The organism is Pseudonocardia sp. TRM90224 (assembly GCF_021245725.1).
GTDB lineage: Bacteria > Actinomycetota > Actinomycetes > Mycobacteriales > Pseudonocardiaceae > Pseudonocardia.
The window spans coordinates 1-103,626 of the sequence record NZ_JAJGSX010000032.1 but is presented as its reverse complement, the minus strand read 5'-3'; the positions used below and the strand labels follow the sequence as shown (position 1 = coordinate 103,626).

Sequence of the window (103,626 nt, the reverse complement as noted above, 5' to 3'; positions counted from 1 at the left end):
TATTTCCTTGCCATTCCTGCATCACCTTCCGGACTAGATCCTATGGGATCCGGGTCCGAGATCTTCGTAGCACCTCACATCTCCAGACTGGCCGTGGCCCGATCGGCCAGCGGTCACGGTCTGGGCTACCACTGATCGACTGGGTGCAGGCCAAGGCCGCCGCCCGCGGCTGGCCGTTGGTGCGGCTGGCGACCTCCCGCGACAACCCCGCGCTGCGGCGGTACTACGAGGAGGCGGGCTTCCGGTATGTGACCGATCCTCCGCACGCCCGGTGGTCCGCGAGCCTGTACGAACGAGCAATAGGCGCATCCCACCCAACGGCCCGCGAGCACCGGGCACCACAAGATCGGTGACAGACCCAGTTCAGATAGCACTGGATCTCGCAGAGAGCCGCCGATCCTCAACCTCGCGCAAGCCCTCCACCAGCCTCAACCGGACCAACGGCGAGCTTGTCGAGCCCGTCGGTCACGGGCCGCGGCTGCGACGATCCCCGGTGCGCTGCTCAAGCCCCGCGGCGACGAACCCCAGAACGTCGATGAACCACCCCGACATCGCCCGCCGCCCCATGCCGCGGGAGTCGCCGGTGCTCTGCTCACGGTGGTCATCGTCGACACCGCGTACATCATCGGGACCGACCTACACGCTCTCGGCCTGTTCTGATCAGAACAGCGGTGGCCGCGGCCTCCAGTTCGGATGCCGCGGCACCGGCAGCCGAGAATGCGGATAACGGTACTGGCTCCGTGCCCGGCGAAGTGGCCCCCTATACCTCGGACAGCGTGCGCTCCCTGCCGCGATCCCGCTTCGCACGTGGGTTCGGTCGTGAGCCGGGTACTCGGAGGCGCCAGGCAACGACGAACGACCCACACGAGGAGGCAAGGTGTCCACGACCGAGACCGGCCAGGTGACCGGTACGAAGGACAAGGACTACAACCTGATCTGGTTTACCGAGCAGTGCCTCAGCAACGCGCTGCGGATGGAGCAATACGCGCAGGACGCCGAGCGTGACGGCGACGACGCGCTCGCCGAGTTCTTCCGCCGGGCGCAGGGCGAGAGCCGTAAGGGCGCCGAAGCGGGCAAGCAGATGCTCGCCGAGCGCCTCGCGGGCTGAGGGCATCGCAGGGTTCTGCGATGGTGGGGCGGCTCGACGATCGAGCCGCCCCACCATCCGCCGGGTTCCTACGGAGGGGATCGAGAAACCCGCGCGGCCGGTTGGGGCCGTGCACAGAGGTTCCCCCGGCGCGGCCAGCCGTCCAGTCGCAAATGGGCCGGCCATGACGACAGAGGCTGAAGCGCGGCGGCGGGCCGGCTTCGCCTCGTCGGCGGCGATCGAGCAGGATCTCGAGCAGCCGGCTCACGGGGGACCGGAGGAATGACGCGAATCAAGCACAAGCTACTCGCACCTGCCGAATGGTTGCCAGTTCACCGCCCGTGATCTCGCAGCGCGCTCCGGCGACGCGGACCAGCTCGGTCAGCGCGACCGGGTGGGCGAGTAGCAACGGAAGTAGTAGGTTCGCGGCGTGTCATTTCGCCGAGCTTGCCGCTGAGGCCCTAGCTGTCACTAATAAACCTACGGCCGTCCCGACGACCCCGAACGTGATCAGCTTCGCCTGTTCGTTCGTGGCGAAGATCGTCCCACCACCAGCCAACAAGCCCACCAGAAACGTCCTGTTGGCGATTACGAGCCATCGCGGAGGTGGCATGTCGGCCTTGCGGCGTCTATCGGTGTTCGGTGTGAACCAGGCGATCCCGCCAAGGCACACGCCAATCAGACCACCCCAGAGGAAGTTGGTCCGGGAGTGCAGATCGGCGCCGTCCGGTACCACTCGGCCGTGGGATGTCTCGAACGCGACCGGGTCATCCTTCCAATAAAGTGCCGTTACGTCGACGCCCGAGATCAGTTCCCGGGTCGCGGCAGGCACTGGTTGGACGTCGTCGTCGGGCAGGTGAACCCAAGCATCCTGCTCGGAGGTGTGAATCGGGACGAAGTGGTGCCGAATCTTCCAGCCGCCGCCTCGGGTTTCTGCGATCCGGCCCGGGACGTGCCTGAGGCAGGCCTCCTCCGCCAGAGACGTCGAGGTGCAGACCGGCGCTGAGGAACCCGCTGTCACGTTCGACCATTGAGCCGGAAACATAATCAGGCTGGCGATCCCGACAGCGAGGCTGAGTGCCCCAAACCCTCGTATGGCGAGATACGCCACTCGCTCAGACACACGAGTATCGTATGAGAACGTGTTTGAGGAGGCCAACCGATAGTGGTGGATGTCCGCCGTTGCCGGCGAGTGGTGGGACCTCCGCGGGCGATCCGCTGGGTGATGATGTTGATGGCAGCCCAGCGGATCATGGCCACGGAATGGGCGTGGTCGCGTTCGTAGTCCCGGCGGGTGCACGGTGAGTCGGACGAGGAGGCGCCCGACCGCCCACCGTCGCGGGATCACGGCGAACCCGCGCTGGTCAGCGGGGCATACACGCAATCTGCAGCGTGGTCGCAAGGATCGTCCGGCCCAGTCCACGAGGCAGTGGCGAACCCGCCATCGGCGAAGACGACGGGCGCCGCCGTGCCGAGACAGGTCCCAACCGGGCAGGTTCGGCGCCATTGCGGACCTGCACCGAGATGCCGGCGCACTGTTGCCAAACATGAGTGCGTGGACGGATCTTCACACGTCACCGCGTCGACGGATCGTGGCGAGGAAGGGGCGCACGCCCGCGAGGCGGGATCAGATCGGTCCGGTGGCCCACTCCCGCAGCCGGGGCCGGGGCCGTCCACCGTTGATGAAGCGCGCGGCGGCGGGTGTAAATAGCAGCACTGTTCCCCCGACCGAGAGCCCCAGTAACACGACGGGGATCACAACCAGACCCGAGGTCCGCGACGCCGCGATCGATATCGCCCAGAACAGCGGCAGCGTGAAGATGATCGTCATGATCGTCAGCGCGATCCGGGCACCCCAGCGCCCGAGGAAAGCGAACACCGCGGCCACGACGTAGAGCAGAGCAGCGCCCATCACGACGACGACCACGACCCGCATCAGCACGGCCATGTCGTGTGCGAACCCCGTGCTGTACGCGTCCCAGGGTGGCTTGCGAGGCGGCACGGGCACGGCGGTCACCAGGAGGTAGGCCCCGTAGACGAGGAACGGCAGCGCGCCGGCGATGAGAAGGACCACCGCCACGATCACGGTTCGGGGACGCACCGCTCGACCCCGCTGCGGGGCGGTTGAGCTGACATCGTCCCGTCCCTCGGGCGGATGGTCGGCGGAGCGGTCGCCATCACCCCGTGGATCGGACGAGTTGCTCACCACGGCACCGTAGCGCGAGCGAACCCGACCGGATGCCACCGTCGCCCACGACGTCCGGATCATGCGCTTGGGTACGGCGGAATCGCCTTCGTAGTCCCGCCAGGCGGCGCTGGCGCGGTCAGCCAGGCGAAGGTGTGTTCGACCTTCAGCGTCGACCAGCGAGCAGGTCCACCCGCCACCGCGTGCGCCGTAGCGACCCGAAATAGCCGGCAACCATAAGCAAGAGCAACGCGGCGGCGAGCCAGTACCACCAGACTGAAGTGACGACTGCCGCCGTCATCTCGACTGCGAGGATCAACCCGCCGCCGATCAGCACGAGGCCGCGGTAATGAGTCATTCGATCGACGTAACGGGCGGCCAGTCGCCATGCTGCACGCCGGAGCTGCGGATCGGCGAGCACTGGCCCACCCGCTGCCGTGCGCTGTACGACACGGCGGTCCTCGGCGGGTAACGAGCCGAGGTGCTCCGCACGCGCGGGGCCGGCGCGTCCAGTGCGTCGTGTACGGATCGCGTGAGCTCTACGCGGACACCGAGGCCGCGACAGCAGGCGCAGCATGATGCGCGATTCACAGGGGTCATGCCATGTGAGACGTCACCACGACGTCTGCGGGGTCCGCCGAACAGGCGCTGCCACCGGCGCCACGCGGTGGGGGTCGAGCCGTGCCAGGAGCGGCCGCATCACCCGGGGCGCCCACCAGTTGGCCCGACCGGCCATTCGCATCAAGGAGGGCACCAGGACGGCTCTGATGATCGTGGCGTCCACGACGATGGCCACGGCCGTTCCGATGCCGATCATCTGCAGGTACATCACCTGCCCGGTGGCGTAAAGGGCGAACGACAGCGCGAGGACGCCGGCTGCGGCCGTGACCAGTGGGGCGCTGCGTTGCAGACCTTCCAGCACGGCACGGTCGGCGTCACCGGTGACCTCGAAGCGCTCCTTGATGCGGGAGAGCATGAACACCTCGTAGTCCATCGAGAGTCCGTAGGCGACGCAGAACATGAGGATGGGGAAGGCCGGATCGAGGGTGCCGATCGGGGTGAATCCGAGCAGGCCCGCCAGCCCACCGTCCTGGAAACCGGCGACCAGCACACCGAACATCACCGCGAGGCTCAGCAGGTTGAGCACGGTCGCCTTGACCGGGATCAGGAGGCTGCCCGACATCACGAGCAACACGACAAAGGTGATCAGCAGGATCAGGATCGCGACAACCGGGACCCGGGCGAGCAGCTCGGCACGCAGGTCGGTCAGCTCTGCGGGAAAGCCGCCGAACCGCGCGTCCGCAAACGGGGCCGGCACCGCCCGCACGTGGTCGACCAGCACACCGACCTCGGTTCCGGCCAGCACGTCCCGCGTCGGCACGACCTCCAGTCGAAGCCCGGACGGACTCGCGTACCGCCGAGGATCAGCGGTGTCGCGCACCCGGACCCCCGCCGCGAAGATCCCCGCCCCGGAGTTGACCTGCGCGATGCCCGCCACGGTGGACAGTCGAGCCGCATAGGCGGCGACAGCATCGTGAGAGGCCCCCGTACCTGTCGTCGACACGATGTGGATCGCGTCGTGGGCCTCCTCCGCGAAGCCTGCCCGCAGGTCGTCGTACACCTGGCGGGTGGATGCGGTCGGCGGCAGCACGCGGTCGTCGGGCAGCCCGATCCGCAGCCCTGCGACCGGCGCCGCCAGCAGCGCGACGACGAGCAGGCCCGCGAGCATGAACGGCAGCGGTCGGCGCATCACCTGCGCGCCGAATCGGTACCAGAACCCGCTCTCGTCGGCGACGGACCGCGCGGGTGTCCCTCGGCGCAACGCCCGCCGGCCCAACACCGCCAGTGCAGCGGGCAGCAGCACGACCGCGCCGATCACGGCCATGAGCACGACGATCACCCCGGCGTAGGCGAACGAGCGCAAGAACGGGAACGGGAAGACCAGCATCACCGAGAGCGATGCCGCGACGGTGAGCCCGCTGAACACGACCGTCCGGCCGGCCGCACGCACGGTGCTGGCGACCGCGTCGGCGGTCGTCGCGCCGGCGAGCAGCTCCTCGCGGAACCGGGCGATGACGAACAAGCTGTAATCGACGCCCAGACCGATGCCCATGACCAGCGTGATGTTCGCCGCGAAGGTCGACACCTCGGTCACTGCTGCGAGCCCGCGCAGCGAGGCGAGCGTGCCGAACACCGAGAACAGGCCGACCCCGAGCGTCAGCAAAGCCAGCCGAACCCGACGGAACAACACGACGAGCAGGATGAGGATGAGCGGGAGGATGAGCAGCTCGGCGCGCAGGAAGTCGGCCGTGGCCAGCTCGCTCACCTGCGTGGAGATCGGCTCGGAGCCTGCGACGCGCACGGAGATCGTCGCCTCGCCCCGGGTGAAGGTCGACAGCAGCCGGTCGTGGATCGCGCCGCGAACGGTGGTGGCGTCACCGGTGAGGTGGGCGAGGATCACGGCCTGGTCCCCGTCCCTGCTGCGCATGGTCGGGTCGCCCGATCGTGACCAGTAGGACCACACGTCGGCCACCAGCTGGTCGCGTCGCAGATCAGCAGCGACCGCGGCGGCGGCCTCCGCGACCGCGGGGTCGTCCACCGATCCCCGCTGGGCCGTCACCAGCAGGATGAAGTTCGCCTTCCCCGTCCCGAAGTCGCGCGCCAGCACATCCTGGACCTGCACCGACTCGCTCCCCGGTGCTTCCCAGCGGCTCAGGACGAGCGCGTTCGGCGCGCCGGCCCCGACCACTGCGAACAGAACCATCACCACCGCCCCGACGAGCAGGATCGTGCGCCGATGCTGCGCCGCACAGGCGCCCAGCAACTGCAGAGGTGACATGCGAGGGAACGCTCCCGGTCCTGCTACCGTCCAAAACACGAGCGAATGCCCGTGTTTGACCGAAAATACGAGCACCGACTCGTATTCGTCAAGGAGGTCACGTGATCGAGGCACGCCCGGTCCGGCGACAGGCACGCGGTGAGAAGCGGATCAGCGAGATCCTCGACGCCGCGCTTGCACTGTTCGCCGAGAACGGCTACGAGGCGACGTCGACCAACGCGATCGCAGCGCGGGCCGGCATGTCACCCGGCTCGCTCTACCAGTTCTTCTGGAACAAGGAGGCGATCGCCGAGGCGCTGTCGACGCGGATGATCGAAGGCCTGCGCAGCGCGCACGGATCCGCCTTCGACGCCGACGCGGTGGCGTCCCTCCCGCTCGTCGAACTCGTTAACCGCATGATCGACCCGCTCGTCGCGTTCAACGTCGCCAATCCTGGCGGGAAAGCGCTGTTCGGCAACACCGACATGCCCGCCAGGCTCGCCGAGGCGACCCGCCCGCTGCAGGACGCCGTGATCGGCCGGGTCGCGGCCGTCCTCGCCGTCCGCGCCCCATCGCTTCCCACAGCGGACCGGGAACGGGCGGCACTGGTCGCCGTCCAGATCGTCAAAGCGATGATGGGACCCGTCGTCGCGGCCGACGGCGCGGAGCGCAACGCGCTGACCCGCGAGATGAAGGCCGCTGTGGCCGGCTACCTCGCCCGGATGGACGAGATCGACTGACGACGCCTCGCCCGTGCATCGAGATGAACCTCAGCGCGGTCTGGACATGATCGAACGACCTTGCGGTTCATCTCGATGCCGACGCCATCGGCAGTCCGTACCGATGCGAACCACCTTAGCCGGTTGCCCTACTTCCGCGAGGTCGGTGATCTGTGGGTCGAGGTCAAGCCAGGTCCAGCACACGTGGCCGAGGTCTTCGATGCGGCGACCGGGCCCGGTCAGGTCCCAATCGATGAACGCGTGCGGGCGGCCGCCATTGGCGGGCTCGCGATAGATGGTGTTGCCCGGTCAGATCGTGGTGACACACCGCGGGAGTACCGCGACGAGCTCGCTGAACGGGTCCAGGGGTCGGAGCGGCGTCCGGGTGCTTCAGTGCGAGCATGACCGCCGCGGGGCCGTTGGTCGTCCGAAGCGGGGGAGTGGACCGGGCAGGGGCCGTGGCCGGCCTCGGATCCAGTACGGCGACGGCGACCGTCCGGAGTTCCTTTGGGTCGGACCGGGTGGACTGGGGGTCGGGCTCGGCTGTACGGCGCGAGTTCGGTCATCCGATCGCGGCCGAGCAGGATCAGTCCTCGGCCCGGGTGGCGGCCGGGCTGACCGAGTCCGGCCGCAGCCCGTCGGCGAGCCTGCGCAACAGATCGTCGAGCAGGCCGGCGTCGGGGCCGAGGATCGCCTGGAACTGCTGCTGGACATCGACCGACGCGGCGTCCCACGTCGCGAGGGCGGCGCGGCCACGCTCGGAGGCGACGATCAGCACCCGGCGGCGATCCTGATCATCCGCTCGGCGCAGCACCAGGTTGGCAGAGACCATCCGGTCGACGAGCTTGCTGAGCTTCGGGGCCAGCATCATCGTGTGATCGGCCACCACGTTCATCGGGCAGCCGCCCTGCTGGACGAGTAGTGCCAGGATCCGCCATTGATCGATCCCTGAACCGTGCGCTTTGAGCGCATCGTCGAGGCGCTGGGTGAGCTTGCGCTCCACCAGGGACAACAGGCGCAAGGACTCGTCGCTGACCAGCGTCGTTCGGTCCGGAGGCGCCGCCATCGTCGAATGTTATCCCTACGATTGGAGTAACTCGATTCGTGCGGCGCGTGACTAGCGTGTCGCCATGGCTCTGGTCGCGACGCCGAAGCACCTCACGGTGCCGCCGCTGCGCGGGCGCGATGTCCTCAACATGGCGCTGGTGATCCCGCTGCAGGGCCCGGCCGGCATCTTCGGGCCCTCTTGCGAGAGCTGCGCGGCGCTTGCCATGGAGGAGATCAACGCCGAGGGCGGTGTGCTCGGGCGCGAGCTGAACCTCGTGCCGGTCGACGGCGGTGCCGCACCTGACATCGTCGCCAAGGATGTCGACGCGCTGATCCGGGCGGGCGCGGTCGAGGCCGTCACCGGGTGGCACATCTCGGCCGTGCGGGAGGTCGTCGCGCCCCGGATCGACGGCCGCGTGCCCTACGCCTACACCGCGCTCTACGAGGGTGGCGAGAGCAGGCCAGGGGTGTTCCTCACCGGCGAGACGCCGGATCTGCAGCTCGGTCCGGCGCTGGGCTGGTTCGCCGAGTCGATCGGCGTCCGGCGCTGGACGATCGTCGGCGACGACTACGTCTGGCCCCGCCGCTCCGCCCGAGCAGCGCACCACTACCTGCGGCGGATCGGTGGCACGGTCTGCGACGAGATGTACGTCCCGCTCGGCACCGTCGACTTCTCCGGCGTGCTGCGCCGCGTCGAGGCCAGCGGCTGCGAGGCCGTGCTGATGCTGCTCATCGGTGATGACGCGGTCGAGTTCAACCGCGCGTTCAGTGCCACCGGCCTGGACCGCGACGTGCTGCGGTTCAGCTCGTTGATCGACGAGAACGTGCTGCTCGCCTCTGGTGCCTACAACACGCGCGGGCTGATGACGTCGGCCGGCTACTTCGAGGACCTCGCCACGACGTCCGGGCTGGATTTCGCCTCCACCTACTTCCGCCGGTTCGGCCCGGACGCGCCGGTTCTCAACAGCCTCGGCGAGTCGTGCTACGAGGGTGTTCGGCTGCTCACCGAGCTCATGCGCCGCGCCGGCTCCGTCGCTGTGCGCCCGATGACGGCCGTCGCGGAGGGCCTGTCCTACGAGTCCCCGCGCGGCACCGTCGAGCTGCGCGACCGGCACTTGCGGCAACGGGTTTTCCTCGCCGCGGCCGACGGGCTGTTCTGGGACGTCATCCAGCAGCTGTGACCGTTGACACCCAAGGTACCCCCGAGTACTTTCCTAAGAAAATATTTCCTCTGAGGGGTGTCAGATGGCGACGTACACCTACAGGTGTGGTGCGGACGGTCCTGTCGACGTCCGCCGTCCGATCGGCACGGCGCCCGAGACGATCGACTGCCCGGCCTGCGGCGGGCCGTCCGCACGGATGATCACCGCGCCGATGCTGGGACTCGCCGACCGCGGGCGCATGGCCGTGCTCGACCGGACCGAGGCCTCGCGCTTCGAGCCGCCCGTCGTCTCCTCCATCCCGACGGAGCCGCGCACCCGCGGGCGCCGACCGGATCCCCGCACCGCCAGGCTGCCGCGCCCCTGACGACCCGGGCCGGCACATCGGCCCTCGGAACGTTCCCGACCCGGTCCTCGCCCCGCAGCGGGCGTCGATTCGTGCTGTTCCCAGATGAGGAGTTCGCCATGCCCGAGGTCGTGTTCCCCCTCGATTCGATGAAGAAGTTCACCGAGCAGCGCATCGTCGGGCACAATCGCTGGCACCCCGACATCCCGGCGCTCGTGCGGGTGAAGCCGGGTGACTCGTTCCGCGTGCACTGCCGCGAGTGGTTCGACGGCGCGATCCACAACGACGACTCCGCCGACGACATCCTCAATGCGCCGCTGCCCGGCGTCCACGTGCTGAGCGGCCCGATCGCCGTCGAGGGCGCCCAGCCCGGTGACCTGCTGATCGTCGACATCCTCGACGTCGGGCCGATCCCGCAGGAGGACTCCGGCCCGCTCGCCGGCCAGGGCTGGGGCTACACCGGCGTCTTCGCCACCCGCAACGGCGGCGGGTTCCTCACCGAGCAGTTCCCCGATGCCTACAAGGTGATCTGGGACTTCCGCGGTGGCGTCGCGACCTCGCGGCACGTGCCGAGCGTGGCGTTCACCGGCATCGTGCACCCCGGGCTGATGGGCACCGCGCCGTCGGCGGCCCTGTTGGCGAAGTGGAACGCCCGTGAGGGTGCGCTCATCGCCACCGACCCGAACCGGGTGCCGCCGCTCGCACTGCCGCCGCTGCCCGATTCGGCGATCCTCGGCAGCCTCTCGGGCGACGAGTTCGACCGGGTCGCCCGAGAGGCCGCCCGCACCGCCCCACCGCGGGAGAACGGCGGCAACCAGGACATCAAGAACCTCACCAAGGGCTCGCGGATCTTCTACCCCGTGTTCGTCGACGACGCGAAGCTCTCGATGGGCGACCTGCATTTCTCGCAGGGCGACGGCGAGATCACGTTCTGCGGCGCGATCGAGATGGGCGGGTTCATGGACCTGCACGTCGACCTGATCAAGGGCGGCATGGACACCTATGGGGTCGCCGAGAACGCGGTGTTCATGCCCGGCCGCACCGATCCGCAGTACAGCGAGTGGCTCGCCTTCTCCGGCACGTCGGTGACGCTCGGTGGCGAGCAGCGCTACCTGGACTCGCACCTGAGCTACCAGCGGGCCTGTCTGCACGCGATCGACTACCTGCAGAAGTTCGGCTACAGCGACATCCAGGCCTACATGATCCTGGGTGCCGCGCCGATCGAGGGCCGGCTCTCGGGCGTGGTCGACATCCCGAACTCGTGCTCGACGGTCTACCTCCCGACCGAGATCTTCGACTTCAACGTCCGGCCGGGCAAGGACGGCCCGCACCAGATCGACCCGGGCATGGGCGTGCCGAGGTCGGCGGCCTGACCCTCACTGCGGAGCGGGGCCGGTCAGGTCCCCGCTCCGCCCGCGATCGGAAAGGTCGGAACCCATGGGATCTGTCGGGCTCCTGTTCGTCGGGGCGGTGCTGTTCATCAACGGCGTCATGCTGCTGGGCTGGGTCGACGCGAAGTCGGCGGCACCGATCAACTTCTTCGTCGGCGCACTGCAGATCATCACGCCGACCTACCTGATCTTCACCGCCAACGGCGACGCGGACACGATCCTGTCCGCCGCCGGGCTGTACCTGTTCGCCTTCACCTACCTCTACGTCGGGCTCAACCTGACCTTCGACCTCGACGGCACCGGCCTCGGCTACTTCTGCCTGTTCGTTTTCCTCTCCGCATTGGTCTACTCGGGGCTGAACTTCTTCCGCCTCGCCGATCCCGGCTTCGGCGTGATCTGGCTGCACTGGGCGTTCCTGTGGTTGCTGTTCTTCCTCGTGCTGGGCCGCAAGGTCGAGAGCCTGTCGCGCTACACCGGCGCGGTCTGCGCGACCCAGGGCTGGGTGACAGCGTGGCTGCCGGCGTTCTTGCTGCTCACCGGCAGCTACGGCGATCTCGCGACCGTCGTGGCGATCGTGCTCGCGGTGTTCGGTGTCGTTGCCTACGCCGCGCTCTACGTCCGGCTGAGGTCAGGCCCTTCGCCGATCGCACCGACCGCCCCTGGCGGCCAGCACGTCCCGGCTTGAGAGCCGTCAGGCGTCCCCGGATCTGGGGTTGCCCCAGGTCGGGTGTCCCGTCTGATGGATGAGAGCAGTTCGCCGAGCCGTCGCGTCGAGGAACTGGCCAACCCGAACCAGACGATCAGCTCGTGCAAATGGTGAAGGCGCGCTTGCCTGAGTAGAACGGCTTGTCCCGGCCACCAACAATGCCGATCCGGTCAATACCCGGCAGCGATTCTTCGAGGGATCACGTAGGCCTTGCCGCGGGCAACCTCGATATCACCTCAGAGCCTCGACCAGACCAACCGGGCGCCGGACCAACGAGCCTGCGAAGGCGATGTGCGCGTCAACCCCAGCAGGAGGCCCCGTGAGCGTGTTCGACGAGCTGCTCGACCAACACCCACGCTCGCCGCCGACCTCGCGCGGCCGGCCACCGACCTGAACAACTACCAGGCCTTGCTGCCACCCGTCGTGCGCTCCGCAAACGGCCAGTCAGCCGAGCAGAAGGTTCCTCGGGCTCGGCCGTCCGCAGACGTCGACGTCGATCACCGCCGACCTGCCGTCGTGAGGTCACCTCGGGTCCGGTGTCGCCGCACGTCCAACCCGGGTGTGACGTCCACGCGCCGCGCCGCGCCGCGTCGCGCGGCTGGCCCTCTGGGCACGGATCGATCGGCCCCGTTCGGTGACCACCGTCAGCCGGCTCGTTCCGCGTCGACGTAGCGTCGGCAGAGGTTGAAGCACTCGACGATCACGGCGTCGACGAGGTGCGCGGCCGTACTGCCTGATCCGGCGTGGTTGGTCTGCTCGACGAGGTAGTCGGCAGTGCCGTGCATCGTGTTGTAGAGCAGCACTGCGGCGGCATGCGGGTCGGCGAGGGTGAAGGCCCCTGCCGCGGCTCCGGCGTCCAGGATGCTTGCGAGTCCGGCCGCGTGCCTGTTCATCGCGGGGTCGGCCGCGTGCCCGTGCTTGGCGCGGCGATTCCCCCCGTCGTCGGTCCCACTGGGATGCAGGAACAGGGCGTCGTGGAGTTCGGCGTGCGCAAGGTAGCCGCGGATGCTGGACTCCATCCAATGCAGCAGGCGGCCCATCCAGTCGTCGGTGGCGAGCCGGTCCAGCTCCGCCTGCTGCCGGGCGGCCAGGTCGTCGACGAAGCGGTCCTGCAGCGCGCCGAGAAGTTGGTCCTTGGACCGGAAGTACAGGTAGAAGGTGCCTTTGGCGACCTTTGCGCCGACGGTCACGTCGTCGACGGTCAACCCGGTGACGCCCTTGTCCAGCACGATCTGCAGCGCAGCGTCCAGTAGATCGCTGCGGCGCCGTTCCGGTGCCTCCGTGCGCTGCCCCACGCGATGTCCTTCCTCTTCGTCGCACCCGTTGACACCGCTCATTGTGTCCTCATCGGCCACGTGGTCGGGATCACTTGTAAGCGATAACTGTTTTCAATAAACTGACTGTCGGTCAGTCAGAGGGAGGTAGCGCATGGCGACGGGTGCCGTCGGGTTGGGTGGGACGTCGACCGAGCCGCTGGTCGAGCCGTCACGGCGGCGGCGTTTCGCGGTCATCGCGGCCATGTACCTGGTCGCCGACATCGGCTACTCGTTCTTCTTCGGGGCGCTGAGCACGATCCTGCTGCAGAGCGGAATCCCCCTCGAACAGCTCTCGCTGATCAACCTGCTCGGGCTGCTGTACGTCGGCCGGTTCCTCGTGGGGCCGCTCGTGGATCGCGTCGGCTTCGGCCGTCTCGGTCGCTATCGCGGCTGGTTGGTGACAACCCAACTGGTACTCGTGCTCGTCTGGCTCGCAATGGCCCCGCTCGACCCGGTGCTGAACATGCCCGCGGTGCTGGCGCTGGCGACGGCTGGTCTGGCCGTGTCGGCGCTTCATGACACCGCGATGGGCGGGCTGGCCGTGCGGCTGCTGCCGGCACGGGATCGCGGGGTGGGCAATGCCATCCAGTCCGGGATGGCCGGCCTCTCGATCGTGCTCGGCTCGGGCGGGGCGCTACTGCTCTACGCCCACGCGGGCTGGAGCGTGACGGTCGTGGTGTTGGCGACCCTGTACCTCGTGCCGTTCGGAGTGCTGGTGTTCGTGGCCGAACCGGACACCACGACCGCGGCAGCGCACGGGATGCCCTTCAGTGAAATCGCATCGCTGTTGCGGCAGCCGCGCACCGGCGCGTGGGCTCTGCTCGTCATGCCGATGTTCATGCTTGGCGGCTTCCTCGGGACCGGGGTGCTGACGCCGATGATGCTCGCCGCGCACTGGAATCTCGGCGAGATCGCACTGGTATCGGGCACCCTGAGCGGCGTCGCGTGCCTCGCGGCGGCGTTCGGGGCGGGTGGGCTCGTCAGCCGGTTGGGCCGGCGCCGGGCCGCGGCCATCGTCGGCGGAGCCTGGGCTGTGGCACTGGCGTTGCTCCTGCCTCTTTCCCTGGGCGGCACGGCCGTGCCGATCGACGCGGTGGCCGTCCTGATCGGGTACGTGGCTTACACGGGCTGTCTCGTCTGCATCTACACGATCTCCATGGATCTGACCCGCCCGTCCTCGGCGGCCACCGACCTCACGCTGCAGCTCGCCGTGGTTGGCGTGATACGGCTCGGCGCGACGTCGGTGGGGCTGGGCCTGGCAGCTGCCGCCGGCTTCCCCGCGGTGGTCGCCGCAGCGGCGGTGCTCGCCCTGGTGGGCACGGCGATCACCACGCGCTGGCTGCGCAGTCACCCGGTCGCAGACACACCTGCAACACGCAAGGAGCGCTCATGACCATCACCGCACCATCCACGAAACGACGTGGGCAGCGGGCTGCCGCGCCGCCGGGCCCACCGAGCGTGCTGCAGCACGCCAATCGCAGCGTGCGTTCCCGACAGGTCGCCGCCGTGATCGTCGGCACCGCCGTCGTGGTGACGCGCTTGCTGCAAGCGGTCGGCCTGGCCGTGCTCGTCGCGGCCGCGCTGACCGGGCAGGCATGGGAGTCCGCATCGTGGGGGCTGTGGCTGGCCGCCGCCATGGTGCTCGGGCGGGCGATCCTGTTGTGGGTAGCCGAGTCGATCGCGCAGTCCACTGCGCACCGCGTGACGGCGAGCACGCGTCGGCTGCTGCTGGAGCACCTGCTCGTGCTGGGCCCTTCCTACGTCGCAACCCGGCCGAGCGGGACGGTCGCGGCCACACTCGTCGATGGTGCCTCGGCACTGGAGGTTGCGGTGGCCCGAGGACGTCCGGGCCAGTTGCTCTCCTGGGTCGGACCGCTGCTGGCAGCGCTCGCGATCGGGGTCGTCGACCCGCTCAGCGGCCTGCTGATAGCCGTCGCACTGGTGATCGTGCAGACCGCCGGACCGATCTGGAACCGGATCGGCCGGAAGGGGCACGACGAGGTCTTCACTGACATCGCGGCCATGGACGGCACTTTCGTCGAGGCGGTGCAGGGGATGCCGACCGCCAAGGCGTTCGGGGCAACCGAGCGCGTGCGGGACCGGCTCGCAGCCCAGGCCGAACGGGTCCGCCGCGCCAGCATGCGGACCCTCAACGCGCTCTTCACCCAGGCACTGGCCACCCGCTGGGCGATCGCGGGCGCCGGTGCCGTAGTGGTCGTGCGAGCCGGGTTCCTCGCCGCCGACGGTCGGATATCGGCGGCCGCAGCGCTGGCCGTTGTGTTCATCGTGCTCGTCGCGTTCATCCCCGTGGACGAGGCCAGGCAATACCTGCACGCGACCTTCGGTGCCTCGATGGCCGCGGCCAAGCTCGACGCATTCCTCGCCGAGCGCTCGTCGCTGCTCGAGGAGGAGCACGCCAGCACGCTGCCGATCCCACCATCACGGGTGAGCCTGGAGGATGTCTCGTTCGCCTACCCCGACCGTGCCGAGGACGCCCTCTCCGGTGTGACCCTGGAGCTGTGCAGGGGACGCACGGTCGGGTTGGTCGGCCCGTCCGGATCCGGCAAGAGCACGCTCGTCTCGCTGATCCTGCGCCTGGCCGACCCGACGAGCGGGCGGGTCCGCGTCGACGGCCACGACCTGCGTGACCTGGCCACCGCCGACTGGTGGCGCCACGTCGCCGTGGTCAGCCAGGACACGCACTTGTTCCCCGGCACGCTGCGCGAGAACATCGCGCTGGCCGTCCCGGACGCGACCGTCGACGAGGTGGAATCCGCGGCAGCCGCCGCCGGCCTCGCCGCTGACATCGCCGCCATGCCCGACGGCCTCGACACCCCGGTGTCCGAACGGGGCACCAACCTCAGCGGGGGCCAACGCCAACGCATCGCGATCGCGCGGGCCCTGCTCGTCCAACCGGCCGTGCTCGTCCTCGACGAGGCCACCGCTGCACTGGACGGCCGGACCGAGCAGGCCGTTCACAGCGCCATCACCAACTTGGCGCACGATCGCGCCGTGCTGGTCGTCGCCCACCGGATGTCGACGGTTCGCGACGCCGACGAGATCGTCGTGCTCGACGACGGCCGCGTCGTCGAGCGCGGCACCCACGAGTCCCTGCTCGCAAGTGGCGGCACCTACCACCGCCTCATCCAGTCCGGAGCAACGCTGTGACGACCGCAACGACAACCGATTCCATCGAACGACCGCTCTGGAAGCTCCTGCCCTACATGGCCTCACGGCCTGTCGTGTTCGGCCTGGTGATCGTGTCGGGCCTGCTCTACTACGCCACCGTCGCCGTCCTGCCCGCGCTGACCGCGTACGCCGTCGGCACGCTCGTCACGGAGCAGGGCGGCGCCGCAGGCGCGTTGCTCGTCGGGATCGGGTTCGCCGTTGCCGTCGCCGGGATCGCCCAGCTCTGGCAGACGAGCATCGCCCACGACTGGGCGTACCGCCTGCTCAAGGACTTGCGCGTCCGCATCGTCGAGGGCATCGCCCGCGCCACCCCTGGCCGGCTACTGGGCCGGCGCACCGGCGACCTCGCCGAGATCGCCAAGAACGACGTCGGCGCGACGGAGATGTTCTTCGCGCACACCGCCGCCGACTACGTCGGCGCCACGCTCGTCTCGATCGGGGCGCTCGTCACCGTCGCTGTGCTCAACCCGCTCTGCGCGCTCGTGATGGCCGTCCTGATGGTGCTGGTCGCCGCGGTGCCCGCCGCGCTCGCCCGGAAGGCCGGGCAACAGGGGGCGAGACTGCGCGCAACGCGCGGGGACGTCGCCGGCGAGACCACGGACGTCATTCAGGGCATTCGGGAGTTGGCGTTGGCCAGGCGTGGCGCCGACTACGTCGAGCGCGTGCTGGCCCGCGGCGAGGAGCTCGCCGGCGCGCACCGCCGGTACGCGCGCCGGGCCGGCGTCGAGCTCGTCAGCACGGAACTCCTGCTCGGTCTCGGCCTCCTCGTGCTCGCCGCCGTCGCCGGGTCGCAGGCCGTGGCGGGCGCGCTGGCGCTGCCATGGCTGCCGGTGGTGATCGTGCTGGGCACCTCGGCACTGGCCCCGCTCGCCACGGTCTCCGCCACGGCCCGCACCCTCGGCGACGTCCGCGCCGCAGCGGCCCGCGTCCTGGCCATCATCGGCTATCCCGCGCACGTCGCCGAGCCGGCTACGCCGCGTCGGTTCAGCGCGGACGTTCCCACCGTCGAGATCGACAACGTCCGGTTCAGCTATCCCGGGCACGCCGAGGACGTGCTCCGCGGGCTGTCCCTGCGGATCGCTCGGGGCGAGACGGTCGCGCTGGTCGGGCGGTCCGGCGCCGGCAAGAGCACCTGCGCGCACCTGCTCCTGCGGTTCTGGGACACCACCGCAGGTGCCGTGCGGATCGGTGGAGTCGACGTGCGGGACATCGCGACCGACAACCTGCGCCGCACCGTCTCCCTCGTCCCCCAGGACATCTACCTCTTCGACGACACGATCGCGGGCAACATCCGCCTCGGCCGCCCCGAGGCGACCGAGGCCGAGATCGAGAGCGTCGCTCGGATCGTCGGCGCGCACGCGTTCATCAGCGCGCTGCCCGACGGCTACGACACGCGCTGCGGCGAGCGCGGAGCGCAGCTGTCAGGCGGGCAACGTCAGCGCATCGCCATCGCGCGAGCACTGCTCACCCAGGCTCCCGTACTGGTCCTCGACGAGGCGGTGTCCAGTTTGGACAACGATAGCGAGCGTGCCCTGCACGAGAGCATGGAGGCATTGCGGGGCACCCGGACCACGCTCGTGATCGCCCACCGGCTCTCGACGATCCGCCGAGCCGACCGGGTGGCCCTCCTGGACCGCGGTGTCGTGGTGGCCGAGGGCACCCACGACGACCTCGCTACGGGCTCGAGCGCCTACCGGCTGCTCCTGGCCGACCAACACGGATCCGCCGGCATCGACCCAGGATGATCCTCGATCCGGCCAGCCGGATGCGCCGCGGGTGGGAGTGGTCCAACCTCGTCCCACTGGTCGACCCGGTCGCCGGCTGCGGCGTTGGGGATGTCGCAGTCGGCGATCTCACGGATCTGGCGGGCGTTCGGTCTGGCGCCACATCGACAGGACAGCTGGAAACCGAGCACGTCGGTCGACGACTACGAAGCAGCACGATCGACGATCGACCGGGTCCGCCGCGACATCGGACAGCTGCTGTCGCACTACGACGTGCTCGTCGGTGCAGCGGCGCCGGGCGCGGCACCACGAGGTCTCGCGGCAACAGGGGATCCGATCCTCAGCCGGGCGTGGCAGGCGCTCGGGCTCGCCGCCGCGACCGTGCCCGGGCTGCGCAGCACGGGCGGGCTGCCCCGGGGGATCCAGGTGATCGCGCAGTCCGAGCTGGTCGCATTGCGCGCAGCGGCCTGGATCGAGCGGGTTCTCGCCGACCGATCGACCACGATCAGCGGTGCGATGACGTGATCCGGTGTGTCGATCCGGGCGGCGCGGGACGCGGGTGTTCCGGGTGCCCGCCGGTCCGCGAAGGCTGGTCAGGGGAGTTGCGGGACGTCGTGGGCCGCGGCGAGGTCGGAGGGGTGCGTGGCCAGCGGGGTGATGCCGATCGTCATGTGGGGGAACAGTGGGAGACCCCAAAGGATCTCGTGGAGCTGCTGGTTCCCGTCGACGGCGAAGACGCTGAGGTTGGCGTATTGGCCTGCGCATCTCCAGATGTGGCGCCAGTGTCCTGAGCGCTGCCATTGCTGGGAGTAGGTCTTCTCGCGGGCGAGGAGGTCGGCGCGCTCGACCGGGTCCATGTCCGGTGGGAGCGCGACGTCCATCCGCACCGCGTAGAGCTCGGTCATGCCGGGTCCAGCCGGAAGTCGTAGGTGACCTCGACCCCGCGGCCGGACGTGACGGGTGTGGGCCGCAGGATCAGCGCGGGCTTGACCGCCTGTGCCACGTCGTCGGCGATGTGGTCGCCGCCGTCGAAGTACAGCTGGCTGGTGACCGGGAGGCGATCCGGCGCCGAGACCTTCAGGTGCAGGTGCGCGGGCCGCCAGGCGTGCCAGCCGGCTGCGGAGATGAGCGCGCCGGTGGCTCCGTCGGTAGGGATCTGGTACGGGGCGGGTTGCACGGTGTGGAACGTGTACCGGCCGTTGCTGCCGGTGCGGATCGTGCCGCGCAGGTTCCACTCGGGGATGCCCGGGGCGAACTGCGAGTAGTAGCCGTCGGCGTCGGCCTGCCAGAGGTCGACGGTCGCGCCCTCGATCGGGTTGCCGTCGAGATCGGTGACGGTCCCCCGGAACCGCAGCGGCGTGCCCGGCTCGCCGTCGCGCATCGGGAGGGTCGCCTCGCCGGCGAACTCCGGGGCTCCGGGCACGTGGTAGGGGCCCTCGATGGTGCCCACCGCGCCCCGGCGGTCGGCGGTGCCGACCTCCTCGACGACGTGCTCGACGAACACGTCGAGGAACAGGGGCCACTCGCCGTCCTCCCCGACGCGGATCAGCCACGCCTTGAGGGCGTCGTACTCGGCGTAGGTGAGCTCGTGCTCGCGGATGACGTCGTGCAGCGCGGCGAGTGCGGCGCGGGCGACGGTGTCCACGCGGGCGCTGTCGACGGGCGCCGCGTCGCGCTCCTTTTTCGCGAACGTCGCGGTCGCCGAACGGCCGGAGTCGGCGGCCGTGGGGTTGGGGTCGGCGGTGGTGGTCATGGCGATGGGTCTCCTCACGTGTCGGTGCAGTTCGGGAAGGCGCTGGTCAGCAGTCCTGGCGGTAGTGCGCGAGCTTGTCCGGGTCGATCTCGATGCCGAGGCCGGGGCCCGGCCGGACGGCGAGCTCGCCGGCGACGATCTCCAGCGGCTCGGTGAGCAGGTCGTCGGTCATGCCGAGGAAGTTGGACAGTTCACCGGCCCGGTACGAGCTGTGCCGGTGGGCTGCGCCGAAGGCGACCGAGCAGGCGGTGCCGATCTGGCCGTCGACCTGGTTGCCCATGACGACCTCGACGCCGAGACCCTCGGCCTGGTGCAGAACGCGCTGCGACGTGCTGAAGCCGGTGCGGGCGGTCTTGATGCTGATCATGGTCGCGGAGCCGCCGAGCAGTTCGCGCGTGACCTCGCCGGGCGTGGTGGCGCTCTCGTCGGCGACGGTCGGGACGGTCGTCTGCGCGACGAGCCAGCGGCGGCCGAGCACGTCGTCGGCGGGGCAGAGCTCCTCGGCGAGGGTCAGGTCGAGGTCGGCCATGGCGCGCAGGGCGCCGGCCGCCTCCGACGGTGTCCAGCCGCGGTTGCCGTCGACGTAGAGCTCGACGTCAGGCCCGAGGGCCGTGCGCAGGGCGCGGCATGCGCGGACGTCGAGGGCCACCGGCCGCCGCCCGACCTTGACCTTGAAGGTGGTGATGCCGTGCTCGTCGCGGACGCGCTCGGCTTCGGCCACCATCTCGTCGTCTGGCGCGAACCCGACCATGTGCGTGACCCGCATGCGGTCGGCGAAGCCGCCGAGCAGCTGCGTCACCGGCAGCTCGAGGGTGCGGCCCAGCGCGTCCCACAGCGCCATGTCCAGCGCCGCCTTCGCCGTCGGGTTGCCCACGGTGCGCTCCAGGCGGGCCCGCGCGACCTCGCGGTCGAGCAGTGACAGTCCGACCAGCTCCGGGGCGAACACCTGCTCGATCACCGCCAGGATCGAGGTCTGTGTCTCGCCGTAGGTGTAGGGCCGTGGCGGTGCCTCGGCGACGCCGATCACCCCGTCGTCGGTGTGCGCGCGGACGAGCACGTGATCGGCAGTGTGCACCTCGCCGCTGGCGAAGCGCATCGGCTTGCGGTAGGGGATCGCGAACGGGATCGCCTCGATGCTGACGATCTTCATTCCGAGGCACCGATCCGGGCGGACCCGGCGATCAGCACTCCGCCGAGGAACGCCGCTCCGACGACGGCGAGCAGGGTCGCGGCGAGCACGACCGAGCCGCTGATCAGCGTCGTGAAGTTCATGAGCACGAGCGCGGTCACCACCGCGATCCCGACCAGCCCGAGCACCGGCGCGACCCGCGTGTTCCACACCCGTCCGTCCACGCGGTTGCGGGCGAAGAAGACCAGGATCGCCATCGCGGTGAGCATCATCAGGAGCAGGATGCTGACGGTCGCGACGCCGGACATCCAGGTGAAAAGCGTCCGCACCGGGTCAGCACCGGCGACGGCGAAGAGGCCGAGCAGCACGGCGGCCGACGCGCTCTGGGTCGCCGATCCCACGTAGGGCGAGCCGTGCCGCTCGTGCGTGCGGGCGAGCGCCTCCGGTCCGACGCCCTGGCGGCCGAGCGCGTAGAGGTAGCGGGAGATGGCGTTGTGGAACGCGAGCAGCGCGGCGAAGAGGCTCGTGAGCAGCAGGACGGCCATCACGTCGGCGAACACCGGCGCCACATACTGGGCAGCGGCGGCGAAGACCAGACCCGCGGTGTCGGCCTGCGCTGCGGCCTGGACCTGGTCGGGTCCGTAGGCCACGACGATCGTCCAGCTGGCGATCGCGTAGAACACCCCGATCAGGATCACCGCGATGTAGGTGGCGCGCGGGATCGTGCGCCGGGGCTCGCGCGCCTCCTCGCCGTAGATCGCGGTGGCCTCGAACCCGACGAAGCTCGCGACCGCGAACATCACCGCGATGCCGGTGCCGTCGCCCTGGAAGAACGTCGAGAAGGAGAACGAGGTGGCGGCGTACCCCGCCGGGCCACCCTTGGCCAGGATGGTGACCGCGAGCACGACGACGACGGCGATCTCGACGACCAGCACGACCCCGAGCACCCTGGCCCCCAGGTCGATGCTGCGGTAGCCGAGCACCCCGACGACGGCGATCAGGGCCGCGCCGAGGACCCACCACGGGATCTCCGGCCCGCCGTACTTCGTGATCAGGCCCTGCAGCGTCGTCGTGGCCAGCCCGTAGATCGCCGCCTGGATCGCGGTGTAGGCCAGCAGCGCGAGGCCGGCCGCGCCGAGCCCGAGCCGCGCACCCAGCCCGCGGGTGACGTAGGCGTAGAAGGCGCCGGCGTCGACGACGTGGTGGCTCATCGCCGCGTAGCCCACGCTGAAGACCAGCAGGACGACGGCGACGACGAGGAACGCCATCGGCACGCCGGGACCGTTGCCGATGGCCAGCATGACGGGCAACGCACCGCCGATCGCGGTGAGCGGGGCTGCGCCGGCGACGACGAGGAAGACGATCCCGGCGACGCCGATCGAGCCGCGTAGCGTGTGTGCACGGTCGGTGGCCTGCTCAGTCATGGTTTCCTCCGGGAACGGCCGAGCAGTGGGCGCTGCGGGTGCGGGGGACGTCGAGCGCGGGGTTGCGGTCGAAGAAGCCGACCGGTTTGAGCGTGAAGCCGCACGAGTCGACGGGCATGATCGGCCAGTCCTCGGGCCGCGGGAAGTGGGTGAGGCCGAAGGTGTGCCAGACGACGAGGTCCTGGCCGTCGATGTCGCGGTCACCGGCGACGTAGGCGGGCAGCCCCGCACCGCCGGCGTGCTGGTTGACGAAGTCGCCTGCCGCGTAGCGCTGCGCGGGGTCGAAGCGGGTGACCCAGAGATGCTTGCTCGCGAACGTGGCGCGGCTGTGGATCGAGGACGCGTCGTCGGCGAGGAGCTCGGGGTTGCCCTCGGGCATCAGGGCGTAGGCGACCGGGTCGCCGAGCCGGTTGCGCGAGCCGGGGTTGGTGACGTGCCAGACGCGGCCCGCACGGGGGTCGGCCATGCGCTGGGCCGCGGACTCGCGCCGCAGCGGCGTCCGCCGCTGAGTGAAGGCGTTGCCCCGCGGGTTGCCGTGACCCATCGGGACGCGCTGGACCTCCACCTCCTCGACGAGGTTGGCCGCGCCGTCGACCGCCATGTCCAGGCGGGCGCTGAACAGGTGCTGGTGGTAGGGGGCGCCAAGACCGGGCGCCAGCTGGGAGGCGTACGGGTTGCCGCCCTCTGGCTTGCCGTCGTAGTCAGGGCCGGGGTATGCCGAGGTGAACACGACACCCGTGGCCTTGACCTCGCACTCGATGGTGCCGTCGAGGTAGAGGTACCAGTAGAAGCCGTAGTCGTAGTTGCCGATCGTGGTGAAGAACGAGATCACCATGCGGCGCTGCCGCCGGGTCTCGGCGGATCCCGCCCACAGATCGGTGTGCTTCCAGAGGATCCCGAAGTCCTCTTCGTGCAGGCAGATCGCGTTCGGCAGCACCCGCGGGTGGCCGAACTCGTCGGCGAGCACGGCGTCGAGGTAGGTGATGTCGCCGACGCAGTCGCAGCCGAGCTCGAGCGCGTTGGCGTAGCGCCCGATCATGTACTCGCCGGTGTCGAAGTAGTTCTGCCAGCTGCGGACGGGGGACGGGTCGGCGTACGGGACCACCATCTCCGAGATCGAGGCCCGGTGGACGATCGGCCGGTGCCGCTCGCCGTCGCGGAAGGCGACCTGGTGCAGCACCAGGCCCTCCCGGGCGTCGAACCCGATGCGCAGCGACCAGTTCTCCCACTCCAGGAGGTTGCCGGTCATCGTGAACGACGGCCCGTCGGGCTGGGTGATCTCGATCGGTTTCTGCGAGGTGCGCAGTGGCCCGGTCACGGCGACGTCGTCGTAGTTGGCGGGCTCGGCCGGGACCGGGACCGCCCCGATGTCGATCACCTGGGTCGCCGTGCGCGCCACCACGTCGACGTAGCCGACGAGGCCGTCGACGGGGCGTCCCCAGGCGTGATCGCGCGGGTGCTCCTGGACGAACGCGAGCCCGCGCAGGATCCGCCGTCCCGTCTCCTCCGGGTAGCCGAAGACGCCGGCCGAGAGCGGGGCGACCCGGACCTGCGCGACGTCCAGTCCGCGCGCCGCCAGTGCCGCGAGCCAGCGCTCGTCGCGGGCCAGTACCTCCTCGACCAGCTCGAACTCCTCGTCGAGCACCGGCAGCTGCCCGTCCGCGACGGGATCGAGGAGGCGCTCGCCGAGCACCGAGCCCCCGGCGATGCCGACGCGGACGTCGCGCCCTTCGGCGCTGGCCGTGTCGTGCAGGAGGACGCGGGCCACCCGCTCGGGTCCGTCCAGCACGTCCTTGGCGGGCTCCTCCAGCCCCAGGTAGACCACCCGGGCGGTGTCGGGCAGCAGGCCGGCGTCGACGAGGATCCGCCGGGTCCGGATGATCTCGTCGGCCGTCAGGAGACCGAGCGGGTGCGCGGTCGGTGCATCGATGGTCTGCGTCATCGGAGCGACTCCTTGGTGGCAGTTGTGCGGTCGGGACGCAGGAACAGCAGCGTCGCCAGTGCGGCCAGCGCGAGGACGCCGCCGGTGAGGAGGAAGCCGTGGTCCAGGCCGGCGGCCATGTTCGCGACCATGTCGGGCGTGCGCTGCTGCCCGGCGGCCGCTGCCCGGTAGCCCGCCGCCTCCATCAGCACCCCGATCACGAACGGCGAGCAGATCGCGCCGACGGACGCGATCCCGCCCAGCACCGCCATGACCAGGCCGCGCTGCTGCGGCGCTACGGCGAAGGCCAGCGCGCTCGGCAGCATCGGGTAGATGAGGCTGCAGCCGGCCGCGACCGTCAGCAGCACCACGGCGAGCGCCCCGCTCGTCGCCGGGAGCAGCAGGAACGCGGCCGCAGCGACCGCGGCGGCGACGCCGAACGGCACGGCAATGGCCGAGCGCACGCTGCCGCCGCCGAGCATCAGCCGCCGGCCCAGCACACCGAGCCCGAGCAGCAGGCCGGCACCGAAGAGCCACGGCAGGGTCGAGACGACGCCGACCTCGCTGAGCGACAGCCCGATCACGCCGGTGAGGTACTGCGGGGACCACGTCGTGAGGAAGCCCTGGGTCCAGAAGTTGCCGAACCCGCCGATCACGGCCGCGGCGAACGTGCTGCTCAGCAGGAGGGTGCGCACCGGGATGACCGTCGTCGGCTCCGCCGGCGCCGACCGCTCGGCCGGTCGGTGCCCGGCGAACGGCCCGTCCGACCCGAGGAGCAGCCAGGCGAGCGACCACACGAGCCCGACGATTCCGAGCAAGCCGAACGCCCAGCGCCAGCCGAACTCGACGATGACCCAGGCGAGCGCCGGTGCGGCGACGACCGGACCGAGTGCCGATCCCGCGGCGACGATGTTGCTGGGCAGCGCCCGATCCGAGGGGGCGAACCAGCCGTGCACGGATGTCAACGACATCGCGGTCGCCGGTCCCTCGGCGCCCCCGAGCAGGATCCGGGTGACGAGCAGGATCGCCGCACCGCCGCCGAGCAGCATCGGGAACTGCACGAGGGCCCAGAACACCCCCATCGCGAGCAGGATCCAGCTCGACCGGACCCGTCGCGACAGGATCCCCACCCCGAACGACACCACGGAGTAGAGGAAGAAGAACGCACTGCCGATGAACCCGAACTGGACCGCCGAGAGGCCCAGCTCGGGCATGGCCAGCCCGGCGACCAGGCCCAACACGGCCTTGTCGGCGAAGGCAATGATCTGGAAGGCCACGAGCAGGGCCGTGACGATCCAGGCCCTGCGGTTCATCCGCCCGTCCCGGACGGCGGCGGCGAGCGTCCCGGGGTCGGGTACGGCGTCGGTGGAGGAGCTCATCGCACTCCCTCGCTGCGCTCGGTCGACGCTTCGCGAAGGCGCTGTGTCGATGATTCGCTCGTAAGCTCGCTCATTGGTTCTCCGATCGAACGGGCGGTGGTGGAGCGCGTCAGTAGAGTTCGATCACGAGGCGGGGACTGCGGGCGCGGGAGACGCACAGCGCGATCTGGTCGCCCGCCGCCCGGTCGGCCGCGGACAGGCAGCTGTCGCGGTGGTCCGGCACGCCGTCGAGGACGCCCGACACGCACGAGCCGCAGACGCCCTCCTGGCAGGAGGTGAAGACCTCGATCCCGTTCTCCTCGAGGACGGACAGGATCGAACGGTCGGCGGGGACCTCGAACTCCTCGCCCGTGTCGAGCTCGACGACGAAGGCCTGGTCGGCGGAGGTGTCGATCTCGGCCGCCACGAAGTGCTCGACGTGCACGTTGTCCGCGCCGACGATCGGCGCGAGCGTGGCGACGACCTGGTCCATGAACCCGTCCGGGCCGCACGTGTACACGCGGCTGACCGGTCCCAGGCCGGCGGCGCAGGCCTGCAGCAGGCCGGGCTGGTCGGCGCGTGGCACCCCGAAGTGCAGGTGGACCCGGTCCCGGAAGTCCGCGCGGTGCTCCAGGAGGTCGGCGAAGGCTGCCTCGTCGCGGGAGCGGGCGAAGTAGTGCAGGGCGAAGTCCGCGCCGTGTCGATGCAGCTCGTAGGCCATGCTGAGCAGCGGCGTCACTCCGATGCCGCCGGCGACCAGGAGGTGCCGGTCGGCGTCCGCGGCCACGGTGAGCAGGTTGCGCGGCGCCCCGATCTGCAGGGTGTCGCCGACCTGCACCTGGTGCAGGGCGGCCGAGCCGCCGCGGGAGCCCGGCTCCTTCTTGACCGCGATCAGCAGCGATGCGGCGTCGTCGGGTGGCCCGCAAAGCGAGTACTGGCGCAGCACCCCCGTCGGGCCGACGACGTCGACGTGCGCGCCGGCCTCGTACGGCCCCAGCGGCGATCCGTCGGTGGTGACCAGCCGCAGGCTCCGAATCCCGGCCGCCTCCTCGACGACCTCGCTGACGCGGACCGCGACGGTTGCCGTGTTCGTCACCGTCATCGTCATCGATCCTCCTCAGCGCAGGTAGAGGCCGCCGTTGGCGTCCCAGCAGGCGCCGGTGACCGAGGCGGCGTCGGGGGAGGCCAGCAAGGCGACCATCCGGGCGACGAACGCCGGGTCGCCGAGGCGGCCGACGGGGATGCCGGACCGCAGCGCAGCCACCCCGTCCGCGCCGAGGAGCGCGAAGACGGTCTCGCCCTCCTGCGGACCGGGCGACACGGCGTTGACCGTGACCCCGCGCGCGGCGAGGTCGCGGGCGAACACCTTCGTCGCGGTGAGGACCGCACCCTTGGACGCCGCGTAGTGCGCGCCGGTGGCGGTACCGCCGTTCTGCCCGGCGAGCGAGGCCATGTTGACGATCCGCCCGTACCCCTGCTCGGCCAGGTGGGTGCCGAAGACCTGGCAGGCCCGGAACGTGCCGCCGAAGTTGATGTCCATGATGACGTCGAGCTCGTCCGGGCCGATCTCCATCAGCGGGGTGGCCTGGGTCCGTGCAGCATTGTTCACCAGCACGTGCACCGCGCCGAACGCCGCGAGCACGTCACGCAGCAGCGCGGCCGGTGCCGCCCGATCGGCGATGTCCACGGGGAACGCGCGGGCGCCTTCCAGCTCCTTCGCCAACGCCTCGGCCTCGGCGCCGTCCAGGTCGGCGATCGCGACCCGGTAGCCGTCGGCATGCAGCCTGCGGACGATCGCCTCGCCCAGCCCCCGGGCGCCGCCGGTGACCACCGCGACCTGCGGTTCTACCGGGGCGCTCACAGCAGGAACCCGGCGGCAGGCACCGCAGACCCGCTGTCGACGAGCCGGACGATCTTCTGCACGATCTGGTCGCCCGCGGGGCTGTCAGCGGACAGTCGGATGCGGTGGACGAGGTCGGCGGCCCACAGGTCGTGGCGCTCGCGCTTGTAGGCGACGAGGATCTGCGCGGAGCGTACGACGACCTCGTCGCCGGACATCGACTCCGACACCGACTCCGGGACGAACCGCGACACCGTGCGGACGGTGCGGGCGGCGTCCACGGCGGCGATGGCGTGCCCCTCCGTCATGCGGGCAACGCGCATGCGCCGCATCCGGGCGTCGTCGTAGACCATGTTGAGGATGTCGTCGAACCGCTCGGCCTCGGGGTCGATCGGGATCACGTAGAACCCGTCGTCGGTGTAGAGGGCGTTCCAGCTCTCATAGGCCTTGCGATCGAGCAGCTCGGCCTCGCGCCAGATCAGCTCGATCGCGCGGACGACCCGCGGGTCGGTGGTCGGGATCGGCGCGGCGAGGGCCTCGGCGATGGGCTCAGTCATCGCTCATCATCGCCTTCCACTGCGCGTAGGCGGCGCGCATGCCGGTCTCGTCGGTGACGTGCGAGGTGGGCCAGCCCTCGGGGCTCGGCTTCTCGCGGGCCAGGCCGCGGTTGACCAGGATCGGCATCGCCGGGGCAGCGGCGGCGCCGCGCTGGACGCGGTCCCAGCCCTCGGCGTCGTCCGGGGTGCCGAAGCCGAACGGGCCCTGGAAGTGCTCGTGGATCCGCAATCGCGCGCGGTTGACGGAGTCGAGCTCGGGCGGGCCGTCCGGGCCGATGGCCACGTGCTCGATGCGCGTCTCGTTCACCGAGACGGGGCGCAGGACGCGGAAGAACGCCGCGGACATCGACACGTTCGGGAAGAGGTTGAGGTTGAACCCGGTGCCGTGCATGGCGCGCACGACCTTGCGGACCGCTGCCTCGTCGAGGCTGCCAGACAGGTGGGCGACGAGGTCGGCGAAGCGGGTCTGCAACGGCTCGGAGCCGTCGTCGGCGTCCAGGTCGGAATGCGTGGGGACCATCTGCATGACGCTGTTGCCGTGCCCGAGGTCGTGCGTGGTGCACGTCGGGTCGGTCATGAACGACATCATGTTCGCGGTCTCGGCGTCGACCGACGCCATCCACGAGCGGTGCACGATGGGGAAGTGGTAGCCATCGGTGGTGTTCTCGAGCTGGATCTTCCAGTTGCCGCGGAAGGTGAACCGGTGGCGGCCCAGCACCTTGATCGGGTAGCCGCCGCCCTGCTTCATGAAGCGGTCGATCCACAGGCCCGCGTCGCCGAGGAACTCCTCCAGCGGTTCGGCGGCCTCGTCAAGGGTCGCGAAGATCATCCCGCCGTACGACTCGGTGCGCAGCTTGCGCAGCGACAGGTCGCCCTTCTCCATGACGCCCTCGTAGCCGTCCGGGTAGGGGATGCCGCGCAGCGCACCGTCGAGGCCGTAGGACCAGGCGTGGTAGGGGCACGTGAAGCCGTTGACCTGCCCGCTGGGCTTCTCGCAGAGGCTCGCGCCGCGATGGCGGCACCGGTTGAGCAGCGTGCGGACGACGCCCTTGCGGTCCTTGGCGACGATCACCGGCTGGCGGCCCACGAACGTGGACACGAACGAACCGGGCTTCGGCAGCTCGCTCTCGTGCGCGACCCAGATCCAGGCCCGCTCGAAGATGCGGCTCATCTCCAGCTCGAACAACTCGGGGTCGGTGTAGAGGCGGGCGGCCACGCGGTCGGTGCGGACCAGGTCGGCGGGCATGGTGCCCAGCACGTCGTCGATCATCGCTGCGCCCCCCTCGCGGGGAGCGTGACGTCGTCGCGCACGGTCAGCGCCCGGCCGATCCGGGCCTCGATCTTCGCGAACCGCCAGAGCTTCGCGTCCCCGTCGCCGACCGGGGTGGTGCGCAGCAGGTTGCAGGCGGCCTTGACCGTCTCCTGCGTGTCGACGTCGGCGAGCAGGTAGCAGGTCCACGGCCAGCCGTCGGAGGGGCCGACCATGTGCGCGTCGTCGTCGATGTCGCCGATGAAGTCGACCCCGGGCAGGGCCTTGACGCCGTCCATCATCGCCACGAACGCCTGCCAGACATGGCCGGTCGTGATGCCGTCGGTGGGGAGGTCGAAGAAGTTCTGGTTGATGCCGATGCAGAACAGCACCCGCAGTGGCGCAGCCATGAAGATCTCCTGTCAGCGGAAGCCGGGTGTGGTGGCGGGCAGGCCCATCAGGACCGCGCCGGCCGAGTCATAGATGGCGGGGCCGAGGAACGCGTGCTGCTTGGGCACGAGCGCGTCGCCGAGCAGCCGCTGCAGCGGGTGCGCGGTCCCGATCGGGGCGGTGCCCGACACCTCGACCAGCCCTGCCACGACGTCGGACGCGGTCTTCGCGAGGTGGGCCGAGGCGAGCCGCAGCTCGGCGTTCTGCTCGTCGGTGACCGGGTCGCCGGTGAGCACGCTCTCCCACGCCTGGCCCGTCGCCTCGTAGAAGAACGCGCGGGCCGACCGCAGCGCCGCCTCCCCGCGGGCGACCTCGGTGCGGTAGTAGGCGCGATCGGCGAGCTTCGGGGCGCCGGTCACCCCCGCGTACCCGGCGCCGACCTCGCGGGCGTGGTCCAGCGCGGCGCGGGCCACCCCGGCGCCGACGACGGCCAGCACCTGCGCGGCGTAGGCGATCGTGGGGTAGCGGTAGAGCGGCTCGTCGACGGTGGGTTCACCGCCCCGCACGAACGTCCACTCTCGGGCGACCTCGGCACCGTCGAGGACGAGGTCGAACGACCCGGTGCCCTGCATGCCGACGACGTCCCATTCCTGGACGATCTGCACCTGCTCCGGGCGCAGCACGGCCGTGCGGGGCTTGCCCGCGGACGCATCGTCGCCGGGCATCCCGACGCCGAGGACGTCGGCGCCCATGCAGCCGCTGGCGAACTTCCAGCGGCCCGAAAGCCGATAGCCCAGCTCGGTCTCCTCGCCGCGCTTGGGCGGGAACAGCGCGCCGGCGAAGACGACGTCCGGGCCGTCGGCGAAGATCTGCTCCTGCGTCGCGATCGGTAGCGCCGCCAGGTAGATCTGCGCGGAACCGAAGCTCGCTACCCAGCCGGTCGAGCCGTCGACCTGCGAGATGCGCTCGATGTCTGCGAGGAACTCGGCGGGCGGCAGCGCGTCGCCGCCGAAGCGGACGGGGGTGGCGGCGCGGTAGATGCCGGCCTGCTTGAGCCGCCCGACGAAGTCCATCGGGACGTAGCGGAGCTCGCGGAACTCGTCGCGGCGGTGTACCAGCTCGGCGAGGACGTCCGTGAGCGGGACGCGGTCGGCGGCGGGAGTAGTGCGTTCCGCTGATTCCTGGATGCGCAGCATCGCTCCTCCGTCGTCGTCGTGATTGCCGATTTCGACAGTAGGAACGGCGCGGGGCAGCCGGAATCAGAACCATCCGTGCCCGGAGTAGGGGATTTCTTCAGCACGGGTCCCGCGGCGGGCGACCTACGCTGGGCCGATGTCGGTGGACCCCAGCGCGCCGGAGATCCGCATCGAGGACGTGCTGACACTCATGGACGCCTCACGGACCTGCGTGCTGGTGCACGACGCCGCGACCAAGAACATCCTGTGGGCGAACCCGGCTGCGTGCGAGCTGCTGGGCTGGAGCGTCGAGGAGCTGCGCCCGCTCAAGGCCAACCACATGAGCAGCACCGCCCCGCAGTACCACCGGGTGCTCGGCCGGGCCTGGTTGCAGGAGGCCGTGGAGCGGGGCAGCAGCCGGATCGAGTGGCACTACCGGAGCCGCAGCGGGCGGGTGGTGCCCACCGATGCGCTGGCCGTGCGGGTCGAGCTGTCGCAAGGGCCCGCGGTGATGGTCCAGTTCCGCGACATCGAGCGGGAACAGGCGACCGAGATGGCCCTGCGCCGCACGACCTCGTCCATCGACGCGCTGGCCCGGCACACGTCGACCATCGCGTTGACGCTCGACTCGTCCGGGACCGTACGGTTCGCCACCGACACCGCGCTCGCCCTGCTCGGGATGGTGCCCGAGGAGATGGGCCGCCAGCTCGACGAGTTCGGCACCCTGCGCGCGGCCGGCCGGCCCGCCGTCTGGGCCGACCTCGTCGAGCAGGCCGACCCCATGATCGCGGTGCAGCTGCAGGTACCGCGCACTGGAGATCATCAAGGGGGCGACGCGGTGTGGTTGGAGGGGACCCTGGAACGGCTCGCCGAACCGGACGGCGACGGCCTGCTGATGATCCTGCACGACGTGTCCGGGCGGGTGATCCGCGAGGCCCTGCGCGAGCGGGAGCTGCAGCGCGAGAACTACCAGGCCCGCTACACCGCCATGGGGGACATGGCGATGGCGATCGCGCACGAGCTCGGGCAGCCGCTCGCCGCGGCCGGGAACTTCCTGGCCGGCACCACCCGCCACGCCGGAGCCCTCGAGGAGGAGGGGGCGCTGTCGGCCGAGTCGGCCGACCGGCTCCGCTTCGGCATCGGCAGCGCCGTGCGCCAGATCGACCGGGCCAGCGCGATCGTCGGGGCGCTGCGTGCGTTCGTCGGGCACCTGGAGCACACCCGCCAGGTCGTTGACCTGCACGACATCGTCGACGAGTGTCTGTATTTCGTCCGGCTGCGCGCGGCCGACCCGCAGGTGCGGGTCGTGGTCCAGCGCCACTGCGGGCCACTGCCCGCGGTCTGCGAACGGGTACTGACCGGGCAGGTGCTGCTCAACCTGTGCTTCAACGCCATCGACGAGATGGCCTGCTGCGCGCCGGAGAAGCGGGAACTGGTGATCACCACGGAGCTGCGCGACGGGGAGGCCGCCCTGACCGTCGACGACCGCGGCCGCGGCCTGCAGTGCGACCCGTTCGCCGCGTCGTTCACGTCGAAGGAACAGGGCAGCGGCATCGGGCTGGCGCTCAGCCACCGGATCATCACCCGTCAGCACGGCCGGATCTGGGCGCACGCCCGCCCCGGCGGGGGATCGACGTTCGGCTTCGCGTTGCCGCTCTCGGTCGACCACCGGAACGGGTAGGGGAAAACCTCAGGGGGTGCGGAGGAACTCTCGATATCGGCCCCGGCGCGGCGGCCCTACGTTTCGAGGCGCAGGTGATGATTCGACAGTCCAGGAGGAGGAGCAGTGTCCGAACCGACCCGGACCCAGTCGGACTTCCGCGCGGCCATGGCAAACCTGTCGGCCGCCGTCAACGTGGTGACCACCGACGGCCCTTGTGGACGAGCGGGGATGACGGTGAGCGCGGCGTGCTCGGTCACCGACTCGCCGCCGACACTGCTTGTCTGCGTCAACCGGTCCAGTCGTTCGCATGCCGTGCTGGTCGGCAACGGGCGGCTGTGCGTGAACGTCCTGGCCGGCGAGCACGAGGACCTGGCGAGGCACTTCGCCGGTGCCGCGAAGGTCCCGCCTGCCGAGCGGTTCACCGACGCCCGGTGGGACCTCACCGGCTACGGCGTGCCGGTGCTGCGCGGTGCCGCCGCCGCCGTGCTCGGCCGCATCCGGGGGCGCCGCGAACTCGGCTCGCACTCGGTGCTGTTCGTCGACGTCGAGCAGGTCCGCACCCAGGACGGCGGCGGGGCGCTGGTCTACTTCCAGCGGCGCTTCCACAGCCTGGGCACCCGGCCCGCCGCATGACCGTCGGCAACCGCATGACGATGACCTGCTACACCGACACCCACGGCTTCGGCTGGCGCCACGTCGACCTGTTCGTGCACGACGCCGAGGGCCGCGAGCTGAACTGGGTCCATTGGCAGGTCCCCGAGGACGGTCCCGAGGCCGCCGACGCCGCCACCGCACGCGTCGAGCCGGGGCTTCGCCGGACCTCCGAGTGGCGGCACGGCATCGGACCTAGCGGGATCCACTTCTGGGTCGCCGACGCGGAGTGGGTGGACGTGTGAACGAACGGAGCCGTCCGTGGTCGTTGCGCGGCCTGGTGGACGACCTCGCCGCGGGCCGCACCACGCCCGCCGCCGTCCTGCAGCAGGTCCGCGAACGGGTCACCGCGACCGAGCAGCGGCTGCGGGCATGGGTCGTCCCGCCCACGGAGGTGCCGGTCGAGCCGGGATCGTCGGGCTCGCTGCGGGGAGTCCCGCTGGGGATCAAGGACATCATCGACGTCGCCGGCCTGCCCACCCGATGCGGCTCCGGACTGCGCGGATCCGCCGGCCCGGCGGAGGCCGACGCTGCCATCGTCGCCGCGTGGCGGCGCGCCGGGGCCGTACCGGTCGGGAAGACCGTGACCACCGAGTTCGCCTACTTCGCGCCGGGGCCCACCGACAACCCGGCCGCTCCGGGCCACACCCCCGGCGGATCGTCGAGCGGCTCGGCCGCGGCCGTCGCCGCGGGGCACGTGCCGCTCGCACTCGGTTCCCAGACGGCGGGCTCGGTGACCCGTCCCGCGGCGTTCTGCGGGGTTGCGGCGCTCGTCATGACCCATGGCCGGTTCCCGGTCGACGGAGTGACCGGGCTCGCTCCGAGCCTGGACAGCCACGGGCTGTTCGCCGCGCGCGTCGACGACGTGGCGCTCGCGTTCGCTGCGCTGACCGGGGAGCCCGACGCCGGCCGCACGGATCCGGTCCCGCCGCGCCTGCTGTTCCGGGCCCCCGACGCCGTCGACCCGGAGATGCGTGCGGCACTGGCCGCGGCGCGGGAACGCTGGGTCGCGGCCGGCGCGGTCGTGGACGAGCTCCCGTCACCGGAGCTCGTCGACGCGTTGACCAGCGCCCATGCCGTCGTGATGGCGGCGGAAGCCGCGATCGAGCGCGCGGCGGAGGCGGGCAGGTCCACGGAGTTGAGCCGTCCGCTGGCCGACCTGCTGCGCCGCGGGGCTGCTACCGATCCCGCCGATCTCGCCCGAGCGCGCCGGGTGGCGGGGGAGGGGCGCACGCGGTTCGGCGAGCTGCTCGCCTCCTACGCCGCCATCGTCGGCCCGGCCGCGCTCGGCCCCGCTCCCGCGGGGTCGGCGACCACCGGCGACCCGGTCCTGAGCAGGCCCTGGCAGCTGCTCGGCTTCCCCGCCCTCACCGTCCCGGGGCTAGCCGCACCGGACGGCCGGCCGCTGGGGGTGCAGCTGATCGGGGGTCCGCAGGCCGAGACCGCGTTGCTGCGGACGGGGGCGTGGGTGGAGGCCCACTGACGCAGACCTAGCAGAGGTCGAGGCGTCGTCGCAGGTTCGGCCTCACACCTCGACGCCGTAGGTCAGGACGTCGCGCACCAGCACCGCGAGGCTGTCCACGCCGGTCTTCGCCTTGATCCGCGCCCGGTGCACGTCGATCGTCTTCACGCTGGTGCCGAGCTTGCGGGCGACCGCCTGGCTCGCCTTTCCCTCGATCACCAGCCGCAGCACCTCCCGCTCCCGTTGGGTGAGCCCGGCGATCCGGTGTTCCACCGCGCGCCGCTCGGAGTCGGCGACGAACCGCTGCCGGGCCTGCGCCTGCTGGTGCTGCACGACCTCGAGGATGCGTTGCGGGTCGTACGGCTTCTCCAGGAAGTCCACGGCCCCGCCGGCCATCGCGCGCACCGACATCGGGATGTCGCCGTGCGCGGAGCAGAAGATCATCGGCGCCGGGTAGCCGCGCCGTTCCAATTCCTCCTGGAGCTGGAACCCACTCATCCCGGGCATCCGCACGTCGACGATCACCACCGCTGGTTCTGCCGGGTCGAACTCGGCGAGGAACGTCGGGGCATCCGGGTAGTCGAGGGCCTGGATCCCGACGCTGGCCAGCAGGTACCGCAGCGACTGCCGCAGATCGTCGTCATCGTCGACGATGTGCACCACCGTCTCGCCGACCTCGGCCGGCATGCTCACGGCCGCATCAGGACCGAACCGGCGGGGAAGGCGCCGGCCCAGCCGTCGGGCAGGGACGCGACGAACACGTTCTCCGTGCGGGTGCGCGAGATCCGCCACCGCCCGTCGACCCTGCGGAAGGTGTTGTTGAGCCTGCTCGATCGCAGCACCGCGGAGCCGTCCGCGAAGAGCCAGGGCTGCACGTGGATCCACTGCCCGGTCGCGGTGTCGCCGTCGACGTGGATCTGCTCGGACGTGAGGTAGTGGGCGTTGAGCACCAGAGCAGGGTCGCGCTCGGCCGACCAGAACCCTTCGAAGTGGGTGCGCACCGCGGCGGCTCCCTCCGCCCGTCCGAACTGGCCGTCGTAGTACTCTCCCACGCCCTCCCAGACGGCGTCGTCCGTGTAGAGCTCCATGATCAGGTCGATGCGCGCGGAGTCGTCGGCCACTCCGAACTCCGGCAACGGGGTGTCGCACAGCCACATGTAGCGGGCCTGGAGGCGGCGGATGTCAGCCTCGGCTTCGAGGACCTCGACCCTGCGGGTGAGGGCAGCGATTGCGGCGTCCATGTCCGGGTGTCAGAGGATGACGGTGACGGTCTTGGACTCGGTGTTGGCGAGGATCCCCTCGTAGCCGAGCTCGCGGCCGATGCCGCTGGACTTGACCCCGCCCCACGGCAGCTGCGGCGCCAGCGGCGACCAGCCGTTGACCCCGACCGCGCCCGCCTGCAGGGCGGCCGCGACCACGTGCGCCCGCCGCACGTCGGCGGTCCACACCGTCGCCGCGAGCCCGTAGCGGTTGTCGTTGGCCATGGCGATCGCCTCGGCGTCGTCGTCGAAAGGGATGACGGTGCCGACGGGGCCGAAGATCTCCTCGCGGGCGATGGTCATGTCGTTGGTGCCTGCGAACACCGTGGGCGCGACGAAGTGACCAGGCCCCTCCGGTGCGGTGCCACCGGTGACCAGAGTGGCCCCCTCTTCACGCCCGCGCCGCACATAGCCGAGGACCCGATCGCGCTGCGCCGCGTTGACGAGCGGCCCCATCGTCGTGCCCGCGTCCATGGGGTCGCCGAGCACCTGGGCCCGGGCCGCCTGCTCGAGCCCGTCGAGCACCGCGTCGACGATCGAGCGGTGCACGAGGATCCGCGTCCCGGCCGCGCAGACCTGGCCCTGGTTGGTGAACAGACCCAACGCCGCACCCTGCACGGCCGACGCGAGGTCCGCGTCGTCGAAGACGATCTGCGGGGACTTGCCGCCCAGCTCGAGCGTCGTGCGGGTGAAGTTGGTGGCGGAGTTGCGCAGGATGCGGCGGCCGACCGCGGTCGATCCGGTGAAGCTGATCTTGTGCACCCCGGGGTTGACGACGAGCGCCTCGCCGGTCACCTCGCCCGGGCCCGGGAGAACGGCGACGGTGCCTGCCGGAAAACCTGCCTCCTCGATCAGCCGCGCGAGGTGCAGGATCGACAGCGAGGCGTCCTCGGCCGGCTTGACGATCACGGCGTTGCCGGTCGCCAGCGCCGGCGCCAGCTTCCAGCCGAGGATCATCAGCGGCGCGTTCCACGGGACGATCGCCGCGATGACGCCGATCGGCTCCCGGCGGGTGTAGGAGTGGGTGGGTGCGCCGAAGTAGCCGTCGGTGCCCAGTAGCTCGCCGTTGATCTTGTCCGCCCAGCCGGCGTAGTAGCGCAGTGACGCGACGAGGTTCGGCACGAACAGCCCTTGGGCGATCCTGAGCGGCACCCCCATCTCCTGCGCCTCCAGCGCGGCGAGCAGCGCGGTGTCCCGCTCGACCAGGTCGGCCAGTGCGTGCAGCAACGCGCCCTTGGCCGAGGGCGGAGTGGCGGCCCAGGCGCCGCGCAGGGCGCGGGTGGCGGCCGCAACCGCACGGTCGACGTCGTGTGCGTCCGCCGCAGCGACCTCGGCCATTGACTCGCCCGTGGCCGGGTTCAGTGCGGCGAAGGTGCCCGCGCCGCCATTGGTCCAGGCGCCGTCGACGTACAGCTTCGTGATCGGGGACAGCGTGCTCGTCATGGACGTGCTCCTCGTGGAGGGGAGACCTGCGCAGACACCGGTCGGGTGCACCACGGTCCGTCCTTGCGGCAAGGCAGGGCAATTGGAGGAACTACCTATGGCGTGTCGGGATGGCGGAGGTGGCTGCAGTCCGCGCAGTGTTCTCAGGCTGGGCATCAACGTGGCCTGGGTGGAGTTCCCGGCGGCGGTCGCCGGCTGCTCGCACACCACCTCGCGTAGTCGCACACCGACTGAGCACCCGTCAACTTCGCAACGGGTTGCTACCGCCAGTTGTGGGCCGTTCTCGCGCCGGATGTCGATTCCGGCGGATCCCGGTTGTCGTAGTGACGACCGAGCAGAACGAGGAGGATCCGAGTGCAATACATGCTGATGATCTGCGGTGTCGAGGGCGCGCAGCCCGATCTGGCCGACCAGGGCGGATACACCATCGAGGAGTGGCTCGGGGAGATGAGCCGTAGGGGCGTGTGGCAGCAGGGCGATCGGCTGCGCCCGACAACCGAGGCGGCCACCGTGCGTGTGCGCAACAACGAGGTGTTGATCTCCGGCGGGCCGTTCGCCGAGACCAAGGAGCAGATGATCGGCTACGACCTGATCGATTGCACAGACCTGGACGAGGCGATCGAGGTGGCGTCGAAGCACCCGGTCGCCCGCTTCGGGATGATCGAGGTCCGGCCGGTCTGGCCGATCGACGAAGAATGACCGCCGCGGTCGCCGGGCCACTCCGTCCGGAGCGGGGCGGGGTCGTCGCCTCCTGATGGATGGGCGTAGCCCGCCATTGGGGTCCACCCGGTGCGCGCCCGCTCCAGCGGTCAGGCTCACCGCCCTCGTCCCGGCGCAGCGTGGTGGTTTGGCTCGGGCTTCCGGATCCCATGGTCCGTGCAGGCAGGAAAGTTGTGCAACCAATTGGTTGCCGTATAATTGCGAAGAGAAGGAATCCGATGTCTGAGCCGCTCCTGCTGCTGCCCCTCGCCAGCCATCTGTGCGCCGAGGCGGTCCGCCGCCAGGTCGACCCGACCGCGCCACTCGAGCCCCACCGGCCCCACCGGTCGTTCCGCCCGGTCCGGCTGGCCCGAGCGACCGCCGCGGTCGTCCTGCAACGGGCTGCCCGGGCCGTGGCACCTGGGTGACGTGAGCGAAGGCGCCAGGATCGCGCCAGCGCCGCCGGTGTGGCATGCCGCGGCCGACGACGACGGCGTACATGCGTTCGCCACGGTGGCGAGCCGGAGCCGATGCGCGCGGACCTCCTCGTTGCCGCTGAGCCGGCGGAGACCGGCCACCTGATGATCCAGTGGTGTGCTCGTGGTTCAGGCCTGGGACCGCTGCAGCTGCGTGGCGGCCAGCTGGGCGTAGAGCGGGTCGTCGGTGATCAGCTCGGTGTGGGTTCCGGTGGCCCGTACCCGTCCTGCCTCCAGCACGACGATCCGGTCCGCACTGGTCACCGTGGACAGGCGGTGCGCGATGACCAGGACCGTGGTGTCGCGGGCGATGTCGGCGACGAGGTCGAGCAGCGCCAGCTCGGTGAGACCGTCGAGGTGCGCGGTGGCCTCGTCCAGGAGCAGCAGTCGGGGCCTGCGCAGCAGGGCGCGGGCGATCGCGATGCGTTGCCGTTCGCCGCCGGACAGGCGGGCGCCGCGGTGCCCGACCGGAGTGTGCCAGCCGTCGGGCAGGCGGGTGAGGAGGTGGTCGAGCTCGGTGCGGGCCAGGACGTCGTGGATGTCGTCGTCGGTGGCGTCGGGCGCGGCGAAGGTCAGGTTCTCGCGCAGGGTTCCGGCGAGCACAGGGGTGTCCTGCTCCACGTAGCCGATCGCGGCCCGCAGGTCGGGCAGCGGCCAGTCGCGGACGTCCGTGCCGTCGACGAGGATCTGCCCGCTGGTCACCTCGTAGAACCGTTCGATGAGCGCGAAGACCGTCGACTTGCCGGCACCGGACGGGCCGACGAAGGCGGTGATCCCGGCGCCGGGAGCCGCGAAGCTCACGCCGCTGTGGACCAGGGGTGCGCCCGGTCCGTAGCGAAAGGAGACGTCGTCGAAGCGGACCGACGCCGGACCGTCCGCTCTCTGCGCACCGGACACCGGCGCGAGGGGTTCGATCGCCAGCTGCTGGGCGTGGTCGATGCGGGAGATCGCGGCCGCGCCCTCCTGGTACTGGGTCGCCGCCTCGACGAGCTTGGCGACCGGCTCGATGAGGTAGAAGAGGTAGAGCAGGAAGGCGACGAGGGTGGACGCGGGGATCGCACCGGACGCGACCCGCATCCCGCCGACCGCGAGGACGGCGAGGAACGCCAGCTGCACGGCGAGCTCGTCGGCCGTTCCGGCGATGGCCTCCCACTTCGCGCTCCTCACCCCGTGCCGCCATGCGCGGTGCGCGGCCCGGTCGACGGCGGCGGTCTCGCGCTCCTCGGCGCCGGACGCCTTCACGGTGCGGAACGCGCCGAAGACCCGCTCCAGCATCGAGGAGATGTCCGCGACGGCTTCCTGGGAGCGCTCGGTCGCTTCACCGATCTTGGGCATGAGCAGGGCGACGGCCCCGCTGGTCACCATGACCACGCCGAGGCTCACGGCGAGCAGCACGACGTCGAGGGTCGCCATCAGCGCGATCGCGGCGACCAGGGTCAGCGCGCCGGTGGCCGCGGACACGACCGCGCGGGTGGTGACCGCCCGCAGCAGGGTGGTGTCGGAGGTGACTCGGGACATCAGATCGCCGGGCGGGACCCGCTCGACCTCGGCGAGACGCAATCGCAGCAGCCGTCCGATGAGGGTGCGCCGGGCGGCGAGCACGACCGACTCCGCCGTCCGCTCCAGCACGTAGGCGCCGAGCGCCTCGAACGCGGTCGCGATCAGCACCAGCGCGGTGAGGGCCAGCAGGATCCCCGTGATGGTGTCACCGGCGGAGAGCCGGTCCAGCAGTTCCTTCGTCGCGAGCGGCTGGAGCAGCCCGCCGGCGGCCCCGGCGAGCGAGAGCAGGAGGCCGAGCGCGACTGCTGCGCGGTGCGGCTTGATGTAGGGGTAGAGCGCCCGGAACGTCCGACGGGTGGACCGGGTCTCGGCGTGCGTCGTCGACGGGGCTGGAGCGGTGGTCACGGAAGTCCTGTGCAGATCGGGTTCGGTCGGGTCGCCGATCGGCGACCTCACCCGATTCTGTGTCCGGAGCCCGCGTCGCAGAATCCGGCAACGGTCCCGTCCGCCCCCGCCGGTCGGCGGGGACAGCCTCCGCCGACCGGGTCGATCAAGCCGAAGCCTGCCCGATGCCCGGACGGCCCCGGGTCGACGACAGTGACTTGGTGGATCAGATCATCAAACGTGCGCCGGAGGCTCCTCCTCCCGTCGGTGGCCCGCCCGCGCGGGACACCTCAGCTCCGTCGATGGCGAGGTTGGCCGGGGTGGACCTGGCCCGCGCGCTGGCCGTCTTCGGCATGTACACCGTGCACATCGGACCCCCGCTGGGAGCGGTGGACGGCGTGGCCGGCTGGTTGCGATACCTGGCCGACGGTCGTTCGTCGGTCCTGTTCGCGACGCTCGCCGGGTTCTCCCTGGTGCTGATCGCGGGCCGGCTGGAGCCGAAGACCGGGCTCGCCGGGCGGCAGGCGAAGGTGCGGATCGCGATCCGCGCCGCGATCCTGCTGGCGCTGGGCACCGTGCTGGCGATGGCCTACGGGGACGTGGTGATCCTCGCCTTCTACGGGGTCTACTTCCTGCTGGCCATGCCGCTGCTGCGGCTGCGGGCCAGGACGCTCGCAATCATCGCGGGCGTGCTCGCGGTCGTCACCCCGCAACTGGCGTTCGTGCTCAGGTCGCTGCTGACCGAGCCGGTCACGGCGACGATCAACGCCTTCGACCCGCTCAAGAAGCTCTCTGACGTGGGTGTGCTGGATCTCCTGCTCACCGGGCTGTACCCGACGATCACCTGGATGCCGTTCGTGATCACCGGCATGGCGCTGGGCCGGCTCGACCTGGTGGCGCGCACGGTGTGGCCGCGGCTGGCCGCGCTCGGCGCTGCCCTGATGGCGGTCGGGTACGGGACGCCGTATCTGGCGGCCATGGTGTTCGACGGCGCCGCCGCGGCGCTGGCCGAGCAGAGCGCCGCCATGCTGAAGATGGGCATGGACTCGGGACCGAAGTCCTTCGACTCCGGTTCGGGCATGATGCGGCCCGACCAGCTCGGCTCGCCCTGGTCGCTGCTGACGGCAGGACCGCACAGCGGCACGACGTTCGACATCATCGGCAGCCTCGGCGTCGCGATCACCGTGATCGTGTGCGCGACGGTGGCCCTGGACCGGTTGCCGCGGCTGCGTCGCCTGGCCACCCCCGTCATCGCCGTGGGCACCATGTCCCTCACGGCCTACGTCGGTCACTTCGTGGTGTCGTCGCTGGTGTCGGTGCCCAAGGGAACCAGCACGCAGGACAGCTGGGTGCCGCTGATCTGCTTCGTCGTCGGCGTCACCGTGTTCGCCTGGACCTGGACGCGGTTCTTCCGCCGGGGGCCGCTGGAGTACCTGCTCCACGCCGCCACCATCCCGGCGAAGTACGTCAGGAGCGGCGCGCGGTAGCGGGCAGGCGCAGGACGAGCCGGAAGCCGCCCTCGTCGGCGGGCCCACTGGTGAGGGTGCCGCCGACGAGGTCGGCTCGTTCCCGGAGACCGACGAGTCCCTGCTGCGAGCTGGGCAGCCCGAGCGGGCGGCCGGTGGCCCGGCCGTTGTGCACGGTGACCTCGATGTCCGGGCCGTCCCGCACGACCCGGACCCGGACCGGCGCGCCCGGCGCGTGCTTGCGGGCGTTGGTCAGGCCCTCCTGGACGGTGCGGTAGACCGCGCGCTGCGCGTGCCGGTCGAGGGCGTGGTCGAGGTCGGGGTCCTGCTCGAGGGTGACGCCGATGCCGGAGCTCTCGACCAGTGCGCGCAGCTGCGCGAGCCCGGGTTGGGGTTGCAAGGGCTGGCGATCCGAGTTCGGCGTGCGCAGGACGGCCACCATGTGTCGGAGCTCGTCGAGGGTGGAGACGCCTAGCTCACGGATCGTGCGGGCGGCCTGCCGCGTGGTGTCGTCCGGGCCGCCGATCTGCAGCGCTCCGGCCTGCACGGCGATCAGGCTGACCTGGTGGGAGACGACGTCGTGCATCTCGCGGGCGAGCCGGTTGCGTTCGCGCTCGAGCACCTGGGCCTCACGGAGTTCCTGTTCGGCACGGTGGGAGTCGTCGAGCTCGCGCAGCTGGCGGCGCAGCGTCTCCCGAGCGCGCACGAGCTGGCCGAGCGCGGCCGGCGCCGCGCCCTGCAAGATCCCGTAGACCAGCTCGATCAGCGTTTCGCGATCGAAGAACGGTTCGCCCGGGACGGGGAACTTGACCGCGAAACCGATGACGGTGACCGTGGCCGCTGCGCCGACCACGCGCTTGCTGTCCGACTGGCGGGACAGGCTGTAGAGCGCGATGAGCGTCGCGATCAACCCTGACGAGGTGATGAGCCCGGGCAGCGTCGCCAGGAAGCCGAGCCCCGGCCGGTGCCGCCGCACGAGCAGCCCGGCGAGCGCGAGCCCGGCGGTGAGCCACGGCCAGACGCCGTCGGACGAGGTGGTTTCGAGCAGGGAGTCCAGCGCGGCGGCGCCGAGCAGCCCGGCCTCCGCGAGCACGGACCACGCGGTGCCCCACCGGCGTGTCGTCGGAGCCGTCACGGGATGGCGCCCGGTCGGGGTCGTTCCAGCCCTGCGAGCTGGGCCAGCAACGCGGCCTGCACACGGCTGGTGACGTCGAGCTTGCCCAGGATGGCGCTCACGTGGTCCTTCACGGTGCTGGCGCTGAGGAACAGGACGCGTCCGATCTCGGCGTTCGACAGGCCCTCTCCGATCAGCGCCAGGACATCGCGTTCGCGCTCGGTCAGGGCCGCGACGCGGGTCTCGGCGTCACGGCGCCCCTGGTCCCGGCGCCCGGCGAGGATGGGGCGCGTGGCGCCGGGGGAGAACACGACGGCGCCGGCCGCAAGGGCCCGCACGGAGTGGATCAGCTGTTCCGGGTCGGTGTCCTTGAGCAGGAACCCGGCCGCGCCCGAGGCGAGCGCCTGCTCGATGTACTCGTCGGTGTCGAACGTGGTGAGCATCGCGACGATCGGCGGGTCATTCGACGCGAGGACCCGTTCGAGCACTGTCAGCCCGTCCACCTCGGGCATCCGGATGTCGAGCAGCACCACGTCGGGTCGGGCCAGCCCGATCTCGCGGACGGCGTCCACCCCGGTGGCCGTGGCGACCACCTCGATGTCGCCCGCTGCTTGCAGGATCATCGTGAACCCGGATCGCACGAGGGCCTCGTCGTCGATCACGACCACCCGGATCATGGCTTGCTCCTTCACGTGCGGCATCTCCGCGGTGCTCATCCTGCTCGACCCGTCACCGCGTTCGGCGCCAGGTGGGCGTATGTGATGGCAGGGTTCAGCCGGACGTGCTCGGCGGAATGCCGGCGCGGTCGGCGATGTCGGGCAGCGCGAGCTGCAGCCCGGCCGTCGCGACCGTCCACGAATGACCGCCGGGCAGGACGAGGAACCGGACGCGCATCCCGGAGGCAGTGGCGACCTCCGCGAGCCGCTTCGCGCGAGGCACATCCGCGCCTTCGTCGGACCCGACGACGACGGTGCCGGACGTCCCGTCGTACCGGCGGGTGGCGAGCAGGTCCAGCGGGTTGACGGCGTGGAACCGTGCGGCGTCCCCGTCGAACAGCTCGCGGATGGTCTGCTCACGGGTGCTGATCGAGGGTTCGTCCTGCCCGCCGATATCGAGGAACGTGGGGTAGACCTCCGGCGCCCGCACCGCGAGCTGCAGCGCGCAGGTGCCGCCGTAGGAGAAGCCCGCGATCGCCCACCGGCTGGGATCGGGGTCGACGTTGAGGGTGCGCTTGGCCCAATCGGGCACGTCGCGGCGCAGGTAGGTCTCTGCGTTGCCGCGCCGCGAGTCCATGCACAACGGGTTCGCGAACCGCTCCCCGGTGGCGTCCGGGACCACGACCACCGGCGCGATCCCGTGGTGAGCCGCGGCGAACCGGTCCATCACGTCGACGAGGCGCCCGGCGGTGAGCCAGTCCCGAGGACCACCGGGCGAGCCGGCGATCAACACCAGCACCGGCAGCCGGGGCGCGTCGGGGACCAGGGCGGCCGGGGGGAGGTAGACGATGCCCGAGCGGGCGGAGAACCCCGACGTCGTCCCCGGGATCTGGACCTCCGCGATCCCGCCGCGTTGCGGCAGGTTCGGCGGCGGGCGCCAGCCGGCCAGCCCGACGACGTGGGCGGCCGGCCGCGGGACCTGGGCGAGGTCCACCGCGTTCGCTACGGAGATCCCCAGCGCCTCGCGCGTGGTGGGGTAGTACCCGTAGATCGCGTTGATCTTCACCCCGCACGTGGCGAGCACGAGCACCGTGGCCGGTACCGCGAGCAGGCGGAACAGCCGCCCCCTGCGCGCGAGGTGCAGACCAGCTGCCAGCAGGGCGGCGGCCGCGACGCCGGCCCACACGAACAGTCGCGCGGGGAGCGTGTCGGGGAACGGCCGCCACACGACGTTGAGCAGGAGCGCAGTCGCCCCGGCGCCCGCCGCCGCGACCCCCACGACGAGCGGCACTTCCCGTCTCCACCAGCGACGGTCCCGTGGCCAGGCGAGGAGGACGGCGGCGGCCAGACCGGCGAGCGAGATCGCCAGCGGCAGACCCCCGGAGAGCAGCGGCAGGTCGAGCAGCGACGACACCGCGCTGGTCACGGGGCCGCGCTCGTGGTGAGCCGGACCGCGAGGGGAACGGCCGTGCCGGCGAGTGCCACGAGGTCGACCCGCAGCGTCGCGAACGGCAGCACGCCGCGTTCGAACACGCCGATGACGGCACCGGACCCGAGCATCCCGCGCAACCGCGCCGGGTCGGTCAAGCCCGTCGCGCCGACGGCCACCTCGCGGCCGTCGGCCACGAGCCGCCAGGCATCCGCGGTGTCCGGGTCGTCGTCACGAGGGCGCGCGAACGGAACGAGGGCGGCGGGGAGCCTGGACTCGACGGCACCGGGTGCGGCGTGGGCACCGGCAGCGGGCAGGTCGGTGACCAGGTGGTCCAGCAGCTCCCGCATCGCCGGGGCGTCGGCGAGGGACTGACGCACGTGCAGCACCGGCCCACCGGGGGACCGGTCGATGTGGAAGAGGCGTTCGGCGGTGCCGTCGCTGCCCGGCCCGAACCCGCCGGTTTGCGCCGGGTGCCACGGGGGGAGAGCGGCTTCGGTGAACCCGAGCCTCAGCAACGTCTGCTCGGCGGCGTCGCAGAGCGGGTCCGCGTGGACGGGCCGCACGGACGTCGCGGCGAGCGTCCACCGGTCGGCGAGCACGGACAGCTCGCCGCTGCGGGAAGCGACGATCTCGCCGGTCACCACGACGAGGTCGTCCGGGCCGACGGTCGCCTTCCACGCAGATAGCGCGTCCGTGCCTGCGGTCGAAGCCTCGACGATGACCTGGATCTGCTGGGCGCCCGCCCGCACGGTTGCGAAGGCCAGCGCGCCGAACGCACGCCGCGCCCTGATCCGTCCGGCGACCGTCGCGGTCACCCCGGAATGCTCGTCACGACCCAGGCCGGCGTGCCGCCTGCGGAGCGCGGCGATGTCGTCGACCAGGCCGACGAGGCCGGGGTAGCTCGCCCGAACCTCGTCCGGCGCCGTCGGGTCCAGGAGGTGGACCTGGTGCAGGAAGACCTGGTCGCGCGGGCGGGCAGCGGTCGCGCGGTCTCCGCCCCCGTACCCCGGCACGTGTAGGAAGCCTTCGGCGAGGCCCGCGGCCACGACGGCCCGTGCGGAGCTGCCCGACCAGCACAGCAGCCGTGGTGCCCAGTCCGGCTCGAAGGTGCAGCTGAACGTGTGCAAGGACTCGATCTGCACGAAGGCCGACGTCACGCGCAGGACGGTGTGCCAGGCGCGCTCCACCGGACCGGCGCCCAGCCGGGAGCCGCTCTCCAGCGCCTCGCGGAACAGCACGAAGTTGAGCGACACCCGCCGGATCCCGCCCCCGGCCGCGAGGTGTCCGATCATGAACTCGACGATTCCCGCCGGCGCGTCCGCCGAGCGGCGCATCACATCCAGCGAGGCGCCGTCGCCACCCCACGGGGCGAAGGTCAGCAGGCCGCACGGGGATCCGTCCGGTGCGAAGGCCTCCACGATCAGGTTGTCGAGGTCGGCCGGGTCCGCAGTGCGGCCGGAGGCCATCGAGAAGCCGCGCTCGACAGAGCCGTGCCGCCACCGGTCCGCGCGCTCCGCGATCGCGGCGAGATCGGGACCGGGCACGTCACGGATGCGGCGCACCGTGGTGCGGTAGCCGTCTGCGGACAGGCGCCGCACCGCGCGCCGGACACGACCGGACCGTCCACCGGTGCGCAGCAGGCGGGCCAGGTCGACGACCGCCTCGTCCCCGATCCGCCGGACCCGCAGACCGTGCTCCCGGTACACCGCAGCCCCAACTTCGCTCGCAGCGAGGACGACCGGCTGCCAGCCGTAGCGCCGGGCCTCCACGAGCCAGGCCGCCACCGCGGACGGCCAGTCGTCCACGGGGCCGATCGGGTCACCGGCCGCGACCGACGAGCCACCGACCACCCGGTGGGCGACGGCGGCTCGGCCTCCTGCGCCGAACACGACCCGCTTGTCGCGTCGGGTCGCGAACCAGGCGAGCGAATCGTCGGAACCGTGCGCGGCGATCAGCGTGCGCAGCCGCAGCTCGTCCTCGGCATGTGCGGCTCGGCGGACCCGCACGCCGCGGAAGAACAGCGCCAGCGCCGCACCGAGCACACAGCCGCCTGTCAGGTCGAGGACGACCGGCAGCCACCCGGTCACCGCGTTTGGCCCGGCCAGTTCGAAGGTGCCTCCCGTGAGCTGGTCGACGACCCACACCAGGCGCAGCCAGGGGAGATGCGGCGACCCCGGCGTCGCGCCGGCGAGCGCCCACCCCGCCGCGAGGGCGGTGCCCAGCCCGATCGTCGCCGTCAGCAGGGCGGACGCCCACGATCCCGACGCGACCTGCGCGCCGAACGCGGACCGTCCCGCCACCAGCGCTGCGATCCAGACAAGCGGAACGACTACTTGCTCGACGCCGGACCCGCCCTCCGCGAACGCCGCGACGGCCGACAGACCGAGGAGCACAGCCAGGACCCACCACCCCGCGCGCTTGCCGGCGCGCAGTGCTGCCCCGAGCACGAGCAACGCCATCCCTACGACGACGCTCGGGCCCGTCGGCACGCCGACCATCCAGAACGCGTCGTCCACCACCCGCAGCGGGTCGGCGCCGACGACGACCTCGAGGAGCGACAGCGCCGCGGCGGCGGTCACGACGAGCGCCGAGAGGGTGCGCACGAACGATGCCGCTCGCGCCGCCACCGCGGGGTTCGAGCGGCTCGACGCCGGTGCCGTGCTCGACTCCACCCCGTAGGCGTCCACCATCTGCATCGCCGCTCCCTCCCTCTCCGGACGGCCTTTACCCTCGTGCACCGAGCGTGCGCGGTCAGCGGTCGGCGGGCTGCCGGGTCACCCCCATCGGGTCGGAATCACCCCCGCCGGTCGGCGGGGGATCCGGCCTGGTCGGCGGTCCGATTAAAGTCATGCCGCCCCCGATCCCCGACCTTGGAAACGTGCGACTGATGATCCCGATGATGTTGGCGGCTGCGGCCGCCGCTGTGCTGCGTTCGTTGATGGCGCAGCGGATGGAGCGGTGGAACGTGGGGGCGCCGGCGGTGATGGTGCTGGCCGGCGCACTGGCCGCGTTCACGGTCGCGGGGTCGGTGGCCGAGGCGTTGAACACGGAGGTCGCGCAGCACGCTGCCGAGGTGATCCTCGCGGTGCTGCTGTTCGTGGATGCGATCGAGGTGCGCCGCGGCCGGCTGTGGGGCCATTCGCCCGGGCTGGCGGCGCGGTTGCTGCTGGTCGCGATGCCGTTGAGCGTGCTGGCGGCGGTGGCGGTGGGGGTGCCGCTGTTCCCCGGCCTGGCGTTGCCGGCCCTGCTGGTGCTGGCGTGTGTGGTGATGCCGATCGACTTCGCGCCGAGCGAGCGGGTGGTGCGCGACCGGCGGCTGTCGGTGCGGATGCGCAGTGTCCTGAACGTGGAGGGCGGCTACAACGACGGCATCATCTCCCCGGTGTTCGTGTTCGCGCTGGCACTCGCGGCCGGCGGTGCACGGTCGGCGGCGAACCCGTTGGCGGCGCTGGGCACGGCGGTGTCGCATGCGGTGCTCGCGATCGTCGCGGGTCTGGTGCTGGGGTCGTTGCTGGGATGGTTGCTCGATCGCGCCGCGGGGCTGGCGTGGACGACCGATCAGTCGCGGCGGGTGGTGGTGGTGCTGGCGCCGTTGCTCACCTACGCGGCTGCGGTGGCGATCGGCGGCAACGGGTTCGTGGCGTCGTTCGTGTGCGGGATCGCCTTCCGCTACGTGCACCGTGCGCTGGTCGCGCGGCGGCTGCGGCGGCCGGATCACGTGCTGGTGGGCACCGGTCGGGCCGGTGCCGCGATGGGCAAGGACTTCGCGCTGCTCGAGGACGTGACCGCGCTGATGACGATGGTGATGTGGTTCGTCGTCGGGCTGGCGGGGGTGCCGTTGATCGCGCTCGTCGACCTGCCCATCGTGGTGTTCTGCGTGCTGGCGTTGACCGTGCTGCGCATCGGGGCGGTATGGGTGGCCATGCTGGGGTCGCGGTTGTCGGGGCGGGAGCGGTTGCTGCTCGGGCTGCTGGGACCGCGCGGGACGACGACGATCGTGTTCGGTCTGCTGGCGTTCAACGCGCTGCCCGACGGGTTGCCCGCGGACACGATCCTGCTCACGACCATCCTGTGCGTGGTGGGCAGCGTGGTGCTGCACGGTCTGGGGTCCTCGCCGGCGATCGCCCGCCTGACCTCGACATCACCGGACCTACGACACCCGAGCGCGCACACGACCTGACCCGCCGGTCGGCGACCGATCCCCAGCCAGGTGGCGGGGTGGTTCCGGCCCTCCATCGGTGGTTCCTGGTCCTCGATCTCCCGATCATGGAAGCAGACGACGGGAGGTCCCATGGACGCCAACGAACGACAGCTCATCCTCGGCCTCGCCGACCGGCTGCGGGCCGCGCAGCCGGTCGCGAAGGACCCCGGCGCCGCCGAGCTGATCACCTCGCAGATCGCGACCCAGCCCGACGGGGTGTACCTGCTGGTGCAGGCCGTGCTGGTGCAAGAGGACGCCCTGCGGACGGCCCAGGCGCGGATCGCCGAGCTCAGTGCGCCGGCGCCCGCCCAGCAGGGCGTCGCGTCGGGCGGCCTGCTCGGCAGCCTGTTCGGCAAGGGCCGCGAAGCTGCACCGGCCCCTGCGCAGGCGAACTCCTGGACCGGGAACCAGCCTGCCCCGGCGGCCGGGACGGGGTCTGGGGGCGGCTTCCTGAAGACCGCCGCGGCGGCTGCAGCGGGTGTGGCGGGCGGCGGGCTGCTCCTGCACGGCTTGACCAGTGCCTTCAGCGGTCCCCAGCACAGCCCAGCGGAGTCACGGGAGCCGGACTCGTTCGCCTGGGACAGCGGCGCGGACGACGACTGGTAGCCCTCGATGCGCGAAGTTCCCGGCCGTGGAGGCGGCCAACTCATGACATCGACACGAACGGAATCGACGACCCGCCCCGGCCTGGGCAGTGTGATCTTCCTCAGCCGCTGGCTGCAAGCCCCGCTCTACCTGGGTCTGATCATTGCCCAGGCGGCGTACGTCTGGCAGTTCGCGCTGGAACTGTGGCACCTGGTCACCAAGGTCGGCAAGCTGCAGGAAGCCGAGATCATGCTCATCGTTCTCGGCCTCGTCGACGTGGTGATGATCGCCAACCTGCTGATCATGGTGATCATCGGCGGGTACGAGACCTTCGTGTCGCGGATCCACCTGGACGACCACCCGGACCAGCCCGAATGGTTGTCGCACGTCAACGCCAACGTGCTCAAGGTGAAGCTGGCGATGGCCATCATCGGCATCTCGTCGATCCACCTGCTGCGTACGTTCATCCAGGCTCAGTCGCTGTTCGCGACCACGCCCCACGCCGGCCAGATCATCCTCTGGCAGACCGTCATCCACCTGACCTTCATCGCCTCTGCGATCGCCCTCGCGTGGATCGACAAGCACGGCCGGGTCAATGACACGCCGGCGAGCGCCCAGGTAGCCGTCGCGGCATGAACCGAGCGGACGGCTCGGGGCGCGAGTAGCCGACCCTCGACATGATCACGCCGACCTCCCCCGATCAAGATCGGGGGAGGTCGGCGTCGTTCGTGCGCGTAGCCACCCCCGGCGGTGGGCCCCGCCGACCGGAAGGGCGGTCCACGCCGATCGGGGGGTCGAAACCGAAATCCGATGGATGGTCCCGGAACGGCGGCGCGGAGACGATCTCTGCATGAACTTCTCACAGCCACCATTGCCGACGGCTCGACGTGATGGCCGGCTGGCCCGGGTGTGGAGCGCCGTTCAGTCGCTCGCCCCCTGGTTCCCGCTCGTGGCGAGGATCGCCATCTTCCTGGTCTACACCTGGTTCGGGCTGGTCAAGCTGACCGGCCTGAGCGGAGCCACTCCGCTCGCCGAAGAGCTGACCCGGCAGACGATCGGCATGGAGTACTTCGGGTTGGCGTTCACCTTGTTGGCCGTCATCGAGTGCATCATCGGCCTGTTGTTCGTCATCCCGTCCACGGTCCGTGTCGCCGTGGTCCTGATGCTCGGTCACCTCGCGGTCGTCTGCTCACCGTTGGTGCTCGTGCCGCACGCAGCCTGGATCGCTCCGCTCGTGCCCAACCTCGAAGGTCAGTACATCATCAAGAACGTCCTGCTGCTGGCACTCGCGCTCGGGATCAGCACCGCCTCGTGGCCCTCCGCCCGACGCGGAGCGCACGCGCTGACGCGGCCTGCGGCCGGCCCCGGCCCTGACCCGGATCGCACCGTCCCGGCCGGGGTCGTCAGCGACGACAAGGTCTCAGGCACGGTACGCAGGTAAACCGTACGGACCTGCTGGCGGCGCGTTCGCCCGCTGCTTGCAGGGCCGTGCTGAGTTCGACCCGGGGCGAGCAGATCCTGCGCGGAGTCCGACATGGACGGCCCGCGAATCCCCTGTCCCGGATCACTCGCGGCGGGTCCGTCGGGTTCGGCTGCCGGACCGGCAGCACCGGCGGCCGGCCCGATTGAGCGACCGTGACCTCTTTGCTCCTGGACAAGGAGCTCGTGTCACGGGCCGCTCGCCCCATTGACCGGATGACCTGGTCCAGCGAGTGACCCGTGCGGTGGTGATCGAGCAGGTCGTTGCCGAACCACGGTTGTTGCCGCGGTCCCGACCTGGAAAGCCCTCAACGCTGCTCTCTGACAACTGCTGCCGGCCGCGACGGTCGCGCCCGCGCGTGCGCGTGATGTCGAGGTGGCTGCAGAGGCCCGATGGGGCCGGCTCGACCTGAATCTCGCCGGGACCCGGGTCGTCCAGCTCAAGATCGGCGGCTCGTCCGGGTGATCAGCAGGCCTGTTGTCGGGCTCGTGGACGTGGGATGTGGATGGGTCGGTCGTGGTGCGCTGGTGAGAGTGTTTCGAGCAGGCGCAGTCCACCGATCACCGGTGCTCCGCCGGCGAACGTCCAGAGCCACCACGGCGACTGGATGCTGGCTGTCGTGAGGGTGGTGAGCATCCATACCGCGTGTTGGGCAGAGGAGGCGATGATCCAGACCGTGGTCAGGATCTGCCGTGTCGAACGCAGCCTGCCGTACCAGCCTGGAGGCGGACGGTCGATGCTCGTCTGCTGGTCGCTGGCGTCATCGTCGATCGGCCGGCTGGGAGCCCTCGCGGGCGGCAGTCCGATGTGTACGACGTCGTCGGTGTCCGGTGTGCTGGCTGTGGGCGGCGCAGATCTGCTCATGCGTCTTCCCTCTGGGGCTTGAACGCTGGACGGGAGGAGGTGGTTCCGAGAACCTAATGAAACGCTCGGAGCGTTAGTGTGGGAGAGTATCCAACCAGTGACAGCTAACGCAACCGGAGTTTTGTTTGATGGTCCATCGACCGCCGCCGGGCACGCTCCGCCCTCAGGGCCGTACCGAGCGGGTACGCCAGGCCGTTGTCAGCGCTACCCGTGGTCTGCTCGCTGCGGACGGGTACGACGCCCTGACCATCGAGCGTGTCGCGGACGCGGCTGGAGTCGCGAAGAGCACCGTCTACCGGCGATGGCGCGACACCGCCGGTTTGATGATGGAACTGATGCGGGAGGTTGCGGGCGCTGCGATCCCGCTGGCGGACAGCGGGTCTGTCGACGAGGACCTGCGGGTGCTCGCGATCGAGATCGTGAAGTTCTTCTCCGGGACGTCCGGGGCGATGGTGCTGGCACTCGTCGCCGAGTCCGTCCACAATCCCGACACGGCTGCCGGCATGCGTGAGTTTTGGGCCGAGCGCAACGAACGGGCGGCCATAGCCGTGCGGCGCGGCATCGATCGTGGAGAGCTCCCCTCGGAGGTCGACCCGGTGGAAGTGATCCGCGCGCTCGGTGCTCCGCTCTACTACCGGATGCTCGTCACCCACGAACCGCTCGACGACGTGGTGGCTGCGCGGGCTGCGGCTGCTGCGCTGGCAGCCGCTCGTGCCGGAACGCTCAGTCGATCGGACTGACCACGCGCACGGGCCTCGTGTGCACCGGGGGCACAGACAGCTGGCCATTGGGGCAAAGCTGGCGGCCACAGCATCGGCGACGGTAGCGGGTGACTTGCACCCGCACGCCCGCGGTGATGCACGTCCTGGCCGCGCTCGATCTGGCCCCCGGCAAGCTGTTCACCGGATCAGAGATCGCAAATGCCGGATCGAGTTCCTCGGCCTGCTCAAGGCTCTGCGCGCCCGTTGGCCGCGCGAGAAAGACACTTCGTCGGCACGGTGTCGTCGGCGGCCTCGTAGCAGCGGCCACCTCCGGGCCGCTACCAAGATTGCTGTCGGTGGGGCGGAGCGAGCACGCCGAGGCGCTGGCCCGCGTGGGCAGCGACGCTCACGGGCGATTACGGGAGATCGAAGGGGGCGGGGGAGTGGCCCTCCCAGATCCGGTGAGATGCCTGTTCGGGGTAGGTCTGAGTCGTCGATTCGTTGTCCAGGACGCGGGTGAGGCGCTCGCCGGGCCGGTGGGCGGGCCAGCCCGCGTCGCCGGTGGTGATGAATCGGACCCATGCCTCCTGGAGTTCGCGGGAGATCGCGACGGCCTCGGCAGTGGGCTCCCCGCCGATGAGCTGGGTGCCGACGGGGCTGTCCAGGGTGCCGAACGCCAGGGGTACGTCGAGGCTGTGACAGGCGCCCAGGATGCCACCGAGGGCCGGGGCGACCCAGCAGAGTTCGAACAGGTACGAGGTGCCGCCGGCTGCGACGTTCGCCTCGGCGAGCTTCTGCGTTGGCATGCGGAAGAGGGCGTCGGAGTACACGGTCTCCACCAGCTCCTCCGGGCCTGCCTGCGGGAACTCGGCGCGGTATGCCCGCGCGCCGTCCGGCTGCGGAGCGAGCAGTTCCAGGGCTGCGTCGGCGTCCTCGTCGGTGAAGGTGCCGGACCGTCCGCTCATGACGCTGAAGTACCGGAATTCATCCCGGGTGTGGCCGACGAGCAGTTCGGTCCCGCCCGCGCGGGCGTCGGTCAGCGCGGGCCACGGCGATTCAGGGAGGACCGCGCCGTCGACGACGGGGCACAGCGCGGTGCCGGTCTCCGTGAGGCGTCCCCAGCTCTTCCGGTGCGCGTGGAGGCCGGCGTTGAAGGCGGTGAGCTCGGCGGCCAGGTGCCATGGGTCGATGTCGCGCAGGGCCTCCGCGGTGGGGGCCGCCGCGCCGACCCGGTCCGCGAACGCGGCGGTGACCTGCCGGGCCAGCGCGGGCGTGCTGTGCAGCCCCGGCACCGAATGGGTGATGGCCCGCCGGAACAAGCCACGCGTGGACTTCATCGCCAGCAGGGCAGCGACCGAGCCCGCCCCGGCAGACACCCCGCCCACGGTGACCCGGCCGGGGTCGCCTCCGAAGGCGGCGATGTTGCGCTGCACCCACTCCAGCGCCGCGATCTGGTCGAGGAGTCCGCGGTTGGGCGGCACGTCGTCGAGGAACGCGAATCCCTCCGCGCCCACGCGGCAGTTGATGCTCACCACCACGACTCCCGCCTCGGCCAACTTCGCCGGGTCGTACATCGGGTCGCTCGACGCCGCCGAGAGGTAGCCGCCCACCGGGATCCACACCAGCACCGGCAGTCCCGCCGCGCCGGGATCCGGGGTGCCGACGTTGAGCGTCAGCCAGTCGGAGCCCTGCGGGGGCACGTCGATCGGCAGGGACAGCGGCACCACGGGGCCGAAGTCGACCGCCTGCCTCGTCCCCTCCCATCGGTGCGGCGGCGCGGGCGCGGCGAAGCGGAGCGCTCCGACCGGGGGCTGGGCGTAGGGAATGCCGCGGAACACCGCGTGTCCCTGCCGCCGGCGCCCCTGCACCACGCCTTCCCTGGTCCGCACCTTCGGCTGTTCGACCATGACGATTCCTCCCCCAGAGACCCGAAGTTATGGGTCAGCTGTATTATGTCAGCTGTACTGGAACAGTTCCGAGGGGTCGGCGATGCCGAAGCAGGTTGATCACCGCGGACGCCGCGAAGCGATCGCCCGCGCTTTGTGGCGGGTGGTGGAGCAGCGCGGCGTCGCGCAGCTGACGATGCGCGTCGTGGCACAGGAGGCGGGCATGTCACTAGGGCAGCTGCAGCACTACTTCGCCTCCCGGACCGCCATGCTCTCCTTCGCCATGGATTTCGCGTCCGAGCAGACCTCGGCGCGGCTGCACCAGGAGCTGGAAAAGCTCGGCGATGGTCCGCACCCCCGTGACGTGCTGCGACTGACGCTCGCGGAGATGCTCCCCCTGCATGCCGACGCCCGCGCGACCAGCCGGATGAGCGCCGCCTACATCCTGGAGGCGCTGCACGACGAGGCCGTCCACGAGCAGGCGCGCCGCGGCCTCGTCGAAGGGCGGGCCCTCGTCGAGCAGTTGGTCCGGCAGGCGATCGCCGACGGGCACATCGACTCCGGCCGCGACCCGGCGATCGAGACCAACCTGCTCCTCGCCCTCACCGGCTTCACCTCCCTGCTCGAACTCGACGTTGTCGAGCCCCAGGACGCGCTCGCTGCGATCGACGTGCATCTGGACCGGCTGTTCAGCAATGTGTGACCTGCCCCCGGATCGGGTCGATATGCCCACCCCTCCGGAGACTCCCGAGCGGTTGCGGATGGCCCGGAGGTCGATGAAGGAGCGGCCGTGCGGGGACACCCTCATCGATCTGATGCCCCTCGCGGCGGCGACCTGGCCGATCTCGGTGATCATCCGGGCCGTACAGCGCCCGGATCGCCACGCTCCCGGCCGCGGGGATCCCGCTCGCCGACTCGGGCGGACTGCCGCATTGTTCGCCGCGGCTCCGGCTCTCAGAACCCCACACCCGTTCGTCAACGTTTCGAGATGGAGCAGCGTCCCATGACCCAGTACTTCCTGACCCTTCCGCATGACACCGCCTGTGAGCCGACAATGGAGTCGTTGCAGGACTTGGACCCCGCGGAGCTGGAAGCAGTGATGGCCGCGGTGGAAAAGTTCAACACCGACCTGAACGAGGCCGGTGCGTTCGTCACTGCGGGCGGTTTGGAGCCCTCGTCGACCGCGATCACGGTCGAGACGACGAGCGCCGGTCCTGCGCGTACCCCGGAGCCGTTCGTGAAGGCCGACCAGTACGTGGGCGGCTTCTGGATCATCGAAGCGGCCGACCAGGAGGCGGCACTCGTATGGGCCGAGCAGTGCTCGGCCGCCCTGCAGTCCCGGATCGAGGTCCGCGCCCTGCAGTCCGCGCCGGAGTAGGCCTCCCGATCCCGACCCGAGAACACCCGCCGAACCGTCGTAGGGTTCGGCGGGTGTTCTCGTGCCACGGCTCGGTCGAGATAGTGGGTCCTTACGAACCAGGTCCCGGGCTGCCGGACGGGTCACCCCTGACGCCCGCTTCGACGACCGTCACCACGGCCGGCTCACAAGCCGGGGGTACACGAACCTTTCACGTTGAGCAGCGTCCCGAATCTTCCGCAAGTAGTCAGCACAAGCCGCCGTACCACGCATCGTCGGCCTCGTCCAAATCTGCCAACTTCCTGTGCTTCCAGGGGGACAAGCATACGAACGTGTTGGCACCCCTGATTCTGTCGACCTCGATCCGGGCATGTGTGGTGATCTCGCCAAGATGGGCTTGAGTTGGTCGATCTTCGCGATGCCGTTGCACCACGCGTTGGCTATGGATGGCGGGCGGGACTGGATCGGATCGGGACGTGTGTTCGGAAGGCTGGATCTGGCCCCCGGACCGAGCGACCTGCCGACGGCTGCGGACGTGGTCAGCGCACTCCGTCGGTCGGGCGGCCACGGAACGCCCTGGTTCGACATCGAGGGCATCGACCAGAGCTCCATCCTCCCGTCGTGCCAGATGCCGGCCGAGTGCGACGCCATCGGTGGGCACGACCTTGGGGAGATCTCTCTCCATCGCGCAGACGAACGTGACACCGGTCCGCTTGCGCCGGACGTACGGATCGGATGTGTCTCGTTCCGCAAGCCGGCCGGCGCCGCAGTTCTGTCGGCGGTCGTGGAGCTGGTCTCCGTTGCGGGGCCGACCCTCGCTTTCTGCGACTCCGACCTGGACTTCGTCGTGGTGTCGATGGAGGACACCGTCGACGCCGTCGCTGGACGCTGGCCTTGGTGATCGTTCATCGCGATCGCTGATCGCGGAATCACCTGGCGCGCAGAACGCTGGTCTTCGATGACCGGCACGCCGAACGGCGCGGCGGTTCATCGAGCGTTCGTGATGCCCGGTCGCGCGTTGCTCGCGCGCCGTTCGTGGGCGATCTGCACGTCGCGGAACAGGGTGCGCCCGTACTCGACGTACCACGGCGACCGTGTGTAGGCGAAGTGCTCGCGCACGGCCGCGCGCGCCGCCCCCGGGTCGCCGTTCTCGAGCGCCTCGATGATCCGGTCGTGCGAGCCGATGCCCCACTGCTCGCCGCTCTCCGGGTTCGGCGGTATGGAGCTGATGATGATCAGCTCCTGCAGGGGTTCGATCAGCAGCTCCAGGGCCGGCAGGCCGAGGGCCCGCACGATGCCGAGGTGGAAGCGCAGGTGCTCGGCGTGCGCGACGGGCCAGTCGGCGGCCCGCACGGCGTCCTCGAACGCCCCCAGGTGTGCCCGTATCGGCTTCCAGGTCTCCGGGCCGCCGGTGTGCGCGGCCTCCGCGGCGAGCGTCGACTCCAGTGCGACGCGGGCCTCGAGTACGTCACCGATCGTGAGGTCGGAACGCTGCATGCGCAGGGTCAATGCGGTGGTCAGGACGTCGTCGCGGGGGACGGCCACGAAGATCCCGTGCCCGTGCCGGACCTCGACCAGTCCCATCGAGGACAGGGTGCGCAGTGCGTCGCGGACGACGCTGCGGGAGACCCCCAGCGACTCCGCGAGGGCCTCGGCGGTGGGCAGCCGGCTGCCCGCCGCCCACTCGTTGTGCACGATCGAGCGGCGCATCGACGCCACCACCTGCTCGCTGAGCCTGCCCATCCATGTCCCCCTCCCGATCTTGCCCAAGGTAGTCCGTGTTCGGACTACCTTGCAACGAAGAATCATAAGTATTATCTTTCCGTCCACTCAGCGCCACTCGCCGGTGTCGCCGGCGACCTGCCACGTGAGGAGTGGACGTGAGACGACGGCACTGGAGGGTGCGCGCGGCGATGCTCGCCGCCGCGGCGCTCGCGGTCATCGGGACCGCTGCATGCAGCAACGACCCCGGCGCGGAACACGCCGCCGGCCGGGGGGTGGAGCGGTCCGGAATGCCGGAGATCCCCCTGCAGATCAAGGGGCAGCAGGACGACGGGCTGCTCGCGCGGTTCCCCGACGCGATCCGTGCGTCCGGGGTGCTCACCCTGGCCGCCGACCCGACGTACCCGCCCAGCACGTTCAAGGACGCGCAGGGCACGATCGTCGGCATCAGCGCGGACTTCGCGGCCGCGGTGAAGGCCAAGACCGGCCTCGACGTGAAGTGGGTCGAGGTGCCCTTCGACGGCATGCTGGCCGGGCTCAAGGCGCACCGGTTCGACGCCAGCTGGTCCGGATGGAACGTGTCGGCCGAGCGGCTCCAGGTGCTCAACATCGTCACGTTCATGAACGGCGGCACTTCGGTGCTGGTGAAGAAGGGCAACGCGGCAGGCATCGCGGCGGCGACGGACCTGTGCGGACGCACCGTGACCGCGCAGACCGGCACCTTCCAGGCTCAAACCGTGCTGGAGAACCTTCAGGCCGAATGTGCGACGGCCGGTAGGCCCGTGATCGTCCCGCTGCTCATCCCACAGCAGACCAACGTCAACCAGGCGCTGGCCACCGGCCGTGCAGACGCTGCGCTCGCCGACAACACCCTCACCGCCTACCAGGCCCGCGTGCAGCCCGAACTGTTCGAGGCGATCTCGTCGATCCTGATCGCGCCGCGGCCGGTCGGCGTCGCCACGCCGAAGGACGCCACCGAACTCGCGGATGCGCTGGCGGCCACCTACAACGCGCTCATCGCCGACGGCACCTACGCCAACATCCTCGACCGCTGGGGCATCTCGGCCAGCGCGGTGCCGGCCGCCGAGGTGAACCCGGCGGAGCCGACGTGACGACCGGCGCTGCCATGCGCGTCGACGCCGAGCAGTTGGCCGGGATGGCCGACACCCGCCTTGTGCGGCGCCGCCGGATCGGCGCGACCCTGCTCAACGTCGTGGTGGCGCTGCTCGTCGTCGCCGCCGTTGTCGAACTGGTGGTCAACCCGAACTTCGACTGGCCGATCGTGGCGCGGTACCTGTTCGACACCAACGTGCTCGAAGGCGTGCTGGTGACGCTCGAGCTGACCGTCTACGCGATGGTGATCGGTCTGGTGCTGGGTGTGGTGCTGGCGGTGCTGCGGCAGTCGCGCAGCGGGCTGGCCCGCGGCGCGGCCTGGTCCTACATCTGGTTCTTCCGTGGCACCCCGGTGCTGGTGCAGGTGTTGTTCTGGGGGTTCGCCGCGTCGCTGTTCCCGCGGGTCGGGATCGGCTTGCCTGGTGGTCTGTTCCTGGTCAGCTGGGACACCAACGCGGTTGTCCCGATCTTCGCGGCAGCTGTGCTGGGGCTGGGGCTCAACGAGGCGGCCTACATGGCAGAGATCGTGCGGGGCGGGTTGCTGAGCGTGCCGTCGGGGCAGACGGAGGCGGCCCGGACGCTGGGTCTGGGGCACGCGGAGACGCTGCGGTTCGTGATCCTCCCGCAGGCGATGCGGGTGATCATCCCGCCGATCGGCAACCAGGTCATCTCGATGCTGAAGATGACGTCGGTGGTGCTGGTCATCGGGGTCGCCGACCTCCTCGGCTCGGTCACCGAGATCTACGCCCGCAACTACCGCCAGATCGCGTTGCTGCTCGTCGCGAGCATCTGGTACCTCGCGCTCACCACGTTGCTGACCTACGGGCAGTCCCGCCTCGAACGCCGCTTCGGCCGCGGGATCAGCAGGCTGGAGGACGACCGTGCCTGAGCCTGCCCTGCGTGCGGACCCTCCGATCGTGGAGATCCGCGATCTGCACAAGAGCTTCGGCCCGATCGAGGTGCTGCAGGGCATCGACCTGACGATCGGTCGCGGCGAGGTGGTGTGCCTGCTCGGCGCCTCCGGGTCGGGCAAGTCGACGATGCTGCGCTGCATCAACCACCTCGAGCAGCCTGATCGCGGGTTCGTGCTGGTCGACGGGATGCTCGTGGGCGGGAACGTCCGCGATGGGCGGGTGCACGAGGCGGCCCCGACCGAGGTCGCGGAGCGCCGCTCCCGGATCGGCATGGTGTTCCAGCAGTTCAACCTGTTCCCGCACATGACGGTGCTGGACAACGTCACGCTCGCACCGGTGCGGGTCAAGCGGGTCGGGCGCGCCGCTGCGCAGGCCGCGGCGCGGACGCTGCTCGAGCGGGTCGGGCTCAGCGCGAAGGCCGACGCCTATCCGGGGCAGCTGTCGGGCGGGCAGCAGCAGCGGGTCGCGATCGCGAGGGCGTTGGCGATGGAGCCGGCTCTGATGCTGTTCGACGAGCCGACCTCGGCGCTGGATCCGGAGCTGGTCGGGGAGGTCCTCGACGTGATGCGCGACCTCGCGGCGTCGGGCATGACGATGATCGTGGTGACCCATGAGATGGGGTTCGCCCGCAACGTCGCGACGCGGGCGGTGTTCCTCGACGACGGCCTGATCGTCGAGCAGGGGCCACCCGAGCAGGTCATCGGCGCGCCCACCCACGATCGCACGCGGGCCTTCCTGGCGAAGGTCCTCTGAGGAGTACGGATGCAGCAGCTGGGGGAGCGGGCCGGGACCCGGGCAGCGGCCCGGATCGAGGCATTGGCCGACCGGCTCGTGGCGCTGAGCCACGAGATCCATGCCGCGGCCGAGCTCGGATTCGCCGAGCACGAGTCGGTGACCGCGATCGTCCGAGCGCTGGCTCCGCACGACGTCGAGGTCGGGTGCTACGGCCTCGACACGGCCTTCCGTGCGAGGGCTGGCGGGGTGGGCCCGCGCGTGGGGATCCTCGCCGAGTACGACGCGCTGCCGGGCATCGGCCACGCGTGCGGGCACAACGTGATCGGGTCCGCGGCGGTGGGCGCGTTCCTCGGCGTGGCCGAGGTCGTCGCGGAGACCGGCGGCTCGGTCGTGCTCTACGGCACGCCGGCCGAGGAGAACGGCAGCGGCAAGGAGATCATGGCGCGGGCCGGCGCCTTCGACGGGCTCGACGCCGTAGTGATGCTGCACCCGGGCCCCGGTGACCACGATGTCGCGAACGGGCGGGCCATCGGGCTGCGCTCGGTCGAGGCGACCTACCACGGCGTGCCGGCGCACGCGTCGGCGCGACCCGAGGCCGGGCGCAACGCGCTCGACGCCGTCGTGGCCGCATACCAGGGCGTGGCGGCGCTGCGCCAGCACATCCCGCCCGAGGACCGCGTCCACGGCGTGATCACCGAGGGTGGGCAGGTGGCGAACGTGGTTCCGGCGCGGGCGTCGCTGCGGCTCTTGGTCCGCTCGCCGGAGGTCGAGACGCTGGTCGAGCTCAGCCGGCGGGTGCAGCGCATCCTCCAGGGTGCAGCGATGATCACCGAGACCCGACTGGACGCCGTGTGGGACCGCATCCAGCCCTGCCTGCCGATCCGCAGCAACACCGCGCTGGCCACGCGGTTCCAGGCGCACATGGCCGCGCGCGGGCGTGCCGTCGTGCCGGACGGGCCGCGTGGCGGCTCCACCGATCTGGGCAACGTGAGCCTGCGGGTGCCCGCCATCCACCCGTTCGTCGCGATCTCGGACGCGGACGTCGCTCCGCACACCGAGGGTTTCGCGGCATGCGCGGTCTCATCGCGCGGTGACCGTGCGGTCGTCGACGGGGCGGTGGGGTTGGCCCGCACCGCGGTGGACGTGCTCGTCGACGCAGGACTGCGGCAGCAGGTCGCCGCGGAGTTCGCGGCGGCCGGTGGAGTGGTGGACGTGCCGGCGCTGCTCGGGGCCGTGTGATGGGGGAGGAGCACGACCTGGCGACCCGGCTGGTGCACGGGGCGGGGCCGCACCCGCTCGGCGCCGTCGGCACCCCCGTTTTCGACACGGCGGCGTTCGTGCTGGACGACCACGTGGCGCACACTCGCGCCGTCGCCGACCCGGCCGGCACGCTGTTCTACACGCGCCTGCAGAACCCGACCGTTGCGTCCCTGGAGAAGGTGCTGGCCGACGCCGACTCGGCGCCGCGGGCGCTGGCGTTCGCCTCGGGGATGGCGGCGATCAGCACCACGCTGCTCGCGCTGCTGCGCGGCGGTGGCCACGTGGTGGCCTCCGACCAGCTGTTCATCGCCACCCGGGACCTGCTGGAGCACGACCTCCCCGCGTTCGGCGCGACCGTCACCTTCGCCGACTTCCGCGCGCCGGCGGCATTGCCGGCCGCGCTCCGGCCCGACACCCGCGCGGTCTTCTTCGAGACGTTCACCAACCCGGGCCTGGACGTGCTCGACGTGCCCGCGCTGGTCGCGGCGGCGCACGAGCGCGGCGTCCCCGTCGTCGTCGACAACACGTTCGCCTCGCCCGTGCTGGTGCGGCCGATAGAGCTGGGCGCCGACCTCGTCGTGCAGAGCGCCACGAAGTACCTGTCCGGGCACGGGCGGGCTGTCGCGGGCGCGGTGGCGGGCGGGGAGGAACTCGTGGCACGGGTCGCGGCGCTGCGCCGCACTCTCGGGTCGACGATCAGCCCGCACACCGCTGCCGCGATCATCGACGGCATGCGCACGCTGCCGCTGCGGATGACCCGCGCGTCGGCATCGGCGCAGCGCCTCGCCCAGGTTGCGGTCGCACACCCGGCCGTCGCGCACGTGGCCTACCCCGGCCTGCCCGGCCCGAACCGCGAGCGGGCGATGCGCCTGACCGGCGGCGCCGGGTTCGGCGGCATGCTCTCGATCCGACTGCGCGAACCCGCGCGCAAGGCCGCCGTCTACGACGCGTTCGCGCTGATCGTGCGCGCGACCAGCCTCGGCGACACCGCCAGCCTCGTCGACTGGATCGACGAGCCCGACGTCCTGCGCATCTCCGTGGGCATCGAGGACCCGACCGACCTCGAGACCGACCTGGAAAGCGCCCTCAACGCTGCTCTCTGACAACCTGCGCGCGGCTCGGACTCGCCGGCTGATCACCGGTCCAGTGCTCGTCGGCCTGCGGGAACGACAGGTCCACGGCGGAGCCTCCCGCCGGACGGCCAGGCGATCAGACCTCCGCGTGCTGTCGGTGCGCCGACGCGACGAGCGCTGCCAGTTCCTCATGCTCCTGGATCGCTGCCCGGCCCTTGCCGGGCAGCGCCGGGACGAGTCGTTCGGCTTCTACCAGGGCGCGGTAGGCAACGGCCCGGTCGGCTTCCGGCAGCTCCTCGTCGACGGCGTTGCGGGCGTGCTTGCGCAACGTCGTCTCGACGGTCTTCGCTCTCCCTGCCGGGCTGATCAGCGACGCGATCACGGTGATCGCCAGTACCCCGACGATGACCGCCAGCGAGAGCCCCGTGCTGATCTCCCACACCGGCAACGGCTGCCCGCCGTTGACGAACGGCAAGGAGTTCTCGTGCAGCGCGTGCAGCACGAGCTTGACGCCGATGAACCCGAGGATCGTGGCAAGGCCGTAGGACAGGTAGACGAGCCGGTCGAGCAAACCGTCGATGAGGAAGAACAGCTGACGCAGACCCATCAGTGAGAACGCCGTGGCGGTGAACACGATGTACGCGTCCGACGTCAGGCCGAAGATCGCCGGGATCGAGTCGAGCGCGAACAGCAGGTCGGTGCCACCGATGGCGACCATGACCAGCAGCATCGGAGTGAGCACCCGGCGGCCGTTCTCGACCGTGAACAGCTTGTCGCCATCGTAGTGCTCGGATGTGCGGAGGTGTCGGCGGGCGAAGCGGATGACGAAGTTGTCCGCCTCCGTGCCCTCATCGTCCTCGCGCAGCAGGCTGACGGCCGTCCACAGCAAGATGGCGCCGAAGAGGTAGAAGACCCACGAGAACGTGTTGATCAGCGCGACCCCGGCGAAGATGAACGCGCTGCGGGCGATCAGCGCGAACACGATGCCGAACAGCAGCACCTTCTGCTGGTCGGCGCGCGGCACCTTGAAGCTCGCCATGATCACGAGGAAGACGAAGAGGTTGTCGACGCTCAACGCCTTCTCGGTGACATAGCCGGCGAAGTACTCGGTCCCCATCGCGGCGCCACCGAAGTACCACACGCCGAAGCCGAACACGATGGCCAGCCCGACGTAAATGGACGACCAGATCGCGGCCTCGCGCAGCGTGGGCGTGTGCGCCTTGCGCACGTGGAACACGAAGTCGAACAGCAGGAGTCCGACGATCCCGGCGATCGTCAGGCCCCACACCAGGGCGGACACGTCCACAAGCTTCCTCCTCCGACGGCAGTCCCTTAGGAAACGACGCTGTGTCGTTTTTCGTTCCTGGCAGGATGGTGACGTGGAACGCAGACCGGGCAGGCCACCCGACCCGCAGCGCGAGGCCGCGATCCTCGACGCCGCACTGGAGGTGCTGGCCGAGGTCGGCTACGACCGGCTGACGGTCAGCGCTGTGCACCAGCGCGCCCGGGCCAGCACGAAGACGATCTACCGCCGGTGGTCGGGCAAGGAAGAGCTGATGACGGCGGCGCTGCAGCGGGCCGTCGCCCGCACCGCCGTGTCCCCCGGCGCCCTCGTCGACACCGGCAGCCTGCGCGGCGACCTCATCGCGAACCTGCGCCGCGATCCCGGAGCGCCCGCCCTGCTCCGCGGCCTGCTCGCCGCCGTCGGACTGCACGGCGAGCTCGGCGCCGCCGCACTGGAGCTGTTGCGAGCGCAGGAGGCGCGGCTGACGAAGGTCATCCTGGCGCGGGCCGTCGAGCGCGGCGAACTCGCCCCGGGCGTCGACGCGATGCTGCTGGCGGACGTCACCCGCGGTATGACGCTGCAGCACCAGCTGCTCGATCCCGATCCCGACCCGCAGGACGAGGAATTCGTGGAACAACTCGTCGACCGCGTCCTGCTCCCCGTGATCCACGCCCGTCCCGGCTGACCCTGCCGGCTGCGTCCCGAGCTCCGCCTGCGAACCCGTGGGCGAGCACACCCTGGTGACCAGGACGATGGCAGCTCGGCTCAACCCGGTGGTGCGGTGGCTGATCGAGCCGATCTTGCGACCCGCCCTGCCGGTGGCGGAGCGGCCGTCGCGGTCGAACGGGTCGGCTCAGCCTGTCCGTTGCGCGATGGAGGAGGCGCGGACCTCGAGCTCGGGCAGTACCACCGTCCGCTGGATCGGGCGGCTGCTGCCCTCCCTGAGCCGCGTCATCATGGTTTCGAGCGCGAGCCGACCGACGTACTCCTTCGCAGGTCGCAGCGCGCTGATGGGTGGGGTCCCGTTCTCGGCGACCTCGTCGTCGTAGGCCACGATCGCGAGGTCGCGGGGGATGTCGATGCCGTGGTCGGCGCAGTAGTTCCCGAACAGGATCGCCTGCGGATCGGCGTGCACGATCAGCGCCGTCGTACCGGTGTCGCGGCACGTCGAAACGATCTCCCCGAAGCGGGCCTCGCGCTCCGTGGCCTCCTCGATGTCGAGGAGCGTCGCAGTCACGACGTCCGTATCGAGCCCGAGCTGCAGCAGCGCCTGCTCCCAGCCCCGCCGCAGTTGCGGGGCGGTGGGCGAGTCGCGGGCGAGGGCGAGGCCGATGCGCCGGTGGCCCTGCTCGTACAGGTGGTGGACGGCCATCTTCGCGCCGAAGTCGTGGTCGGTGCTCACCCACTCCAGCCGCCGCAGCGCCGCGGAGTGCGGGGCCCGGCGCTCGACGAGCACGACGGGCACGCTGAGCGCGTCGAGCCAGGTGAGGATCGCGAGCCCGGCGCTGCCGCTCACCTCCGGCGCGACGAGCAGGCCGTGCACGCCCGACTCGAGCAACGCGGCGATCTGGCGGCGCTGGTCGGCCGGATCGTACGAGGCGCCGCGCAGCACCAGCTGCACGCGGGCCGCGGTGGCGGCGGCGCGGGTCCCGTTGACGATCTGCGGCCAGTAGTAGCTGAGGGAAGGCACGACCATGCCGATCCGGTACAGCGCCGGGCCTGCGGCGTCGGGGTTGCGAGCGATGCTCGTATCGAGGGCGCTGCGCAGCGTCGCACCTCCGTGCACGCGGGTGACGAGGCCGCGGTCGGCGAGCGCGGTGATGTCGCGGCGAATGGTGATCTCGGTGACGCCGAGCTCGACAGCGAGGTCGCGAACCGTGACGGCTCCGGTGCGGCGCAGCGCCTCCATGATTCGTTCACGCCGGGCGATGCCGAACACCGGCCCCGGCGGGCGGGCCGTCACGACGCCGCCCGGGAGTGCAGGACGAGGTCGCTCCGGCGGGATTCGACGACGAGTTCCACGCGGGTGAGCCGGGGGCCCCACGCGGAGACGAGGTAGGGATCGTCGAGCGCGCGCTCGGTGACCTCGATGCGGTCGGCGTCGTGGCTGATGCGCAGGCCTCGCCCGGCACCCGGTGGTCGGACGAGCAGCTCGCCCGGTTCGATTGCCACCTCGCCGTGCAGGATCAGGACGGCCGAGGTCGCCTGCTCCCCGTCCAGCCGCCAGCGGTCGTGCACGGTGACGGTCGCGTTGGTCCGGTCCATCATGACCTGCCGGGTGAGCAGCTCGCCTGCGGCGAGCGGGTAGGCGCGGCTCAGGTCGACGTGCCAGTCGGCGCGCGTCCCGTCGTCGCCGCCGTCGATCGGGGCCGCCCACCGCTCTCCCGGCTCCTGGTCGAGACCGCGCGGGCGCAGGGTGGAGTGCCACTCGCTGCGCATCGGCCACAGCTCGTACCGGCGCGCCGTGAACGTGCGCCCGTCGTAGGTGGGCCGGCCGGCGTCGACGACGACCGGCACTCCGTCGACCGCGATCTCGATGGCGCCGAGGTCGAGGTGGTTGTGGTTCTGGCCGTTGTGCCCCGCCTTGATGCTGACGAAGAGCCCTTCGCTGCTGCCGGCGCACTCCCGGGCTGCTGCGAGTCCGATCGACCGGAGCTCGACGGTCAGTGGCAGCGGCAGCGGCAGCGGCGGTGGCGTTGGCGGTGGCAACGAGGGGTCCGGCAGCCGGATCGGCGCCGGATCCAGCAGTGCGTCGAGGAGCCGGGCCGCCCCGGAGTCGAACGGAACGGGCGCTGCGGTGGCTTGCGCCGTCGCATGCGCGACGACGTCGGCGAGGCCGCGCCGTTCACCCCAGCGGCGCAGCCGGAACCACGGCGCCTCGCCGCGCGGGCGGGGTTCGGCGTCGGCGAACGACAGGTTCCAGTGCGCCGATATCTGCATCCGGTGGGGGAAGGACAGCAGCTCGTCGACCGCGACGAGGTCGAACAGCCCGATCCGGTGGACCCGGTCGAGCACATCGAGCGCTTCGAGCGCGCGGCAGGCGCCGTGCCACCAGTAGTCGCCGCCCTCGTCGATGCCGCCGTCCGCGGGAAGCGCCGCGAGGTAGCGGTCGATGCCCTCCACGCACATCCCCAGCGTCTCGGCCTGCTGGTCGGGCCGGTCGAAAGCGAGGGCGGTGACGACGAGGTTGCCGTGGATCCACGGGTTCCAGTTGTGGACGTTGCCCTCCAGGCCGAGCCAGTGCCAGTCGCGGCGGGTCCGGAAGGGATCCAGGACGCGGTGGCGCACCTCGGTGGTCACCCGGTCGAGCAGGCCCGGGTAGGCGGCGTCGAGCTGATCCCCGAGCACCAGCGCGGCGACGGCGAGGGTCGCCGCGGTCTCCGCCGCTCCGAGGTCGAGGTAGGGCCGGTCCAGGGCGGGAACAACGCCAGCGGTCCGTTCGAACGCGTCGTCGTGTGCGGGCCAGCACCACGTGCTCTGCTCGGCCACGAGCCATGTGCCGTCGGCGACGTCGTCGATCGCGCCCGTCGCCGGGCGGATCGCGGCGAGGGCGGTCGCGCGGGCGATGCGCCCGAGGCGGCTGCGGACGACGTCCTCGTACGGGACCCGCTCGCCACGTCGGGGATAGGCGGCGTAATCGCGCAGCAGGGCCGGTGGCCAGCCCGCGGCCCGGTCCGCCTCGACGGCGTCCGTCAGCGACTCCGAGATCCGGCTGGGCACGTCGCCCCACTCTTCGGGGAAGAGGGCCGACGTCGCGGCCGGTGCCCGGTCGCGCCAGGCGGCGACGAGCGCGCCGCCCCGCAGCGCATGTCCGTCGGCAACATCATGAGATCGAGCCTGCACGACCCTGTTCGTTTCTGATCGATTCGTTTGATTGTGTTCGAATGCATCGTATGGTCCACGCCACCAACGAAGCAATCAAGGAGGAGCTGCCTGGTGAGCGATCCGCTGCGGCCGTCGGCCCTCCTTGCGATGTGGCCCGACGCGTTCGCGTCCCAGTTCGACGCCCTGCGCGAAGCTCGGGTCGCGGAGCTGTGCCGCCTCGACCGGCCCGCCGTGACCGCGGAGCTCGATGACCCGGCGCTGGCCGACCGGCTCGCCGGCGTCGAGGTGCTGGTGACGTCGTGGGGTGCGCCGGTGCTCACCGCCGAGCGGCTCGACCGCATGCCGAAGCTGCGCGCGGTGTTCCATTGCGCAGGCACGGTCCGTTCGCTGGTGACCGAGGAGTTCTGGGAACGCGGGATCGTGATCACTTCCGCGGCGGAGGCCAACGCCATCCCGGTCGCCGAGTTCACCTACGCCCAGATCGTGCTGGCAGGCAAGCGTGCCCAGTACCTCGCCCGCGTTCCGCGGCAGTTCCGCGACGGCTGGCGCGCCCAGCTCACCTCCGACCGGTACACGAACTACGGGCGGCGCGTCGGCATCGTCGGGTTCTCCCGGATCGGGCGCCGGGTGGTCGCGCACCTGCAGCAGCTCGACCACGCCGAGGTGCTCGTCTACGACCCCCACGCCGATCCGGTGGCGGTCGCCCGCGCCGGCGCCCGGCTGGTGGACCTCGACGAGCTGCTCCGCTCGGTCGACGTGCTGAGCCTGCACGCGCCGGCGTTGCCCGAGACGCTGGGGATGATCGGCGCGGCGGAGCTCGCCCTGCTCCGCGACGGCGGCACGGTCGTCAACACCGCGCGCGGCGCGCTCATCGACACCGACGCGCTGGTCCGTGAGTGCGCGAGTGGGCGGCTCGACGCGATCCTCGACGTGACCGACCCCGAACCGCTGCCCGACGACTCGCCGCTCTACGACCTCCCCAACGTGTCGATCACTCCGCACATCGCCGGCTCGCTCGGCAGCGAGACGCTCCGGCTCGCCGACGCCGCGATCGACGAGCTCGAACGCTGGGTGCGCGGCGATGCGCTCACCGCGCAGGTGAACGCCGCCGATCTGGAGGTGGCCGCATGACACCCTCTGTGTCCGGGCCGGGCGGACTCTCGCCGTTCACCGGGCTCGCCCGCGCCGACTGGCTGGCGACAGCCGATCGGCTGCTCGCCGCACTCCGGCCTTGGGCGAGCGCGGATCACGCGACGATCACACCGCCCGGCGCACCCGGCGGTTACGGCACGCGCGTCGACGGGCTGGAGGGCTTCGCGCGCAGCTTCATGGGCGCCGCATTCCGCATCGCGGGCACCGATGACGCGGCGAGCGCGGAGCTCGCCGAGTGGTACGCCGAGGGGCTCACCGCGGGCGTCGATCCCGACAACCCGGGGCGCTGGGTGCGGCCCGGCGAGCACGACCAGGCGAAGGTCGAGGCTGCTGCGCTCGCGCTCGGGCTGCACCTGACCAGGAGCCGGATCTGGGACGTGCTCGACGAGCGGACCCGGGACCGGCTCGTCGGCTACCTGGCGGAGCTGGTCGGCGCGCAGATCCCGCCGATCAACTGGGTGTGGTTCCGCATCGTGACCCAGACGTTCCTGCGCAGCGTCGGCGGTCCGTGGAGCAAGGCCGATCTCGACGACGACCTCGCTGTGCACGAGAGCTTCGTGCGCGCCGAGGGCTGGTTCGCCGACGGGCCCGAGCGGTCGTTCGACCACTACGCCGGCTGGGCGCTGCACTTCTATCCCGCGGTCTGGTTGGAGATGGCCGCGGGTGACGAGCGCGCGGAGGAGCTGCGCGAGCGCTACCTCGCGCGGCTCGACGAGTTCCTCCCGCAGGCGGCGGCGCTCGTCGGAGCCGACGGGGGACCGCTGGTGCAGGGCCGCAGCCTCACCTACCGATTCGCCGCCGCAGCACCGTTCTGGGCGGGCGCGATCACCGGCAGCACGGCGCTGACCCCCGGTGGGCTGCGCCGCGCGGCGAGCGGGATCCTGCGCCACTTCCTCGACAACGGCGTCCCCGACGAGCGCGGCCTGCTCCCGCTCGGATGGCACGCGGGGTGGCTTCCGATCGCGCAGCGCTACTCCGGACCCGGCTCGCCCTACTGGGCGTTCAAGGGGATGGCGGGGCTCGCGCTGGCGGCCGACCACCCGGTCTGGACGGCGGTCGAGGAGCCGCTCCCCGTCGAGCGCGGCGACGTCACGATGGTCGTGCGCGCACCCGGCTGGCTCGTCGCCGGGACGCGGGCCGACGGGATCGTGCGCGTGGTCAACCACGGAACCGACCACGGGCAAGAGGGCGCGCTCGTGTCCGACTCGCCGCTGTACGCCCGCATCGGATACTCGACGGTGACGAGCCCGGTGCTGTCGGCGCCGGGATGGGACGAGCCGCTCGACGCCGGGGTGAGCCTCCTCGACGAGGGTGGCCACGCGTCGCACCGGGCCGGGTTCCGCACGCTCACGCTCGGCGTGACCGGCGATGCAGGCTATGGCTTCTCGATCGGCCGCGCGCACTGGGTGGAGCCCACGCCCGGCCTGCCCGACCACGGATCGGGCCGGACCGGCGAGGTCACGCTGGGTCCCGAGATCGTCATCGGCTCGATCGTGCGGGGCCCGTGGGAGGTGCGGCTCGCCCGGGTCGAGGGGCACGGGTACGAGCCGGCCGGTCCGCTGCGCGTCGGGGGGTGGCCGGTCGCGCCCGACGGGCCGACGTCGCTCGTCGTCGACCTCGGCGGGCTGCCCGGGTCCGGGGTCCTCACCATGTCCGACGCGACCCCGCTCTCGCCGACCACGCGGATCCCGTGGCGAGCGAGCGCGGGCGCTGCGCAGAAGGGGCGGTGGTACGTCGCCGGCGTCCTGCTCTCCGGGGCGCAGACCGTGGCCGCGCCGCCCGCCGTCACGGTCACGGCCGGTCGCGCCTCCGTGATCTGGTGCGACGGCGCCGAGACCCGGGTCGATCTCCCGGAGCTCAGCCACCTCTGACCCGTCCGGCCGACCGCCACGACATCGCCGCTCCGCCTCCAGACCCACGAACAGGAGACGCAATGAAGCGCTACCCGTCCGCACTCGCCGCGATCGCGACCGCCGCCGCGGTCGCACTCGCCGGCTGCTCGTCGCCGGCCACAGCGCCGGCTGACCCGTCCGGCCCGGTGACCCTCACCGTCTCGGCGTGGAACCTGGAGAGCACGCCGGAGTTCCGGGCCTTGTTCGACGCGTTCGAGGCGGTCCACCCGAACGTCACGATCCAGCCCGTCGAGATCCTCGCCGAGGACTACCCGGAGAAGGTGGCGACGATGCTCGCGGGCGGTGACACGACCGACGTGCTCACCATGAAGAACGTGACGGACTACGCCCGCTACGCCAGCCGGGGCCAGCTGCTCGACCTCACCGATCTCGTCGGCGAGCTGCCGACCGACAAGATGGCCGGGCTGGAACCGTTCGACATCGGCGGCAAGTACGCCGCTGTGCCCTACCGGCAGGACTTCTGGCTGCTCTACTACAACAAGAAGCTGTTCGACGCGGCCGGGCTGCCGCACCCGGATCAGCTCACCTGGGCCCAGTACGGCGAGCTCGCGAAGAAGCTCACCAGCGGCACCACGGCCGACGGCCAGAAGGTGTACGGCACCTACCACCACACCTGGCGTTCGGTCGTGCAGGCGATCGCGGCTGCGCAGACCGGCGGCGACCAGCTCGGTGGCGACTACGGGTTCATGAAGAGCCAGTACGAGCTGGCGTTGGACCTGCAGCGCTCGGGCGCCGCGCTCGACTACGGGACGGCGAGGACCCAGCAGGTCAACTACCGCAGCATGTTCGAGACCGGGCAGACCGCGATGCTGCCGATGGGCACCTGGTACATCGCGTCGATCAAGGCCGCCATAGCGAGCGGCAAGAGCAGCGTCGACTGGGGCGTTGCACCCATGCCGCAGCTCGCCCCCGGTGCCGGGACGACCACTTTCGGCTCGCCGACGGCGTTCGCGGTCAACGAGAAGGCCAAGAACGCCGAGGTGGCGAAGGAGTTCGTCCGCTTCGCCGCCGGTGAGCAAGGCGCCAAGGCGATCGCCGCCATCGGGGTCGTGCCGGCCTTCCGCTCGGACGCGGTGACTGCGGCGTTCACCGCGCTGCCGTCGGACGAGCTGTCGAAGAAGGCGTTCACCGAAGACAAGAAGATCGTGCTGGAGATGCCGGTGAGCGAGACGACCAGCGACGTGGACACGATCCTCACCGAGGAGCACTCGCTGATCATGACCGGGGAGAAGCCGGTCGACGACGGGCTGCGGGAAGCCGGGGACCGTGTGAAGAACGAGGTCCGCTGACGGGACGGACGAGCCCGCCGCTGCGGCGGGCTCGCGAGGAGAGCGACATGGTGATCAGCACCGAGCCGGCCGTGCCGGCCATGCGGACGCGACGCCCGCCCGCACCCGCCACCCGCGCGCGGCGTCGCACACTGCGGTCGATCCTGACGGGGTGGAGCTTCATCCTGCCGAACTTCCTCGGGTTCGCCCTGCTCACGCTCGTACCGATGGTGTTCGGGCTCGCGCTGTCGTTCATGGACTGGAGTCCGTGGACCGACGAGCCGGAATGGGTCGGGCTGGAGAACTTCGAGCGGATGTTCCGGAACTCGACGTTCTGGATCGCGCTCGGCAACACCGTCTACTACGCGGTCGGTCACATCCCGCTCACGATGGCGGTGGCGCTCGGCCTCGCGCTCCTGCTGAACCGCTCGCTCGCCGGCCTCGGCTTCTTCCGCACGGCGTTCTTCCTCCCCTACGTGACGTCGCTGGTCGCGGTCGCGGTGGTGTGGAACATGCTGTTCAACCCCACATCGGGGCCGATCAACCAGTTCCTGCTGGCGCTGGGCGTCGACGACCCGCCGGGCTGGACGTCGAGCACCGCGTGGGCGATGCCCGCGGTGATCGTCGCGAGCGTCTGGCGCGACATGGGCTACTACATGGTGCTGTTCCTGGCCGGCCTGCAGACGATCCCGACCGAGCTGTACGAGGCGGCGAAGGTGGACGGGGCGAACGCCTGGCAGCGCTTCTGGAACATCACCCTGCCCGGGCTGCGCCCGACCACGTTCTTCGTGCTGATCATGTGCACCGTCGCGAGCTTCAAGATCTTCGACCTGATCGTCGTGATGACCGACGGCGGGCCGGGCCGGGCGACGATCGTGCTCTCGCAGCTGATCTACCTGCAAGGCATCCAGGAGGGGCGCTTCGGGTTCGCATCGGCGATCTCGCTGGTGCTGTTCGTGCTGGTCGCCGGGTTCACGGTGCTCCAGTTCCAGCTCCAGCGGCGCCGGGAGGCCCGATGACGACGACGCCTGCGACCCGCGGCCGGAAGATCGCCTACGCCCTCCTGCTCACGGTCGTGTGCCTGCTCGTGCTGGTGCCGTTCGTGTGGATGATCTCGTCGTCGCTCAAGCACGACAACCAGGTCTTCACGGTGCCGACGCAATGGGTGCCGCGGGAGTTCGTGTGGTCGAACTACGCCGACATCTGGACGCGCATCCCCATGCTGTCCTACCTGCGCAACTCGGCGTTCCTCGCGATCACCATCTCGTTGCTGCAGGTGCTGACGGGCAGCTTCGCGGCGTACGGCTTCGCGAAGCTGCGCTTCCCCGGCCGCGACTGGCTCTTCCTCGCCTACCTCGCCACCATCGCGGTGCCGTGGCAGGCCTACATGATCCCGCAGTACCTGATCATGGAGAAGCTCGGGCTGGTGAACACCCACCTGTCGATCATCCTGCTGCAGGCGTTCGGCGCGTTCGGCGTGTTCCTGATGCGCCAGTACTACCAGTCGATCCCCGACGAGCTCATCGAGGCGGCGCGGATCGACGGGCTGAACGAGTACCGCATCTGGGCGCGGATCATGCTGCCGCTGTCCCGCCCGGCCATCGCCAGCCTCGGGCTGCTCACGTTCGTCACGACGTGGAACGACTACATGGGCCCGTTCATCTACTTCACGAGCAACGAACTGTGGACGGTCCAGCTGGGGCTGCGGTCGTTCGTGGGCCAGTTCGACGCCGCGTACGCGATGATCATGACCGGCTCGGTGATATCGGTCCTCCCGGTCGTGCTCGTGTTCCTGCTCGGGCAGCGGCAGTTCATCCAGGGCATCGCGACGAGCGGGCTCAAGGGGTGAGCAGGCTGGATGAGCAGGCTGGGACCACGGGCGACGTGCGCGCACTGCTCCGTCGGCCGGAGACCTACGAGGCGGTCTTCGACATCGCCTACCTCGCTCTCGTCGCGGGGGCGTGCTTCGGCGCTTCGGCGCTGCCCCTCGTCGCGGCGCTCACGCTGCTCGCCGATCCCCTCACGACCTGGCCCACTCTGCTGCTTTGCGCGGTCCCGCTCGGTGCCGGCATCGCGGCGGCGTTCCACGCGTTCTCCGCAGCGCGGGAGCGGGGCACCGCGATGCCGCTCCGCGACGCCGTGCGAGGCGCGCGGCGCCACGCGGGGCGGGCCACCGCTGTGTGGGCCCTGCTCTGCGGGTTGCTGTTCGTCGTGGTCGTCGACGTGCTCGCGATCTGGGCGACGCCGTGGGCGGCACTGATCGGACCGCTGCTCGGCGTGCTGGTGCTGCTCGGCGTGCCGACCGCGCTCGTCGCGGTCGCCGGACTGTCCCAGGCACCGGAACTGCCACTGCCGGCTTTGCTGCGTACCTCCGCCTGGCTCGCGGTCCGGCGGGCGCCGTTGACGCTGCTCACGTACGCCGTGCTGGTCGCGTGGGGAACGGTGTGCCTTGCCCGACCGGTACTGGGAGTGCTCGGCCTCGGCGGCTTCGCGCTGTACCTGATCTGGAGCAATTGCGCCGCGGCCTGGTCGGGTGTGGATCCCGCGGCTCGGCTTGTGGCGTCCCGTAGGTCTCCCGCCCACCGGTGGTGATGCGCATCGTCCTGCCTGCCGGCGTCGACCCCAGTACTGCCGTTGTAGATCGTGATCATGTCTCGGGGCGGGTCCTGCAGTGGCTGGTTCGGGCGGCGGTTCGGTTGGTCTTGGTGGTCGCGCGTTCTCAAGGGCGCCCTCGCCGGGCGGGCAGATCTCCGGGATGGCACTCTCAGCCCACCTGTGGGTGGCGGGCAAGCCTTCGGCGCGGGCCGGTCTTGGGCGTCGACAACGACGTTTTGGCTGTTGTTAGCGCTCACAAACAGCCAGAACGTCGTTGTCGACGGTCTCCCTGGCGGGGCGGTAGGTGGCGGGCACGCCGTTGGTGCGACGGCACACACGTGGTGGTGTCGGCACACATGTTATGACCTGTGTGCCGAAGCCATCCGGTGTGTGCGGTGCGAGAACCGTCTCTAGACGGCACCACAGGAAAGAGGACCACCTTCTTCCCGCAGGCTGATCGTCAGGACTCGAGTGCAGGTCGGGGACGGCAGGAGACGCAACCAGGAAATACGCTCCTCACCCAACCCGACCACCCCGAAAGCAAGAGATGAAGTCGAAATTGGAGTGGCTATGGATCTTCACCACGTCTAAAATGGAGTTATGTCCGAGAACCTGCAGGCCGCCCTCGACGGGGTGGCACAACTGCAGGCAGACACCCTGGTCGGGACGTTCGAAGAACGATGTGTCGCGACCCGTGAATTGGAGCTTGGTGCGACATCCACCATATTGTTGAATGGCAGAACGGCGGACCCACTGAAATCAACAACTTGGTGATGTTGTGCAGGATGCATCACCGGGAGATCCATGCCACGGAATGGTTCGTCCGAATAGTAGATGGATTACCGGAGTTCATCCCACCCAGATGGGTCGACCCGGACCAGGAACCACGACGAACGCCCCATCACCTCGGCCGGGGGGCGGCGTGACCTTGCCGTCATAGCCGCTCCGTAGTCTCTCGGATCCGCAGGCGCCCCCGGCTGGCCAATCTGATCGCCATGACGAACGCGCTCACGTCCCCACGGAGTACGGCGGAGCTCGCCGCGGCCACGCCGGCCGGCCGGGACCGGTACGTCGACCTGATCCGGCTGTTCTCGATCGGCATGGTCGTGCTCGGCCACTGGGTGGTCGCCCTGCTCACGCTGCACGGCGCGGGCGATGTCAGCACGTCGATGCCGCTGATGCTGTCGACCTGGGTGTGGCAGGTGATGGCGCTGTTCTTCTTCGTCGGCGGGTTCGCGCACGCCCGCGCGCTACGCCACCGGCCGCCGCTCGGGACGTTCGTGAGGTCGCGGCTTTCCCGGCTGCTGCCTCCGGCGCTGGTCATGGTGGCGGTCTGGACGGGGCTCGCGGTGTTGATGTACACCGCCGGGTTCAACAGCGGCCAATTCGCCGTCGGCCTGCAGACGATCACGGTGCCGCTGTGGTTCCTCGGCGTGTACCTCGTGATCGTGCTGGCGGCGCCGACGATGATGCGGCTGCACGAGCGGTACGGCCTGTGGCCGGTGATGGGCGCGCTCGCCGCGGCGGTCGCGCTCGTCGACGTCGTCAAGCTCGGGGCCGGCCTTCCGGACATCGGATACGCGAACATGCTGTTCGTCTGGCTCGCGGCGCACCAGCTCGGCTACGGCTACGCCGACGGGACGCTGCAGCGCGGCGGCCGCCGGCTCGCGGGACTGTTCGCCGTCGGCGGGCTGGCCGGCGCTGCGCTGCTGGTGTTCGGTACGTCCGCCTACCCGGTGCTGATGGTCGGCATCCCCGGCAACGAGCTGTCGAACTCCGCGCCGCCCAACCTCGCACTGCTGGCGCAGAGCTTCTTCCTGGTCGGCACTGCGCTGCTCCTGCGCCGCGCGGGCACCGCGCTGATGCAGCGTCCCCGGGTCTGGTTCGCGGCGGCGACGGGCAGCACGGTGATCATGACCGTCTTCTGCTGGCACCTCACCGCCTGCTACATCGTGCAGGCCGGGCTGCTGGTCGTCGGGGCGCGGCTGCCGGCCGCGGACACCCCGGTCTGGTTCCTGGCGCTGGCCGGCTGGCTGGTCGCGTGCTCGCTGGCATGCCTCGGCCTCGTCATGCTCTTCCGCCGGTTCGAGCGGCAGGCGCCGGCGCCCGGCACGATCCGGACGGCGGCCGCGGTGGCCGGCACCCTCGCGGCGGCGGCCGGGCTGTACACGGTGAGCAAGATCGGGCTCGACGAGCTCGTGACCGATCAGGGCATCTCCCCGGCCTCCCTCCTGCCGCTCGTGCTGGTCGCCGCAGGCGCGCTGGCACTCCGCGGCGGGCGAAGCCACGCAGCTGCGCACCCTTCGACGATGAGCGCGAGCTCGGCCGGAGCGTCCCGGGCCACGAGGTGACCGGCCGCCGGCACCTCGACGACGGTGACGCGGTGATTGGCCGAGCGGAACCGGTCGACCTCGGCGTCGGCGAGCGCCGAGCGTCCCGCCCGAACGAGCATCATGGGCACCTCCAAAGCCGCAGCCACCGCGGCCAGCCCATAACCCGATCCGAGGATGTCGTCGACGAGCTCGGCGCGGCGGCGGCCCAGGCCCTGCTCGGCCAGCCAGGCGCGGGCCCGGTCCGGATCCGGGTCGGGCACGACGTCCACGAGCACCAGGCCGGCGACGCGCTGCGCGGTGGCGGGCTCCGCGAGGGCGGCGAGGGCTGCCAGCCCGCCGAGCGAGGTGCCGACCACCACGATCGGTGGCGGTTCGCGGACCACCATCTCGGCGACGTCTTCGGCGATCTGCGCGAGCGACGTCGCCCGGCCGGAGCTCTCGCCGTGCCCACGCAGGTCGTAGGCCACCGTGCGCATGCTCAAGCGCTCCGCGACCGGCGCCCAGACGCTGCGGCGCTCCCCTCCCGCATGGAGCAGCAGGACCGTCGGACCGCTGCCGGTCACCGTGGCCAGCAGCGTCGCATCGCCGGCCGTGATGGAGATCGTCGCCACTTCTCCCCCTACCTTGAGCTGTCAAGGTAAGCTAGGTCGATGACCTTGGCGTGTCAAGGTAAGGTGCCGCACATGAGCTCGCCCAGAGTGCGGCGACCGCCGGCGGAGGCACGCAGGCAGATCCTCGAAGCCGCCGCATCATTGCTGGCCGAAGGCGGTGTCGCCGCGGTGCAGGTGCGGGCCGTGGCGGCGCGGATCGGCATGACCGACGCCGGCGTCACACACCATTTCGGCAACCGCGAGGAGCTGCTCACGCAGCTGCTCCGGCATGGCGGCCGCACGCTCCGGGCCGCGCTCGAGGACGTCCTGAAGACCTGGCTGGACCGTGGCGCCGACCTCGGCGAGCTCGTCCGATCACTGGAAACGTTCTACCGCGGCGGTTACGGCGAGCTGGCCGTCGCGCTGCACACCGCAGGCTGGCGCGACCCGGGCAGCGGCATGCTCGACCCGGTCGTCGACGCCCTCCAGCGGCTCCGCCCGCCCGGCAGCTCCGTCGACGACACCCGCCACGCGGTCGCGGCCCTGCACCACGCGATGGCCACCGAGGCCCTCTACGGAGCAGCCTTCCGCCGCAGCGCCGGCCTCGACGGCGAGGCGGCCGACGACCCGAGCACGCACGTGCGCTGGTGGACGCGCCAGCTCCACCTCGCGCTCGACATCGAACCCGCTAGAAGCTGAACGCGACCGTCCGCAGGATCAGCGCCGCGAGCAGGACGATGGTGAACGCGAGGTCGATGGCAAGCCCGCCGGCCCGCACCGGCGGCAGGATGCGCCGCACCGGGGCGATCACCGGTTCCGTCAGGGAGTGGGTGACCTGGCGGACCTTCCCGACCCACTCCGGGTCCTTGCCCAGTGCGACGACCCAGTCGACCACCAGCCGGGCGATCATCACCAGCACGAAGGCTGTCAGGACGTAGCCGATCAGGGCTCCGATGAAACTCACCATGGTGTTGCTCCTCCGCGCCGACCTACCTGCACCAACGACGGACAAGGGGTCAGGAGTGCCGTCTTTGTCGGATTCTCACCCGACTATCAGCTCTACTCCGTCAGGTCACTGGTTCGCACGCCGACGGGCGCGGTAGGTGCGGGTCTTCTGCCGGTTGCCGCAGACGCCCATCGAGCACCAGTGCCGCGACCGGTTCTTCGAGGTGTCGTAGAAAGCCCACTGGCACTCGTCGGCGATGCAGACCTTCACGCGCACCCAGTCGCCTGCGGCCTGCGCGTCGGCCACCGCGACGAGCAGCCGGGCCAGCCCGCCCTTGACGCCGCCGGCCGCCGGGGCGAGCCGCGGGCTGGTGCCGTCGAAGTCGACCCGCAGCGGCAGCCGCGCGGCGACGTCGAGACCGGCCACCGGCGACGGATCCTCGTCGTCGTGGTGGCGCAGCATGGCGGTGCGCAGGCCCGACCGGAGCGACCGGGCGATGCGGAGCTCGCTGTCGTCGGCCTGCTCATCGGGCCCGATCAGGTCCTGGGCGCGGAGCCAGGCGGTGAGCGCGGCCGCGTCGAGCAGCGCTTCGGGCACGGTGGCGTCGACGTCCACGTCGAGGGTGTTGGCGAACGCGCATAGCAGGTCGGCGTGCGACGGCGTTCCTGTTGTCACGACACCACCATAACCCGATAGCCGGTTGACACTCCTCTGTAACCACCATAACGTGTTCACCGGTGTCTATCCTCAGGAGGAGCTGTGCCCCGGATCCTGGTCGTCGGTGGTGGGGTCGAGCACGTGCGCAAGGCCCGGGAGCTGGGTCTGGACGTCGTCCTCGTCGAGTTCCCCGACGCGTATGACCCCGCCTACGCGCCGCTCGTCGACCAGGCGCTGCTGGTCGACTACGGCGACGTCGATCGCCTCCTGCCGTTGGTCCGCGCGCTGCACGAGACGCACCCGATCCAGGCCGCCGTCTCGCTGTTCGAGCTCGGGCTGCTGCCCGCAGCCCGGATCAACGAGGCGCTCGGGCTCGGCGGCGAGTCCTTGGAGACGGCAGAGACGGTCGAGCTGCTGCTGGACAAGTGGCGGATGCGCCGGCACCTGGCCACCCACGGGGTCAGCCCGATGGCCTCCGCGGTCGGCCGGTCCGTGCACGACATCCACGAGTTCGGCAAGACCTACGGCTTCCCGATCATCGTCAAGCCGGTCCGCGAATCGGGCAGCCTGGGCGTGTTCCGCATCAACGACCGGGCCGACGTAGACGCCGTCGCCGACCGTTTCCGGGCACTCGGCAACCGCAGCTGGGCTCCGGGCGACCTGTCCAGCGCCGAGTCGTTCGACGAGTTCCTCATCGAGGAGTTCCTGGACGGTCCCGAGATCAGCGTCGAGACACTGAGCTTCGACGGGCGGCACGTGGTCGTTGCGACGACGGACAAGGCGATCGGCCCCGGATTCGTCGAGATCGGGCATTCGCAGCCCAGCAGCTTCCCGGCCGGGACGCTGCGGGAAGCCATTCAGCTGGTTGCGGACTTCCTCGACGCCGTCGGGCTGCGCAACGGCCCGGCGCACACCGAGGTCAAGCTGACCGGGCGCGGCCCGCGGATCGTCGAGTCGCACAACCGCATCGGTGGCGACCGGATCAACGAGCTGGCCCGGATCGTGTACGGCGTCGACATGGAGCGCTACGCGCTGGGCGCCCCGTTCGGCCTGGTGGAGCCGCTCGTCACGGCTCCGGTTCCGCGCGCGGGCGCGGCCATCCGGTTCCTGACACCGCAGCCGGGGCGGGTCGTCGATGTCGCGGGCGTCGACGCCGTGCGCGCCGATCCCGCGCTCGCCGAGCTACGCCTCGCGGTCGAGCCCGGCGCCGAGATCCCGCCGCTGACCTGGAACGAGGACAAGATCGGCCATGTGATCGCCCGCGGCGCCACCGCTGCGGACGCGGTCGCCCATGCCGAACAGCTGGCAGCGGAGATCCGGATCCGCACGGAACCCGCCGCGTGAGCACGCCGCCGCAACGGTCGGACGTCGACGCGCTGCGGTTCCGCGACGCGCTGCGTGGGCTGCCGGCCCGCGTGTGGATCATCAGCGCCGGCATCCTGGTCAACCGAGTCGGCAACTTCCTGCCGGTGTTCATCGTGCTGTACCTGACGGAGCGCGGGTACTCGGCCGGCGCCGCGGGGCTGGTCCTGGGCGTCTCGGGGCTGGGCAACGTGCTCGGCAACACCGTCGGCGGCTTCCTCGCCGACCGGATCGGTCGGCGATGGACCATCGTGCTCTCGGCCGTACCCACCGCCGGGTTGACGGCGCTCGTGCCGGCGCTCGGGTCGTACCCGGGCATCGTCGCGGTGGTCGGCCTGATCGGCGTCACGTCGCAGATCTACCGGCCGGCGGCGGCCGCGGTGCTGCTCGACTCCGTGACGACCCACCGGCAGCGGCTCGCGGCCTTCGGGGTGTTCCGCTTCGCGATGAACCTGGGCGCCGCGCTGGGCGGTGTCATCGGCGGAGTGCTGGCCAGCTCGTCCTACGTGGAGCTGTTCCTGAGCAACGCCGCCCTGTGCCTGCTGTTCGGCGTGGTCGTGGCCGTGCTGCTGCGCGACGCACCACGGTATCCCGACGCGCCGGCATCCACGACGGACGTCGACGCGCCGAGCTATCGACGCGCCTTCGCCGATCGAACGCTGATGCGGTTCCTGCTGATGACGGTGGTCGGCGAGTTCGTCTACATCCAGTCGACGGTCGGGCTGCCGCTGCACGTCAACGACGCGGGGCTGAGCGCGCGGGACTTCGGGCTGCTGCTCGGCCTGAACGGGCTGCTGGTGCTGCTGCTGGAGCTGCCGATCACCGGCGCGGTCGCCCGCTACCGGCCGGAGCACGTGCTGGCCGTCGGCAACCTGCTCATCGGCGCCGGGCTCGCGCTCACCGGCTTCATGGCCCACATGGTGCCGCTCGCGGCAACCGTTCTGCTGTGGACGCTCGGCGAGATGCTCTCCAGCTCCGTCGCCCACGCCCACCTGGGCAGCCTCACTCCCCCGCGGATGACCGGGCGCTACCAGGGGATGTACGGCGCCGCGTACACGATCGGCACGGGCGCGGGCCCGATCATCGGTGGCGCAGCCTACGCGCTCGGCCCCTGGGTGCTGTGGGTGCTGGTCGGCGCGGCCGGGTTGCTGGCGGCGTGGCTCAGCCTGCCGCGCCTCCCCCGTCACGTATCGAGGTAAGTCTGGTTGCTCCTGCCGTCGCGGAAGCGGTGCAACTGCTCCTCCACCCCGGCGACGGCGATCTGCCGGGCGGCGGCGAGGTCGGGCGCGGCGTCGATCTCGGCGAGCGTCGACATCGCCTGCCGGACGGCGTCGGGACCCGCCTGCGCCCACCGGTCGAGCAGGACGCGGGCGAGCCGTTCCGCAGCGCCCTGATCAGGTGCGACGGCGTTGACCAGCCCGCGGCGTTCGGCCTGCTCGACGCCCATGGCCTCGGTGCTCAGCACCAGCTCCCGCACGATCCGTGACGGGTATCGGGTGCACAGCAATGCGATCGCGAACGACGGCACAACCCCGCCGCTCAGCTCCGGCAGCCCGAACGACGCGGCGGGCGTGGCGATCGTCAGGTCGCTGGTCAGCGCGAGCGCCGCACCGAACGCCCGCGCGGCGCCCGCCACCACGCACACGACCGGCACGCGGCGCGCGGTCCACCTGTCGAAACAGGCGGTGAGCTGCGGGGCGTACTGCGGCGAGGGCCGTCCAGGGTGTTCCGGGTCGACGTAGGTCCCGCCCGAGCAGAAGACGTCCGGCACCGACGACGTCAGGAGTACGCCGCCGACCGCCGGGTCCTGGTCGATCAGCCGCAACGCCCCGGCGAGGCCGGCGAACGCGCGGCTGTCGAGGGTGTTGCGTTGCGCCGCGCGGGCGAGCGTGATCTCGGCACGGCCACCGGTGATGGCCAGCCGGATCCCCGCGCCGGGCACCGGCTCGACGGCCCGGGTGGTCATGAGGCGCGAGCCGGCACCGTGCGCAGCCCACGCTCGACGATCACGGCGAGGCGATCGACGTCCTCGGCCGTGTTGTAGATCCCGAACGAGACCCGCAAGCCGTCGCGCACCGGGGAGAGCCGGACGCCGGAAGCGGCGAGGTACGGCGGCCAGCCGGCGTCGGGGAGGTCCAGGACGTGGATGTGGCTGCGGCGGTCCCGCTCGCGCGGACCGAGCAGGCCGATCCCGAGCCGGTCGAGGTGCCCGATCAGCCGGTCCCCCAGGTCGAGCAGGTGCTCGGCGATCGCGGGCAGCCCGATCGATCCGAGCAGGTCGAGCGCCCCACCGAGCGCGTGGATGGCCGGCAGGTTGTAGTTGCCGATCTCGAAGCGGTGCGCGTCGGGCCGCAGCACAACTGCGTCCGGGCCGGCGACCAGGTCGTCGCTGGTGTTCGCGACCCCGGCCGTGCCGACGTAGGTCGGGGCCAGCACGTCGGTATCCGTGGCCGTGTAGAGGAACCCGAGGCCCTGCGGGACCAGCAGGCCCTTGTGGCTGCCGGCGGCCAGCGCCGCGACACCGAGCGCGCCGGCGTCGACCGGCAGCACCCCGACCGACTGCATCGCGTCGAGCACCACCTCGGCGCCGACCGAACGGGCCAGCGCAACCACGCTTTCGACGTCGTTGCGCTGCCCGCTGTGGAACATGACGTGCGAGAGCGCGATCGCGCGGGTCCGCCCGTCGACGGCGGCGGCGAAGGTCTCGGCGTCGGCCCACGTCTTGTCGTCGGGGACCTGCCGGACCTCCAGCCCGGCGGCGCGCTGCGACAGCCATGCGTAGGCGTTGTTCGGGTGCTCCGACGCCAGCAGCACGACGTTGTCGCCCGGCGCCCACCGCAGCCCGTGCGCGGCGATGTTGAGGCCTTCCGAGGTGTTCTTGGTGAAGGCGATCTCGCCGGCGCCGACGCCGAGCAGCCCGGCCAGCTGGGCGCGCACCTGCTCGACCCGGTCCAGCCACCCGGCCTTGGGGCCGGCGGTGAACTGGGCCTCGTCGAGGAAGGCGTCGAGGCTGGCCCGCACCGGCACCGCGAGCGGCGTCTGGTGCGCGGCGTCGAGGTAGAGCATCCGGTCGGTGACGGGGAAGTGCGCGCGGATCTCGGCGTTGAGCCCAGTCTTGTTCAGCCCAGTCTTGTTGAGCACGGTCACGTGTCACCTTCGGTCCGAGCGCGTGCGGTGAGCACCGGGTACTCCTCGTAGTGGCTGGTCGTGGCCTCGATCGCCTTCAGCACGTCCTTGTCGACGATCGCGTCGACGAGGTCGCGGTGCAGCTCGAACGAGTACGCGGCGATGCCGGGGTCGTAGTGCGCGTGCACCAGCCACTGGTCGTCGCGATGACGTTCGGTCAGCTCGGTGACGGCCCGGATCAGGTAGGCGTTGTGTGCCGCCTTCGCCACCAGGATGTGCATGTCGAGGGTGCTCAGCAGGTACGACTTGTGGTCGCCCCGCTCGAGTTGCTCCTCCATCTCGGCGACGACGGCTTGCAGCTTGAGCAGGTCGGAGCGGGTCGCGCGGCGGATCGCCAGCACCGCGCTCGACAGCTCGACCGCCTCCCGCGCCTCGAGCGCCGCGCTGATCGACATGCCGGCCACCAGCCCGGCGTCGTCGTCGAGACCGCCGGACGCGCGCGCGACGAAGCTGCCGTCGCCGCCCCGCGTCTCGACGTGGCCGGACAGCTGCAGCACCTGCAGCGCCTCCCGCACCCCCGCCCGGCTGACCGAGAACACGGCCGCCAGATCGCGCTCCGACGGCAGGCGCGTGCCGACCGGCCACTCCCCCGACCGGATGCGGGCGAGCAGGCCGTCGACCACCAGCTGCGGCTTCCTGGTCCTGCTAGCAGCCGGGTCCACTGCACCTCCTGACCTGACCGCGGCTTGGTCTGACCGCGGTCAGACCAGTGTGCAAGGCTGCGCGGCGTGCGGTCAAGCAGCGCGGGCTGCGCGCTCGACCGTGAGGAGCCGGAAGAGCCGGTTGTCCAGGCAGGCACGCAGGTAGGGCACGCCCGCGGTGTAGCCGGAGCCGTGCGCGTCGCCCAGCATCCGGGCCGCGATGCCGTGGTGGGCGCCCTTCCAGCGCTGGTGGGCGGCCTCGATCGCGGCGATGCGCTCGTCGAGTGCCCCGATCTCGACTGCGCTGGCCTCGGGAGCGCTGCGGGTGCCGTCGAGGTAGGCGCTGGTCAGGTCGTCGCTGGGTGGGTCGGCGAGCACGCGCGGCACGGACGTGAACGCGTCGGAGCGCAGCCGTGCGGGCGTCGGCGGGCCGCAGGCCAGCTCGAAGCGCTTGTACTGCTCCGACTGGATCGCGCTCGCGCCCTGGGTGTGCTCGCGGAAGGCGTGGAACGTGGCGGCCTGCATCGTCGCGACGATCCGGAACAGCACGCCCGCACGATCCATCGTCGCGACCGCGTGGTCGAGCCGGACGAGCGCCGCCGCGATCTCGCCGGCGCGCAGGGCGGCGGTGGCGGCCTCCACGTCGTCGGCGAGCGCGGTGAAGAGCTGCTCGTGCGCTTGCAGCGCGCGGATGAAGAAGTACTCGTCGTGCAGCGGGGAGACCGGCGCCACGGTGGTCGCGAACCATGGCGACGCCGGCGGGTCGGGCAGCTCGGCGAGCACCGCCTCCCCCTCGACGTCGATCGCGCTGCCCGTCACGAACCGCAGGCAGTGCCGCAGCCGGGTGCGGACGGTCCGCTCGTCGGGACGTTCGGCGCCGGCGGGCCCACGCACCTCGTGCCGGACGATGTCGGCGACCAGCAGCGTCGCGAACCGGTCGGGGCTGATCCCGAGCCCGTCCCGGATGCGCTCCAGCTGGGCCAGCGCGAGGTAGGTGCGGTTGTGGAAGCGGCCCTCCGGCTTGTCCAGCGCGCAGTCCAGGAACGCCGCCAGCGCGCTGCCGGCGGGGGCGGCGGGGCGCAGCTCGCCGAGCCGGGCGAGGAGCGCGGACGGCGCGAACTGCTTGCCGTGCCTGCGGAACTCCTGTGCGGCCGCGAACGGACATCCGGTCATCGCGCCTCCCTCCACTGCCGAGGCTCCGATGGTGCGGCCGGGAGGGGGTCGCGCGGGATCGCCTGCGGGTCAGTCCTCGGTGCGTCCGGGTAAGGCTTTGCTGACCATGTGGGTTGGGCGCCGTAGCGTGTCCCGCATGACCGCCGCTGCGGTGCCGCAACGCGTCCGGTGGGCCGTCGACCTGCTCGATCCCGGCCCCGACGAGCGGATCCTGGAAGCGGGCTCCGGCCCGGGTGCCGCCGCGATGCTGGTCTGCGAGCGCCTCACCGGGCGCGGCAGCATGCTTGCCATCGACCGGTCGGCGACGGCCACGCAACGCATCTCGCAGCGCTGCGCGTCGCATGTGGAAGCGGGCCGGTTGCAGGTGCGGACCGGCGAGCTCAACACGCTGGACGTCCCCGACGGCAGCCTCGATGCTGCATTCACGATCAATGTCAACCTGTTCTGGACCCGCTCCCCCGCGCCGGAGCTGCGGCTGCTCCACGCCGCATTGCGCGACGGTGGGCGGCTGCACGTCTGCTACGGCTCGGACGGCCCGCAGGCCCCGCGCCGGATCACCGACGCGATCACGGCGGCGATGGCGGAGCACGAGTTCACTGACGTGGCGGTGCGCTCTGGGGAGGGCGGGTTGGCGATCACCGGCCGGAGGTGAAACAGACGTGTTAGCGCCCTGAAACAGCGACCCTCGACCGTGGTCGGGAGGATCAGGGGGTTGCCATGGTGTTCGTCGTGTTGGGGTGGGTGCTCGCCCCGCTCGGTCTGCTCGTGTTCGCGGCCGGTGGCTACATCATCGCCACGAGGCGGGTCCCCGGGCCGCCGTGGATGTTCGGTCAAGTCGAAGGCGACGATGCACGGATCGTGCTCCTGACCGGGTTGCAGAGCGTGGCTTACGGCGCCGCAGCGATGCTGGTGTCGGTGCGTCTTCTAGAGGACATCACCGGGATCGTCGCGGATCTCCACCCGTTCGTCGTCTTCGCCGCGCTCGTGTCCGGGCTCCTGGCAACGTGGCGGATCAACGCGGCCCGCCGGTCCCGGCTGAACGATCGGTGAGCGGCTGACCCCAGCCCATCCGGGAGCGGCGACCTCACATAGCCGGTGGTGCCGTCACACAGGGCATGACCTGTGTGACGGCACCGTCCGCTGTGTGAGGTGTGAGGTTGCAGGCCCTGCGAAGTCGATCTGTACTCTCACGCCCCGTGACACCAGCCCGGCCGGTCCCAACCGCTCCCCGTCGGGCATCCCGCCAGCGGCTGTGGATCACCGTCGCCGTGCTGGCCCTGCTGTCGATCAGCATGTGCGAGGTGCTGAGCGGTCCGTCGACGGCGGGTTCTTCGGTGGTCGCCGCCGCAGACTGCGGCGGTTCCGTCCACGACGCCATGTGCGAGGGCGGCCTCGCGGCCGCAGCCCCGGTGGCTCGCCCGCGGGTCGGGCCGGACGACACCACCCGTTCCGCGGGAACGCTCGCCGCGATCGTGCTGATCGCTCTCGTCGCACTCTTGGCAGCGACCGGGCGGCGCCGATGGCCGGGCGGGTCACCGCCGGGCGCTCCTGAACGCTCGCCGTGGGGCCGGCACCTGCTCATGGACATCGGCATCGCTCGGATCTGACGGCCGGGCGGCACGCCGGCCGCCGATCAGTGAACGGTCCACCATCCCCACTATTCGACTCCGCACGCGCGGAGCCAGTGGAGTGCTATGAACTTCATCGACGACACCCTTGCCGCCGAATGGGACGAGCTGGCGGACCGGACGGGAGGCGCGACCCCGTTCCACCGCCCCGGATGGTTCCGCGCCTGGTGGGAGGCGTTCGGCAGCGGCGATCCGGAAATCATCGAGGCCCGCCGCGACGGCCGGCTCGTCGGAGTTCTCCCGATGCTGCGGAACCGAGGGCAGCTGCGAGGAATGGACAACTGGCACACGTTCGTCTTCGGTCCCGTGGCCGCGGACGACGAAGCCGTGCAAGAGCTCTGCGAGCTGGTGCTGGCCGCAACCGGGTCGTCGACGGTCATCGGTCACCTGATGCCCCGCGACTGCACCGCGATGACGGCAGCGGCCGCGTCGCGGCGGTGCGCCACCGACGTCCAGACCCTGCAACGCTCGCCTTACGTCCCGATCGACCAGGACTTCGACAGCTACCTGCGAGGCCGCGACCAGCGGTGGCTCAAGCAGCTCGAACGCCGTCGACGCAAGCTGGCAGGGAAGGGACAGCTGGAGCTCGACGTCTCGGACGGGTGCGACGATCTGCCGCACCTGCTCGACGAGACGTTCCGCATCGAGGCGCTCGGCTGGAAGGGGGAAAGCGGCACCGCCATCACGTCCCGGCCCGACACGGAGCGGTTCTACCGGGCGCTCTCCGGATGGGCCGCGGAGGCCGGGTTCCTGCGCATCGCAACGCTCAAGCTCGACGGCAAGGCGATCGCCGCCGACATCTGCCTCGAGGACCAGACGTCGCACTTCTTCCTCAAGACCGGGTTCGACCCGGAGCTGCGCGCGCTCGCCCCCGGACTCGTCCTCCGCCACGACATGATCAAGCGCTCGTTCGATCTCGGGCAGACGACGTACGAACTGCTGGGCTCGGCCGAGCGGTACAAGCTGCAGTGGACCGACCAGTTGCACGACATCAAGCAGCTGACCGTCTACCAGCGCTCGATCCGGGGCGCGTCGACGCTGGCCGCGCGGCGGGGGCGCGCCGTCGTGGGCCGGCTGCGTGCCACAGCTGCCAGCACCATGAAACGGGCAACGCCGGCCAGCGCCCGGTAACCCCGAACTTCCCCACCGTTTTGCCAACTCACACACCCTGGAAGGCGTGCAGGTTGGCAAAACGGGTGGGGGAGTTCGGTTACGTGGAGGGTGCGGCGTCGCGTGACCTGACGGGCGCCTGCCCTCGTGGTGCGATCGCGGCCGGCCCGAACCGGGCCCACGCCACGAGCGCGGCCAGCAGGCCGAGCACGGCCGTCTGCGCGGCCAGCGCGTAGATGCCGAGGCCGATGTTGATGACGGTGGCGCCGACCATGGTGAGGGTGAGCCCCGCAGCCGCGACGGGGGTGAGCGCCGGCAGGATCCTGGTCGCCGCCGGCAGGATGATGCCGAACGCGCCGAGCACCTCGGCCACGCCGGCGATCTTGAGGAGCACAACCGGGACGCCCATGCTCGCGGCCTCCATGTCGGCCACGGGCATCAGCACCTTCGTCCCACCGATGAACAAGAAGGCCAGCGCCAGCAGCGCCGACACGATCCAGACCGCGATTCTCATCGTTCCCCGTCCTTTCGTGGCATCCGCCGCGACCATGGAGGCCCACGTCGGCGGGCGCCAGCGTCAACGCACGAGATGTCCGTTCCGTAGGCCAACGTGGCAGTAAAGACGCATTTCGCTGAAGTATCGCAACTCAGCGGATGCATCTGGCATCGTGGCGGCCGTGTCAGGGGGGATGATGACGGTGCGACCCGATCCGACCGGCGACGGGAGTGTGGCGCAGCTGCTGCGCATCTGGCGGGAGCGTGCGCTGCTCACCCAGGCGCAGCTCGCCGACCGCGCAGGGATCAGCGCGCGGACGATCCGCCGGCTGGAGTCCGGCGAGGTCGCCCGGCCGCAGGTCACGACGGTGCGACTGCTCGCCACCGTGCTGGGGCTGAGCGCTCCCGAGGAAGCGACGCTGGTGGCGGCCGTCACCGAGGACCCGGAGGCCGCGCCCCCGCCGTACCCGGACGCGGGTTCCACACCCACGCCGGAGGCGCCACGGCAGCTGCCGGCCGCCTCCCCCGCCTTCACCGGCAGGGCGTCCGAGCTCGCGGGCTTCGAGCACCTCGACGACGCGACGACCGTGGTCATCAGTGCGATCGACGGCATGGCCGGGATCGGCAAGACCGCACTCGCGATCCATGCCGCCCACCGGATGGCCGACCGCTTCCCCGACGGGCAGCTCTTCCTCGACCTGCACGGCCACACCGACGGCGTGCCGCCCGTGGACGCGGCCGATGCGCTCGACCGGTTGCTGCGCACGCTCGGCGTCTCGGCCGACCAGGTCCCGGAACACCTGGACGACCGCGCGGCGCTCTACCGCAGCCGGCTCGCCGACCGGCAGGTGTTGCTCCTGCTCGACAACGCCGCGAGCGAGGCGCAGGTCCGGCCGTTGCTGCCGGGGACACCCGGCTGCCTCGTCCTCGTCACGAGCCGGCGGCGGCTCACCGGGCTGGACAACACCCACGCCGTCTCGCTGGACGTGCTGACCCGGTCGGACGCGATCGCCCTGTTCCGCCGCATCGCCGGTGAGCAGCGCACCGCCGATGCGCCGCCCGACGCGTTGGCGGAGGTCGTCGAGCTGTGCGGACGGCTGCCGCTGGCGATCCGCATCGCTGCGGCCCGCCTGCGTTCGCACCCCGTGTGGACCGTGGGGCACCTCGTCCAGGGCCTCGCGAACCAGCAGCACCGCCTCTCGGCGCTCGATGTGGGGCATCGCAGCGTCACCGCCGCCCTCGACCTGTCGGTACGTCAACTGGGCACCGACCTCCAGCTCGTCTACCGGCTGCTCGGTCTGCACCCGGGCGCCGACTTCGACCACGACGCCGTGGCGGCGCTGACCGCTCCGATCGCCGTCACGGCCGACCGGCTGATCGGCGAGCTGCTCGACGCCAACCTGCTCCAGGAGCTGACGCCGCGGCGCTACCGGTTCCACGACCTCGTCCGCGCTCACGCGGGAGCGCAGGGGCCGCCGGCAGGCGCCGACCAGGAGGGAAGGGAGGCGATCGGCAGGCTGCTGGACCATTACCGCGATGCCGCCGCGGCGGCGATGGACGTCGCCTACCCCACCGCGCCGCCCGGCGCCGCTCCCGCCGCCCGCGATGCCGAATCGGCGAACGTCTGGCTCGGCACCGAGCTATCGAACCTGCTGGCGGTCGCCCAGCACGCAGCCAGGCACGGCTGGCCGGGACACGCCGTGCACCTGGCCGTCACGCTGCACCGACACCTCCGCTCGCAGGGGCCGCTCGCCGATGCGGAGCAGCTCTACGTCCGGGCGCTGAGCGCCGCTCGCGGGAGCGGCGACCGGTCCGGCGAAGCGAAGGTGCTGCTGTGCCTGGGGGACATCCGGTGGCCGCTGGGGCGGCAGGACTCGGCCGCGGAGTGCTACCGGCTCGCCCGCGACCTCGCCCGCGACCTCAGGCTCAGCGCGGTCGAGGTGGCCGCGCTGGCCGGGCTCGCCGAGGTCGTGCGGGCCAGGGACCGGCCCGAGCAGGCCGTCGTCCTCGGCCAGGAAGCGCTGCGCATCGCCCGGCGGACGCGGGATCGCTGCGGGGAGATGACGGTGCTGGTCGGCCTCGGCTGGGCCGAGATGAACAGCGGGCGACCCACCACCGAGCACCTCGAACGCGCACTCACGATCGCCCGCGACATCGGCAACCCGCACGACGAGGTCCGGGCACTGCGCGGACTCGGGCACGTGCACCGGCTGAAGGGCCGGCGCGAGCAGGCGGCCGACGCCTTCGAACAGACGCTCGTCGTGGCGCGGGCCATCAGGAGCCGCAGTGCCGAGCTTGGCGCACTGCTCGGGCTCGGGATCATCCACCGCCTTGTGGGGCGGCACGAGGAGGCGGACCGCGCCTTCGAGCGGGCGCTCACCCTCGCCGTCGAGCTCGGCGACGTCAACAACCAGTTCGAGGTGCACCAGGCCATCGGCCGGCTCCGGCTCAGCACCGGTGCGGCCCACCGTTCTCTCGCATGCCACCGGGTCGCGCTCGACCTTGCCGTCACGCTCGGCCACTCCGCCGACCAGGCCCGCGCGCACGACGGCCTCGCCCGCGCGTACTTCGCGCTGGACCAGCTGGAGCGGGCCCGCCAGCACTGGCAGGAGGCCGCGGACATCCTCGTGCGGGTGGGCATCAACACCACCGACGACGAGGAGACGACCATGCCGGCCCTCGACGCCCACCTGCGGGCGCTGCCCGCCCGTACTCCGCCCGCGGTATCCCCGGAGTAGACCACCGGGTGACGACCTGAACACAACCTGCCGACGATCGTCATCACATGCCATCGAAACTTCGCATTTCGACCACGGCTGTGGCCGCCTTCGCAACCGCCGCCGCCCTCGCGGCCTGCGGTACCCCCGCTCCGCAGACCGCCCCCGATCCGGCCGTCGTCCAGGTGACGGGCGGCGAGGTCCGCGGGGTCGCGACCGACACCCACCTACGGGTGCAGGGCATCCCGTACGCGGCCCCACCCGTCGGTGAACTCCGGTGGAGATCCCCGCAGCCGGTCGCCGGCTGGGCCGGCGTCCGCGACGGCACCACGCCGTCGCAGCCGTGCTCGCAGGCGTCCGGCGAGGGGGTCCAGGGCAGCGAGGACTGCCTCTACCTGAACGTCGACGCGCCCCGCGGAGCCGGCGCGGGCCGGCCGGTGATGGTCTTCGTGCACGGCGGCGGCTTCTCCAGCGGGCAGGGCGCGCCCTACGACCCGGCCCGTGTCGTCGACCGCGGCGACGTCGTCGTCGTGACGATCAACTACCGGCTCGGCGCGCTGGGCTTCCTGGCCCACCCGGGGTTCGACGACCCGGCGGTCGGCAACTTCGGACTCGCCGATCAGCAGGCCGCGCTGCGCTGGGTGCGGGAGAACGCCGCCGCGTTCGGCGGCGACCCGCGCAACGTGACGCTCTGGGGTGAGTCGTCCGGCGCGTTCGCAACGTGCGCGCAGATGGCGTCGCCGGCAGCGCGCGGCCTGTTCGACAAGGCGATCCTGCAGAGCGCGCCCTGCTCGAACGCGATGCTGCCGCTCGCGAAGGCCCACTCCCGGGCCACGACCATCGCGGACCGGCTGGGCTGCCCCGACGTCGCGTGCCTGCGGGCGCTGCCCGTCGAACGGCTGGTCGGGATGCCGGAGGAGCAGGTCAGCGGCGCGATCCGGACCGGGGCGGAACGGCCGTGGCTGCCTGTCACGGGCACCGCGGCACTGCCCGTCGACCCGCTGGACGCCTTCCGCGCGGGCACCTCGAACGACGTCCCGATGATCCACGGCGTGACGTCCGACGAGATGCGTGTCTTCGTCGCCCAGGACAAGCGGGCGGCCACGGCGTCGTACCCGGAGATGCTTGAGGTGTTCTTCGGTGCCGACGCCGAGCGCGTCGCGGCCGGCTACCCGCTCGACGCCTACCCGTCGGCCCGGGTCGCGCTGGCCACCGCGCTGTCCGACGAGGGCCGCATGCTGGGCTCGTGCACGTCGAGGTCGTTCTTCGAGGCCACTCGCGAGCCGGTGTACGCGTTCGAGTTCACCGAGCCCAAGCCGGGCGAGGTCGCCGGGGTCGAGCTGGGCGCCCACCACGGCGTCGACGTCCCGTACTTCTTCGACAGCAACTTCCCCGGGCGACCCAAGCCGCAACGCACAGCAGCGCAGGAGGCGCTGGCGCAGCAGCTGATCGACAGGTGGACGGCCTTCGCCCGCACCGGGATCCCGGGCCCGGACTGGCCGGACGTCCGGACCGGTGGGGTGCAGGCCGTCTCCACCACGGGTATGGCACCGGTGGACTTCGCGGCGAAGCACAACTGCGGGCTGTGGGACTCGCTGCGGGCGTCCAGCTGACAGACGCTGCTCATGACCTCACAGAGATCATGCGCCGGGCCGGGTGGCCGCCAGCTCGCGCAGCAGGGCGGCGCTCTGCTCGTCGACGGGGAGGAACGTCTCCAGTGCCAGGTCGGCCGCGCCGACGTCGAGCGGGGCGCCGAGCGTCGCAATCACGGTGTGCAGGCCGACCACGCCGAGGCGGGTCTTGAGCTCGAAACCGGCCATCACGCCGTCGCCGGTCCACTTGGGCGGCGGCTGCCCGGCGGCCGCGGCGAGGTGCCGCTCGGCCTCCAGCACGAGGTCGAGCAGCGCGTCGTCGGCGTCCTCGTCGGCCATCCGGCGCAGCCGGGTGATCAACGGCAGGCTGCACACGGGGGTGGCGGTGGAGATCCGCGGCAGGCCTTCGGGGTGCGTCGAGAGCCGCAGCATGTTGACCGGCGGCGTCATCAGCGCCGGGTCGACGCCGTCCCACAGCAGGTCGGCGGCGGCGTTGGCGGCCACGAGGTCCCAGCGGGCGTCGACCACGATCGCCGGGTTCGGCTCGTGCGCGGCGAGCAGCGTGTCGAGCGCCTGCCGCACCGGGCGCAGCGCGCGATCCCGGGAGCCGCTGCCCTGCGGGGGCGCGTAGCCGCCTGCGAGCAGCAGGCGGTCGCGCTCGCGCAGGGGCATGTCCAGGGCGTCGGCGAGGTGCACGAGCAGCTGCCGGCTGGGGCGGGCCCGCCCGTTCTCGACGAAGCTGAGGTGCTTGGTGGAGACCCCCGTCGTGGTGGCGAGCTCCAGCTGGCTGACGCCGCGGCGGCGCCGCCAGAACCGCAGCACCTCACCCGCGTCGCTCATGGTTGCGAGGGTAGGGGCGGGCCGGCACTGTATCTAGCCGCCACTGCACCTAGGAGGTAATGGGCGGCGCCTCCGCGGGCGGCGAAGCTCATGGCATGCGCAGTTACCGGCTCGACGCGGGCACCGGCCTCGACGGCCTCCGCCTCGACGTCTCCGAACTCCCCGTGCCCGGCCCCGGCGAGGTGCTCGTCGAGGTGCGGGCCGCCTCGATCAGCTACCGCGAGGCGATGATCCTGGAAGGCAGGTATGTGCTCCCCGTCCGGGACGGCGGGATCCCGCTCGCCGAGGGTGTCGGCGTCGTGGCCGCAGCGGGACCGGACGTCAGCGCGCCCCCGGTGGGCGCGCGGGTCGTCGTCGCAGCGTTCCCGCGCTGGCAGGACGGGCCGTTCTCGCTCGACGTCGTCGACCAGATCGGCGGCTCGCTCGACGGCATGCTCGCCGAGCACGTCCTGCTGCCGGCCACCGCGCTCGTCGAGCTCCCGAACGATCTTGCCGATCTCACCGACGCCGAGGCGGCCACCCTGCCGGTCGCCGGCCTCACCGCGTGGAACGCGCTCACCGGCGGCCGCGGTACGCACCGCGGCGACACCGTGCTGACCCTCGGCACCGGCGGGGTGTCGCTCTTCGCGGTGCAGCTGGCGAGCGCGATGGGTGCGCGGGTGATCGCCACGACCGGGAACGACGAGCGTGCCGGCCTGTTGCGCGAGCTCGGCGCGGACGTGGTGCTGAACTACCGCGACAACGCGGACTGGCCGGCAGCCGTCCGCGCGGCGACGGGCGGGCGCGGCGCAGATCTCGTCGTCGACGTAGCAGGGACGCTGGAGTCGTCGCTGGCCGCCGTCGCGCTCGGCGGCGAGATCGCCGTCGTCGGCTTCGTCGGCGGGCGCCCGCCCGCCACCCTCGACCCTTACACGATCTTCACCACGGGCGCGACGCTCCGGCCGGTCGCGGTCGGCAGTCGCGCCCAGCTCGCCGGGCTCGTCCGCGCCGTGAGCGCACACCGGATCCGGCCGGTCCTCGACCGGATCTTCCCCTTCGACGACGCGCCCCAAGCTTTCCGCCACTACCTCGGCGGGTCCGCGCTCGGGAAGATCGTCATCGCCATGGCACCCAACAACGAGAGGAACTGAACGATGGCCGCACGCATCGGAAGCGCCACCTGGACCGGCGACCTGCAGGATGGGAGCGGCCGCCTGGCCGTCGGTCCCCAGCGCTGGGAGGCCGACTACAGCTTCCGCTCCCGCTTCACCGACGACGCCGCGGGCAGCACCAACCCCGAGGAGCTGCTCGCCGCCGCACACGCCGGGTGCTTCTCCATGTCGTTGACGTACGTCCTCACGCAGGCCGGCCTCGTCCCGCGCAGCGTCGCCACCAACGCGCGCGTCCGCTTGCGGCCCGTCGACGGCGTGCCGACCATCGACCTCGTCGAGCTCGACACCACGGTCAACATCGACGGCGTCGACGCGGACGCCCTCCAGAAGCACGCCGAGGCGGCCGAGACGGGCTGCGCGGTCTCCCGCGCGCTGAAAGGGGTTGCGGAGATCAGGGTGACGGCGCACCTGCACTCGTGAGAAAGCCCGAGGGCGGCATCCCCCGCTTGGGGATGCCGCCCTCGGCCGCGCTCGAGGCCGACTACGAGCAGAGCCACGAACCGACGACCCGGACCTCCTGGGTCGGGGACGTGAGCGCGGCGTCGATCGAACCGGACTTCTCGTCGGCGGCGACGGTGAACTTGCCCGTGGTCGCGCCGTTCGTGACCACCTGGACCTCGCCGGCCGTCAGCGTCACGAGCCCGCCGGCCTCGTCGGTGACACCGGTGGCGTTGTAGTCGCCGGCGCCCTTGTAGTTGTTGGTGTTGAAGGTGATCTCCACCGGCGTGCCGTCGACCGAACCCTCGAGCAGCCACGACCAGCTGTCACCGGCGAGCCGGGTGCAGGTCACGCTGGTCGCCTCGACCGTTCCGCCCAGGGATCCGCTCACCGTGAGCACCTCGTCGGGGGTGGCGGGGCCGTCGGTACCGCCCGGCGCGGGTGCCGTCTCGGCGCCACGCTTGAACTCGACGAACTTCAGGTCCTCCGGGTAGATGTTGAAGCGCCCGATGCTGCTGTCGCCGGAGAAGTCGCAGTTCGAGCTGACCGTGCCGGCGAGCTGCTGGCCGTCGAGCAGCGTCACCGCGAGATCGGCCTTGCCGTCGGTGGTCAGCTTCTCGTCGGAGTGCACGACGTCGATCCGCAGGGTCTTCTCGAACGGCACCGTCTGGCGCTCGGAGAGCGTGATGTCGTCGCCGACGACGTTGCTGCAGAAGTGGAACGACGTCGCCTTCACCGTCGTCTGCTTGCCCGCGCGGTCGGTCAGCACGGCGGTGGCGTCCTCCCACGAGCCGGCGGACGGGCCGGGCTGCGGGGTGAGGGGCGTGGTGGAGGTGTCGGCGAACGCGGTGCCGCCCGTCCCGATGACGAGACCCGCGACAACGAGTCCGAGCGACGCGCGGGCGATGTTGCGGACGAAGGTCGTGGTCGACATTTTCTGCTCCTGTGAGGCTTGGCGTCTGATGGCGTCTGCCGAAGCGGCGCTCCGTCCGGCTTGCAAGCAGAAGACCAGTGCGAGGTGGGGCGCGTCATGACTGCCACGTAGCAGGGTCGGCCACCGCAGGCGGTTGACCTGCGCATTCGTCGGGAGGGGTGGCGAAACCTGCCACGCGGCAGGGGCACCCAGCAGCGACCTGGGACGAATGGCCTAATCGACCCCCGAGAGTAGTCAGGTACGCGTGACTCCCCGGCCCTTCGTTGGCAGAGTGCTCCCATGCAAGGTGAGCTGTTCGGGCCGTACCGGCTCGACGAGCTGGTCGGACGCGGCGGCATGGGCGACGTGTACCGCGCGTTCGACACCGTCAAGAAGCGGACGGTGGCGCTGAAACGGCTGCCCGTGCACCTCGCGAAGGACCACGAGTACCAGGCGCGCTTCCGCCGCGAAGCCGAGCTCGCCGCCCGGCTGACCGAGCCGCACATCATCCCCATCCACGACTACGGCGAGATCGCCGGACAGCTCTACATCGACATGCGGCTGATCTCCGGCACCGATCTCGCCGACCTGATCCGCCAGACCGGACCGCTGCCCCCTGCGCGCGCGGTCGCGATCATCGCCCAGATCGCCACCGCGCTGGCTGCGGCGCACGCCGCCCGGCTGGTGCACCGCGACGTGAAGCCGTCGAACGTGCTGATCAGCGAGACCGACCGCGGCGAGGACTTCGTCCACCTCGTCGACTTCGGCATCGCCCGCTCCGACTCGGCGACCGCGCTCACCGCCACCGGCGCAACGATCGGGACCGCCGACTACATGGCCCCCGAGCAGTTCGGCGCCGGTCCGCTCGACCACCGGGTCGACGTCTACGCGCTCGGCTGCGTGCTCCACGAGGCGCTCACCGCCACCAAACCGTTCACCGGCGGCGTCGCCGCCAAGATGTACGCGCACCTGCACACCCCGCCGCCGGCGCCGTCGCAGGTCAGGCCGGGCGTACCCGTCGCGCTCGACCACGTCGTCGCGCGGGCAATGGCGAAGAACCCCGAGCACCGGTTCGCCACCACCACCGAGCTGGCGATCAACGCGCAGCACAGCTTGCAGACTGACCACCCGGCAGCGGCACCCGCCGGAGGGACGACGACAGTCAGGCGACCCCCGCCTCCTCCGCCCCGGTTCGCAGGCCAAGCCCCAAGGACCGAGACCGCGGTTCCCGGACCGCCCCCGCGGTTCGCCGCCACGCCGCCCGCTCCCGTTCCTCCCCCACCGGCACCGGCCCCCGCACCGTCAGGGGGCGGACGCCGCCGGGCCGTCGTCGCGATCGCGATCACCGTCGTCGTCATCGCCGCGGTCGCCGGGCTCGCGCTCTACCTCCGCCCCACCGACCCGGCGACGACAGCGACGACGCCAGGGACGGCGGGCAGCGAGGTGCCGACGAGCGAGCAGGGCTCCCCCGCGAACAGCTCAGGCACCGCGCAGGCCCTCGAGGTGGGCGGCTTCGCCTCCGGAACGCTCACCTCGGCGACCGCGACGTGCATGAAGCTCGGCGGGGACAGCTGGTCGTGGACCGTGAAGGGGTCGATCGACGACGCCACGGTGGAGATCACGTTCAACACCAACTACTTCCGCGGCGCCGGCGACTACAACACGACCAGCATCACCGACGAGCGCGGCGGCTTCATGACGATGTACGCGGGCACGGCGGCGTTCATCACCGGCGGCGCCAACACGGGCAAGTTCACCGTCGCCGACGACCAGCTCTCGGGGACGATCGACACCAGCCTCAGCGGCGCGAGCGGTGTCGGCGGCGACCAGCAGATCACGGTCAACGGCTCCTGGCGGTGCTCATGAGCGAGCGGTGGATACTCGTCCGGGAGTCGGCGCCCGACCGTTCCCGCATCCCGACCGGGCTGCGCGCGCCGTTCGACCGGCCGGTGGTCGTGGGGCGCGAGGGCGACATCGAGCTCGGCGTCGCCGTGCACGACGGCGGCATCTCGCGCCAGGCGGTCACCGTGACCGCGACGACCGAAGGCTGGCTGATCAGGACGGCGAACCGGAACGGCGCGGTGATCCATCCGTGGGGCCTCGCGTCGTACCGCGCCCAGAAGTCGCAGGTCGTGCTGTGGCCGCTGGTCGGCATCCGGGTCTCGGGGACAGCGACGGACCAGCAGCACTGGATCCTGCTGGAGTCCGACAGCTACCTCGACGCCGAGGGCAACGCTGTCCATGAGCTACCCGGCCTCACCACGTCCGGGCCCGTGCCGCCCGCGCTCGCCCCCGCCGAGCTGAGCGCGCTCGAAGGCGTCTTCGGCGAGTACCTCGCCTGGCCGCCACCGACGGCACCCCCGGTGCCGCTGCAGCTCAAGCAGGTCGCGTCGAGGCTCGGCAAGAGCCTCTCGGGCGTCCAGGACCGGCTGCAGAGCGCGCAGGAGAAGGCGCTGCGCCTCGGGCTGCCACGGCCGACGACGCTGACCCACCCCGACTACTTCCACGTGCTGGTGGCTGCCGGCTACGTCAAGGTCGCCACGACCCGCCCGTACCGGTACGAGCTGGTCCGACGAGGGGCCACGGTCGAGAGGTAGCGCTGGTCAGAGGTGTTCAGCGCTGCATCCGCGGGTCGTGCGACGGGTCGGCGTACATGGGCGGGCAACCGTTCTCGACGGCGTCGGGGCGCAGCTCGTAGTGCCAGGGTTCGTTGCCGAAGATCTGGCACAGCCCGTAGCCGGCGCCGTGCTCGGACAGCCACGCCCTGGCCTCGGAGGGCCCGATGTCGATCGCCGCGCCGGACACGTGCGGGGAAGTGTCCGGGGTGGCGACCCAACGGGCCGCTTCCGCCTCCGAGCCGTACTTCGCGACCGCCTCCCGCAGCAGCCGCGCCTGGTACTCCGGGGAGCGCCAACCGCTGTTGACGACGAACGCGACGCCGTCGGCCTCGGCGTCGGTCGCGGCCCGGCGCAGGGCATCGAGCAGGTCGGGATCGAGCTCGGCGACGGCGGGGACGTCGTCGTCGAAGACGGTCGCGCCGGCCGGAACGGCTCCGCCGGACACGCCGAGCGCGTCGCGGGGCGGTGTGGGTGCTGATCGCGGGCGGCCGTCCTGCGCCACCGAGGAGGACGATGCCGCGAGCGACCGGAAGCCGAGTCCGACAATTGCAACGACGATCCCGGTCACCGCAATGACGACCATCGACCGAATCGGGTGCGGCGCTGATCGAGTTGGTGTGGTGCCAATCATGCCTGCAGTCAAGGCAGCCCGGTGTTCTCAGCACGTATCCGGTTTTCGATACGTCGGCGATATGCGTCGTTGCGTAGCATCGGCACGGTGCGAACGACGATCGAGGAAAGGGCACCCGGTTTGAGCGTTCGACTCAAACTCACGCTCAGCTATGCGGGGTTCCTGATGCTCGCGGGCGTCCTGCTGCTCACGGCGGTGTGGGTGTTCCTGCTGCGCGGCTCGCCCAAGGTCTCGTTCGTCCCCAGCCTCGACGACGCCCTGCGCGCCCTGGACCCGCGGAACTTCGGCGCCTCCGTCTTCGTGTCGGCGGCCGCGATGGTGATGGTGTTCCTGCTGGTTTTCGGCCTCGTAGGAGGGTGGTTTCTGGCCGGGCGGATGCTCGCCCCGCTGACCCGCATCACCGCCGCCACCCAGCTCGCCGCGAGCGGATCGCTCTCCCACCGGATCCGGCTGCCGGGCCGCCGCGACGAGTTCCGCGAGCTCGCCGACGCCTTCGACACCATGCTCGCCCAGCTCGAGGCCCACGTCGCCGAGCAGCAACGATTCGCCGCCAACGCCTCACACGAGCTGCGCACCCCGCTGGCGATCACCCAGACCCTGCTCGATGTCGCCCGCAACGACCCGAACCGCGACAGCGACGTGCTCGACGACCGCCTGCGCGCCGTCAACTCCCGGGCGATCGACCTCACGGAAGCGTTGCTGCTGCTCAGCCGTGCCGACCAGCGATCGTTCGCGAGGGAACCCGTCGACCTGTCCCTGCTGGCGGAGGAGGCCGCAGAGACGCTGCTCCCGCTCGCGGAGAAGCACGGCGTCACCATCGAGACCTCGGGCGACCTCGCCCGCGCGGTCGGGTCGCCCACGCTCCTGCTGCAGCTGACCACGAACCTCATCCACAACGCGATCGTTCACAACCTGCCCGGGAACGGCACCGTGCGGGTCCGCGCCGACACCCATCCCGACGGCGCGACCCTGATCGTCGAGAACACCGGCGAAAACCTCACGTCACAAATGGTCTCAACACTTACCGAACCATTCCAACGCGGCGCCAGACGCATCCGCACGCACGACTCCGGCGTCGGCCTCGGGCTGGCGATCGTCAAAAGCATCACACAAGCGCACGACGGCACCCTCACGCTCGCCGCCCGGGCCGAGGGCGGACTCAGAGCGACGGTCCGACTACCGGCCGGGTGATCAGCCGTCCGGGTCCTCGATATGTCGACGATATGTGCTGCCTCGTAGCATCGGGGGCGTGCGTGTATTGGTCGTCGAGGACGAACCCTTCATGGCAGAGGCCATTCGCGACGGGCTGCGCCTGGAGGCGATCGCCGCCGACCTCGCGGGCGACGGCGACACCGCGCTGGAGCTGCTGAGCATCAACGCCTACGACATCGCCGTCCTCGACCGCGACATCCCCGGGCCGTCCGGTGACGAGGTCGCCGAACGCATCGTCGCCTCCGGCAGCGGCATGCCGATCCTGATGCTGACCGCGGCCGACCGGCTCGACGACAAGGCATCCGGCTTCGGGCTCGGCGCCGACGACTACCTCACGAAGCCGTTCGAGCTGCAAGAGCTCGTCCTCCGGCTCAGGGCGCTCGACCGCAGGCGCGGCCACAGCAGGCCGCCGGTGCGCGAGATCGCGGGCCTGCGGGTCGACCCGTTCCGCCGCGAGGTCTTCCGCGATGGTCGCTACGTCGCCCTGACCAGGAAGCAGTTCGCCGTGCTCGAGATACTCGTCGCCGCCGAAGGCGGTGTCATCAGCGCCGAGGAGCTGTTGGAGCGGGCGTGGGACGAGAACGCCGACCCGTTCACCAACGCCGTCCGCATCACCGTCTCGGCGCTGCGCAAACGGCTCGGCGAGCCCTGGCTGATCGCCACCGTCGCCGGGGTGGGATACCGGATCGACCGTGGATAGGGCACCGGGCCTGAGCGTCCGGCTCAAGCTCACGCTCAGCTACGCGGGGTTCCTCATGGTCGCCGGCGCGCTGCTGCTCGCCGCGGTGTGGGTGTTCCTTCTGCGCTACGTGCCCGAGGTGATCTACACCGTGGGTGGGATCCGAACCCTGCAGGGCGACCTGGTGCGTGCGTTCGCGCCGGCGGCGACCGCGGTGATGGTGTTCCTGCTGATCTTCGGGCTGGCGGGGGGCTGGCTGCTCGCCGGCCAGATGCTCGCGCCGTTGGGTCGCATCACGCACGCCACCCGCCTGGCCGCGGACGGGTCCCTCACCCACCGGATCGCGCTCGAAGGCCGTCGCGACGAGTTCCGCGAGCTCGCCGACGCCTTCGACACCATGCTCGCCCGGCTCGATGCCCACGTCGCCGAGCAGCGCCGATTCGCCGCCAACGCCTCGCACGAGCTGCGCACGCCGCTCGCGATCACCCAGACCCTGCTGGACGTGGCCCGCAAGGACCCGGACCGCGACAGCAAGGAGCTGGTCGAACGGCTCCACTTCGTGAACACGCGGGCCATCGACCTCACGGAGGCGTTGCTCCTCCTGAGCCGGACCGACCAGCGGGTGTTCGCCCGGGAACACATCGACCTCTCCCTCATCGCGGAAGAAGCCGTCGAAACGCTCCTGCCGCTCGCGGAGAAGCAGGGCACCACGCTCGACGCCGGAGGCGACTTCACGCCCACCATCGGCTCGCACGCGCTGCTGCTGCAGATGACCACGAACCTGGTGCACAACGCGATCGTCCACAACCTGCCCGAACACGGCACCGTGCACGTCCGGAGCGCCCTCGACACCGGCGGTGTGACCCTCACCGTCGAGAACACCGGCCCCCGCCTCACCCCGCAGCTCGTCGCCACGCTGACCGAGCCCTTCCAGCGCGGCACCCAACGCATCCGCACCCACGACGCGGGCGTCGGCCTCGGGCTGGCGATCGTCAAGAGCATCACGCACGCCCACGACGGCACCCTCACCCTCACCCCGCGCGCCGAGGGCGGCCTGCACGCCGCGGTGCACCTGCCGCACGCCGGCGGGTGAGCGTCAGTCGAGGTCCAGCACTGCGCCGGGCGAGTCGCCACCTCCAGCACGGCGAGTCGACACTTTCAGCACGGCGAGTCGACACCTCCAGCACGGCGAGTCCCACGTTCCAACCGGCGAGTCCCACGCTTCGGCGGGCGAGTCCCACGTCTCGGCGGGCGAGTCTCGCGTTTCGACGGGCGAGTCTCGCGTTTCGGCGGGCGAGTCCCACGTCTCGGCGGGCGAGTCCCACGTCTCGGTAGGCGAGTCTCGCGTTTCGGTAGGCGAGTCTCGCGTTTCGGTGGGCGAGTCTCGCGTTTCGGTGGGTGGGTCTCGCGTTTCGGTGGGTGGGTCGTGGGTTCTCGACGTGGTTCGTTGGGTGGGTTCGTGGCGGATGGTCTCGCGGCTGTGGTGGTCCTGTCGGGCTTGGTGGTCGCGTTTCTTAAGGGCGCCCTCGCCGGGCGGGCAAGTCTCCGGGATGGTTGGGTCGTGCCATCCCGTCGACCTTCTTGGGGATACCACACGGCCGCCCGTGGGCGGAGCATCGTCCGTTTCCTCGCGTTTTGTTGGGGGCCGCCCACGGGCGGCCGTGTGGTGGGGGTATTCCAGGTCGACGGGATGGCACTCTCAGCCCCACCTGTGGGTGGCGGGCACGCCTTCGGCGGGACCTCGCAGGGCCCGTTGTGTTCTCGCAGAGGTTGTGCGGTCTGCGACGTCGCACCTAAGTCTGCGCGGTCGAAAGCGGCACCACGGGTGCGGCACGTTCGTTCAGATTAGGGGGTGCACAAAAGTACACTTTCTCGCTCCTCGACCCCTATTCACTGGCCGATGATCTTCAATCCGACTAAAATGGAGTCATGTCCCGAGGGCTCGACACCACACTCGACGGTATCGCCGAGTTACAAGTCGAGGCCGCCACCGGAACGTTCCCGGATAGGTTTCTTGCGTCCCGGGATATGGAACGGGTGGTCCGGGAGATCGACCGGTCGCGGGTGCAGTTCGTCGCCGATTTTCTGCGGGAGGG

Annotated in this window: 96 protein-coding genes and 3 pseudogenes; 57 read left to right on the top strand and 42 right to left on the bottom strand. The window is 71.0% G+C overall.

Features of this window, described 5'->3' with window-relative positions; genetic code table 11:
• The first annotated feature begins 877 nt into the window (after window positions 1-877).
• A complete protein-coding gene (locus LL648_RS32305; RefSeq protein ID WP_232666579.1) occupies window positions 878-1,108 on the top strand; it encodes a hypothetical protein in 231 nt (76 codons plus the stop codon).
• 412 nt (window positions 1,109-1,520) lie between these two features.
• Here LL648_RS32305 and LL648_RS32300 read toward each other — a convergent pair whose 3' ends face one another.
• The 4 genes from LL648_RS32300 to LL648_RS32285 all read right to left on the bottom strand — a co-directional run bounded on the left by LL648_RS32300 (window position 1,521) and on the right by LL648_RS32285 (window position 6,111).
• The gene (locus LL648_RS32300; RefSeq protein WP_232666578.1) at window positions 1,521-2,210 is read right to left on the bottom strand and encodes a hypothetical protein; all 690 of its coding nucleotides are present in this window, start codon (window positions 2,208-2,210) and stop codon (window positions 1,521-1,523) included.
• A gap of 504 nt (window positions 2,211-2,714) precedes the next feature.
• Window positions 2,715-3,188 (bottom strand): hypothetical protein, encoded by a 474-nt coding sequence (locus tag LL648_RS32295; protein ID WP_232666577.1) that lies wholly within the window; start codon window positions 3,186-3,188, stop codon window positions 2,715-2,717.
• Between the two features lie 250 nt (window positions 3,189-3,438).
• On the bottom strand, window positions 3,439-3,693 hold the full coding sequence (locus LL648_RS32290; protein ID WP_232666576.1) for a hypothetical protein: 255 nt from the start codon (window positions 3,691-3,693) through the stop codon (window positions 3,439-3,441).
• 192 nt (window positions 3,694-3,885) lie between these two features.
• The gene (locus LL648_RS32285) at window positions 3,886-6,111 is read right to left on the bottom strand and encodes an MMPL family transporter (protein ID WP_232666575.1); all 2,226 of its coding nucleotides are present in this window, start codon (window positions 6,109-6,111) and stop codon (window positions 3,886-3,888) included.
• 101 nt (window positions 6,112-6,212) lie between these two features.
• Here LL648_RS32285 and LL648_RS32280 point away from each other — a divergent pair, with 101 nt between their 5' ends.
• Window positions 6,213-6,830: a TetR/AcrR family transcriptional regulator gene (locus LL648_RS32280; RefSeq protein ID WP_232666574.1), complete on the top strand. Its 618-nt coding sequence runs from the start codon at window positions 6,213-6,215 to the stop codon at window positions 6,828-6,830.
• A 565-nt stretch (window positions 6,831-7,395) separates the two neighbouring features.
• Here the strand turns inward: LL648_RS32280 and LL648_RS32275 are convergent.
• Entirely contained in the window at window positions 7,396-7,875 is a 480-nt protein-coding gene (locus LL648_RS32275; RefSeq protein WP_232666573.1) for a MarR family winged helix-turn-helix transcriptional regulator, read from the bottom strand.
• Window positions 7,876-7,939: 64 nt separating this feature from the next.
• Here LL648_RS32275 and LL648_RS32270 point away from each other — a divergent pair, with 64 nt between their 5' ends.
• The 4 genes from LL648_RS32270 to LL648_RS32255 all read left to right on the top strand — a co-directional run bounded on the left by LL648_RS32270 (window position 7,940) and on the right by LL648_RS32255 (window position 11,438).
• Window positions 7,940-9,037 (top strand): substrate-binding domain-containing protein, encoded by a 1,098-nt coding sequence (locus tag LL648_RS32270; RefSeq protein WP_374112142.1) that lies wholly within the window; start codon window positions 7,940-7,942, stop codon window positions 9,035-9,037.
• Window positions 9,038-9,101: 64 nt separating this feature from the next.
• On the top strand, window positions 9,102-9,383 hold the full coding sequence (locus LL648_RS32265) for an FmdB family zinc ribbon protein (protein WP_232666572.1): 282 nt from the start codon (window positions 9,102-9,104) through the stop codon (window positions 9,381-9,383).
• Window positions 9,384-9,481: 98 nt separating this feature from the next.
• Window positions 9,482-10,735: a formamidase gene (fmdA, locus tag LL648_RS32260; RefSeq protein ID WP_232666571.1), complete on the top strand. Its 1,254-nt coding sequence runs from the start codon at window positions 9,482-9,484 to the stop codon at window positions 10,733-10,735.
• 64 nt (window positions 10,736-10,799) lie between these two features.
• Entirely contained in the window at window positions 10,800-11,438 is a 639-nt protein-coding gene (locus LL648_RS32255) for an AmiS/UreI family transporter (protein ID WP_232666570.1), read from the top strand.
• A gap of 665 nt (window positions 11,439-12,103) precedes the next feature.
• On the opposite strand, the gene LL648_RS32250 is transcribed toward LL648_RS32255, so the two are convergent.
• Complete coding sequence (locus LL648_RS32250) at window positions 12,104-12,754, bottom strand: TetR/AcrR family transcriptional regulator (RefSeq protein WP_232666569.1); 651 nt, start codon at window positions 12,752-12,754, stop codon at window positions 12,104-12,106.
• Between the two features lie 223 nt (window positions 12,755-12,977).
• Here LL648_RS32250 and LL648_RS32245 point away from each other — a divergent pair, with 223 nt between their 5' ends.
• From LL648_RS32245 to LL648_RS32230, 4 genes and pseudogenes are all read left to right on the top strand, one after another.
• The gene (locus tag LL648_RS32245) at window positions 12,978-14,168 is read left to right on the top strand and encodes an MFS transporter (protein ID WP_232666568.1); all 1,191 of its coding nucleotides are present in this window, start codon (window positions 12,978-12,980) and stop codon (window positions 14,166-14,168) included.
• Window positions 14,165-15,943 carry an ABC transporter ATP-binding protein gene (locus tag LL648_RS32240; RefSeq protein ID WP_232666567.1) on the top strand — a complete coding sequence of 593 codons (1,779 nt, stop codon included), beginning with the start codon at window positions 14,165-14,167 and terminating at the stop codon, window positions 15,941-15,943. The genes LL648_RS32245 and LL648_RS32240 overlap by 4 nt, the downstream gene beginning before the upstream one ends.
• Window positions 15,940-17,709 (top strand): ABC transporter ATP-binding protein, encoded by a 1,770-nt coding sequence (locus LL648_RS32235; protein ID WP_232666566.1) that lies wholly within the window; start codon window positions 15,940-15,942, stop codon window positions 17,707-17,709. The genes LL648_RS32240 and LL648_RS32235 overlap by 4 nt, the downstream gene beginning before the upstream one ends.
• Before the next feature lie 42 nt (window positions 17,710-17,751).
• Window positions 17,752-17,877 (top strand): annotated as a pseudogene (locus tag LL648_RS32230) (IS630 family transposase); the annotation flags it as partial.
• A 404-nt stretch (window positions 17,878-18,281) separates the two neighbouring features.
• Here LL648_RS32230 and LL648_RS32225 read toward each other — a convergent pair.
• The 12 genes from LL648_RS32225 to LL648_RS32170 form a co-directional block, all read right to left on the bottom strand.
• Window positions 18,282-18,593 carry a muconolactone Delta-isomerase family protein gene (locus LL648_RS32225; RefSeq protein ID WP_232666565.1) on the bottom strand — a complete coding sequence of 104 codons (312 nt, stop codon included), beginning with the start codon at window positions 18,591-18,593 and terminating at the stop codon, window positions 18,282-18,284.
• Window positions 18,590-19,441: a catechol 1,2-dioxygenase gene (gene catA / locus LL648_RS32220; RefSeq protein WP_232666564.1), complete on the bottom strand. Its 852-nt coding sequence runs from the start codon at window positions 19,439-19,441 to the stop codon at window positions 18,590-18,592. Before catA ends, LL648_RS32225 begins: the two co-directional genes overlap by 4 nt.
• Before the next feature lie 46 nt (window positions 19,442-19,487).
• Window positions 19,488-20,591 carry a mandelate racemase/muconate lactonizing enzyme family protein gene (locus tag LL648_RS32215; RefSeq protein ID WP_232666563.1) on the bottom strand — a complete coding sequence of 368 codons (1,104 nt, stop codon included), beginning with the start codon at window positions 20,589-20,591 and terminating at the stop codon, window positions 19,488-19,490.
• The gene (locus tag LL648_RS32210; protein WP_232666562.1) at window positions 20,588-21,994 is read right to left on the bottom strand and encodes an APC family permease; all 1,407 of its coding nucleotides are present in this window, start codon (window positions 21,992-21,994) and stop codon (window positions 20,588-20,590) included. Before LL648_RS32210 ends, LL648_RS32215 begins: the two co-directional genes overlap by 4 nt.
• The gene (locus LL648_RS32205) at window positions 21,987-23,936 is read right to left on the bottom strand and encodes a primary-amine oxidase (RefSeq protein WP_232666561.1); all 1,950 of its coding nucleotides are present in this window, start codon (window positions 23,934-23,936) and stop codon (window positions 21,987-21,989) included. The genes LL648_RS32210 and LL648_RS32205 overlap by 8 nt, the downstream gene beginning before the upstream one ends.
• Window positions 23,933-25,294, bottom strand: a complete 1,362-nt coding sequence (locus tag LL648_RS32200; RefSeq protein WP_232666560.1) for an MFS transporter — start codon at window positions 25,292-25,294, stop codon at window positions 23,933-23,935. Before LL648_RS32200 ends, LL648_RS32205 begins: the two co-directional genes overlap by 4 nt.
• A gap of 109 nt (window positions 25,295-25,403) precedes the next feature.
• On the bottom strand, window positions 25,404-26,381 hold the full coding sequence (locus LL648_RS32195; protein WP_232666559.1) for a PDR/VanB family oxidoreductase: 978 nt from the start codon (window positions 26,379-26,381) through the stop codon (window positions 25,404-25,406).
• Window positions 26,382-26,390: 9 nt separating this feature from the next.
• Window positions 26,391-27,134, bottom strand: a complete 744-nt coding sequence (locus LL648_RS32190) for an SDR family NAD(P)-dependent oxidoreductase (protein ID WP_232666558.1) — start codon at window positions 27,132-27,134, stop codon at window positions 26,391-26,393.
• Window positions 27,131-27,670, bottom strand: coding sequence for an aromatic-ring-hydroxylating dioxygenase subunit beta (locus LL648_RS32185; protein WP_232666557.1), 540 nt, complete (start codon window positions 27,668-27,670; stop codon window positions 27,131-27,133). The genes LL648_RS32190 and LL648_RS32185 overlap by 4 nt, the downstream gene beginning before the upstream one ends.
• Entirely contained in the window at window positions 27,663-28,940 is a 1,278-nt protein-coding gene (locus LL648_RS32180; protein WP_232666556.1) for an aromatic ring-hydroxylating oxygenase subunit alpha, read from the bottom strand. The genes LL648_RS32185 and LL648_RS32180 overlap by 8 nt, the downstream gene beginning before the upstream one ends.
• Window positions 28,937-29,329: a hypothetical protein gene (locus tag LL648_RS32175; RefSeq protein ID WP_232666555.1), complete on the bottom strand. Its 393-nt coding sequence runs from the start codon at window positions 29,327-29,329 to the stop codon at window positions 28,937-28,939. The genes LL648_RS32180 and LL648_RS32175 overlap by 4 nt, the downstream gene beginning before the upstream one ends.
• A gap of 12 nt (window positions 29,330-29,341) precedes the next feature.
• Complete coding sequence (locus LL648_RS32170; protein ID WP_232666554.1) at window positions 29,342-30,505, bottom strand: flavin-dependent monooxygenase; 1,164 nt, start codon at window positions 30,503-30,505, stop codon at window positions 29,342-29,344.
• A 136-nt stretch (window positions 30,506-30,641) separates the two neighbouring features.
• On the opposite strand from LL648_RS32170, the gene LL648_RS32165 reads away from it, so the two are divergent.
• The 4 genes from LL648_RS32165 to LL648_RS32150 all read left to right on the top strand — a co-directional run bounded on the left by LL648_RS32165 (window position 30,642) and on the right by LL648_RS32150 (window position 34,281).
• On the top strand, window positions 30,642-32,165 hold the full coding sequence (locus LL648_RS32165) for a PAS domain-containing sensor histidine kinase (protein WP_232666553.1): 1,524 nt from the start codon (window positions 30,642-30,644) through the stop codon (window positions 32,163-32,165).
• Between the two features lie 105 nt (window positions 32,166-32,270).
• A complete protein-coding gene (locus tag LL648_RS32160; protein ID WP_232666552.1) occupies window positions 32,271-32,780 on the top strand; it encodes a flavin reductase in 510 nt (169 codons plus the stop codon).
• On the top strand, window positions 32,777-33,043 hold the full coding sequence (locus LL648_RS32155; protein WP_232666551.1) for a hypothetical protein: 267 nt from the start codon (window positions 32,777-32,779) through the stop codon (window positions 33,041-33,043). Before LL648_RS32160 ends, LL648_RS32155 begins: the two co-directional genes overlap by 4 nt.
• A complete protein-coding gene (locus LL648_RS32150; protein ID WP_232666550.1) occupies window positions 33,040-34,281 on the top strand; it encodes an amidase family protein in 1,242 nt (413 codons plus the stop codon). Before LL648_RS32155 ends, LL648_RS32150 begins: the two co-directional genes overlap by 4 nt.
• Window positions 34,282-34,323: 42 nt before the next feature.
• On the opposite strand, the gene LL648_RS32145 is transcribed toward LL648_RS32150, so the two are convergent.
• From LL648_RS32145 to LL648_RS32135, 3 genes are read right to left on the bottom strand one after another with little or no spacing between them, the layout of a single operon-like run.
• Window positions 34,324-34,947 (bottom strand): response regulator transcription factor, encoded by a 624-nt coding sequence (locus tag LL648_RS32145; RefSeq protein WP_232666585.1) that lies wholly within the window; start codon window positions 34,945-34,947, stop codon window positions 34,324-34,326.
• 2 nt (window positions 34,948-34,949) lie between these two features.
• A complete protein-coding gene (locus tag LL648_RS32140; RefSeq protein WP_232666549.1) occupies window positions 34,950-35,501 on the bottom strand; it encodes a nuclear transport factor 2 family protein in 552 nt (183 codons plus the stop codon).
• A gap of 9 nt (window positions 35,502-35,510) precedes the next feature.
• On the bottom strand, window positions 35,511-36,962 hold the full coding sequence (locus LL648_RS32135; RefSeq protein WP_232666548.1) for an aldehyde dehydrogenase family protein: 1,452 nt from the start codon (window positions 36,960-36,962) through the stop codon (window positions 35,511-35,513).
• Between the two features lie 363 nt (window positions 36,963-37,325).
• Here LL648_RS32135 and LL648_RS32130 point away from each other — a divergent pair, with 363 nt between their 5' ends.
• Complete coding sequence (locus tag LL648_RS32130) at window positions 37,326-37,661, top strand: YciI family protein (protein WP_232666584.1); 336 nt, start codon at window positions 37,326-37,328, stop codon at window positions 37,659-37,661.
• Window positions 37,662-37,900: 239 nt separating this feature from the next.
• Window positions 37,901-38,089, top strand: coding sequence for a hypothetical protein (locus tag LL648_RS32125; RefSeq protein WP_232666547.1), 189 nt, complete (start codon window positions 37,901-37,903; stop codon window positions 38,087-38,089).
• 177 nt (window positions 38,090-38,266) lie between these two features.
• On the opposite strand, the gene LL648_RS32120 is transcribed toward LL648_RS32125, so the two are convergent.
• A complete protein-coding gene (locus LL648_RS32120) occupies window positions 38,267-40,042 on the bottom strand; it encodes an ABC transporter ATP-binding protein (protein WP_232666546.1) in 1,776 nt (591 codons plus the stop codon).
• A 281-nt stretch (window positions 40,043-40,323) separates the two neighbouring features.
• On the opposite strand from LL648_RS32120, the gene LL648_RS32115 reads away from it, so the two are divergent.
• Window positions 40,324-41,508 (top strand): DUF418 domain-containing protein, encoded by a 1,185-nt coding sequence (locus LL648_RS32115; RefSeq protein ID WP_232666545.1) that lies wholly within the window; start codon window positions 40,324-40,326, stop codon window positions 41,506-41,508.
• Here LL648_RS32115 and LL648_RS32110 read toward each other — a convergent pair.
• From LL648_RS32110 to LL648_RS32095, 4 genes are all read right to left on the bottom strand, one after another.
• Complete coding sequence (locus LL648_RS32110) at window positions 41,489-42,622, bottom strand: sensor histidine kinase (protein WP_232666544.1); 1,134 nt, start codon at window positions 42,620-42,622, stop codon at window positions 41,489-41,491. The genes LL648_RS32115 and LL648_RS32110 overlap by 20 nt on opposite strands.
• Window positions 42,619-43,278 carry a response regulator gene (locus LL648_RS32105; RefSeq protein WP_232666543.1) on the bottom strand — a complete coding sequence of 220 codons (660 nt, stop codon included), beginning with the start codon at window positions 43,276-43,278 and terminating at the stop codon, window positions 42,619-42,621. The genes LL648_RS32110 and LL648_RS32105 overlap by 4 nt, the downstream gene beginning before the upstream one ends.
• Window positions 43,279-43,372: 94 nt before the next feature.
• Window positions 43,373-44,683, bottom strand: coding sequence for an alpha/beta hydrolase (locus LL648_RS45475; protein ID WP_232666542.1), 1,311 nt, complete (start codon window positions 44,681-44,683; stop codon window positions 43,373-43,375).
• Window positions 44,680-47,385, bottom strand: a complete 2,706-nt coding sequence (locus tag LL648_RS32095; RefSeq protein ID WP_232666541.1) for a phosphatidylglycerol lysyltransferase domain-containing protein — start codon at window positions 47,383-47,385, stop codon at window positions 44,680-44,682. Before LL648_RS32095 ends, LL648_RS45475 begins: the two co-directional genes overlap by 4 nt.
• 191 nt (window positions 47,386-47,576) lie before the next feature.
• On the opposite strand from LL648_RS32095, the gene LL648_RS32090 reads away from it, so the two are divergent.
• The 6 genes and pseudogenes from LL648_RS32090 (at window position 47,577) to LL648_RS32070 (ending at window position 52,559) form a co-directional block, all read left to right on the top strand.
• Window positions 47,577-48,869: a cation:proton antiporter domain-containing protein gene (locus LL648_RS32090; protein ID WP_232666540.1), complete on the top strand. Its 1,293-nt coding sequence runs from the start codon at window positions 47,577-47,579 to the stop codon at window positions 48,867-48,869.
• Between the two features lie 111 nt (window positions 48,870-48,980).
• Window positions 48,981-49,496 (top strand): DUF2076 domain-containing protein, encoded by a 516-nt coding sequence (locus tag LL648_RS32085; protein WP_232666539.1) that lies wholly within the window; start codon window positions 48,981-48,983, stop codon window positions 49,494-49,496.
• A 42-nt stretch (window positions 49,497-49,538) separates the two neighbouring features.
• A complete protein-coding gene (locus tag LL648_RS32080) occupies window positions 49,539-50,111 on the top strand; it encodes a TIGR00645 family protein (protein ID WP_232666538.1) in 573 nt (190 codons plus the stop codon).
• Window positions 50,112-50,325: 214 nt separating this feature from the next.
• Complete coding sequence (locus tag LL648_RS32075) at window positions 50,326-50,916, top strand: hypothetical protein (RefSeq protein ID WP_232666537.1); 591 nt, start codon at window positions 50,326-50,328, stop codon at window positions 50,914-50,916.
• Window positions 50,917-51,947: 1,031 nt separating this feature from the next.
• Window positions 51,948-52,136, top strand: a pseudogene (locus LL648_RS45870) (helix-turn-helix domain-containing protein); the annotation flags it as partial.
• Window positions 52,137-52,154: 18 nt separating this feature from the next.
• Window positions 52,155-52,559, top strand: coding sequence for a TetR-like C-terminal domain-containing protein (locus tag LL648_RS32070; protein WP_232666536.1), 405 nt, complete (start codon window positions 52,155-52,157; stop codon window positions 52,557-52,559).
• Window positions 52,560-52,936: 377 nt separating this feature from the next.
• Here the strand turns inward: LL648_RS32070 and LL648_RS32065 are convergent, their stop codons facing one another.
• Window positions 52,937-54,427 carry a carboxylesterase/lipase family protein gene (locus tag LL648_RS32065; protein ID WP_232666535.1) on the bottom strand — a complete coding sequence of 497 codons (1,491 nt, stop codon included), beginning with the start codon at window positions 54,425-54,427 and terminating at the stop codon, window positions 52,937-52,939.
• On the opposite strand from LL648_RS32065, the gene LL648_RS32060 reads away from it, so the two are divergent.
• From LL648_RS32060 to LL648_RS32050, 3 genes are all read left to right on the top strand, one after another.
• Window positions 54,426-55,109 (top strand): TetR family transcriptional regulator C-terminal domain-containing protein, encoded by a 684-nt coding sequence (locus LL648_RS32060; protein WP_232666534.1) that lies wholly within the window; start codon window positions 54,426-54,428, stop codon window positions 55,107-55,109. The genes LL648_RS32065 and LL648_RS32060 overlap by 2 nt on opposite strands.
• Before the next feature lie 285 nt (window positions 55,110-55,394).
• Window positions 55,395-55,784, top strand: a complete 390-nt coding sequence (locus tag LL648_RS32055; protein ID WP_232666533.1) for a YciI family protein — start codon at window positions 55,395-55,397, stop codon at window positions 55,782-55,784.
• Window positions 55,785-56,133: 349 nt separating this feature from the next.
• Window positions 56,134-56,664 (top strand): hypothetical protein, encoded by a 531-nt coding sequence (locus LL648_RS32050; RefSeq protein ID WP_232666532.1) that lies wholly within the window; start codon window positions 56,134-56,136, stop codon window positions 56,662-56,664.
• Between the two features lie 86 nt (window positions 56,665-56,750).
• Here LL648_RS32050 and LL648_RS32045 read toward each other — a convergent pair whose 3' ends face one another.
• A complete protein-coding gene (locus LL648_RS32045) occupies window positions 56,751-57,506 on the bottom strand; it encodes a FadR/GntR family transcriptional regulator (protein ID WP_232666531.1) in 756 nt (251 codons plus the stop codon).
• A gap of 137 nt (window positions 57,507-57,643) precedes the next feature.
• Here LL648_RS32045 and LL648_RS32040 point away from each other — a divergent pair, with 137 nt between their 5' ends.
• The 5 genes from LL648_RS32040 to LL648_RS32020 are packed head-to-tail and all read left to right on the top strand — an operon-like array spanning window position 57,644 to window position 62,610.
• Window positions 57,644-58,597 (top strand): ABC transporter substrate-binding protein, encoded by a 954-nt coding sequence (locus tag LL648_RS32040; RefSeq protein WP_232666530.1) that lies wholly within the window; start codon window positions 57,644-57,646, stop codon window positions 58,595-58,597.
• Window positions 58,594-59,487, top strand: a complete 894-nt coding sequence (locus LL648_RS32035) for an amino acid ABC transporter permease (RefSeq protein ID WP_232666529.1) — start codon at window positions 58,594-58,596, stop codon at window positions 59,485-59,487. Before LL648_RS32040 ends, LL648_RS32035 begins: the two co-directional genes overlap by 4 nt.
• 28 nt (window positions 59,488-59,515) lie before the next feature.
• Entirely contained in the window at window positions 59,516-60,265 is a 750-nt protein-coding gene (locus LL648_RS32030; RefSeq protein ID WP_308190420.1) for an amino acid ABC transporter ATP-binding protein, read from the top strand.
• A 9-nt stretch (window positions 60,266-60,274) separates the two neighbouring features.
• Window positions 60,275-61,486 (top strand): M20 family metallopeptidase, encoded by a 1,212-nt coding sequence (locus LL648_RS32025; protein WP_232666528.1) that lies wholly within the window; start codon window positions 60,275-60,277, stop codon window positions 61,484-61,486.
• Window positions 61,486-62,610: a trans-sulfuration enzyme family protein gene (locus tag LL648_RS32020; RefSeq protein WP_232666527.1), complete on the top strand. Its 1,125-nt coding sequence runs from the start codon at window positions 61,486-61,488 to the stop codon at window positions 62,608-62,610. Before LL648_RS32025 ends, LL648_RS32020 begins: the two co-directional genes overlap by 1 nt.
• Window positions 62,611-62,716: 106 nt before the next feature.
• Here the strand turns inward: LL648_RS32020 and LL648_RS32015 are convergent, their stop codons facing one another.
• Complete coding sequence (locus LL648_RS32015) at window positions 62,717-63,880, bottom strand: TerC family protein (RefSeq protein WP_232666526.1); 1,164 nt, start codon at window positions 63,878-63,880, stop codon at window positions 62,717-62,719.
• A 79-nt stretch (window positions 63,881-63,959) separates the two neighbouring features.
• On the opposite strand from LL648_RS32015, the gene LL648_RS32010 reads away from it, so the two are divergent.
• Complete coding sequence (locus LL648_RS32010) at window positions 63,960-64,550, top strand: TetR/AcrR family transcriptional regulator (RefSeq protein ID WP_232666525.1); 591 nt, start codon at window positions 63,960-63,962, stop codon at window positions 64,548-64,550.
• Window positions 64,551-64,718: 168 nt separating this feature from the next.
• Here the strand turns inward: LL648_RS32010 and LL648_RS32005 are convergent, their stop codons facing one another.
• Both LL648_RS32005 and LL648_RS45470 read right to left on the bottom strand, forming a co-directional pair.
• A complete protein-coding gene (locus LL648_RS32005; RefSeq protein ID WP_232666524.1) occupies window positions 64,719-65,828 on the bottom strand; it encodes a substrate-binding domain-containing protein in 1,110 nt (369 codons plus the stop codon).
• Window positions 65,825-67,708 carry a heparinase II/III domain-containing protein gene (locus LL648_RS45470; RefSeq protein ID WP_232666523.1) on the bottom strand — a complete coding sequence of 628 codons (1,884 nt, stop codon included), beginning with the start codon at window positions 67,706-67,708 and terminating at the stop codon, window positions 65,825-65,827. Before LL648_RS45470 ends, LL648_RS32005 begins: the two co-directional genes overlap by 4 nt.
• Window positions 67,709-67,801: 93 nt before the next feature.
• On the opposite strand from LL648_RS45470, the gene LL648_RS31995 reads away from it, so the two are divergent.
• The 9 genes and pseudogenes from LL648_RS31995 to LL648_RS31955 all read left to right on the top strand — a co-directional run.
• Entirely contained in the window at window positions 67,802-68,821 is a 1,020-nt protein-coding gene (locus tag LL648_RS31995) for a hydroxyacid dehydrogenase (RefSeq protein WP_232666522.1), read from the top strand.
• Window positions 68,818-70,713, top strand: a complete 1,896-nt coding sequence (locus LL648_RS31990; RefSeq protein ID WP_232666521.1) for a DUF2264 domain-containing protein — start codon at window positions 68,818-68,820, stop codon at window positions 70,711-70,713. The genes LL648_RS31995 and LL648_RS31990 overlap by 4 nt, the downstream gene beginning before the upstream one ends.
• Window positions 70,714-70,775: 62 nt before the next feature.
• The gene (locus LL648_RS31985; RefSeq protein ID WP_232666520.1) at window positions 70,776-72,044 is read left to right on the top strand and encodes an ABC transporter substrate-binding protein; all 1,269 of its coding nucleotides are present in this window, start codon (window positions 70,776-70,778) and stop codon (window positions 72,042-72,044) included.
• A gap of 47 nt (window positions 72,045-72,091) precedes the next feature.
• On the top strand, window positions 72,092-73,042 hold the full coding sequence (locus tag LL648_RS31980) for a carbohydrate ABC transporter permease (RefSeq protein ID WP_232666519.1): 951 nt from the start codon (window positions 72,092-72,094) through the stop codon (window positions 73,040-73,042).
• The gene (locus LL648_RS31975) at window positions 73,039-73,872 is read left to right on the top strand and encodes a carbohydrate ABC transporter permease (protein WP_232666518.1); all 834 of its coding nucleotides are present in this window, start codon (window positions 73,039-73,041) and stop codon (window positions 73,870-73,872) included. Before LL648_RS31980 ends, LL648_RS31975 begins: the two co-directional genes overlap by 4 nt.
• The gene (locus LL648_RS31970) at window positions 73,869-74,615 is read left to right on the top strand and encodes a hypothetical protein (protein WP_232666517.1); all 747 of its coding nucleotides are present in this window, start codon (window positions 73,869-73,871) and stop codon (window positions 74,613-74,615) included. Before LL648_RS31975 ends, LL648_RS31970 begins: the two co-directional genes overlap by 4 nt.
• Window positions 74,616-75,218: 603 nt before the next feature.
• Window positions 75,219-75,392, top strand: a complete 174-nt coding sequence (locus LL648_RS31965) for a hypothetical protein (protein WP_232666516.1) — start codon at window positions 75,219-75,221, stop codon at window positions 75,390-75,392.
• Window positions 75,317-75,544: an HNH endonuclease signature motif containing protein gene (locus tag LL648_RS31960; RefSeq protein WP_308190421.1), complete on the top strand. Its 228-nt coding sequence runs from the start codon at window positions 75,317-75,319 to the stop codon at window positions 75,542-75,544. The genes LL648_RS31965 and LL648_RS31960 overlap by 76 nt, the downstream gene beginning before the upstream one ends.
• A gap of 69 nt (window positions 75,545-75,613) precedes the next feature.
• Window positions 75,614-76,663 (top strand): annotated as a pseudogene (locus LL648_RS31955) (acyltransferase family protein); the annotation flags it as partial.
• 161 nt (window positions 76,664-76,824) lie between these two features.
• Here LL648_RS31955 and LL648_RS31950 read toward each other — a convergent pair.
• Window positions 76,825-77,562 (bottom strand): alpha/beta fold hydrolase, encoded by a 738-nt coding sequence (locus tag LL648_RS31950; protein ID WP_232666515.1) that lies wholly within the window; start codon window positions 77,560-77,562, stop codon window positions 76,825-76,827.
• Window positions 77,563-77,634: 72 nt separating this feature from the next.
• Here LL648_RS31950 and LL648_RS31945 point away from each other — a divergent pair, with 72 nt between their 5' ends.
• Window positions 77,635-78,240: a TetR/AcrR family transcriptional regulator gene (locus LL648_RS31945; protein ID WP_232666514.1), complete on the top strand. Its 606-nt coding sequence runs from the start codon at window positions 77,635-77,637 to the stop codon at window positions 78,238-78,240.
• On the opposite strand, the gene LL648_RS31940 is transcribed toward LL648_RS31945, so the two are convergent.
• A complete protein-coding gene (locus LL648_RS31940) occupies window positions 78,230-78,508 on the bottom strand; it encodes a YggT family protein (RefSeq protein WP_255686962.1) in 279 nt (92 codons plus the stop codon). The two genes, LL648_RS31945 and LL648_RS31940, sit on opposite strands and share 11 nt — an antisense overlap.
• Before the next feature lie 105 nt (window positions 78,509-78,613).
• On the bottom strand, window positions 78,614-79,162 hold the full coding sequence (locus tag LL648_RS31935) for a CGNR zinc finger domain-containing protein (protein WP_232666513.1): 549 nt from the start codon (window positions 79,160-79,162) through the stop codon (window positions 78,614-78,616).
• An 84-nt stretch (window positions 79,163-79,246) separates the two neighbouring features.
• On the opposite strand from LL648_RS31935, the gene LL648_RS31930 reads away from it, so the two are divergent.
• Together LL648_RS31930 and LL648_RS31925 are read left to right on the top strand one after the other, a co-directional pair.
• The gene (locus LL648_RS31930) at window positions 79,247-80,488 is read left to right on the top strand and encodes an ATP-grasp domain-containing protein (protein WP_232666512.1); all 1,242 of its coding nucleotides are present in this window, start codon (window positions 79,247-79,249) and stop codon (window positions 80,486-80,488) included.
• A complete protein-coding gene (locus LL648_RS31925) occupies window positions 80,485-81,705 on the top strand; it encodes an MFS transporter (protein ID WP_232666511.1) in 1,221 nt (406 codons plus the stop codon). Before LL648_RS31930 ends, LL648_RS31925 begins: the two co-directional genes overlap by 4 nt.
• Here the strand turns inward: LL648_RS31925 and LL648_RS31920 are convergent.
• The 4 genes from LL648_RS31920 to LL648_RS31905 form a co-directional block, all read right to left on the bottom strand.
• Window positions 81,690-82,472 (bottom strand): enoyl-CoA hydratase/isomerase family protein, encoded by a 783-nt coding sequence (locus tag LL648_RS31920; protein ID WP_232666510.1) that lies wholly within the window; start codon window positions 82,470-82,472, stop codon window positions 81,690-81,692. The two genes, LL648_RS31925 and LL648_RS31920, sit on opposite strands and share 16 nt — an antisense overlap.
• A complete protein-coding gene (locus LL648_RS31915; RefSeq protein ID WP_232666509.1) occupies window positions 82,469-83,653 on the bottom strand; it encodes an aminotransferase class V-fold PLP-dependent enzyme in 1,185 nt (394 codons plus the stop codon). The genes LL648_RS31920 and LL648_RS31915 overlap by 4 nt, the downstream gene beginning before the upstream one ends.
• Window positions 83,650-84,354, bottom strand: coding sequence for a FadR/GntR family transcriptional regulator (locus LL648_RS31910; protein WP_232666508.1), 705 nt, complete (start codon window positions 84,352-84,354; stop codon window positions 83,650-83,652). The genes LL648_RS31915 and LL648_RS31910 overlap by 4 nt, the downstream gene beginning before the upstream one ends.
• A 72-nt stretch (window positions 84,355-84,426) precedes the next feature.
• On the bottom strand, window positions 84,427-85,506 hold the full coding sequence (locus LL648_RS31905; protein WP_232666507.1) for a tryptophan 2,3-dioxygenase family protein: 1,080 nt from the start codon (window positions 85,504-85,506) through the stop codon (window positions 84,427-84,429).
• Between the two features lie 136 nt (window positions 85,507-85,642).
• Between LL648_RS31905 and LL648_RS31900 the strand changes: the two genes are divergently transcribed.
• From LL648_RS31900 to LL648_RS31885, 4 genes are all read left to right on the top strand, one after another.
• Window positions 85,643-86,158 (top strand): class I SAM-dependent methyltransferase, encoded by a 516-nt coding sequence (locus LL648_RS31900; protein WP_232666506.1) that lies wholly within the window; start codon window positions 85,643-85,645, stop codon window positions 86,156-86,158.
• Between the two features lie 65 nt (window positions 86,159-86,223).
• A complete protein-coding gene (locus LL648_RS31895; protein WP_232666505.1) occupies window positions 86,224-86,556 on the top strand; it encodes a hypothetical protein in 333 nt (110 codons plus the stop codon).
• A gap of 146 nt (window positions 86,557-86,702) precedes the next feature.
• Window positions 86,703-87,113, top strand: a complete 411-nt coding sequence (locus LL648_RS31890; protein ID WP_232666504.1) for a hypothetical protein — start codon at window positions 86,703-86,705, stop codon at window positions 87,111-87,113.
• A gap of 87 nt (window positions 87,114-87,200) precedes the next feature.
• Window positions 87,201-88,265 (top strand): GNAT family N-acetyltransferase, encoded by a 1,065-nt coding sequence (locus LL648_RS31885; RefSeq protein WP_232666503.1) that lies wholly within the window; start codon window positions 87,201-87,203, stop codon window positions 88,263-88,265.
• Window positions 88,266-88,344: 79 nt separating this feature from the next.
• On the opposite strand, the gene LL648_RS31880 is transcribed toward LL648_RS31885, so the two are convergent.
• Window positions 88,345-88,758 carry a DoxX family protein gene (locus LL648_RS31880; protein ID WP_232666502.1) on the bottom strand — a complete coding sequence of 138 codons (414 nt, stop codon included), beginning with the start codon at window positions 88,756-88,758 and terminating at the stop codon, window positions 88,345-88,347.
• Window positions 88,759-88,921: 163 nt separating this feature from the next.
• Between LL648_RS31880 and LL648_RS31875 the strand changes: the two genes are divergently transcribed.
• Window positions 88,922-91,477: an ATP-binding protein gene (locus tag LL648_RS31875; RefSeq protein WP_232666501.1), complete on the top strand. Its 2,556-nt coding sequence runs from the start codon at window positions 88,922-88,924 to the stop codon at window positions 91,475-91,477.
• Window positions 91,478-91,524: 47 nt separating this feature from the next.
• On the top strand, window positions 91,525-93,069 hold the full coding sequence (locus LL648_RS31870) for a carboxylesterase/lipase family protein (RefSeq protein ID WP_232666500.1): 1,545 nt from the start codon (window positions 91,525-91,527) through the stop codon (window positions 93,067-93,069).
• Window positions 93,070-93,096: 27 nt separating this feature from the next.
• On the opposite strand, the gene LL648_RS31865 is transcribed toward LL648_RS31870, so the two are convergent.
• Window positions 93,097-93,888, bottom strand: coding sequence for a helix-turn-helix domain-containing protein (locus LL648_RS31865; protein WP_232666499.1), 792 nt, complete (start codon window positions 93,886-93,888; stop codon window positions 93,097-93,099).
• Window positions 93,889-93,983: 95 nt separating this feature from the next.
• Between LL648_RS31865 and LL648_RS31860 the strand changes: the two genes are divergently transcribed.
• Together LL648_RS31860 and LL648_RS31855 are read left to right on the top strand one after the other, a co-directional pair.
• Entirely contained in the window at window positions 93,984-95,018 is a 1,035-nt protein-coding gene (locus tag LL648_RS31860; protein ID WP_232666498.1) for a zinc-dependent alcohol dehydrogenase family protein, read from the top strand.
• 3 nt (window positions 95,019-95,021) lie between these two features.
• Window positions 95,022-95,459, top strand: a complete 438-nt coding sequence (locus tag LL648_RS31855) for an OsmC family peroxiredoxin (RefSeq protein WP_232666497.1) — start codon at window positions 95,022-95,024, stop codon at window positions 95,457-95,459.
• A gap of 61 nt (window positions 95,460-95,520) precedes the next feature.
• Here LL648_RS31855 and LL648_RS31850 read toward each other — a convergent pair whose 3' ends face one another.
• Entirely contained in the window at window positions 95,521-96,411 is an 891-nt protein-coding gene (locus LL648_RS31850; RefSeq protein WP_232666496.1) for a hypothetical protein, read from the bottom strand.
• Between the two features lie 279 nt (window positions 96,412-96,690).
• On the opposite strand from LL648_RS31850, the gene LL648_RS31845 reads away from it, so the two are divergent.
• Together LL648_RS31845 and LL648_RS31840 are read left to right on the top strand one after the other, a co-directional pair.
• Complete coding sequence (locus LL648_RS31845) at window positions 96,691-98,256, top strand: serine/threonine-protein kinase (RefSeq protein ID WP_232666495.1); 1,566 nt, start codon at window positions 96,691-96,693, stop codon at window positions 98,254-98,256.
• Window positions 98,253-98,987: a hypothetical protein gene (locus LL648_RS31840; RefSeq protein WP_232666494.1), complete on the top strand. Its 735-nt coding sequence runs from the start codon at window positions 98,253-98,255 to the stop codon at window positions 98,985-98,987. Before LL648_RS31845 ends, LL648_RS31840 begins: the two co-directional genes overlap by 4 nt.
• Window positions 98,988-99,003: 16 nt before the next feature.
• On the opposite strand, the gene LL648_RS31835 is transcribed toward LL648_RS31840, so the two are convergent.
• Window positions 99,004-99,591 carry a M15 family metallopeptidase gene (locus LL648_RS31835; protein ID WP_232666493.1) on the bottom strand — a complete coding sequence of 196 codons (588 nt, stop codon included), beginning with the start codon at window positions 99,589-99,591 and terminating at the stop codon, window positions 99,004-99,006.
• 168 nt (window positions 99,592-99,759) lie between these two features.
• Between LL648_RS31835 and LL648_RS31830 the strand changes: the two genes are divergently transcribed.
• Genes LL648_RS31830 through LL648_RS31820 form a run of 3 tightly spaced genes read left to right on the top strand, consistent with a single transcriptional unit; the run spans window position 99,760 to window position 102,623 of the window.
• Window positions 99,760-100,830, top strand: a complete 1,071-nt coding sequence (locus tag LL648_RS31830) for a sensor histidine kinase (RefSeq protein ID WP_305080806.1) — start codon at window positions 99,760-99,762, stop codon at window positions 100,828-100,830.
• Between the two features lie 58 nt (window positions 100,831-100,888).
• Window positions 100,889-101,551, top strand: a complete 663-nt coding sequence (locus LL648_RS31825) for a response regulator transcription factor (protein WP_232666492.1) — start codon at window positions 100,889-100,891, stop codon at window positions 101,549-101,551.
• The gene (locus LL648_RS31820; protein WP_232666491.1) at window positions 101,544-102,623 is read left to right on the top strand and encodes a sensor histidine kinase; all 1,080 of its coding nucleotides are present in this window, start codon (window positions 101,544-101,546) and stop codon (window positions 102,621-102,623) included. Before LL648_RS31825 ends, LL648_RS31820 begins: the two co-directional genes overlap by 8 nt.
• Window positions 102,624-103,626: the final 1,003 nt, after the last annotated feature.

Excerpts from the sequence above, each read along its gene's own strand:
- LL648_RS32135 (WP_232666548.1), bottom strand. The coding sequence starts at position 36,962 with ATGACGAGCACGCTGTCCCCGATCACGAAGCTGTACGTCGACGGCGCC.
- LL648_RS31945 (WP_232666514.1), top strand. The coding sequence starts at position 77,635 with ATGAGCTCGCCCAGAGTGCGGCGACCGCCGGCGGAGGCACGCAGGCAG.
- LL648_RS32105 (WP_232666543.1), bottom strand. The coding sequence starts at position 43,278 with ATGATCCGGGTGGTCGTGATCGACGACGAGGCCCTCGTGCGATCCGGG.
- LL648_RS31905 (WP_232666507.1), bottom strand. The coding sequence starts at position 85,506 with ATGACCGGATGTCCGTTCGCGGCCGCACAGGAGTTCCGCAGGCACGGC.
- catA (WP_232666564.1), bottom strand. The coding sequence starts at position 19,441 with ATGACCACCACCGCCGACCCCAACCCCACGGCCGCCGACTCCGGCCGT.
- LL648_RS31975 (WP_232666518.1), top strand. The coding sequence starts at position 73,039 with ATGACGACGACGCCTGCGACCCGCGGCCGGAAGATCGCCTACGCCCTC.
- LL648_RS31985 (WP_232666520.1), top strand. The coding sequence starts at position 70,776 with ATGAAGCGCTACCCGTCCGCACTCGCCGCGATCGCGACCGCCGCCGCG.
- LL648_RS32175 (WP_232666555.1), bottom strand. The coding sequence starts at position 29,329 with ATGGCTGCGCCACTGCGGGTGCTGTTCTGCATCGGCATCAACCAGAAC.
- fmdA (WP_232666571.1), top strand. The coding sequence starts at position 9,482 with ATGCCCGAGGTCGTGTTCCCCCTCGATTCGATGAAGAAGTTCACCGAG.
- LL648_RS31835 (WP_232666493.1), bottom strand. The coding sequence starts at position 99,591 with ATGGTCGTCATTGCGGTGACCGGGATCGTCGTTGCAATTGTCGGACTC.
- LL648_RS31940 (WP_255686962.1), bottom strand. The coding sequence starts at position 78,508 with ATGGTGAGTTTCATCGGAGCCCTGATCGGCTACGTCCTGACAGCCTTC.
- LL648_RS32165 (WP_232666553.1), top strand. The coding sequence starts at position 30,642 with ATGTCGGTGGACCCCAGCGCGCCGGAGATCCGCATCGAGGACGTGCTG.
- LL648_RS32055 (WP_232666533.1), top strand. The coding sequence starts at position 55,395 with ATGGAGCAGCGTCCCATGACCCAGTACTTCCTGACCCTTCCGCATGAC.
- LL648_RS32080 (WP_232666538.1), top strand. The coding sequence starts at position 49,539 with ATGACATCGACACGAACGGAATCGACGACCCGCCCCGGCCTGGGCAGT.
- LL648_RS32215 (WP_232666563.1), bottom strand. The coding sequence starts at position 20,591 with ATGAAGATCGTCAGCATCGAGGCGATCCCGTTCGCGATCCCCTACCGC.
- LL648_RS31895 (WP_232666505.1), top strand. The coding sequence starts at position 86,224 with ATGGTGTTCGTCGTGTTGGGGTGGGTGCTCGCCCCGCTCGGTCTGCTC.
- LL648_RS32170 (WP_232666554.1), bottom strand. The coding sequence starts at position 30,505 with ATGCTGCGCATCCAGGAATCAGCGGAACGCACTACTCCCGCCGCCGAC.
- LL648_RS32265 (WP_232666572.1), top strand. The coding sequence starts at position 9,102 with ATGGCGACGTACACCTACAGGTGTGGTGCGGACGGTCCTGTCGACGTC.
- LL648_RS32090 (WP_232666540.1), top strand. The coding sequence starts at position 47,577 with ATGATCCCGATGATGTTGGCGGCTGCGGCCGCCGCTGTGCTGCGTTCG.
- LL648_RS32195 (WP_232666559.1), bottom strand. The coding sequence starts at position 26,381 with ATGACGATGACGGTGACGAACACGGCAACCGTCGCGGTCCGCGTCAGC.
- LL648_RS32245 (WP_232666568.1), top strand. The coding sequence starts at position 12,978 with ATGTACCTGGTCGCCGACATCGGCTACTCGTTCTTCTTCGGGGCGCTG.
- LL648_RS32180 (WP_232666556.1), bottom strand. The coding sequence starts at position 28,940 with ATGATCGACGACGTGCTGGGCACCATGCCCGCCGACCTGGTCCGCACC.
- LL648_RS32285 (WP_232666575.1), bottom strand. The coding sequence starts at position 6,111 with ATGTCACCTCTGCAGTTGCTGGGCGCCTGTGCGGCGCAGCATCGGCGC.
- LL648_RS32270 (WP_374112142.1), top strand. The coding sequence starts at position 7,940 with ATGGCTCTGGTCGCGACGCCGAAGCACCTCACGGTGCCGCCGCTGCGC.
- LL648_RS31870 (WP_232666500.1), top strand. The coding sequence starts at position 91,525 with ATGCCATCGAAACTTCGCATTTCGACCACGGCTGTGGCCGCCTTCGCA.
- LL648_RS32130 (WP_232666584.1), top strand. The coding sequence starts at position 37,326 with ATGCTGATGATCTGCGGTGTCGAGGGCGCGCAGCCCGATCTGGCCGAC.
- LL648_RS32125 (WP_232666547.1), top strand. The coding sequence starts at position 37,901 with ATGTCTGAGCCGCTCCTGCTGCTGCCCCTCGCCAGCCATCTGTGCGCC.
- LL648_RS31845 (WP_232666495.1), top strand. The coding sequence starts at position 96,691 with ATGCAAGGTGAGCTGTTCGGGCCGTACCGGCTCGACGAGCTGGTCGGA.
- LL648_RS32115 (WP_232666545.1), top strand. The coding sequence starts at position 40,324 with ATGGCGAGGTTGGCCGGGGTGGACCTGGCCCGCGCGCTGGCCGTCTTC.
- LL648_RS31920 (WP_232666510.1), bottom strand. The coding sequence starts at position 82,472 with ATGACCACCCGGGCCGTCGAGCCGGTGCCCGGCGCGGGGATCCGGCTG.
- LL648_RS31855 (WP_232666497.1), top strand. The coding sequence starts at position 95,022 with ATGGCCGCACGCATCGGAAGCGCCACCTGGACCGGCGACCTGCAGGAT.
- LL648_RS31965 (WP_232666516.1), top strand. The coding sequence starts at position 75,219 with ATGTCCGAGAACCTGCAGGCCGCCCTCGACGGGGTGGCACAACTGCAG.
- LL648_RS31860 (WP_232666498.1), top strand. The coding sequence starts at position 93,984 with ATGCGCAGTTACCGGCTCGACGCGGGCACCGGCCTCGACGGCCTCCGC.
- LL648_RS31865 (WP_232666499.1), bottom strand. The coding sequence starts at position 93,888 with ATGAGCGACGCGGGTGAGGTGCTGCGGTTCTGGCGGCGCCGCCGCGGC.
- LL648_RS31990 (WP_232666521.1), top strand. The coding sequence starts at position 68,818 with ATGACACCCTCTGTGTCCGGGCCGGGCGGACTCTCGCCGTTCACCGGG.
- LL648_RS32065 (WP_232666535.1), bottom strand. The coding sequence starts at position 54,427 with ATGGTCGAACAGCCGAAGGTGCGGACCAGGGAAGGCGTGGTGCAGGGG.
- LL648_RS31885 (WP_232666503.1), top strand. The coding sequence starts at position 87,201 with ATGAACTTCATCGACGACACCCTTGCCGCCGAATGGGACGAGCTGGCG.
- LL648_RS32225 (WP_232666565.1), bottom strand. The coding sequence starts at position 18,593 with ATGACCGAGCTCTACGCGGTGCGGATGGACGTCGCGCTCCCACCGGAC.
- LL648_RS32020 (WP_232666527.1), top strand. The coding sequence starts at position 61,486 with ATGGGGGAGGAGCACGACCTGGCGACCCGGCTGGTGCACGGGGCGGGG.
- LL648_RS31980 (WP_232666519.1), top strand. The coding sequence starts at position 72,092 with ATGGTGATCAGCACCGAGCCGGCCGTGCCGGCCATGCGGACGCGACGC.
- LL648_RS32275 (WP_232666573.1), bottom strand. The coding sequence starts at position 7,875 with ATGGCGGCGCCTCCGGACCGAACGACGCTGGTCAGCGACGAGTCCTTG.
- LL648_RS32045 (WP_232666531.1), bottom strand. The coding sequence starts at position 57,506 with ATGGGCAGGCTCAGCGAGCAGGTGGTGGCGTCGATGCGCCGCTCGATC.
- LL648_RS32025 (WP_232666528.1), top strand. The coding sequence starts at position 60,275 with ATGCAGCAGCTGGGGGAGCGGGCCGGGACCCGGGCAGCGGCCCGGATC.
- LL648_RS31850 (WP_232666496.1), bottom strand. The coding sequence starts at position 96,411 with ATGTCGACCACGACCTTCGTCCGCAACATCGCCCGCGCGTCGCTCGGA.
- LL648_RS32185 (WP_232666557.1), bottom strand. The coding sequence starts at position 27,670 with ATGACTGAGCCCATCGCCGAGGCCCTCGCCGCGCCGATCCCGACCACC.
- LL648_RS32145 (WP_232666585.1), bottom strand. The coding sequence starts at position 34,947 with ATGCCGGCCGAGGTCGGCGAGACGGTGGTGCACATCGTCGACGATGAC.
- LL648_RS32060 (WP_232666534.1), top strand. The coding sequence starts at position 54,426 with ATGACGATTCCTCCCCCAGAGACCCGAAGTTATGGGTCAGCTGTATTA.
- LL648_RS31840 (WP_232666494.1), top strand. The coding sequence starts at position 98,253 with ATGAGCGAGCGGTGGATACTCGTCCGGGAGTCGGCGCCCGACCGTTCC.
- LL648_RS32085 (WP_232666539.1), top strand. The coding sequence starts at position 48,981 with ATGGACGCCAACGAACGACAGCTCATCCTCGGCCTCGCCGACCGGCTG.
- LL648_RS32200 (WP_232666560.1), bottom strand. The coding sequence starts at position 25,294 with ATGAGCTCCTCCACCGACGCCGTACCCGACCCCGGGACGCTCGCCGCC.
- LL648_RS31900 (WP_232666506.1), top strand. The coding sequence starts at position 85,643 with ATGACCGCCGCTGCGGTGCCGCAACGCGTCCGGTGGGCCGTCGACCTG.
- LL648_RS32070 (WP_232666536.1), top strand. The coding sequence starts at position 52,155 with ATGCGGGAGGTTGCGGGCGCTGCGATCCCGCTGGCGGACAGCGGGTCT.
- LL648_RS32205 (WP_232666561.1), bottom strand. The coding sequence starts at position 23,936 with ATGACGCAGACCATCGATGCACCGACCGCGCACCCGCTCGGTCTCCTG.
- LL648_RS32255 (WP_232666570.1), top strand. The coding sequence starts at position 10,800 with ATGGGATCTGTCGGGCTCCTGTTCGTCGGGGCGGTGCTGTTCATCAAC.
- LL648_RS32050 (WP_232666532.1), top strand. The coding sequence starts at position 56,134 with ATGTGTGGTGATCTCGCCAAGATGGGCTTGAGTTGGTCGATCTTCGCG.
- LL648_RS32075 (WP_232666537.1), top strand. The coding sequence starts at position 50,326 with ATGAACTTCTCACAGCCACCATTGCCGACGGCTCGACGTGATGGCCGG.
- LL648_RS32240 (WP_232666567.1), top strand. The coding sequence starts at position 14,165 with ATGACCATCACCGCACCATCCACGAAACGACGTGGGCAGCGGGCTGCC.
- LL648_RS32155 (WP_232666551.1), top strand. The coding sequence starts at position 32,777 with ATGACCGTCGGCAACCGCATGACGATGACCTGCTACACCGACACCCAC.
- LL648_RS32095 (WP_232666541.1), bottom strand. The coding sequence starts at position 47,385 with ATGCAGATGGTGGACGCCTACGGGGTGGAGTCGAGCACGGCACCGGCG.
- LL648_RS32210 (WP_232666562.1), bottom strand. The coding sequence starts at position 21,994 with ATGACTGAGCAGGCCACCGACCGTGCACACACGCTACGCGGCTCGATC.
- LL648_RS31880 (WP_232666502.1), bottom strand. The coding sequence starts at position 88,758 with ATGAGAATCGCGGTCTGGATCGTGTCGGCGCTGCTGGCGCTGGCCTTC.
- LL648_RS32140 (WP_232666549.1), bottom strand. The coding sequence starts at position 35,501 with ATGGACGCCGCAATCGCTGCCCTCACCCGCAGGGTCGAGGTCCTCGAA.